The sequence below is a fragment of the Paraburkholderia sacchari genome, from assembly GCF_000785435.2.
In the GTDB taxonomy this organism is placed as follows: Bacteria; Pseudomonadota; Gammaproteobacteria; order Burkholderiales; family Burkholderiaceae; genus Paraburkholderia; species Paraburkholderia sacchari.
In genome coordinates, this window is the sequence record NZ_JTDB02000015.1 from 1 (window position 1) to 115343 (window position 115343).

120 protein-coding genes are annotated in these 115343 nt (G+C 58.2%); 107 read left to right on the forward strand and 13 right to left on the reverse strand.

Annotation, left to right across the window (positions count from 1 at the left end; all coding sequences use genetic code 11):
• From NH14_RS30930 to NH14_RS30980, 11 genes are all read left to right on the forward strand, one after another.
• A partial coding sequence (locus tag NH14_RS30930) for a replication initiation protein (protein WP_168727177.1) occupies positions 1-322 on the forward strand: 322 nt, incomplete at its 5' end.
• Positions 323-525: 203 nt separating this feature from the next.
• Entirely contained in the window at positions 526-1005 is a 480-nt protein-coding gene (locus tag NH14_RS30935) for a toxin co-regulated pilus biosynthesis Q family protein (protein ID WP_084225986.1), read from the forward strand.
• Between the two features lie 51 nt (positions 1006-1056).
• Positions 1057-2703, forward strand: coding sequence for a PilN family type IVB pilus formation outer membrane protein (gene pilN, locus NH14_RS30940; RefSeq protein WP_237179825.1), 1647 nt, complete (start codon positions 1057-1059; stop codon positions 2701-2703).
• Positions 2704-2708: 5 nt separating this feature from the next.
• Positions 2709-4088 (forward strand): type 4b pilus protein PilO2, encoded by a 1380-nt coding sequence (gene pilO2 / locus NH14_RS30945; protein ID WP_161790897.1) that lies wholly within the window; start codon positions 2709-2711, stop codon positions 4086-4088.
• Complete coding sequence (gene pilP / locus NH14_RS30950; protein WP_168727178.1) at positions 4009-4683, forward strand: type IV pilus biogenesis protein PilP; 675 nt, start codon at positions 4009-4011, stop codon at positions 4681-4683. The genes pilO2 (NH14_RS30945) and pilP (NH14_RS30950) overlap by 80 nt, the downstream gene beginning before the upstream one ends.
• A gap of 11 nt (positions 4684-4694) precedes the next feature.
• Positions 4695-6239, forward strand: coding sequence for a GspE/PulE family protein (locus NH14_RS30955; RefSeq protein WP_052148571.1), 1545 nt, complete (start codon positions 4695-4697; stop codon positions 6237-6239).
• Positions 6240-6247: 8 nt separating this feature from the next.
• Complete coding sequence (locus NH14_RS30960) at positions 6248-7318, forward strand: type II secretion system F family protein (protein ID WP_035534233.1); 1071 nt, start codon at positions 6248-6250, stop codon at positions 7316-7318.
• A gap of 84 nt (positions 7319-7402) precedes the next feature.
• The gene (locus NH14_RS30965) at positions 7403-7960 is read left to right on the forward strand and encodes a type 4 pilus major pilin (RefSeq protein ID WP_052148572.1); all 558 of its coding nucleotides are present in this window, start codon (positions 7403-7405) and stop codon (positions 7958-7960) included.
• Positions 7961-8030: 70 nt separating this feature from the next.
• Positions 8031-8927: an ATPase, T2SS/T4P/T4SS family gene (locus NH14_RS30970; protein WP_152617343.1), complete on the forward strand. Its 897-nt coding sequence runs from the start codon at positions 8031-8033 to the stop codon at positions 8925-8927.
• A complete protein-coding gene (pilV, locus tag NH14_RS30975) occupies positions 8924-10435 on the forward strand; it encodes a shufflon system plasmid conjugative transfer pilus tip adhesin PilV (protein WP_152617344.1) in 1512 nt (503 codons plus the stop codon). Before NH14_RS30970 ends, pilV (NH14_RS30975) begins: the two co-directional genes overlap by 4 nt.
• A 328-nt stretch (positions 10436-10763) precedes the next feature.
• Positions 10764-12692 carry an acyltransferase family protein gene (locus NH14_RS30980; RefSeq protein WP_035534235.1) on the forward strand — a complete coding sequence of 643 codons (1929 nt, stop codon included), beginning with the start codon at positions 10764-10766 and terminating at the stop codon, positions 12690-12692.
• Positions 12693-12774: 82 nt separating this feature from the next.
• Here NH14_RS30980 and NH14_RS30985 read toward each other — a convergent pair whose 3' ends face one another.
• The 3 genes from NH14_RS30985 to NH14_RS30995 form a co-directional block, all read right to left on the reverse strand.
• Positions 12775-13620, reverse strand: coding sequence for a hypothetical protein (locus tag NH14_RS30985; RefSeq protein WP_035534236.1), 846 nt, complete (start codon positions 13618-13620; stop codon positions 12775-12777).
• Positions 13621-13706: 86 nt separating this feature from the next.
• Complete coding sequence (pilM, locus tag NH14_RS30990; RefSeq protein ID WP_052148574.1) at positions 13707-14150, reverse strand: type IV pilus biogenesis protein PilM; 444 nt, start codon at positions 14148-14150, stop codon at positions 13707-13709.
• Between the two features lie 14 nt (positions 14151-14164).
• Positions 14165-15199, reverse strand: a complete 1035-nt coding sequence (locus NH14_RS30995; protein ID WP_084225988.1) for a TcpQ domain-containing protein — start codon at positions 15197-15199, stop codon at positions 14165-14167.
• Positions 15200-15377: 178 nt separating this feature from the next.
• Between NH14_RS30995 and NH14_RS31000 the strand changes: the two genes are divergently transcribed.
• The 45 genes from NH14_RS31000 to NH14_RS31215 all read left to right on the forward strand — a co-directional run bounded on the left by NH14_RS31000 (position 15378) and on the right by NH14_RS31215 (position 57738).
• The gene (locus NH14_RS31000) at positions 15378-16466 is read left to right on the forward strand and encodes an ATPase, T2SS/T4P/T4SS family (protein ID WP_052148575.1); all 1089 of its coding nucleotides are present in this window, start codon (positions 15378-15380) and stop codon (positions 16464-16466) included.
• A 26-nt stretch (positions 16467-16492) separates the two neighbouring features.
• Positions 16493-16939 carry a TrbC/VirB2 family protein gene (locus NH14_RS31005; protein WP_035534238.1) on the forward strand — a complete coding sequence of 149 codons (447 nt, stop codon included), beginning with the start codon at positions 16493-16495 and terminating at the stop codon, positions 16937-16939.
• Between the two features lie 12 nt (positions 16940-16951).
• Positions 16952-17287, forward strand: coding sequence for a VirB3 family type IV secretion system protein (locus tag NH14_RS31010; protein WP_035534239.1), 336 nt, complete (start codon positions 16952-16954; stop codon positions 17285-17287).
• A 41-nt stretch (positions 17288-17328) separates the two neighbouring features.
• A complete protein-coding gene (locus tag NH14_RS31015; RefSeq protein WP_237179832.1) occupies positions 17329-19887 on the forward strand; it encodes a VirB4 family type IV secretion/conjugal transfer ATPase in 2559 nt (852 codons plus the stop codon).
• Between the two features lie 75 nt (positions 19888-19962).
• Positions 19963-20136 (forward strand): hypothetical protein, encoded by a 174-nt coding sequence (locus NH14_RS31020; RefSeq protein ID WP_161790899.1) that lies wholly within the window; start codon positions 19963-19965, stop codon positions 20134-20136.
• 8 nt (positions 20137-20144) lie between these two features.
• Positions 20145-20744 carry a hypothetical protein gene (locus tag NH14_RS31025; protein ID WP_152617345.1) on the forward strand — a complete coding sequence of 200 codons (600 nt, stop codon included), beginning with the start codon at positions 20145-20147 and terminating at the stop codon, positions 20742-20744.
• Positions 20711-21490: a P-type conjugative transfer protein TrbJ gene (gene trbJ / locus NH14_RS31030; RefSeq protein ID WP_084225989.1), complete on the forward strand. Its 780-nt coding sequence runs from the start codon at positions 20711-20713 to the stop codon at positions 21488-21490. The genes NH14_RS31025 and trbJ (NH14_RS31030) overlap by 34 nt, the downstream gene beginning before the upstream one ends.
• 26 nt (positions 21491-21516) lie before the next feature.
• Complete coding sequence (locus NH14_RS31035; protein WP_035534243.1) at positions 21517-21702, forward strand: hypothetical protein; 186 nt, start codon at positions 21517-21519, stop codon at positions 21700-21702.
• 20 nt (positions 21703-21722) lie between these two features.
• A complete protein-coding gene (gene trbL, locus NH14_RS31040; protein ID WP_084225990.1) occupies positions 21723-23684 on the forward strand; it encodes a P-type conjugative transfer protein TrbL in 1962 nt (653 codons plus the stop codon).
• A gap of 29 nt (positions 23685-23713) precedes the next feature.
• On the forward strand, positions 23714-24457 hold the full coding sequence (locus NH14_RS31045; RefSeq protein ID WP_152617346.1) for a VirB8 family type IV secretion system protein: 744 nt from the start codon (positions 23714-23716) through the stop codon (positions 24455-24457).
• A gap of 35 nt (positions 24458-24492) precedes the next feature.
• Complete coding sequence (gene trbG, locus NH14_RS31050) at positions 24493-25383, forward strand: P-type conjugative transfer protein TrbG (protein WP_052148576.1); 891 nt, start codon at positions 24493-24495, stop codon at positions 25381-25383.
• Positions 25384-25385: 2 nt separating this feature from the next.
• Positions 25386-26837, forward strand: coding sequence for a TraB/TrbI/VirB10 family type IV secretion system protein (locus tag NH14_RS31055; protein ID WP_052148577.1), 1452 nt, complete (start codon positions 25386-25388; stop codon positions 26835-26837).
• 251 nt (positions 26838-27088) lie between these two features.
• Positions 27089-27736 (forward strand): hypothetical protein, encoded by a 648-nt coding sequence (locus NH14_RS31060; protein ID WP_035534246.1) that lies wholly within the window; start codon positions 27089-27091, stop codon positions 27734-27736.
• Between the two features lie 325 nt (positions 27737-28061).
• Positions 28062-28445, forward strand: coding sequence for a hypothetical protein (locus tag NH14_RS31065; RefSeq protein WP_035534247.1), 384 nt, complete (start codon positions 28062-28064; stop codon positions 28443-28445).
• Positions 28446-28481: 36 nt separating this feature from the next.
• A complete protein-coding gene (locus tag NH14_RS31070) occupies positions 28482-29231 on the forward strand; it encodes a ParA family protein (RefSeq protein WP_035534248.1) in 750 nt (249 codons plus the stop codon).
• Between the two features lie 12 nt (positions 29232-29243).
• Entirely contained in the window at positions 29244-30359 is a 1116-nt protein-coding gene (locus tag NH14_RS31075) for a ParB/RepB/Spo0J family partition protein (protein WP_052148578.1), read from the forward strand.
• Positions 30360-30427: 68 nt separating this feature from the next.
• Positions 30428-31720 carry an ATP-binding protein gene (locus NH14_RS31080; protein WP_035534249.1) on the forward strand — a complete coding sequence of 431 codons (1293 nt, stop codon included), beginning with the start codon at positions 30428-30430 and terminating at the stop codon, positions 31718-31720.
• A gap of 275 nt (positions 31721-31995) precedes the next feature.
• Positions 31996-32274: a hypothetical protein gene (locus NH14_RS31085; protein ID WP_035534250.1), complete on the forward strand. Its 279-nt coding sequence runs from the start codon at positions 31996-31998 to the stop codon at positions 32272-32274.
• Positions 32275-32321: 47 nt separating this feature from the next.
• The gene (locus NH14_RS31090; RefSeq protein ID WP_035534251.1) at positions 32322-32861 is read left to right on the forward strand and encodes a KfrB domain-containing protein; all 540 of its coding nucleotides are present in this window, start codon (positions 32322-32324) and stop codon (positions 32859-32861) included.
• Positions 32862-32962: 101 nt separating this feature from the next.
• Positions 32963-34099 (forward strand): KfrB domain-containing protein, encoded by a 1137-nt coding sequence (locus tag NH14_RS31095; RefSeq protein ID WP_152617348.1) that lies wholly within the window; start codon positions 32963-32965, stop codon positions 34097-34099.
• A gap of 65 nt (positions 34100-34164) precedes the next feature.
• Complete coding sequence (locus tag NH14_RS31100; protein ID WP_035534253.1) at positions 34165-35637, forward strand: LPD7 domain-containing protein; 1473 nt, start codon at positions 34165-34167, stop codon at positions 35635-35637.
• A 36-nt stretch (positions 35638-35673) separates the two neighbouring features.
• Positions 35674-37359 carry a KfrB domain-containing protein gene (locus NH14_RS31105; RefSeq protein WP_052148579.1) on the forward strand — a complete coding sequence of 562 codons (1686 nt, stop codon included), beginning with the start codon at positions 35674-35676 and terminating at the stop codon, positions 37357-37359.
• Between the two features lie 66 nt (positions 37360-37425).
• Positions 37426-39945 carry a type IV secretory system conjugative DNA transfer family protein gene (locus NH14_RS31110; RefSeq protein ID WP_084225992.1) on the forward strand — a complete coding sequence of 840 codons (2520 nt, stop codon included), beginning with the start codon at positions 37426-37428 and terminating at the stop codon, positions 39943-39945.
• On the forward strand, positions 39942-40580 hold the full coding sequence (locus tag NH14_RS31115) for a hypothetical protein (RefSeq protein ID WP_152617349.1): 639 nt from the start codon (positions 39942-39944) through the stop codon (positions 40578-40580). Before NH14_RS31110 ends, NH14_RS31115 begins: the two co-directional genes overlap by 4 nt.
• The gene (locus NH14_RS31120; protein WP_052148581.1) at positions 40574-41251 is read left to right on the forward strand and encodes a lytic transglycosylase domain-containing protein; all 678 of its coding nucleotides are present in this window, start codon (positions 40574-40576) and stop codon (positions 41249-41251) included. The genes NH14_RS31115 and NH14_RS31120 overlap by 7 nt, the downstream gene beginning before the upstream one ends.
• Positions 41238-41615 carry a hypothetical protein gene (locus tag NH14_RS31125; protein ID WP_152617350.1) on the forward strand — a complete coding sequence of 126 codons (378 nt, stop codon included), beginning with the start codon at positions 41238-41240 and terminating at the stop codon, positions 41613-41615. Before NH14_RS31120 ends, NH14_RS31125 begins: the two co-directional genes overlap by 14 nt.
• On the forward strand, positions 41616-41852 hold the full coding sequence (locus NH14_RS34190; protein ID WP_407947203.1) for a YqaE/Pmp3 family membrane protein: 237 nt from the start codon (positions 41616-41618) through the stop codon (positions 41850-41852).
• Positions 41853-41995: 143 nt separating this feature from the next.
• The gene (locus NH14_RS31135) at positions 41996-42211 is read left to right on the forward strand and encodes a hypothetical protein (protein WP_035534256.1); all 216 of its coding nucleotides are present in this window, start codon (positions 41996-41998) and stop codon (positions 42209-42211) included.
• 189 nt (positions 42212-42400) lie between these two features.
• The gene (locus NH14_RS31140) at positions 42401-42778 is read left to right on the forward strand and encodes a surface-adhesin E family protein (RefSeq protein ID WP_035534257.1); all 378 of its coding nucleotides are present in this window, start codon (positions 42401-42403) and stop codon (positions 42776-42778) included.
• A 632-nt stretch (positions 42779-43410) separates the two neighbouring features.
• Positions 43411-43638, forward strand: a complete 228-nt coding sequence (locus NH14_RS31145) for a hypothetical protein (RefSeq protein WP_035534258.1) — start codon at positions 43411-43413, stop codon at positions 43636-43638.
• A 328-nt stretch (positions 43639-43966) separates the two neighbouring features.
• A complete protein-coding gene (locus NH14_RS33775) occupies positions 43967-44272 on the forward strand; it encodes a hypothetical protein (protein ID WP_035534259.1) in 306 nt (101 codons plus the stop codon).
• Positions 44273-44469: 197 nt separating this feature from the next.
• Complete coding sequence (locus NH14_RS31150; RefSeq protein WP_244143509.1) at positions 44470-50028, forward strand: helicase-like domain-containing protein; 5559 nt, start codon at positions 44470-44472, stop codon at positions 50026-50028.
• Positions 50029-50094: 66 nt separating this feature from the next.
• Positions 50095-50637, forward strand: a complete 543-nt coding sequence (locus tag NH14_RS31155) for a phospholipase D family nuclease (protein WP_035534199.1) — start codon at positions 50095-50097, stop codon at positions 50635-50637.
• 87 nt (positions 50638-50724) lie between these two features.
• On the forward strand, positions 50725-50928 hold the full coding sequence (locus tag NH14_RS31160; RefSeq protein WP_035534200.1) for a hypothetical protein: 204 nt from the start codon (positions 50725-50727) through the stop codon (positions 50926-50928).
• 15 nt (positions 50929-50943) lie between these two features.
• Positions 50944-51213 carry a hypothetical protein gene (locus NH14_RS31165; RefSeq protein WP_237179826.1) on the forward strand — a complete coding sequence of 90 codons (270 nt, stop codon included), beginning with the start codon at positions 50944-50946 and terminating at the stop codon, positions 51211-51213.
• A gap of 61 nt (positions 51214-51274) precedes the next feature.
• On the forward strand, positions 51275-51478 hold the full coding sequence (locus NH14_RS31170) for a transcriptional regulator (protein ID WP_035534202.1): 204 nt from the start codon (positions 51275-51277) through the stop codon (positions 51476-51478).
• Positions 51479-51579: 101 nt separating this feature from the next.
• Positions 51580-52785 (forward strand): DUF1173 domain-containing protein, encoded by a 1206-nt coding sequence (locus tag NH14_RS31175; RefSeq protein ID WP_244143508.1) that lies wholly within the window; start codon positions 51580-51582, stop codon positions 52783-52785.
• A complete protein-coding gene (locus NH14_RS33780; protein ID WP_152617334.1) occupies positions 52782-53480 on the forward strand; it encodes a prepilin peptidase in 699 nt (232 codons plus the stop codon). Before NH14_RS31175 ends, NH14_RS33780 begins: the two co-directional genes overlap by 4 nt.
• A gap of 70 nt (positions 53481-53550) precedes the next feature.
• Positions 53551-53841: a hypothetical protein gene (locus NH14_RS31185; RefSeq protein WP_152617335.1), complete on the forward strand. Its 291-nt coding sequence runs from the start codon at positions 53551-53553 to the stop codon at positions 53839-53841.
• Between the two features lie 51 nt (positions 53842-53892).
• Positions 53893-54201, forward strand: a complete 309-nt coding sequence (locus tag NH14_RS31190; RefSeq protein ID WP_035534205.1) for a hypothetical protein — start codon at positions 53893-53895, stop codon at positions 54199-54201.
• An 89-nt stretch (positions 54202-54290) separates the two neighbouring features.
• Positions 54291-54590: a hypothetical protein gene (locus NH14_RS31195; protein ID WP_237179827.1), complete on the forward strand. Its 300-nt coding sequence runs from the start codon at positions 54291-54293 to the stop codon at positions 54588-54590.
• Positions 54591-54739: 149 nt separating this feature from the next.
• On the forward strand, positions 54740-55135 hold the full coding sequence (locus NH14_RS31200; protein ID WP_035534206.1) for a hypothetical protein: 396 nt from the start codon (positions 54740-54742) through the stop codon (positions 55133-55135).
• A gap of 82 nt (positions 55136-55217) precedes the next feature.
• Complete coding sequence (locus NH14_RS31205) at positions 55218-55505, forward strand: hypothetical protein (protein WP_237179828.1); 288 nt, start codon at positions 55218-55220, stop codon at positions 55503-55505.
• A complete protein-coding gene (locus tag NH14_RS31210; protein WP_052148567.1) occupies positions 55498-56490 on the forward strand; it encodes a nucleotidyl transferase AbiEii/AbiGii toxin family protein in 993 nt (330 codons plus the stop codon). Before NH14_RS31205 ends, NH14_RS31210 begins: the two co-directional genes overlap by 8 nt.
• 408 nt (positions 56491-56898) lie before the next feature.
• A complete protein-coding gene (locus tag NH14_RS31215; protein ID WP_084225982.1) occupies positions 56899-57738 on the forward strand; it encodes a DNA-binding protein in 840 nt (279 codons plus the stop codon).
• 29 nt (positions 57739-57767) lie between these two features.
• Here the strand turns inward: NH14_RS31215 and NH14_RS31220 are convergent, their stop codons facing one another.
• Positions 57768-58574, reverse strand: coding sequence for a hypothetical protein (locus NH14_RS31220; protein ID WP_052148568.1), 807 nt, complete (start codon positions 58572-58574; stop codon positions 57768-57770).
• Positions 58575-58954: 380 nt separating this feature from the next.
• On the reverse strand, positions 58955-59761 hold the full coding sequence (locus tag NH14_RS31225) for a hypothetical protein (protein WP_052148569.1): 807 nt from the start codon (positions 59759-59761) through the stop codon (positions 58955-58957).
• A 308-nt stretch (positions 59762-60069) separates the two neighbouring features.
• Here NH14_RS31225 and dcm point away from each other — a divergent pair, with 308 nt between their 5' ends.
• The 7 genes from dcm to NH14_RS31260 all read left to right on the forward strand — a co-directional run bounded on the left by dcm (position 60070) and on the right by NH14_RS31260 (position 66114).
• Positions 60070-61350, forward strand: coding sequence for a DNA (cytosine-5-)-methyltransferase (dcm, locus tag NH14_RS31230; RefSeq protein WP_035534209.1), 1281 nt, complete (start codon positions 60070-60072; stop codon positions 61348-61350).
• Positions 61347-61793, forward strand: coding sequence for a very short patch repair endonuclease (locus NH14_RS31235; RefSeq protein WP_035534210.1), 447 nt, complete (start codon positions 61347-61349; stop codon positions 61791-61793). Before dcm ends, NH14_RS31235 begins: the two co-directional genes overlap by 4 nt.
• Positions 61775-63040 carry a type II restriction endonuclease gene (locus NH14_RS31240; RefSeq protein WP_202031841.1) on the forward strand — a complete coding sequence of 422 codons (1266 nt, stop codon included), beginning with the start codon at positions 61775-61777 and terminating at the stop codon, positions 63038-63040. The genes NH14_RS31235 and NH14_RS31240 overlap by 19 nt, the downstream gene beginning before the upstream one ends.
• A 328-nt stretch (positions 63041-63368) precedes the next feature.
• The gene (locus NH14_RS31245; protein WP_161790896.1) at positions 63369-63506 is read left to right on the forward strand and encodes a hypothetical protein; all 138 of its coding nucleotides are present in this window, start codon (positions 63369-63371) and stop codon (positions 63504-63506) included.
• Entirely contained in the window at positions 63503-64750 is a 1248-nt protein-coding gene (locus tag NH14_RS31250) for a tyrosine-type recombinase/integrase (RefSeq protein WP_084225983.1), read from the forward strand. Before NH14_RS31245 ends, NH14_RS31250 begins: the two co-directional genes overlap by 4 nt.
• 228 nt (positions 64751-64978) lie before the next feature.
• Complete coding sequence (locus tag NH14_RS31255) at positions 64979-65284, forward strand: hypothetical protein (RefSeq protein ID WP_152617336.1); 306 nt, start codon at positions 64979-64981, stop codon at positions 65282-65284.
• A 179-nt stretch (positions 65285-65463) separates the two neighbouring features.
• On the forward strand, positions 65464-66114 hold the full coding sequence (locus NH14_RS31260) for an ATP-dependent DNA ligase (protein ID WP_237179829.1): 651 nt from the start codon (positions 65464-65466) through the stop codon (positions 66112-66114).
• A 203-nt stretch (positions 66115-66317) separates the two neighbouring features.
• Here NH14_RS31260 and NH14_RS31265 read toward each other — a convergent pair whose 3' ends face one another.
• The 3 genes from NH14_RS31265 to NH14_RS31275 all read right to left on the reverse strand — a co-directional run bounded on the left by NH14_RS31265 (position 66318) and on the right by NH14_RS31275 (position 69736).
• Positions 66318-67010: a hypothetical protein gene (locus tag NH14_RS31265; protein ID WP_035534213.1), complete on the reverse strand. Its 693-nt coding sequence runs from the start codon at positions 67008-67010 to the stop codon at positions 66318-66320.
• Positions 67011-67244: 234 nt separating this feature from the next.
• Positions 67245-69422 carry a TraI/MobA(P) family conjugative relaxase gene (gene traI, locus NH14_RS31270; RefSeq protein WP_035534214.1) on the reverse strand — a complete coding sequence of 726 codons (2178 nt, stop codon included), beginning with the start codon at positions 69420-69422 and terminating at the stop codon, positions 67245-67247.
• Entirely contained in the window at positions 69419-69736 is a 318-nt protein-coding gene (locus NH14_RS31275) for a plasmid mobilization protein (RefSeq protein WP_035534215.1), read from the reverse strand. The genes traI and NH14_RS31275 overlap by 4 nt, the downstream gene beginning before the upstream one ends.
• A 393-nt stretch (positions 69737-70129) precedes the next feature.
• Here NH14_RS31275 and NH14_RS31280 point away from each other — a divergent pair, with 393 nt between their 5' ends.
• The gene (locus tag NH14_RS31280) at positions 70130-71032 is read left to right on the forward strand and encodes a hypothetical protein (RefSeq protein WP_035534216.1); all 903 of its coding nucleotides are present in this window, start codon (positions 70130-70132) and stop codon (positions 71030-71032) included.
• Between the two features lie 19 nt (positions 71033-71051).
• On the opposite strand, the gene NH14_RS31285 is transcribed toward NH14_RS31280, so the two are convergent.
• On the reverse strand, positions 71052-71891 hold the full coding sequence (locus NH14_RS31285) for a hypothetical protein (protein ID WP_035534217.1): 840 nt from the start codon (positions 71889-71891) through the stop codon (positions 71052-71054).
• Between the two features lie 102 nt (positions 71892-71993).
• The gene (locus NH14_RS31290) at positions 71994-72962 is read right to left on the reverse strand and encodes a hypothetical protein (RefSeq protein ID WP_035534218.1); all 969 of its coding nucleotides are present in this window, start codon (positions 72960-72962) and stop codon (positions 71994-71996) included.
• 183 nt (positions 72963-73145) lie between these two features.
• Between NH14_RS31290 and NH14_RS31295 the strand changes: the two genes are divergently transcribed.
• The 26 genes from NH14_RS31295 to NH14_RS31415 all read left to right on the forward strand — a co-directional run bounded on the left by NH14_RS31295 (position 73146) and on the right by NH14_RS31415 (position 96044).
• Positions 73146-73349 carry a hypothetical protein gene (locus NH14_RS31295; RefSeq protein ID WP_152617337.1) on the forward strand — a complete coding sequence of 68 codons (204 nt, stop codon included), beginning with the start codon at positions 73146-73148 and terminating at the stop codon, positions 73347-73349.
• Positions 73350-73409: 60 nt separating this feature from the next.
• Positions 73410-73874 carry a hypothetical protein gene (locus NH14_RS31300; RefSeq protein ID WP_035534219.1) on the forward strand — a complete coding sequence of 155 codons (465 nt, stop codon included), beginning with the start codon at positions 73410-73412 and terminating at the stop codon, positions 73872-73874.
• Between the two features lie 28 nt (positions 73875-73902).
• Positions 73903-74127, forward strand: a complete 225-nt coding sequence (locus NH14_RS31305; RefSeq protein WP_152617338.1) for a hypothetical protein — start codon at positions 73903-73905, stop codon at positions 74125-74127.
• A gap of 195 nt (positions 74128-74322) precedes the next feature.
• On the forward strand, positions 74323-74448 hold the full coding sequence (locus NH14_RS33955) for a hypothetical protein (protein WP_269151897.1): 126 nt from the start codon (positions 74323-74325) through the stop codon (positions 74446-74448).
• A 574-nt stretch (positions 74449-75022) separates the two neighbouring features.
• The gene (locus NH14_RS31310; protein ID WP_035534221.1) at positions 75023-75535 is read left to right on the forward strand and encodes a hypothetical protein; all 513 of its coding nucleotides are present in this window, start codon (positions 75023-75025) and stop codon (positions 75533-75535) included.
• Between the two features lie 201 nt (positions 75536-75736).
• Complete coding sequence (locus NH14_RS33785) at positions 75737-75892, forward strand: hypothetical protein (RefSeq protein ID WP_237179830.1); 156 nt, start codon at positions 75737-75739, stop codon at positions 75890-75892.
• A gap of 147 nt (positions 75893-76039) precedes the next feature.
• On the forward strand, positions 76040-76390 hold the full coding sequence (locus NH14_RS31320) for a hypothetical protein (protein ID WP_152617339.1): 351 nt from the start codon (positions 76040-76042) through the stop codon (positions 76388-76390).
• Positions 76391-76418: 28 nt separating this feature from the next.
• Positions 76419-76625 carry a DUF3717 domain-containing protein gene (locus NH14_RS31325; protein WP_035534222.1) on the forward strand — a complete coding sequence of 69 codons (207 nt, stop codon included), beginning with the start codon at positions 76419-76421 and terminating at the stop codon, positions 76623-76625.
• A gap of 15 nt (positions 76626-76640) precedes the next feature.
• Complete coding sequence (locus NH14_RS31330; RefSeq protein WP_035534223.1) at positions 76641-77402, forward strand: nucleotide-binding protein; 762 nt, start codon at positions 76641-76643, stop codon at positions 77400-77402.
• 39 nt (positions 77403-77441) lie between these two features.
• Positions 77442-78023 (forward strand): hypothetical protein, encoded by a 582-nt coding sequence (locus tag NH14_RS31335; RefSeq protein WP_152617340.1) that lies wholly within the window; start codon positions 77442-77444, stop codon positions 78021-78023.
• Between the two features lie 49 nt (positions 78024-78072).
• Positions 78073-78720, forward strand: coding sequence for a hypothetical protein (locus NH14_RS31340; RefSeq protein ID WP_152617341.1), 648 nt, complete (start codon positions 78073-78075; stop codon positions 78718-78720).
• Between the two features lie 2 nt (positions 78721-78722).
• Positions 78723-79373, forward strand: a complete 651-nt coding sequence (locus tag NH14_RS31345; protein ID WP_035534226.1) for a hypothetical protein — start codon at positions 78723-78725, stop codon at positions 79371-79373.
• Positions 79374-79403: 30 nt separating this feature from the next.
• Positions 79404-80255 carry a hypothetical protein gene (locus NH14_RS31350; protein WP_035534227.1) on the forward strand — a complete coding sequence of 284 codons (852 nt, stop codon included), beginning with the start codon at positions 79404-79406 and terminating at the stop codon, positions 80253-80255.
• A 41-nt stretch (positions 80256-80296) separates the two neighbouring features.
• Positions 80297-80632 (forward strand): hypothetical protein, encoded by a 336-nt coding sequence (locus NH14_RS31355; RefSeq protein WP_035534228.1) that lies wholly within the window; start codon positions 80297-80299, stop codon positions 80630-80632.
• Complete coding sequence (locus NH14_RS31360; RefSeq protein ID WP_152617342.1) at positions 80620-81798, forward strand: nitrilase-related carbon-nitrogen hydrolase; 1179 nt, start codon at positions 80620-80622, stop codon at positions 81796-81798. Before NH14_RS31355 ends, NH14_RS31360 begins: the two co-directional genes overlap by 13 nt.
• Before the next feature lie 1021 nt (positions 81799-82819).
• Positions 82820-83674, forward strand: coding sequence for a replication initiation protein (locus NH14_RS31365; RefSeq protein WP_244143507.1), 855 nt, complete (start codon positions 82820-82822; stop codon positions 83672-83674).
• 203 nt (positions 83675-83877) lie between these two features.
• Positions 83878-84357, forward strand: a complete 480-nt coding sequence (locus NH14_RS31370) for a toxin co-regulated pilus biosynthesis Q family protein (protein WP_084225986.1) — start codon at positions 83878-83880, stop codon at positions 84355-84357.
• 51 nt (positions 84358-84408) lie between these two features.
• On the forward strand, positions 84409-86055 hold the full coding sequence (pilN, locus tag NH14_RS31375) for a PilN family type IVB pilus formation outer membrane protein (RefSeq protein ID WP_237179825.1): 1647 nt from the start codon (positions 84409-84411) through the stop codon (positions 86053-86055).
• Positions 86056-86060: 5 nt separating this feature from the next.
• Positions 86061-87440, forward strand: a complete 1380-nt coding sequence (gene pilO2, locus NH14_RS31380; protein ID WP_161790897.1) for a type 4b pilus protein PilO2 — start codon at positions 86061-86063, stop codon at positions 87438-87440.
• Positions 87361-88035: a type IV pilus biogenesis protein PilP gene (pilP, locus tag NH14_RS31385; protein WP_168727178.1), complete on the forward strand. Its 675-nt coding sequence runs from the start codon at positions 87361-87363 to the stop codon at positions 88033-88035. The genes pilO2 (NH14_RS31380) and pilP (NH14_RS31385) overlap by 80 nt, the downstream gene beginning before the upstream one ends.
• Positions 88036-88046: 11 nt before the next feature.
• Positions 88047-89591: a GspE/PulE family protein gene (locus tag NH14_RS31390; RefSeq protein ID WP_052148571.1), complete on the forward strand. Its 1545-nt coding sequence runs from the start codon at positions 88047-88049 to the stop codon at positions 89589-89591.
• An 8-nt stretch (positions 89592-89599) separates the two neighbouring features.
• On the forward strand, positions 89600-90670 hold the full coding sequence (locus NH14_RS31395; RefSeq protein ID WP_035534233.1) for a type II secretion system F family protein: 1071 nt from the start codon (positions 89600-89602) through the stop codon (positions 90668-90670).
• An 84-nt stretch (positions 90671-90754) separates the two neighbouring features.
• Positions 90755-91312 (forward strand): type 4 pilus major pilin, encoded by a 558-nt coding sequence (locus tag NH14_RS31400; RefSeq protein WP_052148572.1) that lies wholly within the window; start codon positions 90755-90757, stop codon positions 91310-91312.
• 70 nt (positions 91313-91382) lie between these two features.
• Positions 91383-92279: an ATPase, T2SS/T4P/T4SS family gene (locus NH14_RS31405; RefSeq protein ID WP_152617343.1), complete on the forward strand. Its 897-nt coding sequence runs from the start codon at positions 91383-91385 to the stop codon at positions 92277-92279.
• Entirely contained in the window at positions 92276-93787 is a 1512-nt protein-coding gene (pilV, locus tag NH14_RS31410) for a shufflon system plasmid conjugative transfer pilus tip adhesin PilV (RefSeq protein ID WP_152617344.1), read from the forward strand. The genes NH14_RS31405 and pilV (NH14_RS31410) overlap by 4 nt, the downstream gene beginning before the upstream one ends.
• Before the next feature lie 328 nt (positions 93788-94115).
• Entirely contained in the window at positions 94116-96044 is a 1929-nt protein-coding gene (locus NH14_RS31415) for an acyltransferase family protein (protein WP_035534235.1), read from the forward strand.
• Positions 96045-96126: 82 nt separating this feature from the next.
• On the opposite strand, the gene NH14_RS31420 is transcribed toward NH14_RS31415, so the two are convergent.
• From NH14_RS31420 to NH14_RS31430, 3 genes are all read right to left on the reverse strand, one after another.
• Complete coding sequence (locus NH14_RS31420) at positions 96127-96972, reverse strand: hypothetical protein (protein WP_035534236.1); 846 nt, start codon at positions 96970-96972, stop codon at positions 96127-96129.
• 86 nt (positions 96973-97058) lie between these two features.
• The gene (gene pilM, locus NH14_RS31425) at positions 97059-97502 is read right to left on the reverse strand and encodes a type IV pilus biogenesis protein PilM (RefSeq protein ID WP_052148574.1); all 444 of its coding nucleotides are present in this window, start codon (positions 97500-97502) and stop codon (positions 97059-97061) included.
• Between the two features lie 14 nt (positions 97503-97516).
• Positions 97517-98551 (reverse strand): TcpQ domain-containing protein, encoded by a 1035-nt coding sequence (locus tag NH14_RS31430; RefSeq protein WP_084225988.1) that lies wholly within the window; start codon positions 98549-98551, stop codon positions 97517-97519.
• Positions 98552-98729: 178 nt separating this feature from the next.
• Between NH14_RS31430 and NH14_RS31435 the strand changes: the two genes are divergently transcribed.
• The 17 genes from NH14_RS31435 (at position 98730) to NH14_RS31515 (ending at position 115072) form a co-directional block, all read left to right on the forward strand.
• Positions 98730-99818, forward strand: coding sequence for an ATPase, T2SS/T4P/T4SS family (locus tag NH14_RS31435; RefSeq protein WP_052148575.1), 1089 nt, complete (start codon positions 98730-98732; stop codon positions 99816-99818).
• Between the two features lie 26 nt (positions 99819-99844).
• Entirely contained in the window at positions 99845-100291 is a 447-nt protein-coding gene (locus NH14_RS31440) for a TrbC/VirB2 family protein (protein WP_035534238.1), read from the forward strand.
• 12 nt (positions 100292-100303) lie between these two features.
• Positions 100304-100639 carry a VirB3 family type IV secretion system protein gene (locus NH14_RS31445; protein WP_035534239.1) on the forward strand — a complete coding sequence of 112 codons (336 nt, stop codon included), beginning with the start codon at positions 100304-100306 and terminating at the stop codon, positions 100637-100639.
• Between the two features lie 41 nt (positions 100640-100680).
• Positions 100681-103239 carry a VirB4 family type IV secretion/conjugal transfer ATPase gene (locus NH14_RS31450; RefSeq protein WP_237179832.1) on the forward strand — a complete coding sequence of 853 codons (2559 nt, stop codon included), beginning with the start codon at positions 100681-100683 and terminating at the stop codon, positions 103237-103239.
• A 75-nt stretch (positions 103240-103314) separates the two neighbouring features.
• On the forward strand, positions 103315-103488 hold the full coding sequence (locus tag NH14_RS31455; RefSeq protein ID WP_161790899.1) for a hypothetical protein: 174 nt from the start codon (positions 103315-103317) through the stop codon (positions 103486-103488).
• 8 nt (positions 103489-103496) lie between these two features.
• A complete protein-coding gene (locus tag NH14_RS31460) occupies positions 103497-104096 on the forward strand; it encodes a hypothetical protein (RefSeq protein ID WP_152617345.1) in 600 nt (199 codons plus the stop codon).
• Positions 104063-104842: a P-type conjugative transfer protein TrbJ gene (trbJ, locus tag NH14_RS31465; protein ID WP_084225989.1), complete on the forward strand. Its 780-nt coding sequence runs from the start codon at positions 104063-104065 to the stop codon at positions 104840-104842. The genes NH14_RS31460 and trbJ (NH14_RS31465) overlap by 34 nt, the downstream gene beginning before the upstream one ends.
• Positions 104843-104868: 26 nt before the next feature.
• Positions 104869-105054, forward strand: a complete 186-nt coding sequence (locus tag NH14_RS31470) for a hypothetical protein (protein ID WP_035534243.1) — start codon at positions 104869-104871, stop codon at positions 105052-105054.
• A 20-nt stretch (positions 105055-105074) separates the two neighbouring features.
• Positions 105075-107036, forward strand: coding sequence for a P-type conjugative transfer protein TrbL (gene trbL / locus NH14_RS31475; protein ID WP_084225990.1), 1962 nt, complete (start codon positions 105075-105077; stop codon positions 107034-107036).
• Positions 107037-107065: 29 nt separating this feature from the next.
• The gene (locus NH14_RS31480) at positions 107066-107809 is read left to right on the forward strand and encodes a VirB8 family type IV secretion system protein (RefSeq protein ID WP_152617346.1); all 744 of its coding nucleotides are present in this window, start codon (positions 107066-107068) and stop codon (positions 107807-107809) included.
• Between the two features lie 35 nt (positions 107810-107844).
• Entirely contained in the window at positions 107845-108735 is an 891-nt protein-coding gene (gene trbG / locus NH14_RS31485; protein WP_052148576.1) for a P-type conjugative transfer protein TrbG, read from the forward strand.
• A 2-nt stretch (positions 108736-108737) separates the two neighbouring features.
• Positions 108738-110189, forward strand: a complete 1452-nt coding sequence (locus NH14_RS31490; protein WP_052148577.1) for a TraB/TrbI/VirB10 family type IV secretion system protein — start codon at positions 108738-108740, stop codon at positions 110187-110189.
• Positions 110190-110440: 251 nt separating this feature from the next.
• The gene (locus tag NH14_RS31495; RefSeq protein WP_035534246.1) at positions 110441-111088 is read left to right on the forward strand and encodes a hypothetical protein; all 648 of its coding nucleotides are present in this window, start codon (positions 110441-110443) and stop codon (positions 111086-111088) included.
• A gap of 325 nt (positions 111089-111413) precedes the next feature.
• Positions 111414-111797, forward strand: a complete 384-nt coding sequence (locus NH14_RS31500) for a hypothetical protein (RefSeq protein ID WP_035534247.1) — start codon at positions 111414-111416, stop codon at positions 111795-111797.
• A 36-nt stretch (positions 111798-111833) separates the two neighbouring features.
• Positions 111834-112583 (forward strand): ParA family protein, encoded by a 750-nt coding sequence (locus NH14_RS31505; protein ID WP_035534248.1) that lies wholly within the window; start codon positions 111834-111836, stop codon positions 112581-112583.
• A 12-nt stretch (positions 112584-112595) separates the two neighbouring features.
• Positions 112596-113711 carry a ParB/RepB/Spo0J family partition protein gene (locus NH14_RS31510; protein ID WP_052148578.1) on the forward strand — a complete coding sequence of 372 codons (1116 nt, stop codon included), beginning with the start codon at positions 112596-112598 and terminating at the stop codon, positions 113709-113711.
• 68 nt (positions 113712-113779) lie between these two features.
• On the forward strand, positions 113780-115072 hold the full coding sequence (locus NH14_RS31515) for an ATP-binding protein (RefSeq protein WP_035534249.1): 1293 nt from the start codon (positions 113780-113782) through the stop codon (positions 115070-115072).
• Positions 115073-115343: the final 271 nt, after the last annotated feature.

Sequence of the window (115343 nt, forward strand, 5' to 3'; positions counted from 1 at the left end):
CCAGAGGCGCTTCGTTTCGTATGAACTGAAGTTTGCGCAGGGCCTTCAGTCGATCTACTCGTGGCGCCTGCTCGAACTGCTCATGCGAGAAAAGGATCGTGGGACGTTATTGATCACGGTCGATGATCTTCGGGAGACGCTTGAAATCCCGGAGACGTATCGGTTTGCGGATATCAAGCGACGAGTGATTGATATGGCGGTCGACGAGTTGAACGAGAAGGCCGATCTGGTCATCCAGTGGCAACCGGTCAAGCGTGGGAGAGCTGTGTATTCGCTCCGTTTCGAGTTTGTTGAGAACCCGCAAGGGCGTCTCGACGTGTAGGGATTCTGACGTTGGAAATCGGCCGGTTTGTGAGGGAGCGGGGGATACCCGCGTGCGATCGGTGGCGCGAAAAATGATTTGACGCTGTGCTTTTTCTGCATCAGAATGATATAAATATATCCTGATAGCGGTTTGATGCTATCGGGCTCACTAGGGCGGTGCCTTCTGACGTCAGAAGTGCATCGGGTTTCGAAGGGACAGCGATGAAAAGACTATTGTTACCTGCGCTGTTGGTCCCCTCCGTAGCGATGGCCGGAATGGTGCTCGTTGACGACGGATCGACTGCCACACAAACGACGGGCATGCCGGCAAGCCCGATCGTTGCGGTTCCCCCGGCAGTTGTGAGCGCCCCGGCGATTGCCGCGCCAGTTGCTTCTACAGGCGCAGTGCAGCCGGTGCCCGACGCGGGCATTGTCCCGGTGTGGACGGCGCCGGCAGGGTCCACGCTCAGGGATTCCATCCAGAAGTGGGCGAATCAGGCCAGCTGGACGTTGGTGTGGGACGCGCCCGATGGCGTGGACAAATCGGTCAACTATCCGATCGTCGCGCCGCTCCATTTCCAAGGCCCGATCGATCAGGCGGTAGGCGATTGCATCAGACTGTATGAGCATGCCAAGAAACCGTTGGCGCTCGAAATCAATCAGTCGCAACGGCTCCTGTACGTACATCTCAAATACAGTTAAATCATGATGCGAAAATCATTTTATTTAATGTGTATGGCTGCGGTAGCTTTGATGCTGTCCGGTTGCCAGACCTTCGAGCATGCCAGTGACATCGAGCACGGCGCGGACGCGGACGGATCGAGGATCGGCGAAGCATTGAAGCGTCCCCTCAATAACCCGAGCCAGGCGGATCAGACCGTTCGATATCTCGACAAGCAGTGGGTGTCACTTACGCCGATCACTGACACGCGCGTGGCTGACGTGCCGCAACTGAATTGCAGCCTGAAGATCGTTACTGACGAACCGGTTTCGATTCTCGAGTTCAGTCAGGTCATTACCAAGAAGTGCAAGATTCCGGTCCGGGTCACACCGGACGCTTTGGCGGCGATCTACAACCGTGACCTGAGCAATGGCGAGACGAAGGCTGCTCCCTCGGTAGTGAATGGCTTGCCGGTCCCGGCTCTGAATATGCCGGGTGTGCAGTCACCGGGAAGCGTCGCGTTGTCCGGCGATCACAAGATCGACGTGAACTACAGCGGCGACCTTAACGGGCTGCTCGACATGGTCACGGTACGCGAGGGCATCGCGTGGAAGCCAGAGAACAACGGTCGCGCCGTCGTTATATACGGCGTCGATACGCGCATGTTCAATATCCACCTGATTGCTACGGACACCGACATGAAGTCCGAGTTTCAGAGTGGTACGACGCAGGTGAATGGCGTCTCGGGTTCCGGTACGGGTGTGACAAGCGGGGGCGGCAGTAGCGGGAGCGGCAGCGGCTCCTCGAACACGTTGCAGACTACCGTAGTGTCGCTGAAGACTTCGCTGTGGAGCGACATCCAGAACGACCTCAATGCAATCGCGCCGGGGCCGGTTAACCGCGTCAGCATCTCGCCGTCCACGGGCGGCGTTACCGTTCGTGGCACGCCGTCAGTGCTCGATGCTGTTGCGCATTACGTGGACGAAAAGAACAAGGTTTTCGACAAGTTCGTTACCTTCAACGTCCAGGTGCTTTCTGTGACCGTCACGAACACGGACGCAGCAGGTATCAGCTGGAACGCGCTCTATAAGACGCTGACGGGAAAGTACGGCATCAATCTGGCAAGCACTTTCTCGGCTCCTGCGGCGGCAATCAACGGGACGTTCTCGATTCTCAACACATCGGGTTCACCTTGGGGCGGTACGTCGGCGATCATCAGCGCGTTGAACGAGCAGGGCAAGGCGCGGCTGTTGCGTAGCACGCAACTGCCGACCATGAACCTGAACTCAGTCGCTACGCAGACCGGCGAACAGGCCAGCTACCTCGCGAGTTCATCGCAGACGCAGACAGCGCAGGTCGGATCGACCACGACGCTTCAACCGGGAACGATCAACACTGGCTTCAACATCTCGATGCTGCCGAATGTTCTGGACAACAACGACATTCTGCTGCGCATGAACATCAACCTGTCGAGCCAGAAGGGTCAGCCTCGCACGGTGTCCAGCGGTGGATCGACCATCGAACTGCCCGACATCCTCCTGCCGCTGAACACCTCGAACACGATCAAGGTTCATGCGGGCGATACGGTGATGCTGGCTGGTCAGGACTACGACGACCAGAATTCCACTCGCGATGGCGCTGGCAATGACAAGTTCTTTCTCCTTGGGGGCGGGGTAAATGTCACGCGCTCGCACACGATGCTCGTCGTGTTGATTACGCCGGTACTGGCTGCGGAGTAACCATCGTGTTTAAAGCTTCCCGTAACCGGTCTAAAACGCAGGTTCGCGACGATGCTCCGGTTCGTCAGGATCTGCAACACGTCGATATCAACGGGCACGGCTTTGTCTCGAATCTGTTCTGGCAACCTCTTAACAACGCGCGCAGCTACATGGCGGAAGCCAAGGCGTTCGGCAAGCAGAACGGATGGGACATCGTAGCGATCCGGCGCGGCACGCGGATTCAGGCTGGATTTGTCGATAGTGGCTCGCGCAATCTGAAAGGAATGTTCAGTCTGGCCGCGTCGCTGGCGAGTGTACTTGGCGATTCGTGGCTCGGCGCCTTCCGGTTGAAGGATGGCCGATATGCTGTGGTGGCCGTCCACGAGATGCTCATCTGTCCGGGCGTGGACCGTCTCTGCACAACGGCAGAAGAAGCCAGGCAGATGTTGACGAATGCGCATAACACGTACTCGTTCGACGCAGAATCGATATTTGCGCCGCCTGAGCTGGAGTTTGCCTCGCAGGATCGCGACATCTATCAGGTGTTGTCGGCGAAATCCATCAGGAAAGATAATCGGCTCAAGCAGCTGACGTTCGGTATGTCGACGCGTCAGCTTGTGACGGTCGGTGTCGGGGTTCTCGCTGTTGTTGGCGCGATCGGTAGTTATATGGTGTGGGATGCCCGTGAGCAGGAGGCCAAAGAGCGGCAGTTGGCAATCCAGCGTGCGGCTGAGAAGCTTCGCCTGGACCAGCTGAATGCAACCGCGCGCCGAAAGTTGGAGGAAGCGGCGCTGGCGCATCCCTGGGCAGTTCAACCCAACGCCGTTGACTTCATCAACGCGTGTGCGAAGACGACAAACGCGCTCCCTCTCAGTGTAAAGGGATGGACCTTCAGCAGTGCAGATTGCAGCGGTAGCGCAATCGTCGTTCACTTCTCACGCGACGGCGGAACGGTTGAAGACATGCGTCTCGCCGCGCCAGAACTGTTTGGAGTTCCGGCAGTTTTCAATGGCGGCGACGAGGCAACGATTACGCTCGGCCTGTCTGCTCCTGTAGGTGGCGATGATGTGGTCGCGACGCCCGACGATGACATGAGCATTTTCATGACGCACTTCCAGCAAATCGGCATGACGCCGACTCTGGAAGAGCGTCCGGTGAAGATCGAGCCGCCGAAGGTTCCAGCTGGCCAGCCGCCAATGGAAGCGCCGATAGCACCGTGGCGGCAGTTTCATTTCTCATTCGATGGTCCTGCGCAACCTGTGTCGCATTTCTCGGTGGGCAGGGATGGGACCGTGTCGCTCATCGGGATTCCGGGGCTTCGCATTGATGCTGTCACAACAAAGCTCAACGCCGAAGACGCAACGCTCACTTGGCATGTTGAAGGAAATATCTATGCGAAAAAATAATCATCTGTTTCTCGCGATCGTGGTGTGCAGCTTGATCGCGACGGAAGCGTGCGCGCAAACCGTGCCTGCGGTCGCCACGGTCGGAGATTTGGCTTCGATCCAATCGGACACGCTGCTCGGCAAAGCGAAGCTCGCGAAAGAGCAGGTATATGCCGATCTGCGAAAGTACAGCGGCGAAGGTCAGTCTGGTGGCCCCGCCGCACAGACCGATTCGAACTTGCCGCAACTCACTCGAATTGTTGAGGCAAACGGGGTGAGCGAAGCGACGCTTTCCTACGCGAACGGGAAGATCGACGCCCGCGAGGGCGATCGCGTTCCCGGTGGATATGTTCTTTTTAAAATCCACCCGGATACGTCGGTCGTGCAGCTCAAGGCGCGGAACGGGCACGTGTTCGACGTGCCGGTGTCCTCACTGTCTGGCTTGTCAGCGACGCCGAGCACGACGCCGCAGCCCGCAGCATCGAACGGACTTATCGTGTTGCCGCCGCCGAATCCGTCAATGGCGGGTGCGCCGCAGCCGCAGCCGCCCATGCCGGCGAATGTGCCTCATATCACACCGACGCTCGCGGGCTCGGGCAATTCCGGCGCGCACTAGGGGGAAACGTCATGGACATGAGCGATCAGCAGCACGTCATCAGCGCGGCCGATAAGCCGGTGCTGCTACGGTCTGACAAGTACCCAGTGCCGGACGCCGCGAAGGGGAAGGTGGCGCTTCTGTCCGACTTTACGTTACTGGTTTGGGAGTCGTACAAATCGGATCACGCGGTGCTTGCGTATCAGAAGCTGCTCGAACGATACGACATCCGATTCACAGTGCGTCTCGTGCCAGTGGAGGAAGTGCGTGCTGCGCTGGATGGACCCGGCGCGAAAACGGCCGCACGCCGTGCCGAAAACATCAGCGATGTCCAGATTAAGGCGATCAACCTGATCAAAGAGGCTGTGAAGCTGGATGCAACCGACATTCACATTCTCAACTATCAGGCGAAGTCGATCATCAAGCTGCGCATTCACGGTCTGCTTTTCGTTCATAGGGAGATCGACGCGGAAGAAGGGCAGGTTCTCTGTCGCTGTATGTACGGCTCCATGTGCGACGTTGGCGATGGTAACTACAACGACCGGCTCTCGCAGGATGCGCGTCTTTCGCGGGAAACGATCAAGAGCGCCGGTCTGAATGGAGCACGTATTTCCACACGCCCGATGGAGTACGGCAATCTCTTCGAGCTGAGACTTCTCTATGGCAGCAGCAAAAGGCGACGCTCGCTGAAGGAACTAGGTTACAACGCACGGCAGATTGCGGCGATTAACCAGATGATCCGCCGAAAAGGCGTGAACATTTTTTCGGGTGTCACCGGCTCAGGCAAATCAACCGCACTTCAGGTTGTGTTGTCGATGCTTCTGAACTTGCACGATGGTCGGATCAACCTGATGACCGTCGAGCAACCGCTGGAATACGTGATCGAGGGAGCGGTCCAGACACCGCTGCTTTGTGATCTGGACGACGACGAACAGGTGGCGCGGGAGTGGGCGCGTTCCATCGCAAACCTCATGCGTCTTGACCCGGATTACCTGATGGTCGGTGAGCTGCGTGATCTCGCTTCTACGCTGGCCGCGATTCAAGCCGCGATGACCGGGCACGGCATGTGGACAACGACACACGCGAAGGACGCGTTTGCGACTTTCGACCGCCTCGCCGATCTGGCCGTGCCGATCCGGCGTTTGACGGACGCGAGTCTGTTCACTGGCGTAGTGAATCAGTCACTGGCTCCAGTCCTGTGTCCGGATTGCAAGCGACCGTTCTCGAAATTCCAGAGTGAGGTTCCCGAGGATCTGCGGGAGCGGGTCAAACGTTTTTGCGTTCAGGCCGGCGTTTTCATCGCGGGTAAGGATGCGAGCTGTACCACGTGCGGTGGATTGGGCATCGTGGACCGGACGGTGGTGGCCGAAGCGGTGCTGACGAATCAGCATCTGTTGAGCGTCTACCGCCGCGACGACGGTGGTTCGTCGGCAGCGCGCTCGTACTGGGTTCGCGAGATGGATGGTATGACGAAGTGCCAACACCTCATTCAAAAGATCAACGAGGGACTGGTTGACCCGTTCATGGGTGAGGAGGCCGTGTGCGGTCTTGACGAAGACAGTCTCATCATCGCGTAGGAGTCTGTATGTTCTCGATATCGAAGGAATCAATTGACCAGGCATGGTACGGGCTGTGGTTCGGCGCCAAGCAGCGGTTGAAGCTATACAAGAGCCTCGCCACGCTTCTGCGCAACAACGTGCCGTTGCGGCGCGCACTTGTAACCTCCTATGAGGTTTATAGCGACTACGGGAAAAAGCCGGACCGTATCGAGGCGATCGTGCTTCAGGATTGCATTGCGGGAGTCGATAACGGTCGAGCTCTATCTGTCGTTCTGCAGCAGTGGGTGCCGTTTGATGAACATTCGACCATTGCGACCGGCGATCGTGGCGGGAAGGTGGCTGACGCACTCATGCGCGGAGCTGAAGTTATCAAACGCAAAGGGATGATGCGCAAAGCGCTGGTCGGGGCGGTCACTTATCCGGCCTTCCTGATGTTGAGCGTTGGCGTCGCATTCTATGTCATCGCTACGAACGTTCTGCCGCGTCTTCTGGTGAACGTCAAGCCGGAACATATGGATGCGAGTATCCAGCTGCTGTCGTGGCTTTCCTCACTTGTCGCAAACGACGGTGGAGTGATGCTTTCCGTGATGATCGCCGCGGCGATCGGGATCGGTTTTAGCATGTCGCGACTTACTGGAAAGTTCCGGTTCTATCTGGACATGATTCCTCCGTGGGGTATGTACCGGATCGTGCAAGGCGCGATCTTCATCTACAACGTAGGTGTCTTGCTGGAAGCGAATGTGCCGAAGAAGGAAATTCTGGAGATGATGCTGGAGCGGGCAAATTCCTATATGGCGGAACGGCTGGAGGGTGCCTTGCTCGGTGTAAAGAACGGTCTGGACCTTGGGCCGGCGCTGCGTGAAAGCGGCTTCGAGTTCCCCAGTCGCGACGCCATCGCTTATGTGAGTGTGATCGGAAGCATGGAGGGCGGCGAGGCGCAGCTCAAAGAGTTCGGCGAGGACTGGCTCGAAGAAAGCGTGGACAGGCTGGCAGCAGCATCCGCGATCTTCAAGCAGATTGCGATCTTGATGGGCGGCTTGCTCATCATGGCTATCGTCCAGGGCGTCAACGCGCTCAGTAACGGCCTGTTGAACTAGGTAGTGCAATGCAGACTTTTGTTGTCTGCTATCTCGGTATAGTGATATATTTAAATCAAATTCCAACGTAGGAACTTTTCAACCATGAAGACCACGCAACTTGAGAAAAACGCTTTGAAGAGCGGTGCCCGTCTGGCGCGTCAGGCAGGCGTTCTGTCGATCGAAATGATCATCGTGCTCGGCATCGTCGCACTGATTCTGCTGGGTGTCGCGGGCCGCGTAGCGGTGTCGTTCCTGTCGAATGACAACACGGCAGAGCTGTCGAACATCACCGCGATCTACACGGCCATCAAGGATACGAAGACGACGGTGGGGTACGGTGCTGCGGGTACGGATCTGTCGGCGGTCGTCGTCGCGGGTGGCAAGCTGCCGTCGAACATTGCGGTGAATGGCAATGCCATTTCGAACCAGTTCGGTGGTACGTACACGCTGACGAGCACAGGGCAGGGCTTCACCATCGCGGACCCGTCAATTCCCCAAAAGAACTGTCTGAAGATCGTTGCCGGCGCAACGCAGGGGGGGCAGTATGCGACCACGGTGGTGAACTCGGGTACCTCCTATTCAGGTCCGATGTCGGCAGCGCAAGCGCAGACCGCGTGCAACTCGGCCACCAACTCAGTCACTCTCACGAGCACGTACTAACTCCTGGGGCGAGGAAGTGGAACGTTTAAATTCAACCCGTTTTGTCGACCTCTACATCGTAGGGGAAGCGATGAGTCAGATTTCGGGTTTGGATGGCAATCCGGCGCTCCAGCTTGCGCCGGACTATCTGCTGGCCGACATCGCCACCGCTCGTGCGAAGTGCGAGCACGTCTACCGCGCGAAGCGAAACCCGGAGTTTTATTTGATGTTCGGCGAGGTTTCGTACCGGGTCACTGCGCTGGAGAGCATCAACGACACGGTCTTTACGCTGCGTCAGACCCACGAGCCGCGTCCAGCGAGCGAGCTGAGAATTGGCGATAAGGTGCTTGGCGCGTTGCTTCAGGAAAACCTGCGTGGGCTTGTGCTGGTGTGTGGCGAGCGAGCAGTTGGCAAGACGAGCACTGCGGCCTCGGTTTTTGTGGAGCGCATCAAGGTATATGGCGGGCTGGGTCTGGCCGTTGAAGACCCGCCCGAGATGAAGCTCGAGGGGCCGCAAGGGAAGGGGTATGTGTTGCAGGTTTGGGCTGATCCGCAGAAGGGCGGGTATCCCGAGCAGATGCGACGCGGGATGCGAAGTGGTGCGGAGTCGATCTTCCTCGGCGAGATTCGGGACGGTATCACGGCCTCCGAGGCCTGCCGAGCTGGGATCGATGGTCATCTCGTGATGTCGACGGGGCACGGCGGCTCGCCGGTTGAAGGACTGGAGCGAATTCATGCGCTTGCGTCTACACACGAGCGCAACGCGGCTCAGCTTCTCGCAGATGGCGTCGCATTGGTCGTTTGGCAAACGCTTGATACCGTTGTTATTGAAGGACTACACAAGAAGCGCCCGCAGACGAGGATGCTGCGAGTGAAGGGGAACAGCAGCGTTCAGAGCAAGATCCGCGAGGGCAAGTTCGCAGCATTGCAACAGGAATTAGATCAGCAGTCGAATGCGGCTGCGTGGACCACGGCGGCGAAAAAATGATTCTCAAGCGACATACGACGCGCCGGCAGCGAGGCGTGATATCCATCGAAGCCGCAGTCGTCTCGGCGCTGGTTGGTCTGGCGCTCGTCGGAATCGGTGGATGGGTCAAATACGATGCTGATTTCAAGAACGATCGTGCCGCCGCCGACAATCTGGCGCTGGTCCTGCAAGGCGCGCAGAGCTGGCTCAATGCAAACACTGCGACCGTTGCTGCGGCTGCAAACCCGACAGCGACATACGCTTATGGCGTATGGTCGGGCTCGGTTTCGAATGCCGTCTCGGCGACCAACATTTACGGTCAGACGTACAGAATGGGGGTGTACAAGGAGCCAAGCGGTCAGCTGGACATGATGGTGCTCACGACGGGCGGCGCAACGATCCCGGACGGTAGCCTGACCCGGATATCCAAAATGCTCGGGGGCGCGGGCGGATACGTATCGAACGCGGCTCCGGGCGTGGTCCAGAACGCGGCTGCGGGTTGGTCGATGCCGGTTGCCAACGTAGGTGGATCGACGGCTGGACACCTTGCGGCAGCGGCATTTTTCGCGAACGCAGCCCAGGCGAACGACTATCTGTATCGGCATCAGGTTAGCGGCCATCCCGAACTCAATCAGATGTCCACCACGCTGGACATGAATCAGAACAACATCGCGAACGCCTCGCTTGTCGCGGCCTCTGGCGTGGCCGTCACCAGCGCCGCGGGCGGTAATGCAACCGTGTCGTTGAACAGTTCCCAGCTGCTTGACAACAACGGGAATCTGTATGTCCGTTCAAATGGGATGGTGAACGTGCAGAACGTCGCCGGCAGCGCGTGGGCGCCGATGACTACCGGAGCGCAAACAGAAGTCGGCGATCAGATGGTGTGGGGCAATCGGCACGCCAGTGGAAGCGATCAGGTCGACGGCAATCAGGTCGTGGGCAATTTCCAGCAGGTGAACGGCAGTCAGCAGATCAATGGGAACTCGACAATTCTCAACAGCCAGCAGATCAACGGAAACCAGCAGGTAAATGGGTCAATCACTACCTACGGTAGTGTCACCCTGGGGACGAACGGCGCGTCGGTCTACAACCCGAACACGATGTATCTTTCAGCCGGATACAACCTCTACCTGAATCCCTTCGGTGGGAATCGCGTGATCGTTGGTGGCGGTGGCGGCAATGGCCAGCTCGAAACGACGGGTCGCATGTTCGTGGACGAATACCTGCAACCGGGGTGGGCGTCAGCGGGTGCGGCCTGCGACACTAACGGTCTTGTCGGTCGCGACGGCAACGGTTCGCTGTTCTGCAACGGGGGGCGATGGCAGTCGGCATCGGCTGTGCCTTCGGGGACGACGTGCGGCGGTGTCACGATTAACGGCAATAACAATCAGCCTAATAACCCGGCCAGTACCGAAGTGCCGTGCATGGGTGTCGCTTTCTGGCAGAACGGTGTGTGTCCGGCTGGCTTCTACTATGGGACGGTGTTTGCAGCGAGCGCGTTGTGGCATTTCACCTGCATAAAGAGTTAGCGGCGTAGGCAGTGCGTCAGTAGCAAAGTCTCTCAGGTTCTGGCTGGCCCTCGGATGAATGCCAGAATCCTTCAAGCCGCGCCTAGCGCGGCTTTTTTTATCAGGGACGGAGAGGATGAAAGCGTCAAAGGGACTGTGCGTGGCCGACGTGGCACTGTTAAGTGTGGGCGCAGTGCAAACCGTCGTCGCCCGCACTTCCAGGTCCTGGTGCCGAAACAGATAAAATGTCGGGTTTTTGCCAGCGGACGATGGGCTGGGTTGGCTTGTCGCGACTGCGTCACTACGAGGATGATCCGCTCAGCGCGAGCTGACCGGCGTGCTAACGCGAATGGAATTCAGAAGAGATATCAACGGCCTGCGGGCGATTGCGGTCATAGCGGTCGTCTTTTTTCACTATGGGGTCCGTTTTTTTGGCGGTGGATACGTCGGCGTCGACGTGTTCTTTGTCATCTCGGGATTCTTGCTTACCTCGATCGCGCATAGGCGGTTACAGGTGGGCGAATTTTCGGCGGTACAGTTCCTCCTGAATCGGCTGCGCCGGATCTTGCCCGCACTACTCGTCACGGTTATCGTGTCCGGCGTGTGGGCGTCGCGCTACTATTTGCCGGACGACTTCATCAGGCTCGTGCGCAATGGCACGGCGTCTCTGCTCTTCCGCTCGAACTATGCCTTCCTCGGCGACACGGGCGGTTATTTCGCGCCTGACGCGCGGGCAAACATTTTCCTGCACACCTGGTCGCTTGCTGTCGAATCTCAGTTTTATCTCGTGTTTGCTGCGACGTGTGCGCTGTTCTGGCCGCGCTCGGGATCGCGTCGCAAAGTGGGTGGCTGGATTGCCTTCTCCGTCGTTGCTCTGGCGTCGCTGGTCTGGTGCGTTATGCATACGCCTGCACACCAGGCGAGTTCGTTCTATCTGCTATGGGGGCGCGCATGGGAGTTCATGGCGGGATCTGTGGCTGCTTTGGTCGCTGTGCGGCCGAAGCGGCTGGGGGCAAACATCTTATCGTTGGCCGGCGCAGCGCTGCTGATGTTTGCGGTCTTTGGTCTGCATGGCGATGATCCATATCCGGGATGGCGGGCGATTCTCCCAGTCGCGGGAACGGCGCTGATTATCTATGCCGGTGAAGGCTTTGTCGCGCGCCTGCTGTCGTGTCGTCCACTACAGTTCCTCGGCACCGTTTCCTACTCGATTTATCTCTGGCACTGGCCGATTCTGCTTGGTTTCCGCGAACGCGTTGGCAGTGATCCGTCTCCGGGACAGACAGCGATCCTGATTGCAGGATCGGTGGCAGCTGGCTGGGCGTCGTATGTGGCCGTCGAGCAACCGGGCCGTCAACGGCTGCGCAACGGCTCGATCGTTTTGCTTTTCGTGCTCAGCATAGCTTCTGGTTTCGGATTTACCACTCTCTTGCAGAAAACGGACGGGCTTCAGGTGCGACTGCCTACCTACCTTCGTGCGGCGTCGGATGCAATGAAGAGTGAGGCGCCGCGTAGCTACGAATGCATGAGAGACGTAGACGGGACGAAGCACACACCGGGCGACTTCTGCGGGCTGGGCGGCATGCCATCGGGCAATCAGCCAGTGATGATGCTGTGGGGCGATTCCTTCGCGAACATGGTTCAACCAATCGTTGATCAGACGTCGGCTGAGATGCACGTGCCAGGTGTCGTAGCGACGCTGGGCGGGTGTCCACCATTCAGGGGTAAGGTGTTTCCGGGATCGGGTGCAGAAGTGTTTCCCGGTTGTGAGCGATACGCGAATTTCGCGTTCGACTATTTCATGCGCACGCCGTCGATCAGGCTCGTCGTTGTCGCTGGCGACTGGCAACGGTATGAACCAAACTATGAGGGTGGCGTATTGAAGGACATCGCTACTGCGCTCGCTGCCCGTGGCGGCAAAATGGTGCTCGTGAAGTCGATACCAAATCCTCGCGGTGATCTTCCGCGGCAGTGGGCGAGGTGGCAGTTCGCAGCCGGACACGAGTTACCGCAGATGAGCATTCCCCGGTCGGGTGAGGCAGACATCGTTGAACACGGCAACCAGATTGCGCGTATTGCTGAGCAGGTTGGGAACGTTGCGACGGTCGATCCGTTCGACACTCTGTGCGATCACAGTGAGTGCTTCACAGTAAAAGGCGGTCATGGTCTGTACAAGGACACGGACCATCTGACGCAGGACGGAGTCGCAATGCTTGCTCCGTCTCTTTCGGGCGCAATCAAGGAAGCGTGGCAGGGGATTGGTCCCGCAAAGAACTAGCAGTTCGGTCGAATCGGGATACAACCAGCAATAAAAAGCCCCGCATTCGGCGGGGCTCGGTTCGGCAGTTGCGTTGGGGTGATCAGACGGGTTTCGTGCAGGACAGGATGACGAGCCCGTTAATGCCGCCGCTGGTCGGTGCATTCGTGCCGAATGCGACGGCGACGAGGGGTGCGTTCACGTCGGAACCCATGACGCGTGTGATGAACGTAGCGCCGTTCCCCGAAGACATTCCGTTGAGCGACGCAGTCGCGCCCGTGAACGCGTAGGATTGATCCGAACCGATGCTGACGTTGAACGCCAGATTGGAGAGGGTCAGCGTCGACAGGTCGAGCGTCGCGGTCGCCGAGTTGAGCGTGCCTTGTCCGACGTTACCGTTCACTGCGGTCGGGGCGGTGTTGAAGTACCGGGTGCAGTTCAGCGTGCCCGTGCCTGCCGTGAGCGTCAGCGGATTGCCGATTGCGTAGGGAGCGCCCTGGTTCACGTTGTAGGTGCCGCCGCTCGTATCGCTCGATTTGGTCCAGCGGCCGATCGAGACGAAACCACCGTAGCCGTTCACATCAGCGATGACACCGGGCTTGTTCAGTGTTACGGAGGCCGTGTCCGAGCTGGCGATGGTCGTATAGCCTCCTGTTTGGGCATACGTTGCGAACGAAGAGAGCGGGGCGTCGGACGTGCTGTACATGGTGCCGCCTTGGGCTAGACCGTTCGCGCCGAGCGTGGCCGGCGTGAACAGCACGGCGAGCTTGCCAGCGACGCCTGTTACAACCGGAGCCGTTCCTTGCACTTGATACGGGAGCACGGTTGTGGGATCGGACGGTTGGGTCGCGCTCGCAGTGGACGAGTCGCCGCCACCGCCGCCGCCACAGGCGGCAAGGATGAGCGCGGCGACGAGGGCAGGGATAGCTTTCAGTGCGTTCTTGTACATGCCATAACTCCGTAAAGTAATTTAAATAAATCATTATGCTACGTGCCCAGTATGTACCCAATGGGTCCTGCTGTCAACTACCAGATTCAGTTTGTTACAACGACGCTGTTGTTAGGGATTCCGGCTGGCAGGGTGATGGGAGCTTGCCCGTATGTCGTCGGTCCGATGAGGGTTCCATTGGTATTTACGCCCACGGTCATGGAGTAGATCGTGCCGTTCGCAAGGTAGCCTACAAGTCCAGAAGGCGGTGCGGTGTTGTAGACGTAGGCTTTGCCACCTGCGATGTAGTTCTGGACCGTTGGGCCGTGCGAGAACCAGGTGGGAACAGGTACGGTCGTGTCGCTGACACTCCCCGTAAAGGTGGGGTGGGCTGCTGCATACACTTTCAGGAAGCCGTAGTAGGCGTGCATGTTGTCACCGGCCGCTGTCGCATCTGCCGTCGCGTGATACTTGGTGACGTTCTGCATGACAGCGCTCGCAACGCTGGTCACTATGCCCACGATCATGAAAAGGACCACCAACATCTGCATGGCACGCTCCGGGGTTAGTGCCGCGCGTCTACGACGGCGATGGTGTGTTGCGCCTTCGACACATTGAAATCCAGTCCCGGTACAGCCTGGGCGATCTGCGCGAGGACCTGAAGGAAGGTGCCGTTGTAGTTCGACGTGTAGGTGATCTGATAGGGCATCGAGGCGGACCACGTTGGCTTGGCGTACCCAGCCTGTTGTGCCCACTCTTCGAGATTTTCGCGCAGCGAGCGATTGGCCGTCAGCGTCCACGTGCGGGACACATCGGACGCCGGCATGATCTGCGGCTGTACCGCCGCGATCGGGCCAAGCGGGTATTGGGCAGGTTGTGCGGTGGCGATCGGATCGCCAACAACGGGCACGCTGGGTGCTGATTGCTGTGCGATCGTGGGAGCTTGCTGCGGGGCCGCCGAAGGTGTGCCCTGGCCATTCAGAAGCTCGTTCACGAGCCGGATAGCATCATCGCCTGAAATGATTTTTGCCTGGGCCATCGCCATGACGCGGCGTGCGAACTCGATCCGTTCACGGTCGGAAAGGGCCGACTGGGATTGCTGCCGTTGGACCGATAGCGGGGCGTTCGAGGCGTCGAGCGTGGCGGCAATTGCGGGGCCGGTGCGGGCGAGGACCGGCGCGGGGCGCGGGGTCGATCGCAGCGTGATCTGCACGTCGGTGTCGCTCGCATCGTCCGCAGGGTCGATCTCGGTGTAGGTGTCGATCTTGGCTTCCGGCACGCCGTGAGCGACAAGCCAGTCCTTCACGGTCGCCACGCGTCGCTTTGCGTTGGCCATCAGAGCCCTGTTCTTGGCATAGGCGTTGAGGCTGATCGAGTCAGCAACGGAGACATCGGAAGTCATGCCGTCCAAGGTCGTCTTGCCGGCGCGAGAGAGCCGCGTGCCGTAAAACGACAGCGTGGATGTCGTATCGCGCTTCGGTCCCTGTGGGTTGGCGGCGGTGATGGAAGGCGTGTCATCGTTCACAACGAAAGCGGCATTGGCGGTTGCAGCGGTGCCGAGCGCAATCATCGCGACGGCGCAGCGCAGTTTCATTTTCATAGCTTTCTCACTAGAAAAAACTGTCGGGGACTTCTGACGTCAGAAGCGCTAAAGGTTCAAATTGAAAAAAACAGCGTGATATGATGATATCATTCTGGTACATTAAAGTCATAGCGAAAATTTGGCTAGGCGTGGACGGTGAGTGTCGATGCGACAGGCATCGCCCTGAAGAGTGGAAATGGATATGCAAAATGCGCTAGGAATAGTCGGCGGCTCGGAAGGTCAGCCACTCAGTATGCAGCAGCAGTCCTACGAGCGGATGCTCGATGGATTGCGCCGCGATTTCGGCGTGTGCATGGATGAGTTCGAGAATCCGCTATTACAGGAGTTGATGCTCAACCCTGACGGGCGGCTTTGGCGCGAAGTCGCGGGGCAGGGCATGTCGGACACCGGTTTGCGCATGAGCGCAAGCGAGGGCGAACACCTGTTCGGCAGTCTGGCAGGCCTGCTGGAAACGGAGGTCCGAGCGAGCAAGCCGATTCTGGAGTGCGAGCTTCCTCTGAACGGTTGGCGCTTCGAGGGCTTGGTTTGGCCGATTGTCGACGCGCCTTCCTTCTCGATTCGCGTGCCTAACGCCCTCGGCGTGACGCTGAAAGATTTCGAGGATCGCGGAATCCTGACGGATGTCAACGACCCCTATAACCACAAGACGGTCCAGCGCGAGGAGTTTGCGGAGCAGGCACGCGGCAAAAGCCATCGAGAAATCATCGAACTTGCCGTAAAACTGCGAAAGAACATCCTCATCATCGGCGGTACGGCTTCCGGCAAAACGACGATTCTTAATGCAATCTCCCATGCCATCGCGACGATGACGCCCGAGCACCGGGTCATCATCATTGAAGACACGCGCGAGGTAAGGTGTGCTGCGCCAAATCTTGTACAGATGCGCACGAACACTGAGCTTGCCGATGTTGATATGACGCGGTTACTGAAGGCATCGCTGCGTCTTCGACCTGATCGGATCATCGTTGGTGAGGTGCGCGACAAGGCGGCGCTGGCGCTTCTGAAGATGTGGAACACCGGGCATCCGGGCGGCTTGGCTACGGTCCATGCGGACGACTGCTACGGCGGGCTGATTCGTCTGGAGCAAATGATCGAAGAAAATCCCGGCATCCGTGCAAACAGGCACGTTATCGCTGAGGCGATCGGCCTGTGCGTATTTATCGGTAAAGACGCAGACCATGCGGCGGGTCGAAAGGTTCGCGAACTGGCAATCGTGGAGAAGTACGACCAGAATTCGGGGCGCTACGTGCTCCGTAACGTGTAGTTGTAATTTAATTTTTGGAGAATGATATGTCGATCAAGTCGTTGATTTCGGGTGCTGACCGTGGGCTCAAGGCGGTTCGCGCACGCGTCGCGCGTAACACTGGGCATTTCAAGCGCGGCGTTCGCATGGTTGCCACGCCGGCCTTCTGGCGAAAGCAGGTGACGTTGCCGCGCGTGTGGACCATGCTCGTTTTGGGCGGATATGCCGGTCTGGCATGTGCGCAATCGGCTGCGCCGTGGGAAGGGGGCCTGTGTGGTGTTGCGGGCTGGTTCAAGGGTCCGACGATGCTTGCCATCGGTACGATCGCCTTCGGTGCCGCAGCGGGCGGTTTTGTGTTCGGCGAAGAAATGACGGGCATCTTGAAGAAGGTCACGAACATCACGATGGCGGTCTGTCTTGCCGTGGGCGGCGCAGCGTTCCTTGGCTGGGTCGCGGTCAAAGCTGGTGCCACTTCGTCGACCTGTGGCTCGTAAAGCGGAGGCGGCATGAGCGCTGATCATCGCGGCGAGCTGACGCAGGTAACCATCCACGCGTCCGGCGTTCGCATCCTGAATTTCTTGGGCGGCGATCGCCGGCTCGTGTTAGGCGGGGCAGCGTTCAGCCTTTATCTGGCCTTCATGCTCAGCATGCGCTACGGGGCGTGGTACGGCATTCCGATGTCGGTAACGTTTTGGGGGCTCTGGATAGCGTTGATGCGACGGCTTGCTGTTTGGGACCCTCAATGGCTGGACGTGCTTCGCCGACATCGGAAATACAGGGGAGTCTATCCCGCGCGTGGGCGGCTCAACGCTCCGATGCCTACCTACAAAGACTTTAAGTAAGGTGCGACCGTATGAATGGCTTTTGGATTTGCGTAGTGGCAATGGTGATCGGCATCGTCTGGTACGCCTTGCTGTCCGGTCGCGCGGGCATGCAGAAGGAGTATCGGGACGAAGCGCAAGGGCTCGCTGATCTGCTGCGCTACGCGCGGCCGATCGAGCCAGGCATCATGCTCGGAAAGGGTGGAGAACTCATCGCCGGATTCTTCTACCGCGGCACAGACACGGAGTCAGCCAGCAATGGCGAGCTGGAGGCGATAGCAGCGCGCCTCAATGACGCGCTGCGGCGCTTGGGATCGGGCTGGATGGTCCATATCGACGCAAACCGTGCATGGGCGATTGGGTATCCGGAGCAGGGCGATTTCCCCATGCCGGTTGCCAAGCTGATGGACGAAGAGCGCGCGGCCCAGTACAACCAGGAAGGCGCACACTTCGAAAGTGGGTACGCGATGATCTTCTCGTATCTGCCGCCGATCCAGTTGCAAAGTCAGGCGACGGCTCTGATGTTCGAGAAGAGTGAGGATCTGCGCAGGAGCAAGGTGTCGATCCAGGACCAGCTGCTGGGGAGATACAAAGATACGCTCTCGGAACTGCAAGCGCAGCTTGGGACGATATTCGAGGGCATCACGCGAATGGGTGAGCAGACCGTCGAGAGCGCGGCTGATGGCTCGATGGTTACGATTGATCATCTGGCGAGCTACATTCATTACTGCGTGACCGGCTTGAATCAGCATATCCTGAAGCCCGCTGCCGGCGTCTTCTACGACTCGATTCTCGGCAGTCAGGATTTCACAGGCGGCAATCATCCTCGGGTGGGCAACAAGCATCTTCGTTGCCTCGCAATTGAGGGATTCCCCTCGGCAAGCTATCCGGGGATGCTGACTGCGCTCAATTCACTGCCAGTCGCCTATCGTTGGAATACGCGCTTCATCTTCATGGACCCCGAAGAGGGCAAGGGCGTGCTGAATCGCCTTCGCAAGAAGTGGCGTCAAAAGGTGCGAGGGATTAAGGACCAGGCGGCAAACACCAGCACTGGCGCGATCGACCACGATGCGCTGGAAATGGAGCACGATGCGCAGACGGCGATGAGCGAGGCTGGCTCGGGTCTGGTTCGGTATGGGCATTACACCAGCGTCGTGGTCTTGATGGACGAAGACCTTGGGCGGCTGAAACAGAGCGTCGAAGACTGCGCCACGCTTATCCGTAACCTGGGCTTTCCCGTCCGGATTGAAGAACTCAATGCGGTGGAGGCGTATCTTGGATCATTGCCGGGGCATGGTTACGAGAACGTGCGCCGTCCGATCCTGCATTCGCTGAATCTTGCGCATCTGATTCCCACGACCGCGACATGGCCCGGCCTCGCGAAAAATCCATGTCCGTTCTTTCCTCCGAATAGTCCACCGTTGCTGATGGCGAAGACGACGGGCAATGCACCTTTCCGGTTCAACATGCACGTGGACGATGTCGGGCACACCTTGATGATGGGACCGACAGGTGCGGGTAAATCGACACACCTCGAGCTGATCGAAGCCGCGTTCATGCGCTACCCGAACGCGCGTGTGCGCAAGTTCGAAAAGGGCTACTCGTCGTTTGTGTTGTGTAATGCGCTGCGAGGCTCTTACTACGACATTGGCGGTGAACATAGCGCCGAAATCAACTTCTGCCCGCTGGGCTCTGTCGATCGGCCGTCTGAGCGCGCGTGGGCTGAGGACTACATCGAAACGTTGCTGAAGTTTCAAGGTATGGCTGTGCTGGCGCCGCATCGGTCGATGATCAGAGCGACCCTCGAACTGCTGGGCAAGGCCGCACCGGATCGCCGGACGATGACGGACTTTGTGCAGAAGATCAACGACAACGACATGCGTGCTGCGTTGGAGCCGTACACGCTGAAGGGTGGTAATGCGATGCTCGATGCGAAGAGCGACGACGTGCGTCTCGGGCGCTTCGTGGTGTTCGAGATGGAGCATTTGATGGCGATGGGCGACCGCAAGGCGGTGCCTGTCCTGCTGTATCTGTTCCGTTGTGTCGAAAGAGGCTTGGATGGTTCGCCGACACTGCTGGTGCTTGATGAGGCCTGGCTGATGCTGAGTCACCCGCTGTTTCAAGAGAAGATCCGGGAATGGCTAAAGGTATTGCGGAAAGCGAATTGCGCCGTGCTCTTTGCTACGCAGTCCGTTTCTGACGTTGGAAAAAGCGCAATCAGGGACGTGCTCTATGAAAGCTGCCCGACGAAGATCCTGCTCGCGAACCCGGAAATCCGCGGGAACGAAGGTTCAGCCGAACAGTACCGTGCTATTGGGCTCAACGAGCGACAGATTGACATCGTCGGTCGCATGTCCAAAAAGCTGGACTACTACTATATGTCCCCCCTTGGCAGGAGAAAGTATCAGCTCGGGCTGGGACCGGTATGCCTCGCGTTCGTTGGCGCGTCGGGCAAGGATGATGTTGCAATCGCCCGACAGATGATTCAGCGCTACGGCGATCGCTGGACTGTGGAGTGGTTGAGACATTGCAATTTGAACAAGGACTGGGGGAAAGGCAAGCTTACGGACTGGATCGCGCACCACGAGCGCCGGCTCGAAGCGGTTCAGCAAGCTGCATAAAGGTGATATTTTGATATCTTTTATCCGTTTCATTGTGCTATAATAAAGTCACAGTGAAAAAAGAAGGAGTAGATCATGACCGTGTTCATCCTGTTGCTTGTGCTGGCAACCCCGGTGGTGGCGCTGTTGGGCCAGGTGCTGGGTTTCGCTATCGCGTTGCCTGTGGTCGGTCTGTTCCTTCTCCTGAAAGCCTTGCTGCGGAAGGTGTTTCACCGAATCGTGAGCGCTCTCCATCACTCGCACGCCTAGAGGTTCCTATGCGCCGTCTCGCTGTTGTCGTTGCCCTGGCTTTGAGTTGTGTCGTTGCTGATGTGAATGCGCAGCTTTCGACCCACTCGAACATCGCCGTTCAAAACGTTCAGGTGATCTGTCAGGGGACGCAACCCATTGCTTCAGTAACACTGCCCATCATGTCGGGCGACGTTGGCCGACCGGGGTTGCTGTATATCGGCATGCACGATCCGTCGATGTCCAGCGCGGCATTCTTCGTCAACGGGGCGTGGATGGCCTACCAAGGGGGGCTGTTTCCCGTGAACTCGCTGGTATCGGGGCTGAGCAACACGCAGTTGTTCGTCCCTTTGCCTCCGCAGTTGGCCGGTGGCGGCTGGAAACTGTATGTGGGCTATGGTGCCCTGTCGGCAGCGGCTGAGAACCAGGTGCAGGCTGCAATCAACGCGATCAATGCAGCCAAGGCACTCAACGTCAATGCGGCTGTTGGCGCCGTCGATCCCAATCACTATCGCCGCACGCTCATGCAGTCAGACATGACGCAGGCGGGCAAGTATGGCTACGTCAACACGGGCGTGGAAGACAATCCCTATGTATGCCAGCCCGAACTCGGGGGCGGAGGACATTGATGAAACTAATCGGCCAATCTCTCTTTGTCGGCGCCATGTTGGCGTCGATCGCAGTCAACGCGAATGCCGGCGCTGTCGCGGGTGCGACCGAACCGACGCAGATTCTGAATAACATTCAGTTGACCGCGTCCTATGCGCAGCAGGCTCAGCAGACGGTTACGCAGATCAATCAGTACGAGACGATGCTGCGCAACCTGATGAACGCGACGCCGAGCGAGTTGTTGGGGCAGGCCGCGGGCGTTCTCTGGAACGACAACAACATGACACAGGTGTTCAAGAACCTGAGTACGATCGTCCAGGGCGGGCAGAAGATTGCCTACACGCTGCAGAACACTGACCAGCTCTTTCACAACATCCATCCGGGCTATGGATCGGCCTTCGACTTCCAGAATGGATATCGCAACTGGTCCGACAACACTCTGAATTCGGTGCAGAACGCGCTTACGCTTATGAATGCGCATGCGTCGAACTTCTCTAACGAGCAATCAATGGTGAAGGAGCTTCAGACGCGCTCGCAGTCCGCACAGGGGCAGATGCAAGTTCTTCAGGCGGGCAACGACATCGGTGTTGCTATGATTGGGCAGATGCAGGAGCTTCGCCAGCTGCAAGCCGCGCAGATTCAGCAGCAGGGCGCGTATATCGCGGGCCAGCAGGACGAGGCAAATGCCAAACATACGGGCGCAGAGCGTGTGTTCGGGAATGTGAAGAGCAATAGCGTTCTCCCCCTGAATCCAGCTGCGCAGTAACCAATCAGACTTCATAGGAAACAGAGATGCGCGCTTTCGTGATTGCTTTCGTAGTAGTGGCCCTGTTCGGTTGCTCCAAGGAGAATTCGGCAACGGGTCAAACGTCGGGTAATGAGGCGTCCTCGCCGCGGGCTGCTTCGCTGACTCATCAGCAGGCACTCGACAAGGTCTATGGAAATATCCATAGCAACAGCATTAAGGAAAGCAAGTGAATTCTCGAACGCCATCTCTCATGCTGCTGGTGCCGCCTCGATGGATCGATGCGCGCAGGCTGATCCGCGTCTGCGCGATTATCGGCGTAGTGTTGGCCCTCGCGAGCATGTCGCTATCTGCTTTTGCTCAGTCGAGCAATACGTTTACGTTCATGGGCAGCGTTACAAACAAGTTTCAGCCACTTCAGCATTCGTGGTACACGGCGATTGTCGGTTATGCGCAGCGATTGTTTTGGGCGCTTGCTGCCGTTGACTTCGGATGGACGACGATCACTTACGTCCTGGACAAGAACGATCTAGCGGACATGCTTGGCAGTTTGGTCCGCAAGATGATGACACTCTGCTTCTTCTTTGCGTTGTTGAAGTTTTCGAATCAGTGGATACCGATGATCATTGATTCCTTTACGCAGATTGGGCAGGCTGCGGGAGGGTCAGCGTCATCGACAACTCCTGACGGCATTGTGGGGAAAGGATATGACCTCGCATTGGGCGCATTTCAGGCGATTCATGACCTCGGAGCGCTTGACGCTATAGCGGTTGTGATACCGGTTGGCGCTCTCGCGATCTTGATCTTTCTCGCGTTCCTTTTCGTCGCGGCGCAGCTGCTTGTGACGCAGATCGAGTCGTTCATCTGTATCGGAGCCGGGGTGATTCTGCTTGGCTTCGGTGGCTCCCGATGGACTACGGACATGGCCTCCAAGTACATGCAGTACGCCGTGGCGACCGGTCTGAAATTGATGGTTCTTTACCTTATCGTTGGCGCGGGGCAAGCGCTCTTCGGCGGTCTTACGATCGATCCTAACAACCTTATCAATAGTTGTCTCACGAACGCTGGAAGCGCACTGATTTACACCTACCTCGCGATACAGATCCCTGCGATCGCGAGCGCCATGATGTCGGGTTCGCCCTCGATGACGGCGGGCGGCATGATGGGTGCAGCCATCACGGCTGGCGCGGCGATGGCAGGCGCGGGTGCGGCGGCTGCGGCGGGCGGGATGAGTGCTGCGAAGGGTGCAGGCGGTGCAGCTGCTGGAGCAACCGGTCTCGCGAAGGCATTGAGCGCGGGCGTGAACTCTGGGCTGGACCTCGGTAAGAGCGGGACAGCGTTGGCTTCGCACGCGCTAGGTGAAATGGGTGCTCACGGTCTTGGGATGGCCAAGGGTGCGATTGGTGATGCGGTCGGTGGCGCAAAGACAAACTTTGCACAGGCCGTCGATCAATCGACGGGCGGAAAGATCGCATCAAGTATCGAATCGACGCGCGGGGGGAGTGTTGCCGGCGTTCCTGCTCCGCAACCGGCTGCGGGTGGTCCAGCTGGTGCGCCGCTGGGTGGTGCAGATGCGTCGAACGCTTCTCAGGGCGTGAGCGGTGGCGCAAGTGGCTCCGGTGCCGAAGCGGTACAGAGCGGTGGGCAACCTGTTTCGCCAGAATCGGGAGCTTCGCCGGTTAGTGGTGGCTCGCCGGCAGATGCGGCGCAAAGCTCGCCGAATGTGCCCGCGCCTTCAGGATCGTCGCCATCGTCTGCGCAGCCTGCATCGTCTGCATCGTCTGCGCCGTCGGCGCCATCGGCACCGAGCGGCGGTGCTACGCCATCCGCTGGAACGTCCAGCGCTCCCGCGTCAGCTTCGCCCAGCAATGCGGGCAGTGCGTCGTCGTCCGGTTCGAGCAATGCTGCAAGCGCTCCTGCGCCGCAGTCAGCTTCCTCGGGAGCCTCGGCTGCGAATACCGGAGCGGATACTGGAAGTGGTTCATCGGTGGGCTCACCGGCTGCGTCGCCGACAACCTCGGCAAGTCCTTCGGCTGGCTCCGGTGGGGATGCTTCGACGGCGTCACTTTCCGGCAACGGTCAATCGGGGAACCCTTCGACGCCTTCGCGTCCTGATCCGTTGCATAAGCGTATCCAGGATCTTCAAGGATATGTACCGCAAGACAGCGCGCATGCAGCAAGCGTCAATATCGACCTGAAGCACTCGCAAGACTAATATAGTTAAATCAATCGGAGCGACTGACAGTGTTTAAACGCAAAAAGCGCGTGGAAGACGACGGCGCACTCACACCTGCCGACTCCACGAAAGCGCAGAAATCCGGGAAGAGCGAAAAGCCTTCGTCGCCGTTCCTGCGTGATCAAAACGGCGAACAGGACGACCGTTATATGAATCTTGCGGTCGCGAGGCACAACGACCGTGTCGAGAAGCGGATTCTCTATGCGATTCTCGCGATGTCCGTGGGATTCAATGGGTATTACCAGATGACGAGCAAGTTTGTACCGTTCGTCGTCGCGGTAGATAAGATCGGCTACCAGATATCGGTTGGTCCTGCCGACAGGGTGAATGCGGTCGACAGCAAGCGCGTCATTCGTGAGCAAATGATCGACTGGGTGGAGTACTCGCGACTGATCATCGGTGATCAGGCTGCGGGCAAGCGTTTCCAGAGATGGGTCTATGCGCGAGTACAGGAAGGTTCGGCGGCGAAGAAAGCGCTGGACCGCTTCTACGACGAGCGCAAGCCTTTCCAGACAGCAGCCGATCATACGGTCGATACCCATGTCACGCTTTGCCTGCCAGTATCCGACAACACCTTCCAGATGGAATGGAATGAGACGCTGCATGCACCGAATGGTGACGTAATTGGAACGGAACGTTGGAAGGGTATTTTCACGTACAAGATTGTTCCGCTCGATACCGCAGCTGGTATTGCAGTGAATGGCCCCGGCTTTTTCATCACTGATTTCAGCTGGTCGAAGGTGCTGGGTTGAGCGGCATGTACAAAGCCAATAGGGAGTTTTCGGGAATGAAAAAGTGGGTGACATTGCTCGCATTCGTTGCGCTCAGTGCGAACGCGGTCGCGGGGCAACGATTTCTGACGTTGGAAGACGCCGCCGTGGCGCAGGCGAAAAAGTGGCAGCAAACGGGCCAGGCAAAGCCCATCATTTCCGACGATGGACGGATCATGTATCCGTTCGGCCAGTACCTTCCCAAGCTGACATGCACGCTCATGCGGGTCTGCGATATTCAGCTTGAACCGGGCGAGCTCGTGACGGGAAAGCCGGTGGCAGGGGATACCGCGCGCTGGATGATGAGCAAGCAGGTTTCTGGAACGGGTGATAAGGCGATTACGCATGTGATTGTCAAACCGACCGATGTCAATATTCAGACTAATTTAATTATTACAACCGATCGCCGCACCTATCAGATCGAGCTGTATTCGAGTCCCAATGAAAAGGACTATCTGAACATGATCGGCTTCTACTATCCGGAAGACATGACTTCGGAATGGGACGAATCGGCGAAGCTCAAAGCGCGTGAACAGAAGGCGCACGATCAGCTGGTGGCAGCTGAACTGCCGGCTGGCGCTGCGGATCGGCTCGACTTCGATTATTCGATTGACGGTGGCTCTGACGCGGCGTTCAAGCCCCTTCGCGTTTATAACGACGGTCTGAAGACTTACATCCAGTTGCCGGACGGCGTCCCAATGGCAGAGGCGCCCGTGCTGCTCCTGATCGACAAGGACAACAAGCCGGCGATCGTGAACTGGCGCCCGAAGACCCCGACGCTGTACGAGGTCGACAAGCTCTTTGACAAGGCAATGCTTGTGGTCGGGACCGATGGCAACGAACAGAAGATCACGATCACGTGGAACAAGCACAATCGTAGCTTCTGGTCGCGTGTGGGAGGGAACTAACGATGGCGAGTTCGTTCGATTCTCCGGACACCGTTCAATTGAAGGGTAAGAGTACCGGTATCACGCGGCTTTCGAGAAAGGCAAAAGCGCTCGTGCTACTCGCCATCACGGCGATTGTCGGGTTCATTCTCTTCTCGATCATGACGATGGATAGCGGCGACAAGCCTACCTCTGCCGCTGACGAGCCGGACACGACGGCAGAAAAAAAGGCTGCGCCGACAGTGGAACCTGCGACGCCCAATCTCCGTGGCATCGGGGACGGACAGGTTGGTGTAGTCGCGGCGTCTGATGCTGCTGGATTGGGTGGTCCCTCGGTTGCCGTGGGGGCGAGCGGTGCTGGGGGCGTGGGTGGTGTCGGTGTACCGCCCGTTGACGGGCTCGCATCCTCACCGAATTCTGCGCATGCCCCATTGCGCAGCACGCCTGCTGGTGGGCAGACTCCAGCAGTACAGCTTTCCAACCAGCACAATGTTGGTCCCCAGGGCGAGCAATATCAGACGCCGGAAGAGGCTGCGGCGGCAAGGGCAAAGCAGGAACTTGTGGACAAGCGCAACAAGGCGATTGGTGCTGGAATGGAAATGGGCGGTGGGGACGGCGGGTTGGCATCGCTCGGCGGCATGGGTGCCACGGCCGTACCGGCGATCGGCGCGAATAACCAGCTGAATTCCGCTCTAGCTGCTGCGGCGCAGGCCGCGCAAGCCGCACAGGCAGCTGGCGCGGGCAATCCAGTCGCGGCTTACGGACAGCCACAGGACGATCAGAACAAACAGGTACGCAAGGAATCCTTTCTGAAATCGAGCCAGGCCAGTCAGGACAACACCGTTCTGAAGGAACTTGTGCAACCGGCACTGTCAGCTTACCAACTGATGGGCGGCAGCATCATTCCGGCCGCGCTGGAGTGCGGCCTTAACTCCGATCTGCCAGGGCAGACCTGCGCACGGGTGATCGAGAACGTATATGACTCGGCGACTGGACGCTACTTGCTGATTCCGCAAGGCACGAAGATCCTCGGTACATACGATAGTCAGGTCGCCTACGGGCAGGAGAGGATTCTCGTGGTGTGGAACCGGCTGATTTTCCCGGACGGGAGCAGTATCAGTATTCAGGGCATGCCGGGTGAGGACAAGGCCGGGAACGCGGGCTTTGATGCGGACGTGAACAACCACTATGCGAAGGTGTTTGGTAGCGCGCTGCTCATGGCGGCATTTTCGGCGGGCATCTCTTTGTCTCAGAAGCAGAGCACTAACGCGTATGGGACGCTCAGCAACTCGCAAACCGTCACGCAAGCGGTGGGGCAGCAGCTGGGCCAGACCGGTGAGGCGTACATTACGAAGGGGATGAATATCCAGCCGACCCTTACGCGCGCACCAGGCTACCGGTTCAACATTGTGGCGACGAAGGACATCGTATTCCCGAGCGCCTATGTGCCGAATCCGACTCGCGCAGCGCAGTGACTTAAAATAATGAAATGAAGGGCCGCAAATGATGCGGCCCTTTTTTGCACTTCCAACGTCAGAAGAAAGTGACGTGGCGCACAGTGAACGCTTGCGTCCTCGTTCAATATTGTGGACAGCGGCCCCCGCTATGAGACTGCTAACTACGGGCGTGTAATTTTTTGATTTGTCAAACCGCCCGGTTGTCACATAAGATAGTCATATATCATTCCTTAGAATTTCTGATACGCTTAATGCAGGACTTTTCCCCTATGACTACGAAGAAGAGCACGATCGCAAGGCCGTCACGGGCCAAAAGTGCCGCGCGGCCTGCGACCGCAGTAAAGCGGGTGCCGAAGAAGCAGCCGCCGAAGGTCAAGGCGGCATCGTCTCGGCAGGGCGTCACGAAAGCTCCAGCAGCACCCAAGCGCGCGAGTTCCAGCAAGGGAGTCGCGCAGGATCAGGAATTGGTAGCGGCTGACACGCGTCCTCGGAGTACGCGCGGTGGGCGCATTGGCAGGCCAAAGACCCGCTTCGAAAATCTTCAAGCGGTGCCTACCCGCTGTCCGTCGCACATCTACACGTATCTGCGAGGGATCACGCCGTTCTTGTATCCGTCGCTGACGGCGATGTTCGAGGACATGATTACCCGGTTCCTGAAAGAGCAACCGTGGGAGCACGGGTTGCATTGGCGCAAGCCCAAGACTGCAATGACCTACGCGAAGGGCATGGCCGGCGCGACCGGCTGGTCGCAAGTCAACATACAGTTGCCGCTTGAACTGAAGGAGCGGGTGACGAACGTAGCGTCGGTGTGCGGCGTGTCCAACGCATGCCTTTGTTACACCGCTATTTTCTGGTGGGTCCAGTACATCTACCCGCCCGCGAAGATGGTGGGTTCAAGTTCAGCCACTAGCGCGTGACAAAAAAGATTGGAAAAGCGCGCGCTGAACATTGTGAAAATCTTCCCCGTCGTTCGAGGGTTTCGAGCAAAGTTTGCGCGATCGTGAGCCACCAAGTGGCGCGATTCACCCAAAGATTGGAGGCTCCCGTTCTAATCTTTATTGTCACGAGTCAGCCCCGCAATCGGCGTGAAAGTCTCGAAACGCTCGTGCTCGGGGCGCGGCTTCCTACGTCAGAAAAGCCGCCTCGCGTGGTCTTTTTGGAAGTTGGTTAATATAAATAATTCAGTGCTTGCGCGTGAATTGATAGCTTGATATCATCATAGCAAGCTATAGAGGGGTAGAAATGACCGATGCAAAAGAGCAGAAACAGCCAGTTCTGATCAGGCTCCCTCTCCCGATTCAGGACTGGTTGTTTTCCCAAGCGGTCGAGGTGGCTTCAGAGCAACGAAAGCGAATGTCGGTGCCGTCGCTCATTGTCGCGATGCTGTCGGACGAGACAGATACGGATATCACTGCCATTGATGATGCGTCGCCCGTGGAGGGCAGCGTTGAAAAGAAGTCCGTCTTGGTCCGGCTTCCGATGTCAGTATATGACCGCCTGTTTTCAGAGTCGGTGGAGCTGGCTCGATCGCGTCGCGTGCGAATCTCCGTGCCGTCGCTCGTTGTTGAAAAGCTGAGTCGCTTGCACCGGCAAGCACAAGGAAAACAACCAGAGGCCAGTTCGTAACGTCGAGCTGGCTGAACTACATCGGGTAGAGCCAACATGCCGAAGTTGATCGTGGTAACGAACCAGAAGGGCGGCGTCGGCAAGACGACGCTCGCGGTTCACCTCGCGTATGCCGCTGCTGAGACTGGCGGGCAGGTGCTTGTGGTTGATTTTTGCGGGCAGGGGAATGCCTCACAATTTCTGACGCGGGATCTGCGAATCAACAAGAGGCGCGGTGGCGCCGAAATGCTGTTCTCGGACGGCGTCGATCTGCCGTACACCGATACGCCGATGGACAACGTAAAGGTGCTTCATGGGCATCTGTACCTTGAAGAGCTGGACACACAGAAAGAGGACTTGCTGAAAGTCGCGATCAAGATTCGGGCCAAGGTGCGGTCCTTGCCGTTCGACTATGTGATTTTTGACACTCCACCGGCCCTTGGGCCTCGCATCGCCAGTCCGCTGCTGTGGTCGGATACGGCGCTGTTGACCGTGCAGCCGTTGCTGTCCTCGATAACCGGCCTGGATGACACATTTGATACGATCCGGGCCGTCCAGAGGGTCAACAAGGCGCTGAATGTGCAGATGGTGGTCAACCTGTTCACGAAGTCGTCCAAGACGCAGCGCGAGTTTCGCGAGGCGCTTCAGCAAAAATTCGGACGTTCCATCGTTGAGGAATTCTCGTTGCGCACGCCTGTGTCAGACGCTCTCCAAAACTTCCGACCGGTTTGGAGCCACGCTCGCGACAAGAAGCTTGGCCGGCACTGGAAAGATTTCGCCAACCGTATTTTGGATGTGACTGTTTAAGGATTTGAACTAATGGGCACGCTCGATTTTTTAAACAGCATTGACGCGCCGACCGCGCAGGTCATCAGTATCGACATTGATATGGTTGAGCCTGACGCGAAGCAGCCGCGCACGAAGTTCCGCCCGGTCGACGGCGTGATTGAACAGTCAGTGCAGACGGCTCTCGAAGAGCTGGCCGACGACATTTCTGCAATCGGCCTCACGCAGCCGATCATCGTCCGCGAAGTGGGCGATGGCCGTTACTGCATCATCGCTGGAGAGCGCCGTTGGCGCGCGTTTCGACTCAACCGTGATCGTGGCCTTCCCGACTCGCAGGAAATTCCTGCGATCGTTCGACAGGACCTTACGGCGGCGAAACTGCGACTCGTGCAGTTGTCTGAAAACCTCCAGCGTGACGACCTGACTGATCTGGAGACGGCGCTCTTCTTGAGGGACACGCTCGAAGAGTATCCGGACCTTCAAAAGCAGGAACTGGCCAAGGTGATGAACAAGAGCAGCCAGTACATTTCTCGCGTGCTCGCGCTGCTCGACCCGAAGTGGTCCGATGTCGTGGACTCGGGCATGATTACTTACGCTTCCTTGCTTGAGCAGTTCCGCCCGTTGCCGCCTGAGGTTCAGGAGCAGCTGAAGACGAAGGCGCGGGAAGAAGGCCGCGCGCTAACGTCGGGCGACATCAGGGCGGCAAAGAGCGCGGCCGGCAAGGGAGGGGCGAAAGGACCTCCGCAGCCGACCGGGCCGGTCACGGTCGATCCTGCTTTGGCGCAGAAGGTGCAGGAGTTGATCAATCAACAGGCGCCGGAAGGCGAGAGCTATCGGCCAAGTGCAGCGGCGAAAGCAGGACCCGCGCCGCGCGATCGGATCAAGGACACGGGCGGGGAACCCGTCATCCCCGCGGGGACGGGCGTACTCAGCGGCGTGGCCCAGCAGAAGCGGGAAGCCCGTCTTACGCTTCAGCAGATTGAGATGATGCTGCACCACGGCGCCGTAGCGGACAAAACCCATACCGTCGCTCTTTCGCTGCCCGTCGAAGAAATGAAGCAATCGATCGTGGCGATGGGCGGCACGTTGCCTGAAGACGACAGCCAGCTTGCGACGGTGCTGGCTTCAACGATCAACAAACTCGCTTAACTTGGTCGACGGACGGGCTCAGGCCCGTCTTTTTTATTCGCAAAGTAATTTAAAAAAAGGATTAAACCTTGCGTATCAGATGGGGCGCTAACGTCGTCAACGGGGCAGAGGTTGGATGGGAACCGGGCCGCGTTGCGAACCCTCACATCGGGGTGTTCGCCGACAGCGGTATGGGTAAGACCACCATGCTGCGTCGGATCGTGGCCGCGATGAAAGAGAGCGGTCATCCGCGCGTGCGCTTTCACGTGTTCGACGGCCACGGCGATGTCGATATTCCCGATGCGTCATCTGTCACGTTTCACGAATCGTCCGATTTCGGCTTCAATCCGCTGGAGCTGAGTGCTGATCCTGAGTTCGGCGGCGTCCGAAAGCGAATCCAGTCGCTCATCATGGCGATAAACCGGACATCGGTCAGGCTGGGACCGCGCCAGGAGCGCGCGTTGACGCGGCTGCTCGTAGCTTTGTACCGTCGCGAAGGGTTCGTGATGGAGGACCATACGACGTGGGCCGCGGACCCCGCGAACGGGAAGCGCTATCCGACGTTGCTCGATGCAATCGAGTATGGAAGGGAGCGGATCAAGGTGGTGGCTACCGGGTCCAATCAGCGTGCGGTGAATGCGTTACAGGACGTGTTTCGCGCGGCAAAGCAGAAGCGCATCAAGGAAGAGGCGCTGTCGCGTCCGGGCGCTGACGATGAAGCGTTGGCGAAGCTCGAGCGCGAGTTGCAGTCTGCACGAGAGAAGGCGATCGATGCCTTCACCGAAGCGGTGATGACCGCGCATACCGGAGATGAGTTCGAGGACGCACTCGACGCAGAAGGGCAGAAGGAAACGCTTGAGTCGGTGATCGACCGTCTTGAAAATCTGTACCAGATCGGTATCTACCGCAGTACACCGCCACCGCTTGATACCCGCAACAGGGTCTGGCGTTACATCATCAAGTCACTGAGCCGCGACGAGAAGAAGCTGTTCACGCTCACCAGGCTGGAAACTATTTTTACGCGTGCCGTCCAGCGTGGCATTACCGATGAGATTCTGGACGTGATCGTGCTCGATGAGGCTCATTGGTATTCGGATAGCTCTGAAGACTATGTGATCAACCGCATGGTGCGGGAAGGGCGGAAGTTCGGAATTAGTATGGTCTTTGCCTCTCAAGCTCCCTCAGATTTTGCCGATATCCTCATTGGTAATCTTGGCACAAAACTGTTATTGGGGCTCGATCATACCAATAATGCCTACGTGGTCCGAAAACTGGGTGTAAGCGAGGCTTCACTCAAGTCCATCATTCCGCATCGTCGGGTTCTCGTTCAAATGAAGGGAATTGGCGAACTGGCAACAGGGGCGACCTTGGTCAGTCTGTAGGTGCGACCAGATACGGAACACTATATTTATGCCAATTGAATGTTACAAAATGTTTTGTTCGTAACATAATGCGTCGTTTGTTCAGGTGGTGAATCGGTTGCTGTGTGGGGCAACGTCGCTCGCTTCCAACGTCAGAAGGGAGCAAGCGGCCAAGTATAGAGTAGTCGCGTTTCGGTAAATAGCGATTGCTCTTTACTTACTGCAAAGTTCGCGTATCATGTCACTCAATAAGAAGGTGACGTGTGGATAGACCAGTTCTGCTCATTGGGGGTTGTATGTTTAAGGAATCGTCGTCGTCGTCGTTTTCGGTACTTGGGTCGCGGGTCTTCGCCGAGGAAGGTGGCTATGTGCCTCCCGCCGAGCGCGTGGTGGCTCCGGAAGTTTTGGCGAAGGTCTTTGCGGACGGCCCTTTGCCGTTTCCGACGAACGCAGACGGTTCGGTTGAGCTTGCGACCTATATGCAGTGGCTCACCGCGACATGGGACGCAGGCATTGCGGCGTTCGGCGAGATGTCCGAGATTGAGACGCCGCTGGTTGCCCCTGCCACTACGTAAAGAGTTGGTATATAGTTACCGTGTAATCGACAATCACGGGACCGGGTATGACCGAGCAGGATTTCGCGGACCTAGTCCGGGATACGAAGTTAAGCCAGACGAACCGCGATGCGGCTCGCCTGGTGCTTGTGGAGAACATGAAACCGATTGATGCTGCGGCAGCGTCGGGTATCTCCAAGCAACGCCTCAACCAGATTCTTACGGTGGTCCGCACAGCTGAGGAAAGGCGCAACGAGACAGCGCTTCTCGAACAGGTCCGACGCGGCGGCTCCGCTTCCATCTCCGACTCAGTTGCTGTTGTCGAGGCCAGCTATGCGGTCGCCGTCAAGACGGCGCGCGATCAGTATGGCGATGACACGCTTATCCAGACACCGAATCCGAACGGGCGAGCGGTCGGCGAGATAGTGGGCCGCACGGATTTTCACGTCGTGCAGGCGGTTGGTCGGAGTGCCGTCGTTATCCACGATCTTGCCAAGCTCGATCGGGCGCCGGCTGTTGGGCGCAACGTCGCTATCGACTATTCGAAGGGTATGGGCGTCGTCTCGGATAGGACGAAGACGCAGGATCGCGGCGGCGTCACGCGTTAGTCGATTGGCGCGATTTCTCCGGTTGGTCGCACCAGGGCTTTGTCGAGGAACCGGTTTATCTGCATTACACTGATTAAAAGTAATCAGAATTGGAGCCTGCCATGACTGAAACTGTGACTGGAGATGTCGCGCCGCAAGAAACCGGGAAAAACCGTAGCCGTCGATCCGTCGATCCCGACGTAAAGCGGCAGCGTTTGAATCCGCTCGATGGCGATGTGGATGGTGTGTCGATCACGTTTGACGGAAATTCGAGCTACGCGGTTCGCTTCGGCTACAACCCGGATCTCGTCGCACAAATTCGTGCGATTCCGGGAGCGGCGTTCGACGGCAACGATGCCTGGCGGGTGCCGGTGGCGCAGTACGACGCATTGGCCGAAGTGTCTGCGTCAATGCGCAAGGAGTACCTGCTCGATGTCGCGGCACACGATGGCATTGTGTCGCTCGCGCAGCAAGCGGCGCGCGAGCGGCAGGACACGGCTGAAGTGCAGCCGCGTCTGAGCGAATTTCATCCGCGCGACGAAGCGCTGCGGGGTGAAATCATCAGCGTGAACGATCGCTATGCCGCGCAGCTGACCGGAAACGGCAGGCGCGATGGCGTCGCGTTTGTGACGCTGCACCGGCTCGCCGATCTGTCAGAGGCTGTCCTGAAGGGTGACAAGGTTTCCATCACCTATGACGAGAAGGGGCGTGCGAAGGTCGGGCAATTGCTGACGGTGGAAGAAAAGCTCGATGCCTCGCTGGGCAAATCCGTCGACGGCGTGAAGGTGACGCAAGAGGGTGGCCAGTACAGGATCGAGTTCGACTATAACCCTGCGCTCGCTGATCGCATCGCGCGAATCGACGGCGCGGATTTCAAGCGCGACGAAAAGATTTGGGTCACGGACGCAAACCTTAAATCGTTTGTGGCTCGCGCTGTCAACGATATGCGCAAGGAGGTTGTAGCCGATCGCGCCGACCGCGACCAGATGATGGAAGTTGCCGCGGAACTTATCGATTCGCCGAAAACGCATGACGCATTCACTGCGGACGGGAAGGGGTACAGCGGTCGGGTGCTTGCGATCAACGATCGTTACGTGCTGCAACACAGCGGAAAGGACCATGTGACGCTGCACCGTGCGCGTAGCTTCGAAGAACTGCCAGCGGCAGGGCAGAACGCGCGGATTTCTTACAAGCAGGGCAAGGCCCAGGTGAACGAGCAATCGCACGAGCGAGAGCGGAATCAGGGCGTGGCGCGCTGAACGCGTGGGGCGCTGAGCGTCGCAAGTTGGCGCTCAGTGAATTTAATAATTCACGGGAGTCAATCATGGCGAAACGCAACAAAAAAGACGCAGTCTCAGAAGTAGCAAACGACCCTCTGGCTGGGTACTCATATACGGCAGGGAAAGAGCTGAAAACGGCGGGTGGTGAATATTTCATCACAGCCGGCAGCGGCAGTTCGCGCGTCGGCTTCCTGCCTTCGGCCGGGTCACTGGATGGCGCCATTCAGTTCGATTCGGCTGAACAACTGGACGCGCACCTTGCTGGCGTCTCTGAACGGGATCGGAATGCGGTCAAGGCGTTCGTTCGCCAATCTGAAGGGCAGGTTGTGGAGCCTGCGGACAATGCAATCGCACGTGCAACTCGGGCAACCCTTCCCGCAGGATTCGAGGATCGGTTTGCAAAGGTTGATTGGTTTTACGCCTACTCGGACGATTCGACGGTTCGCATGGCCGGTGCCGCACAGGTCCAGGAGGCGTTGAAGGAGCTGGAGGCGCTTGCAGTAACCGACAAGGAATCGGCCAAGGCACTTTGGAGCCAGTACGGCCCGAAGACCATCAGCGCGCCCGAATTCCTCCGCGATGCTGGAAGCGAGTTGTCGACCGGTGTTGCTCCGGTCGTCAGTGGCGAGGCAACGGTGGGGCAGGAAGCTGATGAATCCAAAGACCGCGCGAAGCCGGAAGAAGAGGTTGAAAACTCCATTTCTGCCGCGCCCGGTCGTGCGCCTCGATCGCAAGCGACGGTTCAGGAAGACGCCATTGCGCGCGCCCCACGTCCGGGCCAGTCGTCGCGTGCCAACGCTGCTGAGTCGGATCAACAGAAGGCGGTTCCACAGGTCGAGAAAGAGGGACCGCCGACGCTGCTCAATGGGCGCTTCGTTCGGCGCGATAACGGTGAGTATTTTCGGGTAGCGGACGGAGAAGAAAGCAAGCGCGTAGCCCTTGTTGACGAGAACGAAAAGATCCGCTTTGTTGACAAGCAGATGGATGCATTCCAGGCCGCCATCGAGCTGGCGAAGCACAAGGAGTGGGAAGCGATCCTTGTGACTGGCACTGAAAAATTCCGCGCAGAAGCTTGGCATCACGCTCGCATGGCGGGCCTTGAAGTCGTGGGATATGAGCCGACCGAGAAGGATCTCGCTACGCTGGAAGCGGCACAGAATGCGGGTCGCGGGCCGGCTGCTATGCCGAATGCGCCGAGTACGGCGGTGTCGGTGCAGGCCGTTTCCGACTCGAAAGCTGCGGCGGTCGAGTACGCACTCAAGGCTGGCTCTGTTGTTTTCGACATCAACAAGGCCAATGGCCTGTATACCGGGAAAGTCATACACCAGACGGAGCATCACATCGTGCAGGACATGGGCAAGAAGGCGGCGGTCATCCACGATAAGGCGCACTTCGATGCAGCGGAGCTGAAAAAGGGCATCGATCGGGGCGACAGCCTTCGTATCCAGTATGGCAAGGGGCGGGCGGCGATCGATACCAAGCAGGAGCGCCAACGGAGCCAGGGCGTTTCGCGCTAACGCGACGTGTTTTTTGAAATCTGGAGGTATTTTTAAATGACTGTACCGACGCCTGATGCTGTGACCGAAGAAAGCGGAGTTCCAACGTCAGAAACGACGCCTGACGCCGCTGGAAAGCGCAAGGGGCGTCGATACATCTTCGTCCCCAAAGAAGACGAGTTTCAGCGGAAAGAGGCGCACGGGCTGGGTGCGGTGTATGACGGCAAGAAGTTCGCATGGTTTGTACCGCACGGTGTAGACGACGCGCCTTTCGCACGCTGGTTCAACCCGCCGATGGCGCTTACCGAGGCGGATCTTCGCGAGCAGTTTGCGCAGGCTTGCAGGGAAGCCGGCCTGGTCTATCCGGGCAAGAAGGAAAAGGGTGGATGGACGCAGACAACGGTAACTACCAGCCGGGATCAGAAGGCCCTGAAAGGGGCTTACAAAGTCCAGTTCGGCGACGCTCCGAACGGCTACATCTCCAACTTGGACACGGGATACTCGCAACCGTGGTTTCCGCGAGGCCTGGTTCATTCCAGCGAAGATCGGGAGAAGCACCGGCAACTCCTCGAAGTGAACCGCAGGCAGCGGGAAGATGAAACGGCAGCGGAGCGCGAACGTGCTTCGCAGCGCGCGGCAGCGAAGTGGGCGACATTGCAGACGGCGATTACGCATCCCTACGCCGAGAGGAAGCAGGTTGGAGTGTTCGGCTTGCGGCTCGATGGCGATCGGCTCGTAACGCCGGTAGCTGACGCTGACGGGAAGGTCTGGAGCCTCCAGTACATCGACGCTCGCGGCGGCAAGCTGTACGAGTCGGGCGGGCAAAAAACCGGTAACTTCCATATCCTCGGGGACATTAACGAAGGAAAAACCGTGCTGTTCGGCGAGGGATACGCGACGTGCGCGTCCTTGCATATGGCGACCAGACTTCCTGTGGTCGAAGTATTTGACAGTGGCAACATCGAGCCGGTGCTCGCGCAGCTCGCGCCGCGACTGCAAGGTAAGTCACTCATCGTATGTGGCGATGACGACGTCCTCACGCGCGACAAGATCGTGCGGACAGTCAACCAGATCGCCAATAACGACTACTCCAGACCGAAGCTGCAACTGAAGGGCGGAATTGCGGACGATGAAGTGATCATCGACGGCGTCGCGCGCGCACTGCGCGCGAATCCAGAATGCACCTTGCGGGTGGCCTATGAGCAAAGCCCGGAAGGCGTGCAGCGGGTGGTGGGCGAATTCCTCCACAAGCGTCAGAAGGTTGCTGTGAAGATTGTGAATGTTGGCCGTGAAAAGGCACTTGCTGCCGTAGCGGCGCATGGCGGCATGGCGGTATTTCCCGTGTTTGAGTCGCTCGCCGGCCGGCCTACCGATTTCAACGATCTGCAAGTCAGGGAAGGAATGGCTGTCGTGCGGCGACAAATTGGCATGGCGATGATCGGCAAGTCTCAGGCGATTGCGCCCGAGCGCACGCCGGCAGAGGTTGCGCGGGCAGCGATCGGTGAGGGAGTCGTACTCAATGACGCGAAAGACAATGGCCAATATGTCGGGGCAGTGGTCGGAAACACGACCTCGCATGCGGTCCAGAATGTCGGTCGCAAGACAGCAGTCGCTCACGACCTGGGGAAACTGGACAGGGTGCCGCAAGTGGGTGCCGCGGCGAAAATTGTGTATAGCAACGGTCGGGGCGAAGTCGCGAGCCGAGATGTCGAGCAACTGAAGACCCATGCCCGCACACGCTAGGCACTATGACTTGATATCGTTTTAATGTACTATTGTGATATAGATAAATCACCATAGGGCGTCATTATGCGTGCTGGCCAGAGCAACCGGTCTGTTCACTTCAGCGCATCGATCATCGTTGTGTTCCTGCTGGGACTCGCGTTGTCGTCATGGGCCGCAACGCAATACTTTGCCCATGCCGTGCAATATCAGGACGGGCTTGGGGAGTACGTCTGGCAGGTCGGTTCGACCGTGCGCATCTATCAGCCATTCGCGTGGGTCGATTGGGCGGCGCAATGGATGCGTGCAACCGGCCAGCTGGAAACATACGTGACCCGTATGCTTCTCGTGCTGTGCGGTGGCGCTCTGGCGAGCCTGCTCTTTGGCTTCTATCTGTATTACCGTCGCAGCCTCAAGACTGAGTCGCACGATGATCTCCACGGATCGGCCCGATGGGCGACCGAGCGCGATATCGAGAAGATGGGCTTGATGACGTATGAGCGCTGGGAAGGTCCGCTGTTCCGCCGTAAGCGCGTCCACCGCAAGGCCACAGGGCCTTATCTTGGGGCATTCGACACGAGCGATGGTCGCAAGGTATTGCGCTATAGCGATCCTGCGCACCTTGCCTGCGCTGCGCCGTCACGAAGCGGTAAGGGCGTCGGGCCGGTGCTGACCACACTTCTTTCATATCCCCATAGCACCGCGGTCAACGACATCAAGGGTGAGAACTACGAGCTGTCGAGCGGCTTCCGCCATTCAGCCGGTTCACTGGTTATCCGCTTTGATCCGACTTCCGTTGATCAGAAGAGCATTGATGGTCGATCGCGCTACAACGCGGCGGCCTATTGGAACGTCCTCGATGAAATCCGGACGTTCACGGAGTATGACGTGATGGATGCGCAGAATGTGTCGCAAGCCATCGCGGACCCCAACGGCGAGGGGATGGATGACCACTGGGTCAGCACGTCGTATGAGTTGCTGGTTGGCGTGATCCTGCACGTGAAGTACTACGAGCGGGACAAATCACTCAGCGGCGTTTCGACTTACCTCGCCGACCCGAGCTTTACCGATCCCGAGCAGATGTACACGCGCATGATGAATGCGGAGCACGATCCGGACGGTGTCATGGGCTGGATGGACTCGGAAGGCAATCCGACCAAGACGCACCCGCAAGTGGCAATTGCTGCGCGCGCGATGCTGAACAAGGAAGAGAAGGAGCGCAATAGCGTTCTCTCTACGGCAAAGACCAAGCTGAGCCTGTACACGGAGCCAATCGTTGCACGTAATACATCACGGTCGGACTTCTGCGTGAACGACCTGATGAATCACGAAAAGCCGGTCAGTCTTTACATCGTGGTTCCGCCTTCGGACAAGAATCGCTTGCGCCCGCTTGTCCGACTCTTCATCACGTTTGTGATTCTTCGCCTCACGGCGAGTATGGAGTTTGAAGAGGGGCGCAGCGTCAAGGATTATCGCCATCGATTGCTGATGCTCATTGACGAGCTGGCGTCGCTAAAAAAGCTGGAACAGCTTCAGGACGCTTTGAGCTATATGGCGGGCTATGGCATCACCGCTTTCCTGTTCTTCCAGGACTGGATACAGCTGCGCGAAGCGTATGGCGATAAGGAAACGATCACTGCTGGTTGCCAGCTGCGCATTGCCTATGCGCCCAACACGGTTGACACAGCCGAAGACATTTCGAAGATGACGGGTATCACGACTGTCAAGCGGCAGAACGTTTCCTACAGTGGCACGCGTTTGGGCGCGATGCTCGGCCAGATGAGCGTGTCAGAAGAACTTGTTGAGCGTCCCTTGCTCACAGCCGACGAGGCCAGCCGCCTGCCACGCGACGAGATGCTGGTATTCAACACGGGACATCCGCCGATCCGCGCGAAGAAGCTTCGTTACTTTGAAATGCCAGAGTTCCAGCGGCGCGCTGCGATGGCGAGCCCCAGCCGGGTCTGCATGACGTTCGCTGAAGAGAGGCGCGTTGGCGTCAAATGGTTCATGGTGTCTGTCCAGCGCGTTGAGGGGAGCAAGAATCTCAACGTGACGATCAACACCTATTCGGACTTCCCTGAAGTGTCGCTCGTGATCAAACAGGAACACCTGGAACGCGAGACGGTTCAGGAATTCGAGTACGGGCTATTCGACGGCGCAGGAGGCGCAGTCAACCGGGCACTCACGCTCGATGACCTGAGTTTCGTCGCGAAACCGGTTGGAGATTGCGCAGAGTTTGAACCGACCGAAGCATTCGAGCTGCATTTCATCGTCAAAGACCCGTCCGAGTACAAGCGGTTTTCGCAGGCAGGGTTCTATCGCGACATTTCCGTCTATGAGCGGGAAGCGCGGCGGCAAGTGCGAGAGAGGTTCCACAAGTTCGAGGCGGATGAAGGCAAGCCGACAGAGCCGACGCTGGAGCGTGTCGTAGCGGGCGGCAAGTACTCGGGCAAGGTGTTGCTCGTGACGAAGCACTACATCGCCATTCACAAGCTGCATGATCGCGAGCAGGTTTCACTACATCGCATCGCCAAGCTGGACCGGAGCGCCAAGGTAGGAGAAACGATCACGGTCACCTATACGGGCAAGAAGGGGGCTGTCGCTTGATCAACTTTTGCGAATGGCCCAATGAGCAGGCGTCGCGCGGGGGCGTCAGTGTGCGCGTCCTGCCCGGACACGATCCCGTTCAGATGTCGCGCGAAGGGGCGCTTCACCTGTTTCGGCTCTTGCAGCGCTACAACTGGTGTCTTTCCAACGTTGAGGGATATCGCAGCCGTTGGGCGACCTATTGGCCTGCGATAAAGCCGGTTGAGCGCGCACTGTTGGTGCTCTTCGTGACTGCCAATTGTGGCGGGCAGTTTGGCCGTCGAATGGTGGCTGTCGACGCGCCGGTTGAATTCGAGCGCTTCGAGTACGTGCCTGACGTGGCGCCCTTGAGCGCCAGGATTGCGCGCGAATTTCAGGCAATTCTGACGCTGCACTACGGGAGGCTCGGTGATCGGAAGGACATCTGCGATTGGCTTCATAGCCGGTGTCCAAAGGAGTTTGCGTTGCTCGTGTCGGTGGGCGGTCTTTCGCCGGCGCTAGGTGCCGATGTCATTGATCCAGAGAGCGTGCGGAAATCGTCGCGCGAGAGGTTTATCGAGTGCGGCTGGGATCGAAAAGGCGCGTCTGCGATCGCGACAGCGCTATCGAAGCATCTGTTGTGGTTCTACAAGACGAGGGAGGCAGCGCTATGCTGAAGTCCATCTTTTCACTGTGCGGCGTCGCGTTAGCCCTCGCGGGCGGGAACGCGCACGCTGAAGATCTGGCATCAATGATGCAACGGTGTGCACCAAACGTTCATCCGACGACGCTCAGCGCGATCGTGAAAACGGAATCGAGCGGTCGCATGTACACCCTGTTGGACAATGGGCCGGCGAACCTGCCTTTCTCTGTGCGCAAGACTATGCTTCGCACGATCTATCCCGAATCCGCAACCGAAGCGGCGTCCGTTGCGCGTGATCTGATCGCACGCGGGCATCTGGTCGACATCGGACTGACCCAGCTGAACAATCGCAATCTTGCCGGGTTAGGATTGACTGTTGAGCAGGCGCTCGACCCCTGTACGAACCTGTGGGCGGGCGGCACGATACTCTCGAACTTCTACACGAACGCATCGAAGCAGTATCGCGACCAGCAAAGCGCTTTGTTGGCGGCAATCTCCGCGTACAACACGGGTGATTTCGAGAAAGGATTTAGCAATGGCTATGTCAGCACTGTGATCCGCAACGCGGGCATGCCCGTGCCTGCGCTACTCACGACGGGACCGCGTGTTTCGGTTGGCAGTAGATCGCGCGCGAGCGCAAGCTCGCCACGGCGAAGCGGCTTATTGGACGCAAAATTCTCGGAGTTGGAAGTTGAGTTTCACTGATCGCGCTAATCCGGACTATTCGAGCCCGACGCCATTGCTGTCGGCTCTGAGGCGAGTCGGCAAGAGGCTTCCGATCGTTCAGGACGTTGAAGGGTATTTCACGCCGAACGCGGAGCCGATGACCGGTTGCAGGCTTTTCGGGATGCTGGAAACGCGCGACGCGCGGGTAATGGTCGGATTTGACCGGGCAAAAGTCGCATTGCCCACTGGCCCTGGTCCGCTCAGAGTCAGCGGCAAGATGTGGCTAGGCGAGCGGACAAGCACCGTCACCTTGATGGTGAACTATTACACGGTGATCGAGCCGGTCGTGAAGGAGCCATTGTCTGCTGCATCCGATGCGCTTGCATCGGCTGGGGAGACCTGAATGCGATTTCTCACTGCGGTGGTTTTTCCGTGGTTCACGTTCCTTTCGATCGGCCGCATCAAGCAGGCACGCATTTCTATGGCTCTGCAACTGACCGTTGTTGGTTGGCTGCCAGCCGCAATTTGGGCCTTGCGCACTTCACGACGGCACGTGCACGCTATGACTTACTTGGGCGCGGCCATCGCTGCGGCGCGCGGGCGACAACTGGTTCTTCCAACGGAAAAGGATAGTCGGTAGTCCTTTCACCAGAGTGTTATTCGATTTGGTTATCCGCGTCTCCGCGCGGGAAACGCGCGAAGCGATTGCCGCGCTCGATGAGAGTTATGCCCTTGACGTCCCATTTTCTACGACTTGACTAACATCCCAACAGAACAACGCACATGATTGATTTATCACCCGTCGTCCACTCCGTTGAGGTCGCCGCGCTCAAGGTCATTATCGCGATGACAATCTTCACACTTGCATACGCAGCTGTCTTTTTCGGTATGAAGAAACGCGTCAACAAACAGCTCGCGCGACTTGCGGCGCAGTTTGTTGGAGGTCTTTCCGCTGTTGGCGTGATGTATATCGCGTTCGGCGTTCTCGGTCATTCGTAGGCAGACGGCTCGACGTTGAAAATGGAAATGGTTGGACTGGGCGGATATGTGAAGCGAATTCGTTAGACTGGCTCCTACATCGGGCGAAGGCGACCCGCTGCCGGCGATCGCGTATAGCGGGTTCAGGAAAATGCCCATGCGACTGTAGCCATGTAATTATCCGCAAAGCAAACGAACGATGGGGGTGCAATGAAGAAAATGCTGACGGTGGTGCTACTGCTCGCTTCACATCACGCACTCGCGCAGGAATGGGTCACGTACTCCAGTGCGCGCGGAGAAACCCAAGCCTATAACTCGCAGAGCTTGCAGCGAGACGGCGGCTTGGTCACAGTGTGGACTCGCAACATATACGATCAGCCGCAACTGCTCGACAACGGGAAACACGCGAAGTATGGAATGGCAAAGACAATCGTAGATTGCAAGAACGAGACCGTTTGGTTCACGAGCTTGCTCTTTTACGACGAGTCGAACGCGGTCGTTTCGATGACGAATGGCGCGAAACCGGATGTGCTGAGCATCCCGCCTGGTTCGGCCGCATCGTTGCTCAAGCGGCGGGTTTGTCAGTGACGCACCAGGCTGCGACGCAGGAGGAATTCCAAGGATCGTTTCGGTTCGGTCCCACCCGTTGGCGGAAGGTCTAATTCTCACAACCCGCACTGAGATCCATCCGTCCGTCCCAATCAGCGCAGCCTCACAATTTCCGTTATTAGGGTCTCACGAAAAGCGCTCCAGTCTCACTAATTCCGCTTCCCTGCAGCTGGGCTCTGACGCACATTTTTTATCCCACGCGGGTTGCCATCCCCTCAATGGGGGGGTATAGTGCAACTATGATGATATAAATATATCATTTAATCGGCACGCGGAGCGAGCCACCATCTGGGTTACAGTCGTGAATGCACGGTTTGACTATGACGGATCGATTCCAGCGATGCTTCGGTTACCCGATGGTGCAATGCATATGCAAGATCGTGGCGCGAGCATTTTTGTCAGCAGTCTAGAGTTGCTGACAAGGTTTCGCCTGTCGCCGATCGACCATGCATCGGCTGTAAGGCGATTCCAATGTGCCGCAGCGATCGAGTTAAATCCTTCGCTGGCCGATGTGATAGGGTTGTGGCTCGAAGATCGAAACCTTGAACCATTTGCTCTACTTGTTGAATCGCTATTGTTACCGGAGTACACGCGACGACGAAGGATAAACGATGAGCAGCATCGAATCGCGAAATCGGAAGCTACAGACCCGAGAACTGGCGAGGTACAACGGCCGCTACAGCAAAACGAAACGCGGCTACGTGGTGAACGTACTGGAAAAGCGAGAAGGGCAGCGTGTGTTGGTGGAAGGGATCGGCCAGGATGGATGGCGAGGCCGGTTCTTAGTGAAGAGCGAGAATCTAGCACCGCTTGGACCGGAACTGTTTGACGACTTCTGACGTTGGAAGTGATGGGTGCAGCGCCCGTACTTTTGGCACGCGTCATTTATTTATATTATTATGTCGCGTATGTAGTACGGGGCTGGCGACCATGCTTTGGTTTGCCGGAAAAGGGTACAGGTCGCACCTGTGCCGCGATCTGACCTGTGTGCGCCACGGCGTAGCAGGCGGGCAATTTTCTGCATACGTTGGAAGGCCACAATGAAGAGACGCGCCGATGAGGCCCAACTTGGTTTTGACTTTACTTTTAACGAAACGGTTGCCGCGATAACCCGCATCAACGAAGATGCTGCGGCAGACCCAATTGACGAACAGACTGGAGCACCAAATGCTGGAAGGCGAACTGAAACCCCTCGACATCGCGAAACGCGTCCTGAAGCCGGATACGATCTCTTCAGTGCGCCAGGGCCCGTATCATCTGCGGGCGTGGAAGATCCTCGACCGGTGGGCGCTGAACTCGCCGCAGCAACTCAAGGCGCTGGAGACGGAGGGCGAAGTGGTGTTGCTGGGCCGGTTGCTGGACCAGCAGACGTTGGAACACGAGGCATTGCTGGACGCGTCGGAGATGCTGACACAGGGCGTGAGCGAGTCGGAAATACTGGCGATGGCGAACATCCCGACCGAGCTGAGCTAGAACCGACCGTACCGCAGTCAGTTGCGCCGGCTGTAATCGAGAACGAGCCGGCGACCGACTACGTCATCAGCGATGCCGACAGACTTGGGGAAGGCGGCGCCAAAACAAAGTATCGGGACAATATCGCCGCGCTTCGACTGCTCGCGACCCTGCAAGATGAAGGCAGGGCGGCGACGCGCGACGAGCAAGCCGTCCTTGTGCGGTATGTCGGCTGGGGCGGCATACCGCAGGCGTTCGACCATCGCAACACGGAGTGGCGTGCTGAATTTGAAGAGCTTGCTGGGCTGCTGAGCAAGGACGACTACGAAGCCGCGCGCCGTTCGACGCAGGATGCACACTACACCGCACAGCCGGTCGTTGAAGCCGTGCACAGCGCGATGGTGCGCTTCGGGTTCGACGGCGGGCGTATTCTCGAACCTTCGATCGGCAGTGGCAATTTCGTTGGGCTGATGCCGGAAGCAATTCGAGAGCACTCGAAGGTGACTGGCGTGGAGCTGGACCCAGTCACGGCTCAGATCGCGCGGCATCTGTATCCCTCTGCATCGGTCATCAACAAGGGTTTTCAGGAAGTCACGATACCTGGCGGCTACTTCGACGCCGTCATTGGCAATCCTCCTTTTGGCAATCAGTCGGTCTACGATGCCAATCACCGCGACATCTCGCAGTTCTCGATTCACAACTATTTCATCGCGAAATCGCTTGAGAAGCTGCGCGACGGTGGTGTGTCTGCGTTCGTCGTCTCCAACTATTTCCTCGATGCGCGCGACTCGTCCGCTCGATCGCACATTGCTGATCGCGCTCATTTCCTCGGTGCGATCCGCCTTCCCAATACGGCGTTCAAGAAGAACGCACTGACAGAGGTTACAACCGATATCGTCTTCTTCAAGAAGGCGAAGGACGGCGAAATTCCTGACCGCAGCTGGGTCGATGTAGTCGACGTTCCTGATATCGCCGGCGGCGATGACATGCCGCTGAATCAGTACTACGTCGATCGGCCGGAAATGATGCTAGGGCATATGGAGCGCGCCGGCACGATGTATGCGGGCGGAACGCCTGCGCTGATTGCACCGGATGGGCAGGACCTTGCAGCAGATCTAACCGCGGCGATCATCCGATTGCCAGCGGGCGTCTATGTCGGTCGCGAGACAGAGCGCGTGATCGCAGATGCGATACAAGAGCCGATCGAAGTGCCCGAAACCGTGAAAATCGGCGCGTACTTCGTCACGGAGAAAGGCAAGGTTGCGCAGCGCCTTGACGATCTGCTCGATGTGCCTCAGGCAAAGCTTGTTACGGACAAGAACGACAAAGCCCTTGAGCGTATCAAAGGCATGACGGATATCCGCAACGTTCTGCGTGACCTGATGCGTGCGGAGCGGCGTGACGATGCGCGCGAAGAAGACCTTGCGATGCTTCGTGGCAAGCTCAACGTCGTCTACGACGCGTTCGTGAAGCGAAACGGGCACGTCAACTCGCTCGTCAATCGGCAGGCGATGAGCGAAGACCCAGACTATCCGTTGCTCCAGTCGCTCGAACGAGACTATGACAAGGGCATCTCGAAAGATCTGGCGAAGAAAAACAACGTGGACCCGCGCGAGCCGAGCGCGGAGAAGGCCGCGATCTTCTCCAAGCGGGTGATGTCGCCGCGTCGTGAAGTCACGAAGGTGGAGAGCGCCAAAGACGCGCTGGTCGTGTCGATGAACGAGACAGGCGGCGTCGACCTCGACCTGATGGTTCGTCTTTCGGGCCGCGACGAGGATGGGCTGCTGCGCGAGCTGCAAGGACTCGTCTTTCAAAATCCGGCATCGCAGCGCTGGGAGACTGCCGACCGTTACCTCACGGGCAACGTGAAGGAGAAGCTGAAGGTCGCAGAAACGGCAGCACTTGCTGACGCCCGGTACGCGGGCAACGTCGAAGCACTCAGGATCGTACAGCCCCAGGACATCGAGCCGGTCGACATCTCGATCCAGCTGGGATCGACGTGGGTGCCCGATCGCGTGGTCAACGACTTCGTGACGCATCTGCTCGGCAATGTGCATCGTAATGTCACCTACCAGGCGCCGCTCGGTAAGTGGATCGCAAAGGTGGGCGCTGGTGATCAGACGACGATGCGCGTGACGTGGGGTACGGAAGACGCGCCTGCGAACGAAATCGTTGAGTCGATCCTGACGAACAAGGCGATCGAGGTTCAGGACATCGTCGGCTATGACGAGTACAGGAACCCGATTCGCAAAACCAACGAAGCGAAGACTGCCGCCGCAAACCAGAAAGGCGACGAGATTCGTCAGGCGTTTCTGGACTGGGTATGGGAGGACAAGGATCGCCGTGAAACACTCGCGCGCCTGTACAACGATCGTTTCAACACGAACGTCGCTCCGCGCTATGACGGTTCGCATCTGACGCTTCCCGGCGCATCGAGCGCGATCGAACTTCGCCCACATCAGAAGGATGCGATCTGGCGCGGCATTCAGGACGGGACCGAACTGTATGATCACGTTGTAGGTGCCGGCAAGACGTTCGCCTGTATCGCGACGGCGATGGAAAGCAAGCGCATGGGCCTGACGAAAAAGGCCATGTTCGTCGTGCCGAACCATCTGCTGCTGCAATGGAAGGACGACATCTACAAACTGTATCCCGACGCGAACGTTCTTATTGCCGAAAAATCCGACTTCCAGAAGGAAAATCGGGAGCGCCTGTTTGCGCGCATTGCGACTGGCGACTGGGATGCAGTGGTGGTCGGTCATTCGAGCTTCAAGAAGATCGGCATGCCGCCGCAGATGCTTAACGACATTCTGAACGAGCAGATTGACGACCTCACGGACGCAATCCTGTCGATGAAAGCAGAGAGGGGCGACCGTGTCACGATCAAGGAGATGGAAAAGGCTCGCGACAGGATGAAGGCAAAGCTGGAGCGCGCCGCGGAAACCGGCGCGAAGGATCGCGTTGTGACGTTTGACGAGCTGGGTATTGATGCGATGTTCGTTGACGAGGCCGACGAATTCAAGAACCTGTTTATCACGACATCGCTATCGCGCATCTCGGGCCTCGGAAACCTGCAGGGCTCCGACAAGGCGTTCGATCTGTTCGTCAAGGCCCGCTATATGCAAAAGCAGAATGATGGCCGTGGTGTGTACTTCGCAACTGGCACGCCAGTGGCCAATACGATCGCCGAGATCTACACGATGCAGCGTTACATGCAGTACGACGAGCTGAAGTCGCGCGGCATCCATCACTTCGATGCGTGGGCCAGCACGTTCGGTCAGGTTGTCACGGGTTGGGAGCTGGATGCGACGGGCGTGAACTATCGCCTCAACTCACGCTTCTCGAAGTTCCAGAACGTGCCGGAGCTGACGAACCTGTATCGCTCGTTTGCGGACGTTATCACGAGGGAGGATCTGCAACGTCAGGCCGAAGAGCGCGGAACGCGCTTCCCTGTACCGAAGGTGAAGGGCGGAAAGCCAACCAATATCGTGGTGGAGCGCTCGCCGTTGCAGGCTCGATACATGGGCGAACAAACGCCTGTGCTCGATAGCGAAGGCAAGCCCGTGCGCCGTGCGGACGGTTCGACCATCACGAATTGGACGGAAGGCTCGATCATCCATCGCATGGAGAACCTGCCCAAAGACCCGAGCAAGGACAATCCGCTGAAGATCACGAACGACGCGCGCAAGGCCGGTCTGGACTTCCGCCTGATCGATCCTGACGCGCCTGACTTCGAGGGAAGCAAGACGAACGCCGCGATCGAAGAGATGGTGCGGATCTACCACCACTGGGACCACAAGCGCGGCACGCAGCTGGTTTTCTGTGACCTCTCGACGCCGAAGCTCGATCGTGGGGCGACTGCGAATCAGCCGGCTCCGGCGGATCGCGGCAGCGCAAATGATGAGCAGGATAGCCCTGGGACGGAAGAAGCTGAAGTGTCGATGGACGAGTTGCTTGCGGGCCGTGGAGCAGCGAAGTTCTCCGTCTACGACGACATCCGTGCGAAGCTGATCGCGCGTGGCATTCCCGCCGAAGAAATCCGCTTCATCCACGAGGCGAAGACGGACCTTCAGCGCGCCAAGCTTTTCGAGCAGGTGCGGCGCGGCGATGTCCGCTTCCTGCTCGGTTCGACCGCCAAGATGGGAGCCGGCACAAACGTCCAGACGCGCCTGGTCGCCGAGCATCATCTCGATGCGCCGTGGCGTCCGCGCGATCTGGAGCAGCGCGAGGGACGCATCGTGCGGCAGGGCAACGAACTGTACAAGGAAGACCCGGACGGGTTCGAGGTTGAGATCCTTCGCTACGCGACCAAGCAGACCTACGATTCGCGCATGTGGCAGACCATCGAATACAAGGCTGGCGCGATCGAGCAGTTCAGACGCGGTGATGGTATCTCGCGCGTGATCGAGGACGTTGCCGGCGAAGCGGCGAACGCGGCTGAAATGAAGGCCGCGGCAACGGGCAACCCGCTCATTTTCATGCAAGTGCAGATGAGTTCCGATTTAAAGAAACTGGAAGCATTGCACTCGAACTACAAACGTAACCGTCATGCGCTCGAATCGAGCGCTGATTGGTTGGCGAAGGGCGACGACCGGGCCGCTGCGCGCGTTAGCGCCTACGAGTCGGACATTGCGCTGCGTGATGCCAACACGACGGAAGAGTGGCAAATGAAGGTGGGCCAGAACACGTTCAACGCGTCGAGCAAGGACCATCTCATGGAGTCGGTCCTCAGTGGTATGCAACGCGCGATTGAAGGGCGCGCGACGAATCGGGCCGACAAGCCTGCGGTCGTGAACATTGGCAAGTATCGGGGCTTTGTCGTCACCGCTACCGCCGACAACCGCCATGTCCAGTTCGCGATGAAAGGCTCCGAAATGTACGTCACGAGCAATCTCCGCTATTCGGTTGACGACAAATTCAGCGTCACCGGTTTCGTCCAGCGGATGGATAACGTCCTGGAGGTTATCGAGGATGTGGTGGAACAGCAAAAGGAGCAGGCTGCTCGCGATCGCGCCGAGCTGGTGAAGGTGAAGGAGCAGCTTGGCAAGCCGTTCGCGCAGCAACGCGAACTCGAACTGCTCCGGAAGAACAATGCCGATGTCATGGTCGAGCTGCGCAAGATGCAGGACGATCCCGAGTACGTCTCCACGTGGGAGCCTGCGACGATCGAATCGGTGCCGGCGCAGGACGGCGATCTCTTTGCGTCCGTCGATCCCCTGGCGTCGGAACGTGCCGCCCGAGAGGCCGCATACAGCGCCGAAGTGCGCGAGTCGATCGACAAGGCCGCGGCAGATTACCTCGGTGGACGGCAGGAGCCGCATCGCTCTGACGAGTTTTTCAATCGCGGCCACGACCGGCTTTTCGAGTGGGACGGTGGCAAGGAGGTACACGCCGGTCTGATCGAGCGCATCAAGTCCGATCGTGAGCTGGCGCTCGCCGTCGCGACAGCGCCCGGAAAGCGGTACGCATCTGCCGACATGCTGGATGCGGCGGAGTCGGTCGTGCAGATTGCGGCGGCTGCAAAGCAGCAGGCGAGTGCGGCGGGGCTCGCGCCGGAAATGCCGAACCGCGATACGGGCATGTATGCAGGCCGGATTGTCGCGCAGACGGAGCACTATCTTGTGCAGGATGCCGGTCACGGCAAGGCGCTGCTTCATCATCGCGGCGACGTGCTTCAGACGAATCCCGTGAGGGTCGGAGACAACATCCGGTTGAGCTACAAGGCTGGACATGCTCTGGCTCGCGTCAATGATCCGAACACGTCTCTGACACGCTAACTTCTGACGTTGGAAATCGGGATGCGCAAGCGTCCCGATTTTCTTTCTTGACCCAACGAGGCTCGAATGAAAACACTCCTGTTGCGAATCGCCCTGGCCCTTGCGATGGCCGCGCCGGTCGTGCCGGCTTTCGCCGCGCCCGACATTCAGGTGGGGTTCTCGCCTGGTGGCAGCGCGGAGTCGCTCGTGTTGCACACGCTGGAATCTGCACGGCAGTCGATCAGACTGATTGGCTACTCGTTCACGTCGCCCGAAATCGTCCGGGCGCTAATTGCCGCCAAGCGGCGTGGCGTCGATGTGGCGGTAGCCGTCGACTACAAGAGCAATCTTGAGGAAGACCGGTCAGGAAAGGGCCGTGCGGCGCTTGCTGCGCTAGTGAACGCGGGTATTCCAACGCGCGTCGTGCGCGCTTTCCAGATTTGCCACTCAAAATTCGCAGTTATCGATGGCCAAACTGTCGAGACGGGCAGCTACAACTACACAACGTCGGCCGCGCGCTACAACGCCGAGAACGCGATCGTGATTACCGGGCAGTTAGACATCGTCCGGGCTTATCTGAACAACTGGCAGTACATTTACTCGAAGGGCGAGGACTATCGGCCATATTGAAGATTTCCAGATTAGTGATATAGTTATATCATGATAGCCCGCGAAAACGCGGGTTCTGGATCAACCGTATCTTGTGAGGCCATCGTAATGAAAAAAGACATTGCGCTCAGGGTTGTATGGCTCGCGCTCGGAGGATTGCTGCTCAAGGTCGCACTTTCCGCGTTCTATAGCGAACCGCTTTGGCAATTGATGGGCCGTTCGGCTGGGCTGCTCGTGGCGTTCCCGGCATTCCTTAGTCTCTGGTCGTTCGCTGAAGCCATGTGGACGAAGCGGGGGGCGTCACCGCGCTGACGCCAGGAACTGACCATGTCCAAGCCACTGCGCGAGACGATGCCTGAAACGGCTGCGTGGGTCGATATGCTTCGCGATGCCTTCGGGTCCGAAACGATTCACGACGCTATCCGTCGTGGCGCCGGCGAGCCAACATTCTTTGCGATCGAGCGTGGACAGGAGATTGGCACTCGTTCCGACAGTGGCGAACCGTGGCGTCTCGAAGGTTTTGAAGACCGACATTTTTGTCGGTCCTGCGATGGTAGCTGTGTTGGAAATCTGACGGCGTGCGGTATTCGCAGGTAAGGGACTCGCATAAAATCCTTCTGAAAGCATTTGAACAAGCGGTTGATGCCTCGGAAGGTTTATGGACGAAGGAAGTCAACAGGCGTTTCTGCGCCATGCCATGAAGACACTGGGCATGACTTATGACGAGTTTGCGAGCCGGTTACACATCAGTCGGAAGACGCTCGAAAACTGGCTCGCGGGCAACGGTTCCGGTAGCTTCAGGAAGATGCCCGACATGGCGCGGGCGTTTATCGAAGAGATTCTGAGGAACACGCATCGGTAACGCTCGGCAAGCAACTCGCGCGGCAGGTTGCAAGGACAGATGAGATTTAAAAAAATCAGTCAGCGCACAAGGGTGCCCGACTTAGCTAAGGAGTGTCAATCGTGTATCAAATAGCCGGGAATACTTACGGGCCTGACGATCAGCGGCTGAATCAGGCGCTTGCCGCCGTCTACGGGTCGGACAGACGTCCGCTGTGCATGTGTCGCGGCTCGGGCATCGAGATGTACGTGGCGAAGCTCGGGCATCAGTACATCATCAAACGCATGCCGCACACGGGTGCGCAGCACGCGACTTCCTGCGAGTCCTATGAGCCTCCCGCGGAACTGTCGGGCCTCGGCGAAGTGATGGGTGGGGCGATCCAGACCAACCTCGCGGACGGCGTGACCACGCTGAAATTCGATTTCGCGCTTTCCAAGAACGGCTCGCGCGCCGCGCCAGCTCCCAGCGGGGCAGAGCACGATACCGTGCGCACCGATGGCAAAAAGCTGACGCTGCGTGGTCTTCTGCACTACCTGTACGACGAATCTGGTCTGACCCGCTGGTCGCCGGCTATGGCCGACAAGCGCAGCTGGTGGGTCGTGCGCAAAGCCTTGCTTCAGGCTGCGAGCGACAAGGTCGCGAAGGGCGCGGCGGTCGCTGACCTTCTGTACATTCCGGAAAGCTTCTCGTTAGACAAGAAGGATGAAATAACCCGTCGCCGCCTGGCTATCTTCAACCCGCTCGCGCAGGCAGACGGGAGCACGCGCAAGCTGATGATGGTCGTGGGCGAGGTCAAGGAACTCGGCGACGCTCGCTTCGGAAAGAAGATGGTTTTGAAGCATCTGCCCGACGCGCACTTCTTCATGAACGAAGACCTGTACAAGCGCATGCTCAAACGCTTCGAGCACGAGCTCGCGCTTTGGGGCGGCACGGAGTCGTCGCATCTTCTAGTGGTCGGCACGTTCGGCGTGAGCGGCGCCGGCGTTGCATCGCTTGAAGAAGCGTCGCTGATGCTCGTCAACGAGAACTGGCTACCCTACGAAAGTGTCGATGAAAAGATGCTGCTGGACGCTCTGAACGCGCAGAAGCGGCGATTCGTGAAGGGGCTGCGGTATAACCTGCCGTCGACCACGCCGCTGGCCAGCGCGGTCCTGTCCGACACGGCCAACCCGGTCGCCATGTACATCACCTCATACGGGTCTTCCGACGAGTACCGCAAGCAACTGCACGAGCTGATGGAGGAAAGCACGCTCGAAGCATGGACTTGGGACACCGCAAACGAAATGCCCGCTTTCCCGGCTCCTGAAGCACGGCAGGGCCGAAAGTGACCTCGGCGCAATTGCTCGGCAGCGCTGCGGTGCTAGGCGCCTGTGCGGGCGGATACGTGCCTTCGCTCGCACGAGCTGCGACTCGAGTTGCACTCCTGTCGGACGGTGCGAACGAGTCGGAGTGCGCCGACGTTGTACGGCTGTATCGCGGCAAGTGGATGCTCGCCTCGGCGGCTGGCGCAGCGGTACTTTCGGCGGCATCGGTGGCTATCGCGGGATGTACCGCGAAGGGTGTTGCGTTGGCGGTGCTCCTGCTCGTCCTCGTGGTGCTCACTGTCATTGATCTTGCGACCATGCTTCTGCCGGATGTCATCACGATCCCGTTGGTGGTGGTCGGGCTCCTGGTGAATGCCTCGGCGACGGTCGCGTCGCTACATGACGCCATGCTTGGGGCCGCAATCGGGTTCCTAGTGTTCTGGTCGCTATATTGGTCAATCAGGGTTGTGTCTAGGCGCGAGGGGATGGGCTTCGGCGATGTCAAGCTCGCTTGCGCCATTGGCGCATGGCTCGGCTTTCGCCCACTACTGCACATACTTGCCGCTGCTGTACTCCTGGCCGGGTTGTACGCCTGTGTGCTCGCGATGTCGCGAAAGATCAGTGACGATCACCTGATTCCGTTCGGCCCGTTTCTGGCGGCTGGTGCCGCGTTGACGGCACTCGTCGGCACTCCGCTATACGGATTGGTGACGGGTTAGCGAACGCTTGCATGCGATCGCAAATCATCGGCGCGTCAGCGCCCCGAAAACGGCCGGTAGCCGTGTGAGAGTGACCGAAGTGAACGAATGGCGGGAGAGTTTTTGCAGGGATGTGTTCGTGGACAACGCGAAATCATTGTCTGCCGCGAGCATTGTCCAGGGTGGCGTTAATGCCTTTGAGTCTTACCACGGCTCAGCGCCTGATGAGCGGGAGCTGAAGAGGTGGAACGAACAGGCAATCTGGTACATCTACGGCAACCAGGACAGCATGTTCGATAAAGAGCGAAGCATCGAGGACAAGCGCATCGAAGTGCTGGAGCATCTTGAAAAGGTGCATCGGAAGACGCGTCCCGGCAGCTGAGCAACGGATACCGGGCTGCGCCGGCAGGCGCGGCCCAAAGGAAAGGTTGACATGGCCCAACAACTGATTCTGATTGACGACGGCGTGTTCTACATCGAACGCAATGTCAACGGCGATGCCGCAGTGACCAACGGTTTCCTTCTTCGTCGGTGCAAGGTCGGCGTTACGACTCCGGGCGGCTATGAGTGTATTGGAGGTTACGAGCGCGCTCCGTCCGGAATGTGGCGTGCGTCGATTAACGTGCCGTATGACGCGATCACGGACAGCGACAGCTATGAGCTTGGCGATACGTTCGGGACTAACCGCGATGCGATCGCGGCGTTATGGAAGTCGCGGCACGAAGCGCACTGCCAACACTAGAAATCTGATGAGTATCGGTTCACGGCTAATGCAACAGGGCAGGATGCCGATATACCGTCGACACAGTCTATTCACAAGCAGGGAAACAAATGGACAAGACAGAATTGAATCGGCGGGCAATTGTGGCCGCATTTGGAGACGAAGCGGGTCGTCTGCCGGATGGCGTAAAGCCTGAAATCATGGACGTAATCGGCAACAGTGACGACTGTTTGCGCCTGCTGATCGCGACGGGCATTTCGTTCGCACCGGGCGACGGCGAGGTAGCTGCCGAAGGCGGCATGATGCAGGAGCCGCTTGTTGAAAAGGTGGTCGGGGGCGACACGCTCGCCGCGGCGCGTCTGGCTGCGGCAAAGGTCGCCGCGAGCTGGTTGGAGTTCGCAGATCAATGAAGCTAAAACCATCAATGGTCGGATGGCTCCCTGCGCGGGGAGCCCCGACCGTTTAAATGGACTTCCAACGTTGGAAGTGAAAAAGACTGGCGCGCAAGCGCCCCGGACGCTGGCCGGATGGCCAGCAAAAACAACCTGGAGAAGAACCGATGCAACTGGTGAAACTACCAAACCACACCACACCGCAAAAACACCTTTTTGTCGTGAAAGGGACAATTGTCCGTATCACGCCGCGAAAGGATGCATCCACACGAATCACGTTGCTGACGCCGGCCGGGTCGCCCAAGCATGAAGATGTTTTCACCACAGCGCCACTCCCGACGCTGCTGGACCTGCTTGGGCCTCACGTCGAAGTTGAATTGCGCTCTCCCGATAATTATGAAGCGCACACCAGCTACATCGGCCTGGAAAGCATTGCTTACGCCATCCCCCACGCGCTCGAAAACGGTGCGATTCGACTGGGGTTGCGTAACGGTGATGCGATCACCGTGGGCGATGTGGGGGGCATCAGAGAATTTCTGGACAACGCGCAAGGCGTTGCCTAACTGGGACTGGGCGAGCGGCAATCGGGACGGTTCCCGTTCACTGTTCGCATTCGGTGAGCCGCCGCCGCGCAGGAGATGCGGAATGATCAGACCCGAATCCCTGGGCGCCTGGACCGAAACTGTGCTTTTTGGCATACTATGGAAAACACATTCTGCTATGAGTGTCAAGATGGTTCGGATCAAAGATTTTCCGCAACTCCGGTTCATCGCTTGGAATCGCCCCGGTGACGATGTGCTCAGCGATGAGGACGCGTTCGCCCTGTACGAGCGCAACTGGCGCTTTGTTGACCAGAAAGCGCTCGATGGCCGCGAGCGCGCCCTGATTGAGCGGCTGACCAACGAAGTGGGACACGGACATCTTCATGTTTAACCACAGACACCATCAGAACATCATCGGCATCCTTCAAAAGCTCGACGCCGAACTTTTCGAGCGGGCAGGTTGCTATTTCGGCGGTGGCACGGCAATCGTACTAGCCACCAACGAATATCGCGAATCGGTCGATATCGACTTCCTGATTGCCTCGCCTGATGGCTACCGCCAGATCCGTGGTCTTGTCTCTGACACTGACATCAATAAATTAGCAAAGCAGCCGATTCCGCTTCTTCGCGATGTCCGAAAAGAGCGAGACAAGATTTCGACCATCATCAGCGCCGGCGAGGGAGAACGTCCAATCAAGTTGGAGTTCGTGCTGGAGTCTCGTATTCCGCTCACCGGCCAATACATACCCGGCATTCCGGTGCCGACGCTATCACGTGTCGATCTGTATGCCGAGAAGCTGCTGGCGAACTCGGATCGCTGGGGCGATGCCAGCGTGATGTATCGGGATGCCATCGACCTCGCAATGATGCTCGATCAGTGGGGCCAGATTCCGCAAGAAGCGATCGACAAAACGTCGCGTATATATGGACCGGCCGCACTGTCGGACTTTCGCAAGGTGACTGACTACCTTTCTTCCAGCGAAGCCGCACTGGACAAGGCGCTTGCCTCGATGGCGATGGACCCTGAGCTTGCGCCGCGAATCACCGCTGTATTGCAGGCCGAAGTACAGCGGATCGACGGTGCAACGCAGGTCAGGGGAGCAGCTGACTTTCCTGACGAAATCGCGAACGAACTGCGCGCACGGGGACTCGTCGCGCAAAAGATGAACACTGACAAGGGCGTGTACGTCGGGAGGATTTTGATGGTGAGCGGGGATTATGCGGTCCAGGACATCGGACGCAATACCGTCGCCGTCCATCGCATCGACGCTGCCCAAGCCAAGCCGAATCCGGGCGAACGCTACAAGGTGCAGTATTTTTACGGAAACGCCGACTGGGAACCGACGATCCGATCGGGAAAAAACCTCGGGCGGTAAGCGGCCGCTTCTGACGTTGGAAATCTAAAAAAGGAAAAGTATGGCGTTCATTATCCTGGGTGGCCTCGCAGTGCTAGTAGCGATCCTTGTCGGCCTATATATGTTTAGTGAGCTTACTGCGTATGGGCTGGAAGAACTCGACAGGTGCGCGAGAGAGAACTCGCAGGCCCGCAGGTTTATCAAGCGTCAGATGGCAAAACACAAGCCACTGCGCCAGTGGGTCCTGATGCGGGCTGAAAGGATGGTGGACGCGGCGAAACGTGCTGAGGAATCGCGACGTAACGATGCGGACGAGACTCGCCGTCGCCACTCAGCGGAGAAACGACTCCGGGACACGCTTGAATGACGTAATAGCTGCGCGCGTGCATAACGTAACGTATCATAACGTAACAAGAACAGGAGAACGTTATGGCACGTGAACCGAGTATCAGCCAGGACCAGGTAAGCCGTGTGGCTGAGGCAATCAGACTCGAAGGAAAGAAACCGACCGCGCGGGAAGTCCGGGATCGTCTTGGCACAGGCTCGTTCTCGACCATCCTGAAACTCATGAAGGCGTGGGATGACTCGCAGGTCAAACCGGCCGAGCCGCCCGTTGTGTTGCCGCAGGGGTTGCAACGAGGGCTAGTGGAGTTTGTTGCCAGCGAAGTGGAACGCACAAGGGCCGAGCTTCGCGCTGAAATCGACCTAGCAAATCAGGCAAACGAAGACCTGATTCGGGAATGCGAGCGGCTGGCGATGACGGTGGAGAACTTGACAGCGTCGCTCGAAGCCGTCCACGCAGAAAAGGCTGGACTTTCTGGCCAGCTGCGGGAAGTCGAAGGCGAGCGCGACGCGGCGCGACAGGATGCGTCTGCCGAACGCCAAGCCGCCGAATCCGCGCGCACCGAACTGGCCAAAGCGCTGCTCCGGCTTGAAGCGATGCCGCGACTGGAAAAAGAACTTGATGAACTTCGGCAGGAACTTGCTCGGGAGCATGATGCGCGCACAGACGCGCAACAGTCGTCCGCCGTCGCGTTAGCCAAGCTGGAAGGAGCGCAGGCGGCGCAGGCCGCGGCTGAGGAAGCACTCACGCACGCGAATGCCGAACTGACCAGCGTTCGCCAGGAACTGAAGGACACGCGCACCGAGGCGAGCACTGAACTGGCCAACCTTCGCGCGGAAAATGCCACCGTGCAAGCCGATCTGCTCGCCGCCGTCAGACCGAAGACGCGCCGACCACTGAAAGCGCAAGCCCTGAAGAAGACCTGATACTCGGCTAAACGAGAAATTTTCCCCACCTATTCAACGACGCTTCCCCGGTCGCCCAAGACCCGACGAAGCGCCTCGGTCTGGCTTCGCTCCCGTTGCAGCGCCTTTTCAGCTGCGTCCAGCCGCGCCTTGTAGTCGTGCGCCTGTGCGGACAGCTCGACCCTCAACTGGTCCGTCTGAAGCTTCAGATGCCGCTCCAGGCCGGAAAGCCTGACTTCCGCCGCCGCCAGGGCGTCAATCCGGACTGACAACGCGCCCGCCATCGCCTCCCTCTCTGCGATCACTTCCTGAAGCCGGCGCTCTGCCGCGCGTGCCGCAGCCTCGGCGGTCGCGACGCGTTGCAGCGCGTCGGCGCGCGCGGCTTCCAGCTGGCCGACCTTCAGGTACGCATCACGCAACGTCGCCTCGGCCACCTGCGCACGCACTTTCAGCGCGGTCATCTCGCCGTCGTCCCGCTCATCGCCTGCTGGCCGCGCCGAGGCCGGTGCCCGCTCGAACGCCGTCAGGCTGTCCGGCGCCGCGCCCTCATGTACATCGGGTGCGGGTGCCGACGCCACCAGAAGCTGCCGCGAGGGCAGGGGAGATGACCGGGCGCGAGCAATCGCCGCGGACCACGTGGGCGCGGAGGGGCGGCGGCGTATGCCTGCGGTATCGAGCAGCCTAACGTAGACCGGCTGGCCGTACAGGCGTCCGGTCGCGCGCGCGACGCCCGCGATGAAGCGGTCGAGAAACGCGGCGTTGTGCATGGAGGCGGGCGCGTGCGCGTCGGCGTCAGCCGCCGCCGCAAGGATGCCGCGCAGCTCGGTATCGGTGAAGGTGATGGGAGGGCGGGCCATCTGGACTTCCAACGTCAGAAATTCTGTGGGCGATAAACCGGACGGTTCAGTCTAGCCGGATGCCGCATCCGCGTAAATAAAACCGTACATTTTATTTACGCGTTTTGGTTACTTTGCACCATTACCCGGATAATGGTGCGTTTTGTCTGATTTCCGCGCTTTGCATGGGAGGTAGCCTGTGAGGTCCGCCTAGCGGGCTTCTGACGTTGGAAACGACGTGTCGAATGACGACAAAGGCGCCTTCGCTCGTGTGGGTAAGGGCGCAGCTAGGCTCAGTTCGGCCACAAGCCGTCGCTCGAAGATGTCACGAATCAAGTAACTCTGAACCCTGTGCACTTAGCTCTGAATTTTCGGGGTGCGTTAAGCCAGCCAGCAACGAATCATTTGGCTTGACCGCCAGGCGCAGGCACGGTCGAGTTTACTTTCTGGAGTCGTTTTCCGTGCTTTTTGTATTCTGCCTCCAGCCACGTTGGCTCCTCTCTCAACTGCGACGCATAAGAGTATTGTGGGATATTTGTCCAGAATGCAGTAATGGCCTCAGCAAATTCGACGAACTGCGCTTCACTCACCGTTAGCTCCTCATGATTGGCACGGAGCCACGGTAAATCTCTAGTAACGCCACGGTCATAGTATTCGGGATGCTTCGATGACAACTCGCAATGCGCATCTCCATCGCCGTGCTTGTAGACGTTCACAACCAGTCGGCAAGCGTCAAGCTTGTCGAAAAAATCTTTTCCAATAATGTCCATGCCGAGCCATTCGAGCAACTCGATTAGTCGGGGAAAGCCTAGATTCCAAACAACTGGGCCAATTTTCTCTCTATCAAGCCAGTGACTAAACTCCCTAACGGCCTTGTCTCGCAAGGTTTTATCGAACTGATGAAACATTCCGGCTGTTAGTGCAAGGGTGACCGTGTTGTGCATTTCGTTGAGCGCAATCCAACGGGACACACCTTCCTGATACGCATGCTCATAGGCGTCTGCAGGATCATCTCGATCCGGATCGAAATTCTGCCCGGACGCTTCCAAATGCCGCGCCTCTGCTTCGCTCGCCTCGCGCTCGATATCACTGAACTGCGCCAGCAATCTCTTTCTGGCCTCCGATACGTAGAACTTGTGAGGTTCAAGCAAAACCGGGAGGTCTATCGTTGTTGAAAGATAAAACGTCGTGAAATCGCGCCCAGTCATTGCGCCCTCTCGGATTCGTTGATTGTTTGAATGGTCAATGTATGCACAGCTGGTTTGTGGCTTCCGGCTGTTCTTTATCCTACCGACGTCTCCGCGAGCCTTGTGAAGATGGGATGCGGCGATGTTCATATGAGGTGAGGCTTTACGGGGGCCACATACCTTTCACGGCTCCCGAAAATCCTCACCAAACTCCCGCGTTTGTCTTTGGCTAAGCCGAGGACGCAGACTCCTGCCATCATAAAAGGGCTGGACAGATGGAAGGATGGCGGCCAGAATGTCCGTCAAAATACCCAGCGAGAAAAAGCAACATGACAATGGCCGATTCGCATGACCTGCTCACGCAGGCACTGAAGCTATACACACAAGGCGAAATCGCCGAAAGAATCGGAAAGAACGTACGGACAATCCGCCGCTGGGAGGCGGACAAAGATCGCTGTCCAGTCATTGCAGAAGCCGCTTTACGCGAGATGCTGGACGCAAAGACCCGGAAACCCGGGAGCGTGAGCGAGCCAGAATTCCGGTTCATCGATCTTTTCGCGGGCATCGGCGGCATCCGGCGTGGTTTCGAAGCGTTCGGTGGTCAATGCGTCTTTACGAGTGAATGGAACGAGTTCTCGAAAAAGACGTACCAGCAGAATTACGGCGATAGCGACGACCGCCACCAGTTCATCGGTGACATCGTGTCCTTTTCGGAGCACGCCGTCCCAGCGCACGATGTGCTACTTGCCGGATTTCCCTGCCAGCCGTTCAGCATTGCCGGCGTGAGCAAAAAGAACTCGCTCGGCCGTCCGCACGGCTTCGAATGTACGACCCAAGGCACTCTGTTTTATGACGTTGCTCGCATCATCGAGGCGAAGCGCCCCGCAGCGTTCCTGCTTGAGAACGTGAAGAACCTCCTCTCGCATGATCGGGGCAACACCTTCAAGACGATCCTGACTGTGTTGCGCGACGAACTTAAGTACGACGTCAAGTTCAAGGTCATCGACGGGCAGCATTTCACGCCGCAACATCGTGAGCGCATCGTGATCGTTGGCTTCAGGGAGAAAACAGACTTCAGTTTTGATGACTTGAGGCTCCCGGCTGAAGGACCGCGCCTTGGGTCGATCCTGCACAAGATTGATGGTACCGAACCCGTGCTAGAGCATGATGGCGACCGTTTCTTCGATCACGCCGCAGGCAAGGTACAGTCCAAATACACACTTACCCCCAAGCTGTGGGCGTATCTGCAGGCCTACGCCGAAAAGCATCGCGCAGCTGGAAATGGCTTCGGTTTCGGACTGGTGACGCCGGACAGCGTCACCCGCACCTTGTCCGCCCGTTACTACAAGGACGGTTCAGAAATCCTGCTGTCACAGGGCAAGGGAAAGCGTCCACGGCGCCTCACACCGCGTGAGTGTGCGCGACTGATGGGGTTTCCTGACGACTTCGAGATCCCGGTGAGCGACACGCAGGCCTATCGCCAGTTTGGCAACAGTGTCGTGGTTCCAGTGATGCAGGAAGTGGCCCGCGCCATGACGCCGTTTGTGAAAGAGCTTCTTGAACAGGCGCGCAACGGGTCACAGCAAAGGCTTCCGCTGCGGGTCGAGTGATCGACGTTGTTGACAGCGCGACCCGCAGCCGGATGATGTCCGGCATCCGGGCGCGCAACACGCGCCCCGAGCTGCTGATACGCAGCCTGTTGCATCGGCGTGGTTACCGGTTCCGTGTGCATGTCGCGGACCTGCCAGGCAAACCTGATATCGTGTTGCCGCGCTTTCGGGCGGTCGTTTTCGTGCATGGCTGTTTCTGGCACGGGCACGACTGCGCGCTGTTCAAGTGGCCGGGAACACGAGCTGAATTCTGGCGGGAAAAGATCGGGCGTAATCGTGGCCGCGATCAGGAGGTGCGCGAAGCACTGCTCGCGAGCGGGTGGCGGGTGGCGGTGGTGTGGGAATGTGCGATCAAGGGCAAAGCCAGAGAGCCATCCGCAGTCGCCGACGCGCTTGTCGCGTGGCTGGAATCGGATTCGAACAAATGGGAGACCAGGGTGTGAAGCGCGGGTATCTGTCCGAATACTTCGAGGGGGTGGCGGCAAAAAGGTTGCGCGCCGTCGAGGCAGACGTCATCCACTCGAACCAGCATGAATTCAATGGCGTGGAGGCGCTTAGGGGCATCCTTGGCGAACCGGATGGCAAGGTCCACTACGACGCCAAGCTGCTTTACCTGTCGGATCAAGACGACGATCCGATCATGGAAGACGCGGTATTTACGTGGTACGACGCGCGACAGAGAGCCCGCGAACAGCGCAACGTACAGCGCTGGGAGTATCGCCTCTACTTTCCGACGACCAATGTTTCCATGAATGCAGCGGTCGATGATCTGCTTGTCATCGCCAAACGCCGGGACGGCGGGTTGCTCGTCATCATTGCGGAGAACGGGTCGAGCATCGCGCGGCAGATCGAATGGCTTTTTGGATTTGACGATCTCGCCCACCCCGGGTTTTCCGTCAAGGCCGAGCTGGAGACGGAACAGGATCGCATCGAGTTCGCGTCGCGGTTCATCCTGGAAAGCATCGGCATTGCGGTCGAGACTTCGGAGGAAACGTACCTCGAAAAAATGCTCGAACGCTTCGAAGGGAAGTTTCCGACGACTCGCATTTTTTCCGAATACGCGCGATCCACGTTGCCGGACCTCAGTGCCCGCGATGTTCCCGATGCCGTGCTCATGGCATGGATGGAGCGCGAAGAAATTCTGTTCCGTACGCTGGAGCGCTACCTGATCGCCGACCGCCTCTCGGCCGGATTCGCGGCAGACGCGGAAAAAAAGGTGGACGTAGACGGATTCCTCGCGTTTTCCCTCTCGGTGCAGAATCGACGCAAGAGCCGGGTTGGCCTGGCGCTCGAAAACCATCTTGAAGTGCTGTTCGCGGCCAACGATATCCGATATGCCCGTACTGCCGCGACCGAGAACAAGTCAAAGCCCGATTTCCTGTTTCCCGGCAGCAAGGAATATCACGACGCGGCTTTTGATCCGGTGCGCCTCACCATGCTTGGCGTGAAATCAACGTGCAAGGACCGCTGGCGTCAGGTATTGGCCGAAGCGGACCGAATTCCCGATAAGCATCTGCTCACGCTGGAAACGGCCATCTCCCTGACGCAAACAAACGAGATGCGCGCCAAGCATCTGCAACTGGTCCTGCCCACGAAGCTGCATGAGAGTTATACCCAGGAGCAGCGGGGATGGCTTAAAAGCGTTGCCGAGTTCATGGCTATGGTTCAGGCCCGGCAGAATGCGCAATGACCGGAGCGAGTCGGCAATATACAGTCTGGTATTCCGTGCATGCGGCGAGAACCGTTGTCACCTCACGCACCGGAAAACTCGAGAGGGGAAAACGCAGAACATGAGCACGCACGCAAATGCTCAGTCACTGCTCGCATGGTTTCGCGAGCGCGCGAGCGCGACGGTTAGCGAGGTTGTCGCTTCCGGACTGATGAAGTCGCGCACAGCTTCTGACGCGATCCAGTATGCGGTTAGAAACGGCGCGCTTGAGCGCGTTGTTCGGGCGGGCGCGAGCGCGAGGGAGCGGGTGCGGTATCGAGCAACCGGAATAGCACTACCCGCACCAAGGATGCTGGATAGTCGCCCGACCTTCGATGGACTGCTCGCAGCGTGGGGCATCGCGCGTGAGCCGGTTACTCTGCCGATGCTCGAAGCCCGCAGGCACCAGATTTCGGACAACGCGGCAGACGCGACAGGCGTCGAATGATGGTCGACGCATTTTCGATTATCGAGTCATACGTTCTCGAACAGATGCCAGCGCGCGCGCCGCGGAATCGCGGCGAAAGTCCGATTCTGCCCAGCGGCTTGACAGACGAAGACGCGGTTATTCGATGGCTGAAGACGAAAGCAACCGGCGACGGCAGGCTGGCCGAGTCTACGCTCGCGCAATACGTCGTGGAAGCACGCCGCTTGTTCTGGTACGCGCGATGGATCGCGCGCCCGATCTCCGAATGGACACTCGAAGACGCCGGCAACTATCTCGCGTTCCTGCTCGAACCGGACCGCGCGGCGATCTGCGAGTTGCGCGTATCGCGCAATGACCCGGCATGGACACCTTTTCGGAAGGCATTGTCGCCCGACTCCGCGCGTCAGTCGCAGGTCATCGCCGGAAGCCTGTTCAAGTGGCTGGTCGACATGCAGTATCTGCGCGCCAATCCTTTCTCTGGCTTTGGCTTGGCGGGCAAACGGTCGCGTACCTCCAAGCAAAGTCGCTTCGTTGACCAGTCAGCGCTCGATCTGGCGCGAGCCGCGATCGCCGATCGCGCGTGTGCGTCCGATCGCCAACGCGCCAAGAAGGCCCGCGATCTTTTCGTGCTCGACCTCTTCGCGAAGGTCGGGCTGCGTACCTCGGAAGCGACTGGCGCGACGATGGGTTCAGTTCGCTACGCCCAGTTCACTTCAGCGGAGCGCGAGCGCGATCCGGACGGGCCTACTGGCGTTTGGGTCATCGATGTGACGGCCGGCAAGGGAGGCCACCGCCGGACAGTCTCGTTCGCCGCGGTGATGGGGCAGCTGCAAGAATACCGGATTGCCTACGGCCTGCCGTCGTTGCCCATTGAGGGAGAAACCACGCCCCTGATCCTGGGGGCGCGTCGAAGGACGCCAACGATCAACGCGACCATTCCCGACTGGCGTATGCGCGGTGTGCGTCAGGACTTGGGCGAATTCGACGGTGTCACCGATCGATCCTCCGTGTATCGGCTCATCAAGGGAATCTTCAGGGACGCGCTCACATACTGGGACGCTCGAAGCGCGGTGGATGCAGACCGTTTGCGCCGTGCGTCTACGCACTGGCTACGGCACTCGTTTGCGAAAAGCCTGGTCGATGCCGGCGCGAGCGTAATGACCGTGTCCCGCAATCTCGGGCATGCCGACATGAACACGACGCTCACATACGTTGACGACGAAGAGTTGAAGCGAGCTCGCGAGACTGAGCGCTTGATCGGATGACCCTTTCTGATGGGCATTGGGCGCGGAATTGTCCTTGTAAACCTCATCATCGCGCAACGGGCTGTCGGGTGGCTCGATGCCGAAGTGCTTGAAGAGCTGGTCGCTGCGCGCGGCAGCGTAGTTCGCGCACATACTCGTCTCCCTATCGGTGCGCTTGCCTAGTGTGCTAGCCTGTATAAATATACAGTACTTTTGTTAGGGCATAAATTGGGGAATGGGCACCATCACTTGCCGCCGCTGACCGCAGCCGACCTCGCTGAAATCTACGACGAGAATCCGACGCCCATAGTACTTCGTCTGCTTTGGGAGATTCACCGACTTCGTTCGACAATCCTCCGCGCGAACCAAATCCGGCAAACCATCGGCACGCGCGTAGGCAGGGCGAACACCGTGGGCGAAATGTGGGATCTGTTCGAGGCCGAACTGGATCGCGAGCCGTGTTTGACTGATCCGCCGACGCCGCGGCAACGCGGTCTGCTGTACGCGGGCGAGACAGAAGGGCGAGCACGACGCCGACCGCGCAACGGCTCCTGATGGTAACTATCTATGGGAACAGGGAACCGATCGCGCTCCTTATGTGCATCTGGATCACCGTTGCCTTTCAGTGCCTTGCCTGACAAGGCGGGATCGCAAGAGTGTTGCCTTTGGAATTTGACGGGTGTTGCGTTTGGGTGATGCCTTGCCGCTCGGACAAAGGCGTTAGGGAGACTTCCATGGAACTGGAGCGGCCGATCAAACCTTCCGACCTGATGCACGCGACGCTGCGCCGGCGACCCTTCTCCCACGACGACTGGCTGTACGAATGGAAGGTGGACGGGTTCAGATGTCTTGTCGATAAATGGGGCGACAAAGTAGCGATAACCAGCCGGCAAGGAAAGCCCTTCAACCATTCATTTCCCGAAATTGCGGAAGCGGTTGCTGCCGTCCCCGGAGATTTCGTGTGGGACAGCGAGCTTGCAATCGGTGACGGTCGCGGGGCGACGGCTTTCGGGCAACTGATGGAGCGTTTAAGCACGACGTCACCGCGGAATATTCCGGCGGCCGTTCGCCGACACCCAGCACGGATTTTCGTGTTCGACATGCTCCTTTCGGGCAAGCGCGATTTGCGCCAACTGGAGCTTACGGAGCGGAAGGCTCATCTGCGGGATGCCTTTGACAACACAGAGCGGCTCGTCTATCTCACAGACGTCGAATGCGTCGGCGAACTCGTTTTTGAGCAGGTAAAAATCCACGACTTTGAGGGTATGGTTGCGAAGCGAAAGTCATCGATTTACACCCGCGGACGGTCTCTCAACTGGATCAAGATCAAGAACCCAGATTACAGCCGACCGGCAGCGCTAGGCTTTGGTCATACCGGCGAGTAGCGTAGCTTCGAAAAGCAACGCTCGTACGACGCTCGGGGTGCCGACGCCACCGCCGAATGTCCCTAACCGACCCTCAAGGGACAGTCGAGTCGCTCGCAAGCGGTGCTTGCATTTGAATCCAGCCGTGCTTGCAATCGACGCGGGGCGTGCGCCAAACGTAAAAGCCCCGCAATCAGTGGGCTCGGTTCATTCTGCAACGGCAATCAGCGGCCGAACGATTTCAACCGCTTGTCCCCCAAGTAATCAAAGAGAATCTGAACCGATGCTTCGAGCGGCAACTTATCTCCCTTGTGTTCAACGGCCGGATCAATGGCACGCAGCCGCTTCATGACGTCCGCTCGCTGCTTCGGAGAAAGGACGATCCCATCGACACGGCCAGAACTATCGTTGTGCGGTGAGGCTTGGCTCGATGACACCACGCCAACCATTAGCATCTGCCACGCATTGTCGACTTGCACATTGATATCCGACAACGCCTGAGCTTGCTCGCCTTCCTTCATCTGCTGACCATTCAGGGACGCCTCTAGCATTTTTGCCATTCGATCTTGCTCTCCCTGCAATACCGAAACGCCGTTTATTACTCCGATCGCCGAGAGTGTGATGCCCTTGTTGGACGACTTATCGTAGCCATTGAGGTACAGACGAGCGCATTCATAGTCGCCCTCCGCATACTTCATCCCTGTCAGCAGCTCGGTTGCATTGAAATGCTGCTGAACCTTCAAGCCCGCGGCCTTTGCTTCGTCGCGCGCGGTTTTCACCGACTGCAGCGCGTTCGTGAGCGCGACGTAGTACCCGTATACATCGTCCACGTCTGCCGGCGTCGTTGCCAGACACATTGCTGAAGCGTGGGCAGTCGCTGCCGCGAACACACCCATCACCATCACTTTGGCGAGCATTTCAATCCCCGAGGTCGTCGATTTTTGGAGGACGCTACCACATTTCCCTCGCACATGGGCCATCAATGCTGATGGACGACTCAGACAGAGGACAACATCGGACTCATTGCGACGCGCCGCTCGTGTGCCTCTCGCGCGTCGTCAATGCGCTTGATTAGGTCGGCCCGACCCGGTAGTGCCGCTGCGCGTAGACTTCTGACGTTGGAAAAACGCACACGAGTGCGCTTCCAACGCCTATCGGCCGCTCCGACCAGTTCGGTCCTTGGGTTGCGAGACAGAGGCATTACCGCCACGATACTTGATCGTCACCCGCTTTCCTTGCTCGGGCGTCAAATCAAAAGCGCTCCGATCGTGGATGACCACTCGATGCCGTCCCACGTCTTGCGCGATGTACCGTGCGTTCTGCGCGATGACGGTACCGGTGTAGCTTGCTCGGTCCGTTGCGGCGCTCTCGAACTGAGCCTTGCGATCCACGCTTCGAGCCAACGCTTCTATGTCTTGCGCATTCGCGGACACGTTCGGCGTGAGCGGTGCGACGCGCCTGTCCAAGCGCTCTGGAATATGCATGTGAGCAAGTTGCGCCTTGGCCGAAAGCTCGTCGCGTATTTGCTGCTCAAGTCCGCGAAGCTCAGAATTGTGGATGGTGATGCCTTGCTCGACAGCCATGCGCACCACACGTTCTTTGAAGGCGAAGTCGCCGCCCGCGATTCGTAACCCGTCCTTCCACTTCTCGGCGCCATATTGAAGAGTCATAGCCAATGCGTCGTCGGCTACCTCCTTTCGCCCGAACGTGAGGCGCGCGCCTTCGTCGCGGAATGCGGGCTTGCCGTCATCAAAGGTGTAGCTGACGTTGCCGTTCTTCGCGACCTTCCACATCAGATTACCCAGCGGACGGATCGACGGATCGGAGTCCACCGGAGTCGCCGCGGCGATCGCGTTCTCCTTCTCGGCAAGTGCATCGCGAGCCTCCTTCTTTTTGCTATCACGTCCGTCCTGATAAACCATACCTCGCAATGCACTTATTGCGGCGTCGTCGCCCAGCTGCGCCTGTGCCTCGACCCATTCGCGCCACGACGGCACGGGTGGAAGCAACTGGTTCCTCAGCGTGCGCTCTCCACGGATCTGCTGCACGAGTTGTTGCCGCGCCTTTGTCATCGTGAGCTTGGCGACCATGTACGCCTGCTGCTTTTGCGTTGGCGAAAGCGCTGCGTCGGCCTGTATGGCTGCGCGGCGTGCGAGATACTCTTCCCGCAATTCGGCGAACCTGCGTTTGTCCTCGGCGACGAATGGTTGCAGAGCCTGACGCGCAATGTCTTGATGCTGACGTGCCTCCCGATCTGCCTGCTTGTACCGTTCGTACAGCGCGTCACGAATTGCCTTCCGCGCGAGTCGCGACTCCAGCCGCTTATGCGGGTCGCGTTTGTAGGTGCGCTTCGGCTCTTCGAGTTTCAGATCCGGTGACGGAGCCTCGTACTTGCCCCATTTGGCTTCCAGTTCACCACGCTTCAGGAACCGGAACGCTGCGGACGCACTGACGGCCATCGGCTTGCCGAGCTTTTCGGGCCGATCGTCGCTCACGTCAACGACCTTCAAACCTCCCCCGCCGGCATCGCGCAACTCCAACCCATACTTGGCAAGCGCTCGATGAACGTCGTTCCATCCTGTTGTCTTGGTGTCCGCGAGCACGCGCTTTAGCTCGGCGGCTGGTTCGCGCTTGCACCAGGTTTCCAGCGATTCCTCGCCCGACCAGACTTCGGCCTGTTTTGCGCCGGGGCGCGTCGGAACGATATCCGGGTCTGCGTAGTCGTCGTTGCGAATAATCTGCTTCGAACCGTTGACCTCCACGACTTGATAGATCCCATTGTCGTGGTGCCATCCATATTTGATTTCGATCTCTCGCGCGGCCTTATGGAGCGTCGCGTGGGCGAACTCCAGATGTTGCGATTTATAGGTTGTCGGGTGGACCCGATTCACCTCAATGTGCGCGTGGATATTGTCTGTGTTGGCGTGAATCGCAACGATGTATTGATGCTCTGAAAGTCCCAGCGCCGACAGAGTTTCGCGCGCAGCAGCAAAGATATCCTCAGTGTTCGGCCGCTCGTGCTCTGGCCACGAAAGGATGTAGTGATACACCGGATTCTGCACACGCCGATTCTTTCGGGCCACGCCGGACATTTCCACGGGCGCCGTGGCAAGCGAATCAAGATTGCCAATCTCAACCCCGATGGTCTTCTCGACGTTCTCGCCCATTGCATTCAGAACGCTTTCGGCGGTGATGTATTGGGTCAGACGGTCCCAACTGGTTTTGGTCGGAGCCTCACCGGATTGCTGAATGCCTTCCGTCACGTACTTGGCAAGCTGCTGAAATGAGGACCGGCCATCGCGCCGATTCGGAGCAACTTTGACGATCATAGCTTTCCTCCCCGCTCCCATACGGTGAGCAGGTTCTGTACGACCGCGTCCAGTCCCGCTTGTAGCGTCTCGGGCGCCAGGCTCGTCCGGGCGTGATACAGCCGGCGCAACTCTGCGGAGCAAAACCGCAGCTGTTCGATAGCATCTAACTCCGATGTGCTTCGCATCGACTTTCCCAGCATCGAGCGCAGAGCGAATTCCGAGAGCGTGAGATTTCGCTCTTCCGCCCTGCTGGATATCCACTTCTTCTCGTCCGGCGTGACGCGGAGCTTTATCACTTCGGAACGCGCGTTAGCTACCTTCTTGAAAGTCACTTTTTTATTCCTTTGAAGTACGGGTCTCGGGGCGAAGCCCTGAGTTCAACCAGAAGGACGAAAGCGCGAAGGGGGCCGAAGGCCACCGAGTGCTTTCGTCCGGTGTGGCAACAACGCTTGCGTTGTGGCCACATCTGGCATCCTGTCCTCAAGGTGTTGGGGTGAGCAGTGGAACATTGCGTAGAAGATTGCGTGGAACTTCCAGCGCAATCTCACGCAGACCATCGGGGTGAGTTCGTCGTGGCCTGCCACGACGAACTTCCCGTTCAGCACCCGTAGGGTGCCGCGATGTAGCTACCCGCACACCTTTTCGTCAATCATTGTGGTGATATTATATTAGTTCGATAGTGGACGGATTAGGGAAGTGCGGCGAGGACAACTATGGCGACCAGAATGAAGTTCGAAAAGGGCGATATCGAGGTAGCTCGCCAACGATTGCTGGAGGCAATCTATAGCGAACTGCCTGACGATCGTTTTCTGAAACGTGACGCGGTCAAACAGTTGCTTAGTACGTTGATCGCTGCACGGGAGCGGGGATTGGCATTCGAGAAGATCGCGGACATTCTCAAGCAGGCGGGCCTGGACCTTCCGGTTGAGACGTTGCGCAGCTACTTCTTCGAGCTGAAGACGGATGCCGAGCTGGCAGCGGAGAACGTCCGTCATGCGAAGAAAATCGCGCAGACCCGTGCGGCTATCCAGAATAAGGTGCTGGAGCTGCACACCGAGCATGGGAACGAGCTTGCCGCGAAGCGTGCCCGACTGACCCAGGCGAAGCCGCAATTCGTCAATGCGTTCGGCGCCGGCGAGTTAGAACCGGCAAGCCGCCCAAGCTCACAAAGGCCGGAAGAACCTCGTCCACCCAAAAGGATTTTGAAAGCTGAAATCGCGCGACCGGCTTCGCCGGCCGCGCCGCTTCAAGAGCCTGCGGCTCTTGAAGCGGCGCGGATGATTAGTGAAGGGGAGGGGGCGGCTAACGCCGAGGACAAGTCAACCGAAATTGCGATTCCAACGTCAGAAAACCGAACGCGGGCTACGCCCGCGAAAAATAGTGAAGGAGAGGTGGCCTTGACGCTGACGGCCATTGAAGAAGCGAGCAGGGCAACGGAAGACCGAACCGAGCTGCTTGACGACGTGGAACTAAGGGAAGGGGAGTTGGTGTACTACGTGTCGGGGCAACCGTTCCACGGCCTGCTTTCCCAACGGCAGATCCGGCTCCTGCGCACGGTCGGGCGCATCATTGCGCCGACCAAGGGAAGATCCAGCAAGGACTTTGTCGCGATGCCTACCAAGCTGTAGGAAAGCTGGGCGAGGGTGCTTACTGCACCAACTCGCAAAGATCGATGTCGTTGCTGGCCATCTGCGCGTCGAGCAGGCTCTCGTGGGCGGTCGAAAAGAAATCTTCCTGACGCGAGACAGCGTCAAGCATGGGAAGGGTTTTCGCGTAGCGGCTGACGCTCGTCCCGTCAATGCTGTTTGCTCCTGCGGCGGCGCATATCTTGATGCGGCGTGCCGTGTTGACCCGGCCCACATGCAAGTGGCAGTTCCGGCGTCGCGCAAGCGAGCCCCATGCGCCTGCGGTGGCTTCCTTCCACGCCGTGGAACCTCCAATAAATATTCCAACTGCGGGAGAAAGCCACGGGGCAACGTCCTCCAGCTGGACCCCGTCCTGAACGGCAATAAGAAGCTTGGTCGGGATGCCTTTCAGGCGCTCCATCCACGTAAGCGAGAATTCAAGGGACGCCATACCGCCTTGAACGACATCGGGTAGAACGATCCATTCTGCGCCTTCGCCTACAAGGTCGACCGCACCCAAGAACGCATTCTCATCGAAAGCCTGACCCTGCTGATATGCGGTCCACGCGCCGTTGTCCAGCGCGTAGGGCATGCCTTCGGTTTTCAGGGAGTTGCCTTTCGGCGAGAGAAGCAGATGCCATCCAGCGTCTTTCATCGCGGCGAGATTCCGGCGAGTACCCGTATGGCTCGCGTATGCGACCATCGGCTGACGGTGCATCACGAGTCGTTCCTCGATGCTCCAATCATCGTCTGCTGAACCGTCCACGCAGTAGTAGTCCGCATATGCCATCACGGCCTGCGCCCATCCGGTCTTTTCCCCGTTCGCATACGGGGAGATCCACGCTGGAATATTTCTGTTCATGTTGTTGTTTGACTCAGGAGAAGGTAAAACCCGGTTTGATGGGGTTGGCTGACGCGCCGTGACAGAGCGCTCGAACCAACCCCGGCGAGGCCGCTACCAGCCTTACGCTGGCTCCGCTGCTTCGTCCTCGTAGTCGTATTCGTCCTCGTCCAAAACCTCGTCCGTTTCTTCGTCGCTCTCGTTGGCAGCGTTGCGAGCGGCAAGAAGACTCGCGATCGTGTCGGTAGAAGGCCGCTCGTCGTACACGTTGATTGCCGACTCCAGCACGCACAGCTGGCCGCGCACCTTCACGACCATCCCGCGTTCATCGCCTCGCTCGCGAGTTCCTTCGTCCCATGCCTTGGTAATCGAGCGATAGGAATACGTCTCGCCGTTCCAGTCGGCGATCGGGCAGATACGCCAGGCCGTCGCTTGCTCCAAACCGCCGTAGCACATACCACCCGTCTGGACGTATTCACGGCCATTCAGCTTGAATGTCGGGACAGACGCAACACCATTGCCTGACATGGCGAGCTTGTCCGCGCAGTAAGCGCCTTTCCAGGTTGCATAGGGCACCTTCACCATAGGCATGTCGTCCTCGAAACTACTCAGGAAAAACGAGTCCTTCCAGGGGTGATAGACGATATGCGCGCTATCCACCTGCGACCACTGGAGGGCGATGATGGTGCCAACCCCTTCGATGTACACAGCGGCGGTCTTGAGGCGCACCTTTTCGCGCACCTTGACTTCGATCCCGCGAGCAGGAGCTTTCTGCCACTGTTCGCAGGCGCGCATAAACTTCTCGACCGTCTCACCCTCGCTTGTCAGCTTGATGCTGGACAGTCGCCACGAGACATCCGCGCCTTCCTCGATCAGATCCGCAAGTTCGCCCTTGGCGATGTCAAGACCGGAGCGGTACAGGTCGCAAAGCTGGGCGTCGATCATCGGCAGGCGACGAGTCGCCTCCTCGATCGCACGGACCCATTGCGGCGCGTCCCAGCAGGGCGCGAGCCATGCGCCGCGATCCATATCCAAGGACTGCGAATCATTCGAACCGAAATCAAAGCCGATCTGAGCAACCTGACCAATCATTTCCGCCCCCTTTCTTAATCATCAACCTAGAGACTACATTGTACCCAATGGGTACATGACGAACAAGCTATTTTTGATATTTTTATATCATTTTTCTCTTGCATATGTACCCAATGGGTCCTACAATGAAGTCTGGTAACACATTGATGTCCTGATGAATTCTTCGCTACCTGGGAGCACGCGATGGAACAACAAGGTACTCCGTTCAGGATTCTCGACTTCCCTGATATGGGCGTCGCGTACTACGCCGTGTGGGACGGCGACACGGAAACGTACTGGGTTTATGACGGTCCGGATCAAGACACGGCAACCGCGATCGGCGAAGCGAATACGGTGTTGGGCGCGAAGCGGGTTGCGAAAGAGAACGCCGAAGCTTTGATGGCGTAACAACATCACGACGCCCGCTCTACACGGGCATCTCTCACGCAAGCACGAAGGGGAGTGACGATGGATCAACTTGAAACGATGACGTGTTCGCGTTGCGGCGGTTCGGGCCACTTCAGCTACAACCAGATCCACGGCACCCGTTGTTACGGTTGCAACGGCACCGGCAAGAAGTACACGAAGCGCGGTGCCGCAGCTGCGAAGTTCCTGAGCGATCTGCGCTCGATTCCGGCTGAGCAGTTCAAGGTCGGCGATCTGATTTTGTACCAAGGCATCTCGCACTCGAAATTCGTGCGGATTACCTCGGTGGAGGTAAGTCGCGCCAAGGATCAAGGTTGCTACTCGGGCGACGGCGAATACCAGCAAGTCAAGATCCAGTGCGAGGGCGGCTACGGAGCGTATTACAGGCCCGGCAACCTCGTGCGCAAGGGCTGCGGTGCGGAGATGAAATCCGAGCAATTGCGGCAGGCACTCGCGTTTCAAGCAACGCTCACGAAGAACGGCACGCCTCGCAAGCGAGCCACCTGAAAACCTCACTTGCTCAGGGAGAGCGACGATGGAAGGCACGAAACAGGTAGCTCAGCGCATGGTGAACGCCTCAGAGAACTTCGTCGCTACCGTGCAGGAAATCACCGGCTGCACCCGTGAGGAAGGCTTTAAGGCTCTCAATACCATGCGCAAGCTGAAGGTCATCAAGCTCGATATTGCAGCTGGCCGATACATCGCAAAACACGGCGCGTTCATGGAAGCTTTGGCGCTCCGCAACGCAATCACCTACTAACCACTAGCTATCTCAAAAGGTAATCCAAATGGAACTGCTCTTTGCCCTGGTCATTACGCTCGCCGTTGCGAGCGTTATTCAGTTCGAGTCGCGCGTCTAAGTGAATCGCGCCGCGTAATCAACCATGAACCGACAGCGTCATGCCTCGTTTCGCCCGCTAGCGCTGCGCATCGTGACCGATACGGAGATTGCACCATGTCCCTGCTCGCACAAGAACTTGTCGAACTGGCCCACCTGCCACGCGGCGCACTCGTCGAACACCTGCTGCGTGCAATCGCACTACACCTTATTGCGGCCGGAATCGAGCCGTTCACGTTCTGACGTCATTCGCTCAACTTTTAAAAAAGCACTATCTATGATCCGCGGCAAATACAAGGCAACGAAAGTACGCGTTGGACTCAGGGTCGGCGTTGTGTGTGGTCCCGGTGAGTTTCCCGAGCACCGCACTGGCACTGTCGTATGCCAGCAGACGAACCGTTGGGGTACGCAATGGGAAGTCGAAATGGACGACGGCTCTCGCGAATGGATCTCCGCAATGCACACCAACGAAATGGGAATCGGCTGGTACGCGATCGGGGAGTCCAAGTGATCACGCTGTCGTCCGTATCGATGAAGGCGATGCCGTTAGACGATCGCGTCCGCGCAGCGACGGCGCGAGTCGTCGCAAAGTATTCGCCCGCGCTCACTCCTGAATTCGTCTTTGAGCATGTGCTTCCCGACGCGCAAGCGTGCGCCGAATGGCTCTCATCGATGGTTGAGTACTACTCCCGCACGGGAGCATCTGGCGTGGCCTCCCTGTCCCGGTTGTGCACGCTAGCGGCCAGGGTACGCCACTGAATCTGCAATCTCAGATTTCCAACGTCAGAAGCAGCACTACTAGTTTTTGGAGGTAGCAATGGAACAAACCAAAATCCTCGCTTCGGTCGCAAGCGACACAAATGCGCCGAATCCCTTCACTGACTCACTTGGTATCCTGTACGCGATCTCGTTCGTCGCTGTCGCGATCGCCGGGTGGCGCACAGGGATGCGTCACGTGGTCGGGGAGCTTCCGCTGTGGGCGGTCATTGCCGCGCTTCTTGCAGCTGGCTGCGTCCTGATGCACTCGGTTCGCTGGAGTGCCGCAACGTATGCCTGCCCGCTGGCTGTGGCATGGGCATTCCTCGCCCTCGCAATGCTCGGAGCCGACATCGGGACTCGAATCTACCCGAACATCGCTTCCCTGACGCCTTTGGCTGACGCTGCTGTGTTGCAGTGGGGAGGTATTGTCATGACGATTGGGTTCGGCGGTGCGGCCGTCTTAAATCACTTTCAGACGCTTCTAAATGGCCGATCCCTTGGGGCGTCGGCAGCGGACGACAATCGCAGTGCTGCTTCAATCGTGTCCGTTCTCCGAGCGAGCGGCGAGTGAGTGCCGCCATTCGTGATGGCCGGTCATGTAACATCGCACTATCAGGAGTAGTCGTAACGCTCAATAGTCAACAGATTGAAGGGAAGTCCACGCATGACAATTAGTCGGCCCATAGCAGAACGTGTATCGGTTCCTAGCCCGGAAGAAGTGAGGGCTGCGCGTGAGCGTGCGGGCCTTACGCCTCAATCGGCTGGTGCTCTCGTGTCATCTTCCCAGCAGCCCCGGCGCACGTGGGAGAAGTGGGAAAAAGAAAAGGGAACCGACAATCATCGCGAGATGCCTCAGGCAACTTGGGAGCTTTTTCTTTTGCTGACCGACCAGCACCCGACACTGACGCTGACAGAAGCGCAGCGTTGACCGCATAGGGGAAAATGCGATGCTTGAGCCGGGTGACGTTCTCAACCGGCAGCCCCTATAAATAACCTTTGCATGGCGCGTACTTGTGATATATTGATATCACAATTAATTAACAGTACGGCAGTATCCAACTTGATGAGGTCCACTATGAAAAAAGCGACGCTGGCGTTCCTTACCGCTCTTGCGGTCGTGCCCGCACTAGCAGAACAGCCGTCCCCTGTGTCCTCTGCCGCCCCGCAAGTCATTTCTGTTCAAACACTGCGCGAGGGCGACGTGGACATTTCCTTGCCCACTATCAGGAACGCAGACGGATCGATTTGCGTTAGCTACCTGGCAAGTTCATCGCGCGATGCAGAAAACAAGCTGACCACGGAAGTTTCCCGGATTTGCGGTCCCGCAGGCCCGAACGGCGAAGCCGGTCCCGCGCAGCTACTGTCGATGCGGGAATTTCGCACCGGCAGTCTTGCGGTGCAACTGCCCACGACCAAAGCCCAGTGAAGTCTCCGAGCTCCATAGCGAGGGTGTGATGTCTACTTTTACGATTGCTGACCTTGAGGTTGCGATCAATCATTGCCTGGCGCGCCAACCGTCGGAAACGAATTGCCTTCCGTCCGATGCGAGCAAGCTGGGCGACGTTTATGGCTCAATGATCTGGGCCAAGCAAGATAGTCGAAGCATCGAAACGCTTTCCGTTGACGAACAAGCAGCGTTCATTCGCTGGCGAATCATTTAATTAAAGGAGTTTGGAATGGCTGAAAAAATCAAGATAGCAGCTGGCAAGCCGGTCATCGTTCTGCATGGTGACAAGGGCGGCGTCGGCAAGAGCACCTACGGATGCGTCCTGGTGGACTGGATGCTCAAGCGCGAGATTCCCGTTGCGCTCGTGGACGGCGACACTCGGAACCCGGACGTGTCGCGCATGTTCGCGGACTCGATGCCGACGACGCAAGCAAACCTGCGCATTCATGAAGGCTGGATGGACCTGGTCGACTTTACGATGCAACACCCCGAGCGCGCCGTCGTGATTTCGCTGCCCGCTGGCATCGGCGAGGAACTGAAGCGCGAAGGCGGTCGATTCCTGCAAACCATCAAGATGCTCGAACGCCCGCTCGTCATGTTTTGGGTCATCAACCGGCTCCCCGACAGCGTGAACCTGCTCAACGAGGCCATGAAGGTGATGGAGCCGGGGCTCACTGGAAAGGTTGTGGTCAAGAACCTGTTCTTCGGCGAAGCGGACAAGTTCAGCCGGTGGGAGTCGAGCACGACCAAACAACGGTTCGAGCAGTCGGGCGGCGTCTCGATCACGATGCCCGAGTTGCACGAACGCACGGTCGACAAGTTGTTCGCGGACAACGACAACGTTATGCCGTTCTCGCACGCCGCGGTGCCGGTGAAAGAAGCGCACACCTCGCCGCACAAGCTCACACCCAGCGAGAACATGGAGTTGGTGACGTGGTTGGCCGAGAATCAGAAGACCCTCGACGGGCTGCGGGGACTGCTGACGCTCTAAACGCGCACTTCTTCTGACGTTGGAAAAAAGGGGGGGGAGATGGCACGCGGATTTAAACGTGGTCAGGCCGTCATGTACTTCAAAGGCGCAACCGGGAAGCGGTGCTACTTCGGCGGCAAGATGGGCGCGTATCGCGTGCTGTCCTCTATCCCCAATGTCGATAGCGGGTGGGCCATCCCCCTTTCTGATGTCGATCGGACGGTGTTTGCTGCTCCTTCCGAAGATGGGATTTTCGATCGCACGGTATGCGAGGCAATCCAGTACCGTGCTGACCGGACATTTTTTGTTCAACTTGACTACGTCCAGGCTGGCCCTCGCGCATGGGCAGTCGGTCATTCGTTGCGTGTTGGCGACACACGGAACGTGTTGCCAGTAGCTGTTGATCGAACCTTTCCGACCTTCGAACAAGCGATCACGGAAGAGCTTTCGCCGTTGCTGCGCGAGCTGAGCCGCCTCGCGGCGGGCGTTGCCAATGCTTTTGTCGATGCCGGATCGATCACTGCAACTTTGCGCCGCCACGCGAAAGACGCAATCTATCATTTGTTGAGCGCCCTCCCCAGTCACATACAGGATGATATAGTTATGTCATTATTGGGAAGAACCGGGGATCAGGATGGATAGGGTTGTCTGGCTAGTGGCCGGCAACAAGGGTGGCTGTGGCAAGTCCGTCATGGCAAAGAGTCTTGTTGAATGGCTACGAAACTCGTCGCATCCGGTCACTGTGGTGGACGGTGATACAAGGACGCCCGATGTCGCGGCGGTGTTCTCTGACGCCCTACCGACGCATCGGTTTGATCTGCACGATCCCAACGGGTGGCCTTCCTTTTCAGACTTCCTTTGTACGGCAGATGAGGATGGGGTGGTCGTGAGCGGCCACGTGGTCACCAACCTACCGGACGGCATCAACGATCGAGCGATGCTGTTCTTCGAACGCTTTATCCGGCTTGTTCAGGCATACGGCTACACCGTGCGGGTTCTGTTCGTAATGAACCCGCTGCCTGATGGGCTGCACTTCTTCGGTCGTCTGGTTCAAAGCTTCCCCTCGGTCACGCCCGTCAAGAACCTTAACTTTGGAAGGGTGCGCGAGTTCGAGCACTTCGACAACGCGTATGGGGCCGAACACAGTGATCGTGCTTTGTTGCTGCCCGCTATGAACCCTCGAATCATGCAGGTAGTGCGCGAATCGAATCTTTCGTTCTCGGACTTCATCACGCAGGAAGGCGATGAAGAAAGCAACTTCGTGTACGCAAAGATCGTTGTTAGCGAGTGGCGCGACAACATGATCGATGCGCTGGATGATGCTCTGTATTCCGACTAATCATGAAACCCATCGAACAAGCTCTTCAGACACTTATCAAGCGCGATCCGACGCCCGACGAAGTCGCGCAGTTCTACAAGGTCAAGGAAATCTGTGGCTTTTCGGAGCACGACAGCGTTTGGGCGCTGTTGCTGGCCTTTGGCCACTACGAAATCCTTTACGGGGAGATTCCCGGAAAAATCACCGAGCAGACCGTGAAGCTGCTCGCCGATCACAAGCTCTCGCTGGAGGCTGCGGCTGAAGCGGCGGAACGCGCTGTACGCGGCAGCATGATCGAGAACGTGACCAAGACCACGCGAGACATGGCAGACCGCGCCATTGAGGCCGGAAAAGTCATTGCTTCGCATGAGCATCGGCGAAAACTCATCTTTGCCGTTCTTGGCGCCTTCGCTCTCTCGGTCGCCGCAGCTGGGGCGCTTGCCTGGGGTGCGTACAAGGCTGGGGAGCGTTCAGGCGCTGTTGGCGCCATGCTCGATGCTGCGTGGGCGCAATCGCCCGATGGGCGTGCAGCCAGGACCTTTGCACAACTTAACAATATGCAAGGCATGCTCGACTGCGCGCCAAACTACCAGACTCATAAGGAAGGCAGCGCAACGTACTGTATCCCTTACGACGAATCGACCCGACGCACTTTCGGGTGGCGTATCAAATGACCTTATCTGGTTAATTTTAAGGAGTTAGCAATGTCGCTTTTACCTGAATTTGCTGTCGCTCAGCTAGTGATGCTGGAAGGCACGGTCTGTAGCGTGGCCGAGCTGTCCATGTATCTTGAAACATTCGGTTATCGGGAAGATCCCCATGCCCAAGGGCGTTGGGTGTTCGATGCCGACGATGCGGCACACGCGGAATGTCGCCTCGTCGTTGAAAACGAAGGCGAGCTGATCACCGTCTACGGAGAAGCCGTCGACCACTTCACCAACATCAACTACGTCGTGCAGAAGGCAGGATGGCATCGTTGCAGCGTTCTGACGCGGGACAAGGACGTCGAGGCGAAGCTACTTGCGAGGCTGGTGAGTGTCGATGTGACGACAACCTCTGACGACATGCCCGCGAGCACTCTCCAGGCGAGCATGCACCCAGCGTCGGCTCCGCTGGCGAATGAGCCGGATCTGGCTTCCGCTCCGTCTCATAGTGGAACACCGGACACGATCAGCGACGCAGAGCCGACCCGCGAGCTGGACGATTCGCACCACCGCATCGAGCAGTTGACGGTTCGATGCAACATGGCTGAAGAGCGATCGGCAGAGCTCGAAAGCACTAACCGCGCACTGACCGACGACAACAATTCACTCCGCACGCAACTGCGCGCGATCGAGGCAGAAATTGCCACCGCGCAGTCCGCACCGCGGCGTTCGTCGCCCTCCATGCCTGCATCGGGGGGGGACCATGCGACGGACGCCTTGCAGCTGGTCGAGGCGATCGAGCGATACCTGTCCGCACAAATCGCCATGCCATCCGCCGATGGCGCTCCGCTGCTCGCGGACCTTCAGCGGTTGGGATATGAGCCCCGTCTGCGGCTAGTGAAAGTCGCCTGATGGGTCCGGTTTAGGTCCGTGATTTCCAACGTCAGAAGCGCATGGTCTTTCGAATCGATACCGATCCGGACAGAAGCGCCGACAGGATCACGGACCTATATCGATCGCTCACTGTGGTGATTGTGGCGGTCGAGGGATTCTCGAGCGCTCGCAGTTCGGAGCAGGAACGCGCCGAGCAGATAGCCGCGCAAATCCGGGCCTTGTGCGCTGAACTCGAACGCCTGCTTTCGGTGGCCGACGACGGGGACGATGTCAGCAAGTCGCTGCTGCCGCGCCGCGTGGGTGTGTTGGAACGCGAGATACAGATGCTTGTCGGCAGAGCCCAGGCATTGGTTGGATCGCAATTAGATAGGGTGGATTCGGGGTGGAAAAGATAAGAACCTGCGGACGCGCGCTGTCGGGTCCGTTGATGGCCGCGCTGCTGGGCGTCTTCGCGTGGAATGGCCATCTCCTTGTATTAAGCGCCCTTCCCTTGCTCGTCTATCTTTGGCGTGGCGCATCATCGCGTCGAGACGCTTTCCTTGTCGCGCTCACTTATTACCTGGCAGCTGGCCGTGGGCTGTTTCATGGCGCCGGGGTGTTCTTCGGCAATAGTACCGCCCTGCCCTCATGGGTCTACGGCTTCCTTATCTGGACCATTCCAAGCGTTGTGCTGGCGAGCGTGTGGGCTGCACTTTGGGGTGACTGCAAACGACCTATACGGCTGCTCGTTGTCCTGCTCTTCATCTCCGTACCGCCGATTGGCGTCATAGGTTGGGCAAACCCAATCACCGCGGCTGGCGCTCTGTTTCCTGGTACTGGATGGTGGGGATTGCTGGCCTGCATTGCCGCCCTCGCCTCCCTTTCATATGCTTCGCGGCCTGGTGTTGCTTGCGCCGCTATTGTGCTTGGCGCAGGCGTCGCAAACGCGTTCTATCACGAACCCACTGAGCCTCGATGGGAAGCTCTCGATACTCAACTTGGCGCATCGAACGGCTCCGACGACGACTTTGACCGACTGCACACTTTGCTGGATCAGGTCGAGCAAAGTGCTGCCGATCATCCTGATACGAAGGTTTTCGTGCTGCCCGAGCTTGTCGGTGGCGACTGGTCCATGAATGCGCTCTGGTGGCAACGGACGGGTGCTGCTCTCCGTTCGCGCGGCCAGACAGTGCTGGTTGGCGCACTCACCCCCCTGGACCGGAATTCACACTACGTTAATGCCCTGTTTTCAGTCGGCGCGGATGCGAACCGCTCGTTTGTCGATCGCGTACCCGTTCCGTATTCCATGTGGAAACCGTGGGCGTCGGGTGGTGCGGACGCTTTCTGGTTTGCTTCGGGTGTTCATGATTTCGCCGGCACTCGCATCGCAACCCTCATTTGCTACGAACAGCTGCTGGTCTGGCCGATTCTGCATAGCTTCATGCACGGTCCTCGGCTGATTGTCGGCGCTGCCAACGACTGGTGGGCTCGCGATACCAGCATTGCAAGGATTCAACATGAAGCGACTGCGGCGTGGGGCCGGCTTTTCGGCGTTCCGATCGTGTGGGCTCGCAACGCATGAACACCGTGCATCAGCCAAAAGGTGACGTTTTGGCACCCGGATTGGCGCGCGTTAGAGCGCCGCCATAGATGACCGCTAACAAGCGTCCGAAATGTGACAGACGTTGGCCCGCGTACCCTGGCGCTTGGCGCGAAAGGTGACGTTTCGTGGCCCGCCTGTCTTTTGGCACGCTCGCAAAAAAGCACTATCAAAAATCCTTTTTAAATCAATAGCGTCCATCCAACAGTGACTTATTGTGGCCTGAATCTATCCCCCTGAAGACCTCAAAAGGTGACGTCTTGTGGCCCGCTCCGTGCAGATTGAGTCGCGAAAAGTGACGGATTGTGGCCCGCGATTGATCGGTATTCGTACCGCATAACCGGGCAGAGGTGGCTACTTTTCCGGAAAGGTGACGGATTGTGGCCCGCACTGGCCCCGACTATGGGCGACGGAACGACCTGCGCAGTATCCAAAGGTGACGTTTTGTGGCCTGCTGCTCGTTGCCATTTCGAATGGTGACGCAATGTGGCCTGCGTCGAAGTCGTGGCTCTCGATGCCAATTGGGTCGAAAGGTGACGTTTTGTGGCCCGCGCAGTTTGCGCTCGGTGGTTCCAACCCTGGTCACTGGTACGCGATGAAGCCGCTTACATCGCCTGCGACCGGCTCTATTGGGATGCTGGATGGCAAACCGCGTCACAACGCCGGTGTGGCATGCATTGGGAGAGGTTTGGGGTTGTTCTAGGCGCTATATCTCTAGGATTGTCCCTTTGTAAGACAGATAGTAAGACCTTTAGTAACACCTTTTGTAAACGGTTGTGGATAATCCCGAAACCTCCCGTCCTGTAAGCCTTCCAGCGATTTTAAAAAACGCGAAATGTGACGTTTGGTGGCCGGCGCGTGACGTTTTCTGGTCTGGCGTGGACAGATTGTGGTCTGGATGTGACGGATTCTGGCCGTTATCCACATTGGTGACTTGATAAGTTGGCGTCACCTTTTATAATAAGTGACGCCGATGTGTGGCGTCACTCTGAGCGGGGGTTTTGTGACCAAGGAAATGATAGAGGACAGGCTGGGTAGCGCGGAAGTAGAACCGCTCGGGGCGGATGTCCAGATTGTTGAATCGACGGCGATCGAGATACCAGAGCTGGATGAAGACATCGTTGAGGGCGATGGCCGCGTGAAGGGCACTGTTGCCATGAGCCGTGCGCTCGTCAATGCGCAACAGGGACTGTCGTTAAACGAAAAGCGCCTGATGATGACTGCATTGCGCAGCATTGACAGCAAGAAATCCCCATATCAGCACGGAAAAAGTGATGGCTACGTTTCCGTGCGCGTGCGTGCCGATGAATTTGCCGCGGTTGCTGACCTTGCCGCGCGATCTGGCGAAAAGCAGTCGGCTGCTGCGTATCGGGGGCTGAAGGAGGCCTGCGCGAGTTTGTACGAGCGGAAGCTGACGTACATGGACGGGAAAAAGCTCGTCAAGCTGCGCTGGGTATGGAAGGCCGAATATCACGATGGCGAAGGATGGGCTCAAATCTGTTTTTCGCCGGACCTCACACCGCATATCTTTCTGCTCCAGAGGCGCTTCGTTTCGTATGAACTGAAGTTTGCGCAGGGCCTTCAGTCGATCTACTCGTGGCGCCTGCTCGAACTGCTCATGCGAGAAAAGGATCGTGGGACGTTATTGATCACGGTCGATGATCTTCGGGAGACGCTTGAAATCCCGGAGACGTATCGGTTTGCGGATATCAAGCGACGAGTGATTGATATGGCGGTCGACGAGTTGAACGAGAAGGCCGATCTGGTCATCCAGTGGCAACCGGTCAAGCGTGGGAGAGCTGTGTATTCGCTCCGTTTCGAGTTTGTTGAGAACCCGCAAGGGCGTCTCGACGTGTAGGGATTCTGACGTTGGAAATCGGCCGGTTTGTGAGGGAGCGGGGGATACCCGCGTGCGATCGGTGGCGCGAAAAATGATTTGACGCTGTGCTTTTTCTGCATCAGAATGATATAAATATATCCTGATAGCGGTTTGATGCTATCGGGCTCACTAGGGCGGTGCCTTCTGACGTCAGAAGTGCATCGGGTTTCGAAGGGACAGCGATGAAAAGACTATTGTTACCTGCGCTGTTGGTCCCCTCCGTAGCGATGGCCGGAATGGTGCTCGTTGACGACGGATCGACTGCCACACAAACGACGGGCATGCCGGCAAGCCCGATCGTTGCGGTTCCCCCGGCAGTTGTGAGCGCCCCGGCGATTGCCGCGCCAGTTGCTTCTACAGGCGCAGTGCAGCCGGTGCCCGACGCGGGCATTGTCCCGGTGTGGACGGCGCCGGCAGGGTCCACGCTCAGGGATTCCATCCAGAAGTGGGCGAATCAGGCCAGCTGGACGTTGGTGTGGGACGCGCCCGATGGCGTGGACAAATCGGTCAACTATCCGATCGTCGCGCCGCTCCATTTCCAAGGCCCGATCGATCAGGCGGTAGGCGATTGCATCAGACTGTATGAGCATGCCAAGAAACCGTTGGCGCTCGAAATCAATCAGTCGCAACGGCTCCTGTACGTACATCTCAAATACAGTTAAATCATGATGCGAAAATCATTTTATTTAATGTGTATGGCTGCGGTAGCTTTGATGCTGTCCGGTTGCCAGACCTTCGAGCATGCCAGTGACATCGAGCACGGCGCGGACGCGGACGGATCGAGGATCGGCGAAGCATTGAAGCGTCCCCTCAATAACCCGAGCCAGGCGGATCAGACCGTTCGATATCTCGACAAGCAGTGGGTGTCACTTACGCCGATCACTGACACGCGCGTGGCTGACGTGCCGCAACTGAATTGCAGCCTGAAGATCGTTACTGACGAACCGGTTTCGATTCTCGAGTTCAGTCAGGTCATTACCAAGAAGTGCAAGATTCCGGTCCGGGTCACACCGGACGCTTTGGCGGCGATCTACAACCGTGACCTGAGCAATGGCGAGACGAAGGCTGCTCCCTCGGTAGTGAATGGCTTGCCGGTCCCGGCTCTGAATATGCCGGGTGTGCAGTCACCGGGAAGCGTCGCGTTGTCCGGCGATCACAAGATCGACGTGAACTACAGCGGCGACCTTAACGGGCTGCTCGACATGGTCACGGTACGCGAGGGCATCGCGTGGAAGCCAGAGAACAACGGTCGCGCCGTCGTTATATACGGCGTCGATACGCGCATGTTCAATATCCACCTGATTGCTACGGACACCGACATGAAGTCCGAGTTTCAGAGTGGTACGACGCAGGTGAATGGCGTCTCGGGTTCCGGTACGGGTGTGACAAGCGGGGGCGGCAGTAGCGGGAGCGGCAGCGGCTCCTCGAACACGTTGCAGACTACCGTAGTGTCGCTGAAGACTTCGCTGTGGAGCGACATCCAGAACGACCTCAATGCAATCGCGCCGGGGCCGGTTAACCGCGTCAGCATCTCGCCGTCCACGGGCGGCGTTACCGTTCGTGGCACGCCGTCAGTGCTCGATGCTGTTGCGCATTACGTGGACGAAAAGAACAAGGTTTTCGACAAGTTCGTTACCTTCAACGTCCAGGTGCTTTCTGTGACCGTCACGAACACGGACGCAGCAGGTATCAGCTGGAACGCGCTCTATAAGACGCTGACGGGAAAGTACGGCATCAATCTGGCAAGCACTTTCTCGGCTCCTGCGGCGGCAATCAACGGGACGTTCTCGATTCTCAACACATCGGGTTCACCTTGGGGCGGTACGTCGGCGATCATCAGCGCGTTGAACGAGCAGGGCAAGGCGCGGCTGTTGCGTAGCACGCAACTGCCGACCATGAACCTGAACTCAGTCGCTACGCAGACCGGCGAACAGGCCAGCTACCTCGCGAGTTCATCGCAGACGCAGACAGCGCAGGTCGGATCGACCACGACGCTTCAACCGGGAACGATCAACACTGGCTTCAACATCTCGATGCTGCCGAATGTTCTGGACAACAACGACATTCTGCTGCGCATGAACATCAACCTGTCGAGCCAGAAGGGTCAGCCTCGCACGGTGTCCAGCGGTGGATCGACCATCGAACTGCCCGACATCCTCCTGCCGCTGAACACCTCGAACACGATCAAGGTTCATGCGGGCGATACGGTGATGCTGGCTGGTCAGGACTACGACGACCAGAATTCCACTCGCGATGGCGCTGGCAATGACAAGTTCTTTCTCCTTGGGGGCGGGGTAAATGTCACGCGCTCGCACACGATGCTCGTCGTGTTGATTACGCCGGTACTGGCTGCGGAGTAACCATCGTGTTTAAAGCTTCCCGTAACCGGTCTAAAACGCAGGTTCGCGACGATGCTCCGGTTCGTCAGGATCTGCAACACGTCGATATCAACGGGCACGGCTTTGTCTCGAATCTGTTCTGGCAACCTCTTAACAACGCGCGCAGCTACATGGCGGAAGCCAAGGCGTTCGGCAAGCAGAACGGATGGGACATCGTAGCGATCCGGCGCGGCACGCGGATTCAGGCTGGATTTGTCGATAGTGGCTCGCGCAATCTGAAAGGAATGTTCAGTCTGGCCGCGTCGCTGGCGAGTGTACTTGGCGATTCGTGGCTCGGCGCCTTCCGGTTGAAGGATGGCCGATATGCTGTGGTGGCCGTCCACGAGATGCTCATCTGTCCGGGCGTGGACCGTCTCTGCACAACGGCAGAAGAAGCCAGGCAGATGTTGACGAATGCGCATAACACGTACTCGTTCGACGCAGAATCGATATTTGCGCCGCCTGAGCTGGAGTTTGCCTCGCAGGATCGCGACATCTATCAGGTGTTGTCGGCGAAATCCATCAGGAAAGATAATCGGCTCAAGCAGCTGACGTTCGGTATGTCGACGCGTCAGCTTGTGACGGTCGGTGTCGGGGTTCTCGCTGTTGTTGGCGCGATCGGTAGTTATATGGTGTGGGATGCCCGTGAGCAGGAGGCCAAAGAGCGGCAGTTGGCAATCCAGCGTGCGGCTGAGAAGCTTCGCCTGGACCAGCTGAATGCAACCGCGCGCCGAAAGTTGGAGGAAGCGGCGCTGGCGCATCCCTGGGCAGTTCAACCCAACGCCGTTGACTTCATCAACGCGTGTGCGAAGACGACAAACGCGCTCCCTCTCAGTGTAAAGGGATGGACCTTCAGCAGTGCAGATTGCAGCGGTAGCGCAATCGTCGTTCACTTCTCACGCGACGGCGGAACGGTTGAAGACATGCGTCTCGCCGCGCCAGAACTGTTTGGAGTTCCGGCAGTTTTCAATGGCGGCGACGAGGCAACGATTACGCTCGGCCTGTCTGCTCCTGTAGGTGGCGATGATGTGGTCGCGACGCCCGACGATGACATGAGCATTTTCATGACGCACTTCCAGCAAATCGGCATGACGCCGACTCTGGAAGAGCGTCCGGTGAAGATCGAGCCGCCGAAGGTTCCAGCTGGCCAGCCGCCAATGGAAGCGCCGATAGCACCGTGGCGGCAGTTTCATTTCTCATTCGATGGTCCTGCGCAACCTGTGTCGCATTTCTCGGTGGGCAGGGATGGGACCGTGTCGCTCATCGGGATTCCGGGGCTTCGCATTGATGCTGTCACAACAAAGCTCAACGCCGAAGACGCAACGCTCACTTGGCATGTTGAAGGAAATATCTATGCGAAAAAATAATCATCTGTTTCTCGCGATCGTGGTGTGCAGCTTGATCGCGACGGAAGCGTGCGCGCAAACCGTGCCTGCGGTCGCCACGGTCGGAGATTTGGCTTCGATCCAATCGGACACGCTGCTCGGCAAAGCGAAGCTCGCGAAAGAGCAGGTATATGCCGATCTGCGAAAGTACAGCGGCGAAGGTCAGTCTGGTGGCCCCGCCGCACAGACCGATTCGAACTTGCCGCAACTCACTCGAATTGTTGAGGCAAACGGGGTGAGCGAAGCGACGCTTTCCTACGCGAACGGGAAGATCGACGCCCGCGAGGGCGATCGCGTTCCCGGTGGATATGTTCTTTTTAAAATCCACCCGGATACGTCGGTCGTGCAGCTCAAGGCGCGGAACGGGCACGTGTTCGACGTGCCGGTGTCCTCACTGTCTGGCTTGTCAGCGACGCCGAGCACGACGCCGCAGCCCGCAGCATCGAACGGACTTATCGTGTTGCCGCCGCCGAATCCGTCAATGGCGGGTGCGCCGCAGCCGCAGCCGCCCATGCCGGCGAATGTGCCTCATATCACACCGACGCTCGCGGGCTCGGGCAATTCCGGCGCGCACTAGGGGGAAACGTCATGGACATGAGCGATCAGCAGCACGTCATCAGCGCGGCCGATAAGCCGGTGCTGCTACGGTCTGACAAGTACCCAGTGCCGGACGCCGCGAAGGGGAAGGTGGCGCTTCTGTCCGACTTTACGTTACTGGTTTGGGAGTCGTACAAATCGGATCACGCGGTGCTTGCGTATCAGAAGCTGCTCGAACGATACGACATCCGATTCACAGTGCGTCTCGTGCCAGTGGAGGAAGTGCGTGCTGCGCTGGATGGACCCGGCGCGAAAACGGCCGCACGCCGTGCCGAAAACATCAGCGATGTCCAGATTAAGGCGATCAACCTGATCAAAGAGGCTGTGAAGCTGGATGCAACCGACATTCACATTCTCAACTATCAGGCGAAGTCGATCATCAAGCTGCGCATTCACGGTCTGCTTTTCGTTCATAGGGAGATCGACGCGGAAGAAGGGCAGGTTCTCTGTCGCTGTATGTACGGCTCCATGTGCGACGTTGGCGATGGTAACTACAACGACCGGCTCTCGCAGGATGCGCGTCTTTCGCGGGAAACGATCAAGAGCGCCGGTCTGAATGGAGCACGTATTTCCACACGCCCGATGGAGTACGGCAATCTCTTCGAGCTGAGACTTCTCTATGGCAGCAGCAAAAGGCGACGCTCGCTGAAGGAACTAGGTTACAACGCACGGCAGATTGCGGCGATTAACCAGATGATCCGCCGAAAAGGCGTGAACATTTTTTCGGGTGTCACCGGCTCAGGCAAATCAACCGCACTTCAGGTTGTGTTGTCGATGCTTCTGAACTTGCACGATGGTCGGATCAACCTGATGACCGTCGAGCAACCGCTGGAATACGTGATCGAGGGAGCGGTCCAGACACCGCTGCTTTGTGATCTGGACGACGACGAACAGGTGGCGCGGGAGTGGGCGCGTTCCATCGCAAACCTCATGCGTCTTGACCCGGATTACCTGATGGTCGGTGAGCTGCGTGATCTCGCTTCTACGCTGGCCGCGATTCAAGCCGCGATGACCGGGCACGGCATGTGGACAACGACACACGCGAAGGACGCGTTTGCGACTTTCGACCGCCTCGCCGATCTGGCCGTGCCGATCCGGCGTTTGACGGACGCGAGTCTGTTCACTGGCGTAGTGAATCAGTCACTGGCTCCAGTCCTGTGTCCGGATTGCAAGCGACCGTTCTCGAAATTCCAGAGTGAGGTTCCCGAGGATCTGCGGGAGCGGGTCAAACGTTTTTGCGTTCAGGCCGGCGTTTTCATCGCGGGTAAGGATGCGAGCTGTACCACGTGCGGTGGATTGGGCATCGTGGACCGGACGGTGGTGGCCGAAGCGGTGCTGACGAATCAGCATCTGTTGAGCGTCTACCGCCGCGACGACGGTGGTTCGTCGGCAGCGCGCTCGTACTGGGTTCGCGAGATGGATGGTATGACGAAGTGCCAACACCTCATTCAAAAGATCAACGAGGGACTGGTTGACCCGTTCATGGGTGAGGAGGCCGTGTGCGGTCTTGACGAAGACAGTCTCATCATCGCGTAGGAGTCTGTATGTTCTCGATATCGAAGGAATCAATTGACCAGGCATGGTACGGGCTGTGGTTCGGCGCCAAGCAGCGGTTGAAGCTATACAAGAGCCTCGCCACGCTTCTGCGCAACAACGTGCCGTTGCGGCGCGCACTTGTAACCTCCTATGAGGTTTATAGCGACTACGGGAAAAAGCCGGACCGTATCGAGGCGATCGTGCTTCAGGATTGCATTGCGGGAGTCGATAACGGTCGAGCTCTATCTGTCGTTCTGCAGCAGTGGGTGCCGTTTGATGAACATTCGACCATTGCGACCGGCGATCGTGGCGGGAAGGTGGCTGACGCACTCATGCGCGGAGCTGAAGTTATCAAACGCAAAGGGATGATGCGCAAAGCGCTGGTCGGGGCGGTCACTTATCCGGCCTTCCTGATGTTGAGCGTTGGCGTCGCATTCTATGTCATCGCTACGAACGTTCTGCCGCGTCTTCTGGTGAACGTCAAGCCGGAACATATGGATGCGAGTATCCAGCTGCTGTCGTGGCTTTCCTCACTTGTCGCAAACGACGGTGGAGTGATGCTTTCCGTGATGATCGCCGCGGCGATCGGGATCGGTTTTAGCATGTCGCGACTTACTGGAAAGTTCCGGTTCTATCTGGACATGATTCCTCCGTGGGGTATGTACCGGATCGTGCAAGGCGCGATCTTCATCTACAACGTAGGTGTCTTGCTGGAAGCGAATGTGCCGAAGAAGGAAATTCTGGAGATGATGCTGGAGCGGGCAAATTCCTATATGGCGGAACGGCTGGAGGGTGCCTTGCTCGGTGTAAAGAACGGTCTGGACCTTGGGCCGGCGCTGCGTGAAAGCGGCTTCGAGTTCCCCAGTCGCGACGCCATCGCTTATGTGAGTGTGATCGGAAGCATGGAGGGCGGCGAGGCGCAGCTCAAAGAGTTCGGCGAGGACTGGCTCGAAGAAAGCGTGGACAGGCTGGCAGCAGCATCCGCGATCTTCAAGCAGATTGCGATCTTGATGGGCGGCTTGCTCATCATGGCTATCGTCCAGGGCGTCAACGCGCTCAGTAACGGCCTGTTGAACTAGGTAGTGCAATGCAGACTTTTGTTGTCTGCTATCTCGGTATAGTGATATATTTAAATCAAATTCCAACGTAGGAACTTTTCAACCATGAAGACCACGCAACTTGAGAAAAACGCTTTGAAGAGCGGTGCCCGTCTGGCGCGTCAGGCAGGCGTTCTGTCGATCGAAATGATCATCGTGCTCGGCATCGTCGCACTGATTCTGCTGGGTGTCGCGGGCCGCGTAGCGGTGTCGTTCCTGTCGAATGACAACACGGCAGAGCTGTCGAACATCACCGCGATCTACACGGCCATCAAGGATACGAAGACGACGGTGGGGTACGGTGCTGCGGGTACGGATCTGTCGGCGGTCGTCGTCGCGGGTGGCAAGCTGCCGTCGAACATTGCGGTGAATGGCAATGCCATTTCGAACCAGTTCGGTGGTACGTACACGCTGACGAGCACAGGGCAGGGCTTCACCATCGCGGACCCGTCAATTCCCCAAAAGAACTGTCTGAAGATCGTTGCCGGCGCAACGCAGGGGGGGCAGTATGCGACCACGGTGGTGAACTCGGGTACCTCCTATTCAGGTCCGATGTCGGCAGCGCAAGCGCAGACCGCGTGCAACTCGGCCACCAACTCAGTCACTCTCACGAGCACGTACTAACTCCTGGGGCGAGGAAGTGGAACGTTTAAATTCAACCCGTTTTGTCGACCTCTACATCGTAGGGGAAGCGATGAGTCAGATTTCGGGTTTGGATGGCAATCCGGCGCTCCAGCTTGCGCCGGACTATCTGCTGGCCGACATCGCCACCGCTCGTGCGAAGTGCGAGCACGTCTACCGCGCGAAGCGAAACCCGGAGTTTTATTTGATGTTCGGCGAGGTTTCGTACCGGGTCACTGCGCTGGAGAGCATCAACGACACGGTCTTTACGCTGCGTCAGACCCACGAGCCGCGTCCAGCGAGCGAGCTGAGAATTGGCGATAAGGTGCTTGGCGCGTTGCTTCAGGAAAACCTGCGTGGGCTTGTGCTGGTGTGTGGCGAGCGAGCAGTTGGCAAGACGAGCACTGCGGCCTCGGTTTTTGTGGAGCGCATCAAGGTATATGGCGGGCTGGGTCTGGCCGTTGAAGACCCGCCCGAGATGAAGCTCGAGGGGCCGCAAGGGAAGGGGTATGTGTTGCAGGTTTGGGCTGATCCGCAGAAGGGCGGGTATCCCGAGCAGATGCGACGCGGGATGCGAAGTGGTGCGGAGTCGATCTTCCTCGGCGAGATTCGGGACGGTATCACGGCCTCCGAGGCCTGCCGAGCTGGGATCGATGGTCATCTCGTGATGTCGACGGGGCACGGCGGCTCGCCGGTTGAAGGACTGGAGCGAATTCATGCGCTTGCGTCTACACACGAGCGCAACGCGGCTCAGCTTCTCGCAGATGGCGTCGCATTGGTCGTTTGGCAAACGCTTGATACCGTTGTTATTGAAGGACTACACAAGAAGCGCCCGCAGACGAGGATGCTGCGAGTGAAGGGGAACAGCAGCGTTCAGAGCAAGATCCGCGAGGGCAAGTTCGCAGCATTGCAACAGGAATTAGATCAGCAGTCGAATGCGGCTGCGTGGACCACGGCGGCGAAAAAATGATTCTCAAGCGACATACGACGCGCCGGCAGCGAGGCGTGATATCCATCGAAGCCGCAGTCGTCTCGGCGCTGGTTGGTCTGGCGCTCGTCGGAATCGGTGGATGGGTCAAATACGATGCTGATTTCAAGAACGATCGTGCCGCCGCCGACAATCTGGCGCTGGTCCTGCAAGGCGCGCAGAGCTGGCTCAATGCAAACACTGCGACCGTTGCTGCGGCTGCAAACCCGACAGCGACATACGCTTATGGCGTATGGTCGGGCTCGGTTTCGAATGCCGTCTCGGCGACCAACATTTACGGTCAGACGTACAGAATGGGGGTGTACAAGGAGCCAAGCGGTCAGCTGGACATGATGGTGCTCACGACGGGCGGCGCAACGATCCCGGACGGTAGCCTGACCCGGATATCCAAAATGCTCGGGGGCGCGGGCGGATACGTATCGAACGCGGCTCCGGGCGTGGTCCAGAACGCGGCTGCGGGTTGGTCGATGCCGGTTGCCAACGTAGGTGGATCGACGGCTGGACACCTTGCGGCAGCGGCATTTTTCGCGAACGCAGCCCAGGCGAACGACTATCTGTATCGGCATCAGGTTAGCGGCCATCCCGAACTCAATCAGATGTCCACCACGCTGGACATGAATCAGAACAACATCGCGAACGCCTCGCTTGTCGCGGCCTCTGGCGTGGCCGTCACCAGCGCCGCGGGCGGTAATGCAACCGTGTCGTTGAACAGTTCCCAGCTGCTTGACAACAACGGGAATCTGTATGTCCGTTCAAATGGGATGGTGAACGTGCAGAACGTCGCCGGCAGCGCGTGGGCGCCGATGACTACCGGAGCGCAAACAGAAGTCGGCGATCAGATGGTGTGGGGCAATCGGCACGCCAGTGGAAGCGATCAGGTCGACGGCAATCAGGTCGTGGGCAATTTCCAGCAGGTGAACGGCAGTCAGCAGATCAATGGGAACTCGACAATTCTCAACAGCCAGCAGATCAACGGAAACCAGCAGGTAAATGGGTCAATCACTACCTACGGTAGTGTCACCCTGGGGACGAACGGCGCGTCGGTCTACAACCCGAACACGATGTATCTTTCAGCCGGATACAACCTCTACCTGAATCCCTTCGGTGGGAATCGCGTGATCGTTGGTGGCGGTGGCGGCAATGGCCAGCTCGAAACGACGGGTCGCATGTTCGTGGACGAATACCTGCAACCGGGGTGGGCGTCAGCGGGTGCGGCCTGCGACACTAACGGTCTTGTCGGTCGCGACGGCAACGGTTCGCTGTTCTGCAACGGGGGGCGATGGCAGTCGGCATCGGCTGTGCCTTCGGGGACGACGTGCGGCGGTGTCACGATTAACGGCAATAACAATCAGCCTAATAACCCGGCCAGTACCGAAGTGCCGTGCATGGGTGTCGCTTTCTGGCAGAACGGTGTGTGTCCGGCTGGCTTCTACTATGGGACGGTGTTTGCAGCGAGCGCGTTGTGGCATTTCACCTGCATAAAGAGTTAGCGGCGTAGGCAGTGCGTCAGTAGCAAAGTCTCTCAGGTTCTGGCTGGCCCTCGGATGAATGCCAGAATCCTTCAAGCCGCGCCTAGCGCGGCTTTTTTTATCAGGGACGGAGAGGATGAAAGCGTCAAAGGGACTGTGCGTGGCCGACGTGGCACTGTTAAGTGTGGGCGCAGTGCAAACCGTCGTCGCCCGCACTTCCAGGTCCTGGTGCCGAAACAGATAAAATGTCGGGTTTTTGCCAGCGGACGATGGGCTGGGTTGGCTTGTCGCGACTGCGTCACTACGAGGATGATCCGCTCAGCGCGAGCTGACCGGCGTGCTAACGCGAATGGAATTCAGAAGAGATATCAACGGCCTGCGGGCGATTGCGGTCATAGCGGTCGTCTTTTTTCACTATGGGGTCCGTTTTTTTGGCGGTGGATACGTCGGCGTCGACGTGTTCTTTGTCATCTCGGGATTCTTGCTTACCTCGATCGCGCATAGGCGGTTACAGGTGGGCGAATTTTCGGCGGTACAGTTCCTCCTGAATCGGCTGCGCCGGATCTTGCCCGCACTACTCGTCACGGTTATCGTGTCCGGCGTGTGGGCGTCGCGCTACTATTTGCCGGACGACTTCATCAGGCTCGTGCGCAATGGCACGGCGTCTCTGCTCTTCCGCTCGAACTATGCCTTCCTCGGCGACACGGGCGGTTATTTCGCGCCTGACGCGCGGGCAAACATTTTCCTGCACACCTGGTCGCTTGCTGTCGAATCTCAGTTTTATCTCGTGTTTGCTGCGACGTGTGCGCTGTTCTGGCCGCGCTCGGGATCGCGTCGCAAAGTGGGTGGCTGGATTGCCTTCTCCGTCGTTGCTCTGGCGTCGCTGGTCTGGTGCGTTATGCATACGCCTGCACACCAGGCGAGTTCGTTCTATCTGCTATGGGGGCGCGCATGGGAGTTCATGGCGGGATCTGTGGCTGCTTTGGTCGCTGTGCGGCCGAAGCGGCTGGGGGCAAACATCTTATCGTTGGCCGGCGCAGCGCTGCTGATGTTTGCGGTCTTTGGTCTGCATGGCGATGATCCATATCCGGGATGGCGGGCGATTCTCCCAGTCGCGGGAACGGCGCTGATTATCTATGCCGGTGAAGGCTTTGTCGCGCGCCTGCTGTCGTGTCGTCCACTACAGTTCCTCGGCACCGTTTCCTACTCGATTTATCTCTGGCACTGGCCGATTCTGCTTGGTTTCCGCGAACGCGTTGGCAGTGATCCGTCTCCGGGACAGACAGCGATCCTGATTGCAGGATCGGTGGCAGCTGGCTGGGCGTCGTATGTGGCCGTCGAGCAACCGGGCCGTCAACGGCTGCGCAACGGCTCGATCGTTTTGCTTTTCGTGCTCAGCATAGCTTCTGGTTTCGGATTTACCACTCTCTTGCAGAAAACGGACGGGCTTCAGGTGCGACTGCCTACCTACCTTCGTGCGGCGTCGGATGCAATGAAGAGTGAGGCGCCGCGTAGCTACGAATGCATGAGAGACGTAGACGGGACGAAGCACACACCGGGCGACTTCTGCGGGCTGGGCGGCATGCCATCGGGCAATCAGCCAGTGATGATGCTGTGGGGCGATTCCTTCGCGAACATGGTTCAACCAATCGTTGATCAGACGTCGGCTGAGATGCACGTGCCAGGTGTCGTAGCGACGCTGGGCGGGTGTCCACCATTCAGGGGTAAGGTGTTTCCGGGATCGGGTGCAGAAGTGTTTCCCGGTTGTGAGCGATACGCGAATTTCGCGTTCGACTATTTCATGCGCACGCCGTCGATCAGGCTCGTCGTTGTCGCTGGCGACTGGCAACGGTATGAACCAAACTATGAGGGTGGCGTATTGAAGGACATCGCTACTGCGCTCGCTGCCCGTGGCGGCAAAATGGTGCTCGTGAAGTCGATACCAAATCCTCGCGGTGATCTTCCGCGGCAGTGGGCGAGGTGGCAGTTCGCAGCCGGACACGAGTTACCGCAGATGAGCATTCCCCGGTCGGGTGAGGCAGACATCGTTGAACACGGCAACCAGATTGCGCGTATTGCTGAGCAGGTTGGGAACGTTGCGACGGTCGATCCGTTCGACACTCTGTGCGATCACAGTGAGTGCTTCACAGTAAAAGGCGGTCATGGTCTGTACAAGGACACGGACCATCTGACGCAGGACGGAGTCGCAATGCTTGCTCCGTCTCTTTCGGGCGCAATCAAGGAAGCGTGGCAGGGGATTGGTCCCGCAAAGAACTAGCAGTTCGGTCGAATCGGGATACAACCAGCAATAAAAAGCCCCGCATTCGGCGGGGCTCGGTTCGGCAGTTGCGTTGGGGTGATCAGACGGGTTTCGTGCAGGACAGGATGACGAGCCCGTTAATGCCGCCGCTGGTCGGTGCATTCGTGCCGAATGCGACGGCGACGAGGGGTGCGTTCACGTCGGAACCCATGACGCGTGTGATGAACGTAGCGCCGTTCCCCGAAGACATTCCGTTGAGCGACGCAGTCGCGCCCGTGAACGCGTAGGATTGATCCGAACCGATGCTGACGTTGAACGCCAGATTGGAGAGGGTCAGCGTCGACAGGTCGAGCGTCGCGGTCGCCGAGTTGAGCGTGCCTTGTCCGACGTTACCGTTCACTGCGGTCGGGGCGGTGTTGAAGTACCGGGTGCAGTTCAGCGTGCCCGTGCCTGCCGTGAGCGTCAGCGGATTGCCGATTGCGTAGGGAGCGCCCTGGTTCACGTTGTAGGTGCCGCCGCTCGTATCGCTCGATTTGGTCCAGCGGCCGATCGAGACGAAACCACCGTAGCCGTTCACATCAGCGATGACACCGGGCTTGTTCAGTGTTACGGAGGCCGTGTCCGAGCTGGCGATGGTCGTATAGCCTCCTGTTTGGGCATACGTTGCGAACGAAGAGAGCGGGGCGTCGGACGTGCTGTACATGGTGCCGCCTTGGGCTAGACCGTTCGCGCCGAGCGTGGCCGGCGTGAACAGCACGGCGAGCTTGCCAGCGACGCCTGTTACAACCGGAGCCGTTCCTTGCACTTGATACGGGAGCACGGTTGTGGGATCGGACGGTTGGGTCGCGCTCGCAGTGGACGAGTCGCCGCCACCGCCGCCGCCACAGGCGGCAAGGATGAGCGCGGCGACGAGGGCAGGGATAGCTTTCAGTGCGTTCTTGTACATGCCATAACTCCGTAAAGTAATTTAAATAAATCATTATGCTACGTGCCCAGTATGTACCCAATGGGTCCTGCTGTCAACTACCAGATTCAGTTTGTTACAACGACGCTGTTGTTAGGGATTCCGGCTGGCAGGGTGATGGGAGCTTGCCCGTATGTCGTCGGTCCGATGAGGGTTCCATTGGTATTTACGCCCACGGTCATGGAGTAGATCGTGCCGTTCGCAAGGTAGCCTACAAGTCCAGAAGGCGGTGCGGTGTTGTAGACGTAGGCTTTGCCACCTGCGATGTAGTTCTGGACCGTTGGGCCGTGCGAGAACCAGGTGGGAACAGGTACGGTCGTGTCGCTGACACTCCCCGTAAAGGTGGGGTGGGCTGCTGCATACACTTTCAGGAAGCCGTAGTAGGCGTGCATGTTGTCACCGGCCGCTGTCGCATCTGCCGTCGCGTGATACTTGGTGACGTTCTGCATGACAGCGCTCGCAACGCTGGTCACTATGCCCACGATCATGAAAAGGACCACCAACATCTGCATGGCACGCTCCGGGGTTAGTGCCGCGCGTCTACGACGGCGATGGTGTGTTGCGCCTTCGACACATTGAAATCCAGTCCCGGTACAGCCTGGGCGATCTGCGCGAGGACCTGAAGGAAGGTGCCGTTGTAGTTCGACGTGTAGGTGATCTGATAGGGCATCGAGGCGGACCACGTTGGCTTGGCGTACCCAGCCTGTTGTGCCCACTCTTCGAGATTTTCGCGCAGCGAGCGATTGGCCGTCAGCGTCCACGTGCGGGACACATCGGACGCCGGCATGATCTGCGGCTGTACCGCCGCGATCGGGCCAAGCGGGTATTGGGCAGGTTGTGCGGTGGCGATCGGATCGCCAACAACGGGCACGCTGGGTGCTGATTGCTGTGCGATCGTGGGAGCTTGCTGCGGGGCCGCCGAAGGTGTGCCCTGGCCATTCAGAAGCTCGTTCACGAGCCGGATAGCATCATCGCCTGAAATGATTTTTGCCTGGGCCATCGCCATGACGCGGCGTGCGAACTCGATCCGTTCACGGTCGGAAAGGGCCGACTGGGATTGCTGCCGTTGGACCGATAGCGGGGCGTTCGAGGCGTCGAGCGTGGCGGCAATTGCGGGGCCGGTGCGGGCGAGGACCGGCGCGGGGCGCGGGGTCGATCGCAGCGTGATCTGCACGTCGGTGTCGCTCGCATCGTCCGCAGGGTCGATCTCGGTGTAGGTGTCGATCTTGGCTTCCGGCACGCCGTGAGCGACAAGCCAGTCCTTCACGGTCGCCACGCGTCGCTTTGCGTTGGCCATCAGAGCCCTGTTCTTGGCATAGGCGTTGAGGCTGATCGAGTCAGCAACGGAGACATCGGAAGTCATGCCGTCCAAGGTCGTCTTGCCGGCGCGAGAGAGCCGCGTGCCGTAAAACGACAGCGTGGATGTCGTATCGCGCTTCGGTCCCTGTGGGTTGGCGGCGGTGATGGAAGGCGTGTCATCGTTCACAACGAAAGCGGCATTGGCGGTTGCAGCGGTGCCGAGCGCAATCATCGCGACGGCGCAGCGCAGTTTCATTTTCATAGCTTTCTCACTAGAAAAAACTGTCGGGGACTTCTGACGTCAGAAGCGCTAAAGGTTCAAATTGAAAAAAACAGCGTGATATGATGATATCATTCTGGTACATTAAAGTCATAGCGAAAATTTGGCTAGGCGTGGACGGTGAGTGTCGATGCGACAGGCATCGCCCTGAAGAGTGGAAATGGATATGCAAAATGCGCTAGGAATAGTCGGCGGCTCGGAAGGTCAGCCACTCAGTATGCAGCAGCAGTCCTACGAGCGGATGCTCGATGGATTGCGCCGCGATTTCGGCGTGTGCATGGATGAGTTCGAGAATCCGCTATTACAGGAGTTGATGCTCAACCCTGACGGGCGGCTTTGGCGCGAAGTCGCGGGGCAGGGCATGTCGGACACCGGTTTGCGCATGAGCGCAAGCGAGGGCGAACACCTGTTCGGCAGTCTGGCAGGCCTGCTGGAAACGGAGGTCCGAGCGAGCAAGCCGATTCTGGAGTGCGAGCTTCCTCTGAACGGTTGGCGCTTCGAGGGCTTGGTTTGGCCGATTGTCGACGCGCCTTCCTTCTCGATTCGCGTGCCTAACGCCCTCGGCGTGACGCTGAAAGATTTCGAGGATCGCGGAATCCTGACGGATGTCAACGACCCCTATAACCACAAGACGGTCCAGCGCGAGGAGTTTGCGGAGCAGGCACGCGGCAAAAGCCATCGAGAAATCATCGAACTTGCCGTAAAACTGCGAAAGAACATCCTCATCATCGGCGGTACGGCTTCCGGCAAAACGACGATTCTTAATGCAATCTCCCATGCCATCGCGACGATGACGCCCGAGCACCGGGTCATCATCATTGAAGACACGCGCGAGGTAAGGTGTGCTGCGCCAAATCTTGTACAGATGCGCACGAACACTGAGCTTGCCGATGTTGATATGACGCGGTTACTGAAGGCATCGCTGCGTCTTCGACCTGATCGGATCATCGTTGGTGAGGTGCGCGACAAGGCGGCGCTGGCGCTTCTGAAGATGTGGAACACCGGGCATCCGGGCGGCTTGGCTACGGTCCATGCGGACGACTGCTACGGCGGGCTGATTCGTCTGGAGCAAATGATCGAAGAAAATCCCGGCATCCGTGCAAACAGGCACGTTATCGCTGAGGCGATCGGCCTGTGCGTATTTATCGGTAAAGACGCAGACCATGCGGCGGGTCGAAAGGTTCGCGAACTGGCAATCGTGGAGAAGTACGACCAGAATTCGGGGCGCTACGTGCTCCGTAACGTGTAGTTGTAATTTAATTTTTGGAGAATGATATGTCGATCAAGTCGTTGATTTCGGGTGCTGACCGTGGGCTCAAGGCGGTTCGCGCACGCGTCGCGCGTAACACTGGGCATTTCAAGCGCGGCGTTCGCATGGTTGCCACGCCGGCCTTCTGGCGAAAGCAGGTGACGTTGCCGCGCGTGTGGACCATGCTCGTTTTGGGCGGATATGCCGGTCTGGCATGTGCGCAATCGGCTGCGCCGTGGGAAGGGGGCCTGTGTGGTGTTGCGGGCTGGTTCAAGGGTCCGACGATGCTTGCCATCGGTACGATCGCCTTCGGTGCCGCAGCGGGCGGTTTTGTGTTCGGCGAAGAAATGACGGGCATCTTGAAGAAGGTCACGAACATCACGATGGCGGTCTGTCTTGCCGTGGGCGGCGCAGCGTTCCTTGGCTGGGTCGCGGTCAAAGCTGGTGCCACTTCGTCGACCTGTGGCTCGTAAAGCGGAGGCGGCATGAGCGCTGATCATCGCGGCGAGCTGACGCAGGTAACCATCCACGCGTCCGGCGTTCGCATCCTGAATTTCTTGGGCGGCGATCGCCGGCTCGTGTTAGGCGGGGCAGCGTTCAGCCTTTATCTGGCCTTCATGCTCAGCATGCGCTACGGGGCGTGGTACGGCATTCCGATGTCGGTAACGTTTTGGGGGCTCTGGATAGCGTTGATGCGACGGCTTGCTGTTTGGGACCCTCAATGGCTGGACGTGCTTCGCCGACATCGGAAATACAGGGGAGTCTATCCCGCGCGTGGGCGGCTCAACGCTCCGATGCCTACCTACAAAGACTTTAAGTAAGGTGCGACCGTATGAATGGCTTTTGGATTTGCGTAGTGGCAATGGTGATCGGCATCGTCTGGTACGCCTTGCTGTCCGGTCGCGCGGGCATGCAGAAGGAGTATCGGGACGAAGCGCAAGGGCTCGCTGATCTGCTGCGCTACGCGCGGCCGATCGAGCCAGGCATCATGCTCGGAAAGGGTGGAGAACTCATCGCCGGATTCTTCTACCGCGGCACAGACACGGAGTCAGCCAGCAATGGCGAGCTGGAGGCGATAGCAGCGCGCCTCAATGACGCGCTGCGGCGCTTGGGATCGGGCTGGATGGTCCATATCGACGCAAACCGTGCATGGGCGATTGGGTATCCGGAGCAGGGCGATTTCCCCATGCCGGTTGCCAAGCTGATGGACGAAGAGCGCGCGGCCCAGTACAACCAGGAAGGCGCACACTTCGAAAGTGGGTACGCGATGATCTTCTCGTATCTGCCGCCGATCCAGTTGCAAAGTCAGGCGACGGCTCTGATGTTCGAGAAGAGTGAGGATCTGCGCAGGAGCAAGGTGTCGATCCAGGACCAGCTGCTGGGGAGATACAAAGATACGCTCTCGGAACTGCAAGCGCAGCTTGGGACGATATTCGAGGGCATCACGCGAATGGGTGAGCAGACCGTCGAGAGCGCGGCTGATGGCTCGATGGTTACGATTGATCATCTGGCGAGCTACATTCATTACTGCGTGACCGGCTTGAATCAGCATATCCTGAAGCCCGCTGCCGGCGTCTTCTACGACTCGATTCTCGGCAGTCAGGATTTCACAGGCGGCAATCATCCTCGGGTGGGCAACAAGCATCTTCGTTGCCTCGCAATTGAGGGATTCCCCTCGGCAAGCTATCCGGGGATGCTGACTGCGCTCAATTCACTGCCAGTCGCCTATCGTTGGAATACGCGCTTCATCTTCATGGACCCCGAAGAGGGCAAGGGCGTGCTGAATCGCCTTCGCAAGAAGTGGCGTCAAAAGGTGCGAGGGATTAAGGACCAGGCGGCAAACACCAGCACTGGCGCGATCGACCACGATGCGCTGGAAATGGAGCACGATGCGCAGACGGCGATGAGCGAGGCTGGCTCGGGTCTGGTTCGGTATGGGCATTACACCAGCGTCGTGGTCTTGATGGACGAAGACCTTGGGCGGCTGAAACAGAGCGTCGAAGACTGCGCCACGCTTATCCGTAACCTGGGCTTTCCCGTCCGGATTGAAGAACTCAATGCGGTGGAGGCGTATCTTGGATCATTGCCGGGGCATGGTTACGAGAACGTGCGCCGTCCGATCCTGCATTCGCTGAATCTTGCGCATCTGATTCCCACGACCGCGACATGGCCCGGCCTCGCGAAAAATCCATGTCCGTTCTTTCCTCCGAATAGTCCACCGTTGCTGATGGCGAAGACGACGGGCAATGCACCTTTCCGGTTCAACATGCACGTGGACGATGTCGGGCACACCTTGATGATGGGACCGACAGGTGCGGGTAAATCGACACACCTCGAGCTGATCGAAGCCGCGTTCATGCGCTACCCGAACGCGCGTGTGCGCAAGTTCGAAAAGGGCTACTCGTCGTTTGTGTTGTGTAATGCGCTGCGAGGCTCTTACTACGACATTGGCGGTGAACATAGCGCCGAAATCAACTTCTGCCCGCTGGGCTCTGTCGATCGGCCGTCTGAGCGCGCGTGGGCTGAGGACTACATCGAAACGTTGCTGAAGTTTCAAGGTATGGCTGTGCTGGCGCCGCATCGGTCGATGATCAGAGCGACCCTCGAACTGCTGGGCAAGGCCGCACCGGATCGCCGGACGATGACGGACTTTGTGCAGAAGATCAACGACAACGACATGCGTGCTGCGTTGGAGCCGTACACGCTGAAGGGTGGTAATGCGATGCTCGATGCGAAGAGCGACGACGTGCGTCTCGGGCGCTTCGTGGTGTTCGAGATGGAGCATTTGATGGCGATGGGCGACCGCAAGGCGGTGCCTGTCCTGCTGTATCTGTTCCGTTGTGTCGAAAGAGGCTTGGATGGTTCGCCGACACTGCTGGTGCTTGATGAGGCCTGGCTGATGCTGAGTCACCCGCTGTTTCAAGAGAAGATCCGGGAATGGCTAAAGGTATTGCGGAAAGCGAATTGCGCCGTGCTCTTTGCTACGCAGTCCGTTTCTGACGTTGGAAAAAGCGCAATCAGGGACGTGCTCTATGAAAGCTGCCCGACGAAGATCCTGCTCGCGAACCCGGAAATCCGCGGGAACGAAGGTTCAGCCGAACAGTACCGTGCTATTGGGCTCAACGAGCGACAGATTGACATCGTCGGTCGCATGTCCAAAAAGCTGGACTACTACTATATGTCCCCCCTTGGCAGGAGAAAGTATCAGCTCGGGCTGGGACCGGTATGCCTCGCGTTCGTTGGCGCGTCGGGCAAGGATGATGTTGCAATCGCCCGACAGATGATTCAGCGCTACGGCGATCGCTGGACTGTGGAGTGGTTGAGACATTGCAATTTGAACAAGGACTGGGGGAAAGGCAAGCTTACGGACTGGATCGCGCACCACGAGCGCCGGCTCGAAGCGGTTCAGCAAGCTGCATAAAGGTGATATTTTGATATCTTTTATCCGTTTCATTGTGCTATAATAAAGTCACAGTGAAAAAAGAAGGAGTAGATCATGACCGTGTTCATCCTGTTGCTTGTGCTGGCAACCCCGGTGGTGGCGCTGTTGGGCCAGGTGCTGGGTTTCGCTATCGCGTTGCCTGTGGTCGGTCTGTTCCTTCTCCTGAAAGCCTTGCTGCGGAAGGTGTTTCACCGAATCGTGAGCGCTCTCCATCACTCGCACGCCTAGAGGTTCCTATGCGCCGTCTCGCTGTTGTCGTTGCCCTGGCTTTGAGTTGTGTCGTTGCTGATGTGAATGCGCAGCTTTCGACCCACTCGAACATCGCCGTTCAAAACGTTCAGGTGATCTGTCAGGGGACGCAACCCATTGCTTCAGTAACACTGCCCATCATGTCGGGCGACGTTGGCCGACCGGGGTTGCTGTATATCGGCATGCACGATCCGTCGATGTCCAGCGCGGCATTCTTCGTCAACGGGGCGTGGATGGCCTACCAAGGGGGGCTGTTTCCCGTGAACTCGCTGGTATCGGGGCTGAGCAACACGCAGTTGTTCGTCCCTTTGCCTCCGCAGTTGGCCGGTGGCGGCTGGAAACTGTATGTGGGCTATGGTGCCCTGTCGGCAGCGGCTGAGAACCAGGTGCAGGCTGCAATCAACGCGATCAATGCAGCCAAGGCACTCAACGTCAATGCGGCTGTTGGCGCCGTCGATCCCAATCACTATCGCCGCACGCTCATGCAGTCAGACATGACGCAGGCGGGCAAGTATGGCTACGTCAACACGGGCGTGGAAGACAATCCCTATGTATGCCAGCCCGAACTCGGGGGCGGAGGACATTGATGAAACTAATCGGCCAATCTCTCTTTGTCGGCGCCATGTTGGCGTCGATCGCAGTCAACGCGAATGCCGGCGCTGTCGCGGGTGCGACCGAACCGACGCAGATTCTGAATAACATTCAGTTGACCGCGTCCTATGCGCAGCAGGCTCAGCAGACGGTTACGCAGATCAATCAGTACGAGACGATGCTGCGCAACCTGATGAACGCGACGCCGAGCGAGTTGTTGGGGCAGGCCGCGGGCGTTCTCTGGAACGACAACAACATGACACAGGTGTTCAAGAACCTGAGTACGATCGTCCAGGGCGGGCAGAAGATTGCCTACACGCTGCAGAACACTGACCAGCTCTTTCACAACATCCATCCGGGCTATGGATCGGCCTTCGACTTCCAGAATGGATATCGCAACTGGTCCGACAACACTCTGAATTCGGTGCAGAACGCGCTTACGCTTATGAATGCGCATGCGTCGAACTTCTCTAACGAGCAATCAATGGTGAAGGAGCTTCAGACGCGCTCGCAGTCCGCACAGGGGCAGATGCAAGTTCTTCAGGCGGGCAACGACATCGGTGTTGCTATGATTGGGCAGATGCAGGAGCTTCGCCAGCTGCAAGCCGCGCAGATTCAGCAGCAGGGCGCGTATATCGCGGGCCAGCAGGACGAGGCAAATGCCAAACATACGGGCGCAGAGCGTGTGTTCGGGAATGTGAAGAGCAATAGCGTTCTCCCCCTGAATCCAGCTGCGCAGTAACCAATCAGACTTCATAGGAAACAGAGATGCGCGCTTTCGTGATTGCTTTCGTAGTAGTGGCCCTGTTCGGTTGCTCCAAGGAGAATTCGGCAACGGGTCAAACGTCGGGTAATGAGGCGTCCTCGCCGCGGGCTGCTTCGCTGACTCATCAGCAGGCACTCGACAAGGTCTATGGAAATATCCATAGCAACAGCATTAAGGAAAGCAAGTGAATTCTCGAACGCCATCTCTCATGCTGCTGGTGCCGCCTCGATGGATCGATGCGCGCAGGCTGATCCGCGTCTGCGCGATTATCGGCGTAGTGTTGGCCCTCGCGAGCATGTCGCTATCTGCTTTTGCTCAGTCGAGCAATACGTTTACGTTCATGGGCAGCGTTACAAACAAGTTTCAGCCACTTCAGCATTCGTGGTACACGGCGATTGTCGGTTATGCGCAGCGATTGTTTTGGGCGCTTGCTGCCGTTGACTTCGGATGGACGACGATCACTTACGTCCTGGACAAGAACGATCTAGCGGACATGCTTGGCAGTTTGGTCCGCAAGATGATGACACTCTGCTTCTTCTTTGCGTTGTTGAAGTTTTCGAATCAGTGGATACCGATGATCATTGATTCCTTTACGCAGATTGGGCAGGCTGCGGGAGGGTCAGCGTCATCGACAACTCCTGACGGCATTGTGGGGAAAGGATATGACCTCGCATTGGGCGCATTTCAGGCGATTCATGACCTCGGAGCGCTTGACGCTATAGCGGTTGTGATACCGGTTGGCGCTCTCGCGATCTTGATCTTTCTCGCGTTCCTTTTCGTCGCGGCGCAGCTGCTTGTGACGCAGATCGAGTCGTTCATCTGTATCGGAGCCGGGGTGATTCTGCTTGGCTTCGGTGGCTCCCGATGGACTACGGACATGGCCTCCAAGTACATGCAGTACGCCGTGGCGACCGGTCTGAAATTGATGGTTCTTTACCTTATCGTTGGCGCGGGGCAAGCGCTCTTCGGCGGTCTTACGATCGATCCTAACAACCTTATCAATAGTTGTCTCACGAACGCTGGAAGCGCACTGATTTACACCTACCTCGCGATACAGATCCCTGCGATCGCGAGCGCCATGATGTCGGGTTCGCCCTCGATGACGGCGGGCGGCATGATGGGTGCAGCCATCACGGCTGGCGCGGCGATGGCAGGCGCGGGTGCGGCGGCTGCGGCGGGCGGGATGAGTGCTGCGAAGGGTGCAGGCGGTGCAGCTGCTGGAGCAACCGGTCTCGCGAAGGCATTGAGCGCGGGCGTGAACTCTGGGCTGGACCTCGGTAAGAGCGGGACAGCGTTGGCTTCGCACGCGCTAGGTGAAATGGGTGCTCACGGTCTTGGGATGGCCAAGGGTGCGATTGGTGATGCGGTCGGTGGCGCAAAGACAAACTTTGCACAGGCCGTCGATCAATCGACGGGCGGAAAGATCGCATCAAGTATCGAATCGACGCGCGGGGGGAGTGTTGCCGGCGTTCCTGCTCCGCAACCGGCTGCGGGTGGTCCAGCTGGTGCGCCGCTGGGTGGTGCAGATGCGTCGAACGCTTCTCAGGGCGTGAGCGGTGGCGCAAGTGGCTCCGGTGCCGAAGCGGTACAGAGCGGTGGGCAACCTGTTTCGCCAGAATCGGGAGCTTCGCCGGTTAGTGGTGGCTCGCCGGCAGATGCGGCGCAAAGCTCGCCGAATGTGCCCGCGCCTTCAGGATCGTCGCCATCGTCTGCGCAGCCTGCATCGTCTGCATCGTCTGCGCCGTCGGCGCCATCGGCACCGAGCGGCGGTGCTACGCCATCCGCTGGAACGTCCAGCGCTCCCGCGTCAGCTTCGCCCAGCAATGCGGGCAGTGCGTCGTCGTCCGGTTCGAGCAATGCTGCAAGCGCTCCTGCGCCGCAGTCAGCTTCCTCGGGAGCCTCGGCTGCGAATACCGGAGCGGATACTGGAAGTGGTTCATCGGTGGGCTCACCGGCTGCGTCGCCGACAACCTCGGCAAGTCCTTCGGCTGGCTCCGGTGGGGATGCTTCGACGGCGTCACTTTCCGGCAACGGTCAATCGGGGAACCCTTCGACGCCTTCGCGTCCTGATCCGTTGCATAAGCGTATCCAGGATCTTCAAGGATATGTACCGCAAGACAGCGCGCATGCAGCAAGCGTCAATATCGACCTGAAGCACTCGCAAGACTAATATAGTTAAATCAATCGGAGCGACTGACAGTGTTTAAACGCAAAAAGCGCGTGGAAGACGACGGCGCACTCACACCTGCCGACTCCACGAAAGCGCAGAAATCCGGGAAGAGCGAAAAGCCTTCGTCGCCGTTCCTGCGTGATCAAAACGGCGAACAGGACGACCGTTATATGAATCTTGCGGTCGCGAGGCACAACGACCGTGTCGAGAAGCGGATTCTCTATGCGATTCTCGCGATGTCCGTGGGATTCAATGGGTATTACCAGATGACGAGCAAGTTTGTACCGTTCGTCGTCGCGGTAGATAAGATCGGCTACCAGATATCGGTTGGTCCTGCCGACAGGGTGAATGCGGTCGACAGCAAGCGCGTCATTCGTGAGCAAATGATCGACTGGGTGGAGTACTCGCGACTGATCATCGGTGATCAGGCTGCGGGCAAGCGTTTCCAGAGATGGGTCTATGCGCGAGTACAGGAAGGTTCGGCGGCGAAGAAAGCGCTGGACCGCTTCTACGACGAGCGCAAGCCTTTCCAGACAGCAGCCGATCATACGGTCGATACCCATGTCACGCTTTGCCTGCCAGTATCCGACAACACCTTCCAGATGGAATGGAATGAGACGCTGCATGCACCGAATGGTGACGTAATTGGAACGGAACGTTGGAAGGGTATTTTCACGTACAAGATTGTTCCGCTCGATACCGCAGCTGGTATTGCAGTGAATGGCCCCGGCTTTTTCATCACTGATTTCAGCTGGTCGAAGGTGCTGGGTTGAGCGGCATGTACAAAGCCAATAGGGAGTTTTCGGGAATGAAAAAGTGGGTGACATTGCTCGCATTCGTTGCGCTCAGTGCGAACGCGGTCGCGGGGCAACGATTTCTGACGTTGGAAGACGCCGCCGTGGCGCAGGCGAAAAAGTGGCAGCAAACGGGCCAGGCAAAGCCCATCATTTCCGACGATGGACGGATCATGTATCCGTTCGGCCAGTACCTTCCCAAGCTGACATGCACGCTCATGCGGGTCTGCGATATTCAGCTTGAACCGGGCGAGCTCGTGACGGGAAAGCCGGTGGCAGGGGATACCGCGCGCTGGATGATGAGCAAGCAGGTTTCTGGAACGGGTGATAAGGCGATTACGCATGTGATTGTCAAACCGACCGATGTCAATATTCAGACTAATTTAATTATTACAACCGATCGCCGCACCTATCAGATCGAGCTGTATTCGAGTCCCAATGAAAAGGACTATCTGAACATGATCGGCTTCTACTATCCGGAAGACATGACTTCGGAATGGGACGAATCGGCGAAGCTCAAAGCGCGTGAACAGAAGGCGCACGATCAGCTGGTGGCAGCTGAACTGCCGGCTGGCGCTGCGGATCGGCTCGACTTCGATTATTCGATTGACGGTGGCTCTGACGCGGCGTTCAAGCCCCTTCGCGTTTATAACGACGGTCTGAAGACTTACATCCAGTTGCCGGACGGCGTCCCAATGGCAGAGGCGCCCGTGCTGCTCCTGATCGACAAGGACAACAAGCCGGCGATCGTGAACTGGCGCCCGAAGACCCCGACGCTGTACGAGGTCGACAAGCTCTTTGACAAGGCAATGCTTGTGGTCGGGACCGATGGCAACGAACAGAAGATCACGATCACGTGGAACAAGCACAATCGTAGCTTCTGGTCGCGTGTGGGAGGGAACTAACGATGGCGAGTTCGTTCGATTCTCCGGACACCGTTCAATTGAAGGGTAAGAGTACCGGTATCACGCGGCTTTCGAGAAAGGCAAAAGCGCTCGTGCTACTCGCCATCACGGCGATTGTCGGGTTCATTCTCTTCTCGATCATGACGATGGATAGCGGCGACAAGCCTACCTCTGCCGCTGACGAGCCGGACACGACGGCAGAAAAAAAGGCTGCGCCGACAGTGGAACCTGCGACGCCCAATCTCCGTGGCATCGGGGACGGACAGGTTGGTGTAGTCGCGGCGTCTGATGCTGCTGGATTGGGTGGTCCCTCGGTTGCCGTGGGGGCGAGCGGTGCTGGGGGCGTGGGTGGTGTCGGTGTACCGCCCGTTGACGGGCTCGCATCCTCACCGAATTCTGCGCATGCCCCATTGCGCAGCACGCCTGCTGGTGGGCAGACTCCAGCAGTACAGCTTTCCAACCAGCACAATGTTGGTCCCCAGGGCGAGCAATATCAGACGCCGGAAGAGGCTGCGGCGGCAAGGGCAAAGCAGGAACTTGTGGACAAGCGCAACAAGGCGATTGGTGCTGGAATGGAAATGGGCGGTGGGGACGGCGGGTTGGCATCGCTCGGCGGCATGGGTGCCACGGCCGTACCGGCGATCGGCGCGAATAACCAGCTGAATTCCGCTCTAGCTGCTGCGGCGCAGGCCGCGCAAGCCGCACAGGCAGCTGGCGCGGGCAATCCAGTCGCGGCTTACGGACAGCCACAGGACGATCAGAACAAACAGGTACGCAAGGAATCCTTTCTGAAATCGAGCCAGGCCAGTCAGGACAACACCGTTCTGAAGGAACTTGTGCAACCGGCACTGTCAGCTTACCAACTGATGGGCGGCAGCATCATTCCGGCCGCGCTGGAGTGCGGCCTTAACTCCGATCTGCCAGGGCAGACCTGCGCACGGGTGATCGAGAACGTATATGACTCGGCGACTGGACGCTACTTGCTGATTCCGCAAGGCACGAAGATCCTCGGTACATACGATAGTCAGGTCGCCTACGGGCAGGAGAGGATTCTCGTGGTGTGGAACCGGCTGATTTTCCCGGACGGGAGCAGTATCAGTATTCAGGGCATGCCGGGTGAGGACAAGGCCGGGAACGCGGGCTTTGATGCGGACGTGAACAACCACTATGCGAAGGTGTTTGGTAGCGCGCTGCTCATGGCGGCATTTTCGGCGGGCATCTCTTTGTCTCAGAAGCAGAGCACTAACGCGTATGGGACGCTCAGCAACTCGCAAACCGTCACGCAAGCGGTGGGGCAGCAGCTGGGCCAGACCGGTGAGGCGTACATTACGAAGGGGATGAATATCCAGCCGACCCTTACGCGCGCACCAGGCTACCGGTTCAACATTGTGGCGACGAAGGACATCGTATTCCCGAGCGCCTATGTGCCGAATCCGACTCGCGCAGCGCAGTGACTTAAAATAATGAAATGAAGGGCCGCAAATGATGCGGCCCTTTTTTGCACTTCCAACGTCAGAAGAAAGTGACGTGGCGCACAGTGAACGCTTGCGTCCTCGTTCAATATTGTGGACAGCGGCCCCCGCTATGAGACTGCTAACTACGGGCGTGTAATTTTTTGATTTGTCAAACCGCCCGGTTGTCACATAAGATAGTCATATATCATTCCTTAGAATTTCTGATACGCTTAATGCAGGACTTTTCCCCTATGACTACGAAGAAGAGCACGATCGCAAGGCCGTCACGGGCCAAAAGTGCCGCGCGGCCTGCGACCGCAGTAAAGCGGGTGCCGAAGAAGCAGCCGCCGAAGGTCAAGGCGGCATCGTCTCGGCAGGGCGTCACGAAAGCTCCAGCAGCACCCAAGCGCGCGAGTTCCAGCAAGGGAGTCGCGCAGGATCAGGAATTGGTAGCGGCTGACACGCGTCCTCGGAGTACGCGCGGTGGGCGCATTGGCAGGCCAAAGACCCGCTTCGAAAATCTTCAAGCGGTGCCTACCCGCTGTCCGTCGCACATCTACACGTATCTGCGAGGGATCACGCCGTTCTTGTATCCGTCGCTGACGGCGATGTTCGAGGACATGATTACCCGGTTCCTGAAAGAGCAACCGTGGGAGCACGGGTTGCATTGGCGCAAGCCCAAGACTGCAATGACCTACGCGAAGGGCATGGCCGGCGCGACCGGCTGGTCGCAAGTCAACATACAGTTGCCGCTTGAACTGAAGGAGCGGGTGACGAACGTAGCGTCGGTGTGCGGCGTGTCCAACGCATGCCTTTGTTACACCGCTATTTTCTGGTGGGTCCAGTACATCTACCCGCCCGCGAAGATGGTGGGTTCAAGTTCAGCCACTAGCGCGTGACAAAAAAGATTGGAAAAGCGCGCGCTGAACATTGTGAAAATCTTCCCCGTCGTTCGAGGGTTTCGAGCAAAGTTTGCGCGATCGTGAGCCACCAAGTGGCGCGATTCACCCAAAGATTGGAGGCTCCCGTTCTAATCTTTATTGTCACGAGTCAGCCCCGCAATCGGCGTGAAAGTCTCGAAACGCTCGTGCTCGGGGCGCGGCTTCCTACGTCAGAAAAGCCGCCTCGCGTGGTCTTTTTGGAAGTTGGTTAATATAAATAATTCAGTGCTTGCGCGTGAATTGATAGCTTGATATCATCATAGCAAGCTATAGAGGGGTAGAAATGACCGATGCAAAAGAGCAGAAACAGCCAGTTCTGATCAGGCTCCCTCTCCCGATTCAGGACTGGTTGTTTTCCCAAGCGGTCGAGGTGGCTTCAGAGCAACGAAAGCGAATGTCGGTGCCGTCGCTCATTGTCGCGATGCTGTCGGACGAGACAGATACGGATATCACTGCCATTGATGATGCGTCGCCCGTGGAGGGCAGCGTTGAAAAGAAGTCCGTCTTGGTCCGGCTTCCGATGTCAGTATATGACCGCCTGTTTTCAGAGTCGGTGGAGCTGGCTCGATCGCGTCGCGTGCGAATCTCCGTGCCGTCGCTCGTTGTTGAAAAGCTGAGTCGCTTGCACCGGCAAGCACAAGGAAAACAACCAGAGGCCAGTTCGTAACGTCGAGCTGGCTGAACTACATCGGGTAGAGCCAACATGCCGAAGTTGATCGTGGTAACGAACCAGAAGGGCGGCGTCGGCAAGACGACGCTCGCGGTTCACCTCGCGTATGCCGCTGCTGAGACTGGCGGGCAGGTGCTTGTGGTTGATTTTTGCGGGCAGGGGAATGCCTCACAATTTCTGACGCGGGATCTGCGAATCAACAAGAGGCGCGGTGGCGCCGAAATGCTGTTCTCGGACGGCGTCGATCTGCCGTACACCGATACGCCGATGGACAACGTAAAGGTGCTTCATGGGCATCTGTACCTTGAAGAGCTGGACACACAGAAAGAGGACTTGCTGAAAGTCGCGATCAAGATTCGGGCCAAGGTGCGGTCCTTGCCGTTCGACTATGTGATTTTTGACACTCCACCGGCCCTTGGGCCTCGCATCGCCAGTCCGCTGCTGTGGTCGGATACGGCGCTGTTGACCGTGCAGCCGTTGCTGTCCTCGATAACCGGCCTGGATGACACATTTGATACGATCCGGGCCGTCCAGAGGGTCAACAAGGCGCTGAATGTGCAGATGGTGGTCAACCTGTTCACGAAGTCGTCCAAGACGCAGCGCGAGTTTCGCGAGGCGCTTCAGCAAAAATTCGGACGTTCCATCGTTGAGGAATTCTCGTTGCGCACGCCTGTGTCAGACGCTCTCCAAAACTTCCGACCGGTTTGGAGCCACGCTCGCGACAAGAAGCTTGGCCGGCACTGGAAAGATTTCGCCAACCGTATTTTGGATGTGACTGTTTAAGGATTTGAACTAATGGGCACGCTCGATTTTTTAAACAGCATTGACGCGCCGACCGCGCAGGTCATCAGTATCGACATTGATATGGTTGAGCCTGACGCGAAGCAGCCGCGCACGAAGTTCCGCCCGGTCGACGGCGTGATTGAACAGTCAGTGCAGACGGCTCTCGAAGAGCTGGCCGACGACATTTCTGCAATCGGCCTCACGCAGCCGATCATCGTCCGCGAAGTGGGCGATGGCCGTTACTGCATCATCGCTGGAGAGCGCCGTTGGCGCGCGTTTCGACTCAACCGTGATCGTGGCCTTCCCGACTCGCAGGAAATTCCTGCGATCGTTCGACAGGACCTTACGGCGGCGAAACTGCGACTCGTGCAGTTGTCTGAAAACCTCCAGCGTGACGACCTGACTGATCTGGAGACGGCGCTCTTCTTGAGGGACACGCTCGAAGAGTATCCGGACCTTCAAAAGCAGGAACTGGCCAAGGTGATGAACAAGAGCAGCCAGTACATTTCTCGCGTGCTCGCGCTGCTCGACCCGAAGTGGTCCGATGTCGTGGACTCGGGCATGATTACTTACGCTTCCTTGCTTGAGCAGTTCCGCCCGTTGCCGCCTGAGGTTCAGGAGCAGCTGAAGACGAAGGCGCGGGAAGAAGGCCGCGCGCTAACGTCGGGCGACATCAGGGCGGCAAAGAGCGCGGCCGGCAAGGGAGGGGCGAAAGGACCTCCGCAGCCGACCGGGCCGGTCACGGTCGATCCTGCTTTGGCGCAGAAGGTGCAGGAGTTGATCAATCAACAGGCGCCGGAAGGCGAGAGCTATCGGCCAAGTGCAGCGGCGAAAGCAGGACCCGCGCCGCGCGATCGGATCAAGGACACGGGCGGGGAACCCGTCATCCCCGCGGGGACGGGCGTACTCAGCGGCGTGGCCCAGCAGAAGCGGGAAGCCCGTCTTACGCTTCAGCAGATTGAGATGATGCTGCACCACGGCGCCGTAGCGGACAAAACCCATACCGTCGCTCTTTCGCTGCCCGTCGAAGAAATGAAGCAATCGATCGTGGCGATGGGCGGCACGTTGCCTGAAGACGACAGCCAGCTTGCGACGGTGCTGGCTTCAACGATCAACAAACTCGCTTAACTTGGTCGACGGACGGGCTCAGGCCCGTCTTTTTTATTCGCAAAGTAATTTAAAAAAAGGATTAAACCTTGCGTATCAGATGGGGCGCTAACGTCGTCAACGGGGCAGAGGTTGGATGGGAACCGGGCCGCGTTGCGAACCCTCACATCGGGGTGTTCGCCGACAGCGGTATGGGTAAGACCACCATGCTGCGTCGGATCGTGGCCGCGATGAAAGAGAGCGGTCATCCGCGCGTGCGCTTTCACGTGTTCGACGGCCACGGCGATGTCGATATTCCCGATGCGTCATCTGTCACGTTTCACGAATCGTCCGATTTCGGCTTCAATCCGCTGGAGCTGAGTGCTGATCCTGAGTTCGGCGGCGTCCGAAAGCGAATCCAGTCGCTCATCATGGCGATAAACCGGACATCGGTCAGGCTGGGACCGCGCCAGGAGCGCGCGTTGACGCGGCTGCTCGTAGCTTTGTACCGTCGCGAAGGGTTCGTGATGGAGGACCATACGACGTGGGCCGCGGACCCCGCGAACGGGAAGCGCTATCCGACGTTGCTCGATGCAATCGAGTATGGAAGGGAGCGGATCAAGGTGGTGGCTACCGGGTCCAATCAGCGTGCGGTGAATGCGTTACAGGACGTGTTTCGCGCGGCAAAGCAGAAGCGCATCAAGGAAGAGGCGCTGTCGCGTCCGGGCGCTGACGATGAAGCGTTGGCGAAGCTCGAGCGCGAGTTGCAGTCTGCACGAGAGAAGGCGATCGATGCCTTCACCGAAGCGGTGATGACCGCGCATACCGGAGATGAGTTCGAGGACGCACTCGACGCAGAAGGGCAGAAGGAAACGCTTGAGTCGGTGATCGACCGTCTTGAAAATCTGTACCAGATCGGTATCTACCGCAGTACACCGCCACCGCTTGATACCCGCAACAGGGTCTGGCGTTACATCATCAAGTCACTGAGCCGCGACGAGAAGAAGCTGTTCACGCTCACCAGGCTGGAAACTATTTTTACGCGTGCCGTCCAGCGTGGCATTACCGATGAGATTCTGGACGTGATCGTGCTCGATGAGGCTCATTGGTATTCGGATAGCTCTGAAGACTATGTGATCAACCGCATGGTGCGGGAAGGGCGGAAGTTCGGAATTAGTATGGTCTTTGCCTCTCAAGCTCCCTCAGATTTTGCCGATATCCTCATTGGTAATCTTGGCACAAAACTGTTATTGGGGCTCGATCATACCAATAATGCCTACGTGGTCCGAAAACTGGGTGTAAGCGAGGCTTCACTCAAGTCCATCATTCCGCATCGTCGGGTTCTCGTTCAAATGAAGGGAATTGGCGAACTGGCAACAGGGGCGACCTTGGTCAGTCTGTAGGTGCGACCAGATACGGAACACTATATTTATGCCAATTGAATGTTACAAAATGTTTTGTTCGTAACATAATGCGTCGTTTGTTCAGGTGGTGAATCGGTTGCTGTGTGGGGCAACGTCGCTCGCTTCCAACGTCAGAAGGGAGCAAGCGGCCAAGTATAGAGTAGTCGCGTTTCGGTAAATAGCGATTGCTCTTTACTTACTGCAAAGTTCGCGTATCATGTCACTCAATAAGAAGGTGACGTGTGGATAGACCAGTTCTGCTCATTGGGGG

Bases quoted from the DNA above. Each gene is read 5' to 3' on its own strand.
- NH14_RS31430 (WP_084225988.1), bottom strand. From the start codon at position 98,551: ATGAAAATGAAACTGCGCTGCGCCGTCGCGATGATTGCGCTCGGCACC.
- pilP (WP_168727178.1), top strand. From the start codon at position 4,009: ATGCTGTCACAACAAAGCTCAACGCCGAAGACGCAACGCTCACTTGGC.
- NH14_RS31155 (WP_035534199.1), top strand. From the start codon at position 50,095: ATGAAAACACTCCTGTTGCGAATCGCCCTGGCCCTTGCGATGGCCGCG.
- NH14_RS31490 (WP_052148577.1), top strand. From the start codon at position 108,738: ATGGCGAGTTCGTTCGATTCTCCGGACACCGTTCAATTGAAGGGTAAG.
- NH14_RS30935 (WP_084225986.1), top strand. From the start codon at position 526: ATGAAAAGACTATTGTTACCTGCGCTGTTGGTCCCCTCCGTAGCGATG.
- NH14_RS31160 (WP_035534200.1), top strand. From the start codon at position 50,725: ATGAAAAAAGACATTGCGCTCAGGGTTGTATGGCTCGCGCTCGGAGGA.
- NH14_RS31110 (WP_084225992.1), top strand. From the start codon at position 37,426: ATGCGTGCTGGCCAGAGCAACCGGTCTGTTCACTTCAGCGCATCGATC.
- NH14_RS31095 (WP_152617348.1), top strand. From the start codon at position 32,963: ATGACTGAAACTGTGACTGGAGATGTCGCGCCGCAAGAAACCGGGAAA.
- NH14_RS31345 (WP_035534226.1), top strand. From the start codon at position 78,723: ATGAAACCCATCGAACAAGCTCTTCAGACACTTATCAAGCGCGATCCG.
- NH14_RS31215 (WP_084225982.1), top strand. From the start codon at position 56,899: ATGGCACGTGAACCGAGTATCAGCCAGGACCAGGTAAGCCGTGTGGCT.
- NH14_RS31335 (WP_152617340.1), top strand. From the start codon at position 77,442: ATGGCACGCGGATTTAAACGTGGTCAGGCCGTCATGTACTTCAAAGGC.
- NH14_RS31060 (WP_035534246.1), top strand. From the start codon at position 27,089: ATGACTACGAAGAAGAGCACGATCGCAAGGCCGTCACGGGCCAAAAGT.
- NH14_RS31405 (WP_152617343.1), top strand. From the start codon at position 91,383: ATGAGTCAGATTTCGGGTTTGGATGGCAATCCGGCGCTCCAGCTTGCG.
- trbJ (WP_084225989.1), top strand. From the start codon at position 20,711: ATGCCAGCCCGAACTCGGGGGCGGAGGACATTGATGAAACTAATCGGC.
- pilM (WP_052148574.1), bottom strand. From the start codon at position 97,502: ATGCAGATGTTGGTGGTCCTTTTCATGATCGTGGGCATAGTGACCAGC.
- NH14_RS31105 (WP_052148579.1), top strand. From the start codon at position 35,674: ATGACTGTACCGACGCCTGATGCTGTGACCGAAGAAAGCGGAGTTCCA.
- NH14_RS31190 (WP_035534205.1), top strand. From the start codon at position 53,893: ATGGCCCAACAACTGATTCTGATTGACGACGGCGTGTTCTACATCGAA.
- NH14_RS31090 (WP_035534251.1), top strand. From the start codon at position 32,322: ATGACCGAGCAGGATTTCGCGGACCTAGTCCGGGATACGAAGTTAAGC.
- NH14_RS31285 (WP_035534217.1), bottom strand. From the start codon at position 71,891: ATGAACAGAAATATTCCAGCGTGGATCTCCCCGTATGCGAACGGGGAA.
- NH14_RS30960 (WP_035534233.1), top strand. From the start codon at position 6,248: ATGTTCTCGATATCGAAGGAATCAATTGACCAGGCATGGTACGGGCTG.
- NH14_RS31145 (WP_035534258.1), top strand. From the start codon at position 43,411: ATGAGCAGCATCGAATCGCGAAATCGGAAGCTACAGACCCGAGAACTG.
- NH14_RS31035 (WP_035534243.1), top strand. From the start codon at position 21,517: ATGCGCGCTTTCGTGATTGCTTTCGTAGTAGTGGCCCTGTTCGGTTGC.
- NH14_RS31395 (WP_035534233.1), top strand. From the start codon at position 89,600: ATGTTCTCGATATCGAAGGAATCAATTGACCAGGCATGGTACGGGCTG.
- NH14_RS31295 (WP_152617337.1), top strand. From the start codon at position 73,146: ATGGAACAACAAGGTACTCCGTTCAGGATTCTCGACTTCCCTGATATG.
- NH14_RS31390 (WP_052148571.1), top strand. From the start codon at position 88,047: ATGGACATGAGCGATCAGCAGCACGTCATCAGCGCGGCCGATAAGCCG.
- NH14_RS31495 (WP_035534246.1), top strand. From the start codon at position 110,441: ATGACTACGAAGAAGAGCACGATCGCAAGGCCGTCACGGGCCAAAAGT.
- NH14_RS31225 (WP_052148569.1), bottom strand. From the start codon at position 59,761: ATGACTGGGCGCGATTTCACGACGTTTTATCTTTCAACAACGATAGAC.
- NH14_RS30995 (WP_084225988.1), bottom strand. From the start codon at position 15,199: ATGAAAATGAAACTGCGCTGCGCCGTCGCGATGATTGCGCTCGGCACC.
- NH14_RS31280 (WP_035534216.1), top strand. From the start codon at position 70,130: ATGAAGTTCGAAAAGGGCGATATCGAGGTAGCTCGCCAACGATTGCTG.
- pilM (WP_052148574.1), bottom strand. From the start codon at position 14,150: ATGCAGATGTTGGTGGTCCTTTTCATGATCGTGGGCATAGTGACCAGC.
- NH14_RS31195 (WP_237179827.1), top strand. From the start codon at position 54,291: ATGGACAAGACAGAATTGAATCGGCGGGCAATTGTGGCCGCATTTGGA.
- dcm (WP_035534209.1), top strand. From the start codon at position 60,070: ATGACAATGGCCGATTCGCATGACCTGCTCACGCAGGCACTGAAGCTA.
- NH14_RS31290 (WP_035534218.1), bottom strand. From the start codon at position 72,962: ATGATTGGTCAGGTTGCTCAGATCGGCTTTGATTTCGGTTCGAATGAT.
- NH14_RS31420 (WP_035534236.1), bottom strand. From the start codon at position 96,972: ATGTACAAGAACGCACTGAAAGCTATCCCTGCCCTCGTCGCCGCGCTC.
- NH14_RS31140 (WP_035534257.1), top strand. From the start codon at position 42,401: ATGAAGAAAATGCTGACGGTGGTGCTACTGCTCGCTTCACATCACGCA.
- NH14_RS31320 (WP_152617339.1), top strand. From the start codon at position 76,040: ATGAAAAAAGCGACGCTGGCGTTCCTTACCGCTCTTGCGGTCGTGCCC.
- pilV (WP_152617344.1), top strand. From the start codon at position 92,276: ATGATTCTCAAGCGACATACGACGCGCCGGCAGCGAGGCGTGATATCC.
- NH14_RS31355 (WP_035534228.1), top strand. From the start codon at position 80,297: ATGGTCTTTCGAATCGATACCGATCCGGACAGAAGCGCCGACAGGATC.
- NH14_RS31245 (WP_161790896.1), top strand. From the start codon at position 63,369: ATGCTGGATAGTCGCCCGACCTTCGATGGACTGCTCGCAGCGTGGGGC.
- NH14_RS31200 (WP_035534206.1), top strand. From the start codon at position 54,740: ATGCAACTGGTGAAACTACCAAACCACACCACACCGCAAAAACACCTT.
- NH14_RS31260 (WP_237179829.1), top strand. From the start codon at position 65,464: ATGGAACTGGAGCGGCCGATCAAACCTTCCGACCTGATGCACGCGACG.
- NH14_RS30980 (WP_035534235.1), top strand. From the start codon at position 10,764: ATGGAATTCAGAAGAGATATCAACGGCCTGCGGGCGATTGCGGTCATA.
- NH14_RS31070 (WP_035534248.1), top strand. From the start codon at position 28,482: ATGCCGAAGTTGATCGTGGTAACGAACCAGAAGGGCGGCGTCGGCAAG.
- NH14_RS34190 (WP_407947203.1), top strand. From the start codon at position 41,616: ATGCGATTTCTCACTGCGGTGGTTTTTCCGTGGTTCACGTTCCTTTCG.
- NH14_RS31330 (WP_035534223.1), top strand. From the start codon at position 76,641: ATGGCTGAAAAAATCAAGATAGCAGCTGGCAAGCCGGTCATCGTTCTG.
- trbJ (WP_084225989.1), top strand. From the start codon at position 104,063: ATGCCAGCCCGAACTCGGGGGCGGAGGACATTGATGAAACTAATCGGC.
- NH14_RS31015 (WP_237179832.1), top strand. From the start codon at position 17,329: ATGGTGATCGGCATCGTCTGGTACGCCTTGCTGTCCGGTCGCGCGGGC.
- NH14_RS30970 (WP_152617343.1), top strand. From the start codon at position 8,031: ATGAGTCAGATTTCGGGTTTGGATGGCAATCCGGCGCTCCAGCTTGCG.
- NH14_RS31240 (WP_202031841.1), top strand. From the start codon at position 61,775: ATGGGAGACCAGGGTGTGAAGCGCGGGTATCTGTCCGAATACTTCGAG.
- NH14_RS33775 (WP_035534259.1), top strand. From the start codon at position 43,967: ATGCTGGAAGGCGAACTGAAACCCCTCGACATCGCGAAACGCGTCCTG.
- NH14_RS31300 (WP_035534219.1), top strand. From the start codon at position 73,410: ATGGATCAACTTGAAACGATGACGTGTTCGCGTTGCGGCGGTTCGGGC.
- NH14_RS31120 (WP_052148581.1), top strand. From the start codon at position 40,574: ATGCTGAAGTCCATCTTTTCACTGTGCGGCGTCGCGTTAGCCCTCGCG.
- pilP (WP_168727178.1), top strand. From the start codon at position 87,361: ATGCTGTCACAACAAAGCTCAACGCCGAAGACGCAACGCTCACTTGGC.
- NH14_RS31075 (WP_052148578.1), top strand. From the start codon at position 29,244: ATGGGCACGCTCGATTTTTTAAACAGCATTGACGCGCCGACCGCGCAG.
- NH14_RS30985 (WP_035534236.1), bottom strand. From the start codon at position 13,620: ATGTACAAGAACGCACTGAAAGCTATCCCTGCCCTCGTCGCCGCGCTC.
- pilN (WP_237179825.1), top strand. From the start codon at position 84,409: ATGCTGTCCGGTTGCCAGACCTTCGAGCATGCCAGTGACATCGAGCAC.
- NH14_RS31445 (WP_035534239.1), top strand. From the start codon at position 100,304: ATGAGCGCTGATCATCGCGGCGAGCTGACGCAGGTAACCATCCACGCG.
- NH14_RS31470 (WP_035534243.1), top strand. From the start codon at position 104,869: ATGCGCGCTTTCGTGATTGCTTTCGTAGTAGTGGCCCTGTTCGGTTGC.
- NH14_RS31305 (WP_152617338.1), top strand. From the start codon at position 73,903: ATGGAAGGCACGAAACAGGTAGCTCAGCGCATGGTGAACGCCTCAGAG.
- trbG (WP_052148576.1), top strand. From the start codon at position 24,493: ATGAAAAAGTGGGTGACATTGCTCGCATTCGTTGCGCTCAGTGCGAAC.
- NH14_RS31010 (WP_035534239.1), top strand. From the start codon at position 16,952: ATGAGCGCTGATCATCGCGGCGAGCTGACGCAGGTAACCATCCACGCG.
- trbL (WP_084225990.1), top strand. From the start codon at position 105,075: ATGCTGCTGGTGCCGCCTCGATGGATCGATGCGCGCAGGCTGATCCGC.
- NH14_RS31135 (WP_035534256.1), top strand. From the start codon at position 41,996: ATGATTGATTTATCACCCGTCGTCCACTCCGTTGAGGTCGCCGCGCTC.
- pilV (WP_152617344.1), top strand. From the start codon at position 8,924: ATGATTCTCAAGCGACATACGACGCGCCGGCAGCGAGGCGTGATATCC.
- trbG (WP_052148576.1), top strand. From the start codon at position 107,845: ATGAAAAAGTGGGTGACATTGCTCGCATTCGTTGCGCTCAGTGCGAAC.
- NH14_RS31250 (WP_084225983.1), top strand. From the start codon at position 63,503: ATGATGGTCGACGCATTTTCGATTATCGAGTCATACGTTCTCGAACAG.
- NH14_RS31170 (WP_035534202.1), top strand. From the start codon at position 51,275: ATGGACGAAGGAAGTCAACAGGCGTTTCTGCGCCATGCCATGAAGACA.
- NH14_RS31025 (WP_152617345.1), top strand. From the start codon at position 20,145: ATGCGCCGTCTCGCTGTTGTCGTTGCCCTGGCTTTGAGTTGTGTCGTT.
- NH14_RS31505 (WP_035534248.1), top strand. From the start codon at position 111,834: ATGCCGAAGTTGATCGTGGTAACGAACCAGAAGGGCGGCGTCGGCAAG.
- NH14_RS31455 (WP_161790899.1), top strand. From the start codon at position 103,315: ATGACCGTGTTCATCCTGTTGCTTGTGCTGGCAACCCCGGTGGTGGCG.
- trbL (WP_084225990.1), top strand. From the start codon at position 21,723: ATGCTGCTGGTGCCGCCTCGATGGATCGATGCGCGCAGGCTGATCCGC.
- NH14_RS30955 (WP_052148571.1), top strand. From the start codon at position 4,695: ATGGACATGAGCGATCAGCAGCACGTCATCAGCGCGGCCGATAAGCCG.
- NH14_RS33955 (WP_269151897.1), top strand. From the start codon at position 74,323: ATGTCCCTGCTCGCACAAGAACTTGTCGAACTGGCCCACCTGCCACGC.
- NH14_RS31325 (WP_035534222.1), top strand. From the start codon at position 76,419: ATGTCTACTTTTACGATTGCTGACCTTGAGGTTGCGATCAATCATTGC.
- NH14_RS31265 (WP_035534213.1), bottom strand. From the start codon at position 67,010: ATGCTCGCCAAAGTGATGGTGATGGGTGTGTTCGCGGCAGCGACTGCC.
- NH14_RS31500 (WP_035534247.1), top strand. From the start codon at position 111,414: ATGACCGATGCAAAAGAGCAGAAACAGCCAGTTCTGATCAGGCTCCCT.
- NH14_RS31210 (WP_052148567.1), top strand. From the start codon at position 55,498: ATGTTTAACCACAGACACCATCAGAACATCATCGGCATCCTTCAAAAG.
- NH14_RS31000 (WP_052148575.1), top strand. From the start codon at position 15,378: ATGGATATGCAAAATGCGCTAGGAATAGTCGGCGGCTCGGAAGGTCAG.
- pilN (WP_237179825.1), top strand. From the start codon at position 1,057: ATGCTGTCCGGTTGCCAGACCTTCGAGCATGCCAGTGACATCGAGCAC.
- NH14_RS31415 (WP_035534235.1), top strand. From the start codon at position 94,116: ATGGAATTCAGAAGAGATATCAACGGCCTGCGGGCGATTGCGGTCATA.
- NH14_RS31100 (WP_035534253.1), top strand. From the start codon at position 34,165: ATGGCGAAACGCAACAAAAAAGACGCAGTCTCAGAAGTAGCAAACGAC.
- traI (WP_035534214.1), bottom strand. From the start codon at position 69,422: ATGATCGTCAAAGTTGCTCCGAATCGGCGCGATGGCCGGTCCTCATTT.
- NH14_RS31440 (WP_035534238.1), top strand. From the start codon at position 99,845: ATGTCGATCAAGTCGTTGATTTCGGGTGCTGACCGTGGGCTCAAGGCG.
- NH14_RS31450 (WP_237179832.1), top strand. From the start codon at position 100,681: ATGGTGATCGGCATCGTCTGGTACGCCTTGCTGTCCGGTCGCGCGGGC.
- NH14_RS31205 (WP_237179828.1), top strand. From the start codon at position 55,218: ATGATCAGACCCGAATCCCTGGGCGCCTGGACCGAAACTGTGCTTTTT.
- NH14_RS31220 (WP_052148568.1), bottom strand. From the start codon at position 58,574: ATGGCCCGCCCTCCCATCACCTTCACCGATACCGAGCTGCGCGGCATC.
- NH14_RS31065 (WP_035534247.1), top strand. From the start codon at position 28,062: ATGACCGATGCAAAAGAGCAGAAACAGCCAGTTCTGATCAGGCTCCCT.
- NH14_RS31085 (WP_035534250.1), top strand. From the start codon at position 31,996: ATGTTTAAGGAATCGTCGTCGTCGTCGTTTTCGGTACTTGGGTCGCGG.
- NH14_RS31435 (WP_052148575.1), top strand. From the start codon at position 98,730: ATGGATATGCAAAATGCGCTAGGAATAGTCGGCGGCTCGGAAGGTCAG.
- NH14_RS31310 (WP_035534221.1), top strand. From the start codon at position 75,023: ATGGAACAAACCAAAATCCTCGCTTCGGTCGCAAGCGACACAAATGCG.
- NH14_RS30965 (WP_052148572.1), top strand. From the start codon at position 7,403: ATGAAGACCACGCAACTTGAGAAAAACGCTTTGAAGAGCGGTGCCCGT.
- NH14_RS31400 (WP_052148572.1), top strand. From the start codon at position 90,755: ATGAAGACCACGCAACTTGAGAAAAACGCTTTGAAGAGCGGTGCCCGT.
- NH14_RS31005 (WP_035534238.1), top strand. From the start codon at position 16,493: ATGTCGATCAAGTCGTTGATTTCGGGTGCTGACCGTGGGCTCAAGGCG.
- NH14_RS31165 (WP_237179826.1), top strand. From the start codon at position 50,944: ATGTCCAAGCCACTGCGCGAGACGATGCCTGAAACGGCTGCGTGGGTC.
- NH14_RS31370 (WP_084225986.1), top strand. From the start codon at position 83,878: ATGAAAAGACTATTGTTACCTGCGCTGTTGGTCCCCTCCGTAGCGATG.
- NH14_RS31460 (WP_152617345.1), top strand. From the start codon at position 103,497: ATGCGCCGTCTCGCTGTTGTCGTTGCCCTGGCTTTGAGTTGTGTCGTT.
- NH14_RS31020 (WP_161790899.1), top strand. From the start codon at position 19,963: ATGACCGTGTTCATCCTGTTGCTTGTGCTGGCAACCCCGGTGGTGGCG.
- NH14_RS31510 (WP_052148578.1), top strand. From the start codon at position 112,596: ATGGGCACGCTCGATTTTTTAAACAGCATTGACGCGCCGACCGCGCAG.
- NH14_RS31350 (WP_035534227.1), top strand. From the start codon at position 79,404: ATGTCGCTTTTACCTGAATTTGCTGTCGCTCAGCTAGTGATGCTGGAA.
- NH14_RS31340 (WP_152617341.1), top strand. From the start codon at position 78,073: ATGGCAAAGAGTCTTGTTGAATGGCTACGAAACTCGTCGCATCCGGTC.
- NH14_RS31055 (WP_052148577.1), top strand. From the start codon at position 25,386: ATGGCGAGTTCGTTCGATTCTCCGGACACCGTTCAATTGAAGGGTAAG.